Annotated in this window: 93 protein-coding genes, 3 pseudogenes and 1 riboswitch; of the genes and pseudogenes, 14 read left to right on the plus strand and 82 right to left on the minus strand. The window is 43.4% G+C overall.

The features are described from left to right. Positions 1–785: 785 nt before the first annotated feature. The 19 genes and pseudogenes from LI091_RS07555 to LI091_RS07645 form a co-directional block, all read right to left on the minus strand. Entirely contained in the window at positions 786–1391 is a 606-nt protein-coding gene (locus LI091_RS07555; protein ID WP_227945551.1) for a helix-turn-helix domain-containing protein, read from the minus strand. Between the two features lie 142 nt (positions 1392–1533). Further along, a complete protein-coding gene (locus LI091_RS07560; protein ID WP_021650335.1) occupies positions 1534–2145 on the minus strand; it encodes a class I SAM-dependent methyltransferase in 612 nt (203 codons plus the stop codon). Between the two features lie 56 nt (positions 2146–2201). Continuing rightward, positions 2202–2423, minus strand: a complete 222-nt coding sequence (locus tag LI091_RS07565; protein WP_129975257.1) for a peptidase M50 — start codon at positions 2421–2423, stop codon at positions 2202–2204. A 52-nt stretch (positions 2424–2475) separates the two neighbouring features. Further along, on the minus strand, positions 2476–3147 hold the full coding sequence (locus LI091_RS07570) for a hypothetical protein (RefSeq protein ID WP_227945552.1): 672 nt from the start codon (positions 3145–3147) through the stop codon (positions 2476–2478). A gap of 328 nt (positions 3148–3475) precedes the next feature. Then, entirely contained in the window at positions 3476–4669 is a 1194-nt protein-coding gene (gene tuf / locus LI091_RS07575) for an elongation factor Tu (protein WP_015526359.1), read from the minus strand. Between the two features lie 126 nt (positions 4670–4795). After that, positions 4796–6919 carry an elongation factor G gene (gene fusA / locus LI091_RS07580; RefSeq protein ID WP_256442543.1) on the minus strand — a complete coding sequence of 708 codons (2124 nt, stop codon included), beginning with the start codon at positions 6917–6919 and terminating at the stop codon, positions 4796–4798. 18 nt (positions 6920–6937) lie between these two features. Continuing rightward, entirely contained in the window at positions 6938–7408 is a 471-nt protein-coding gene (gene rpsG, locus LI091_RS07585; protein ID WP_207664959.1) for a 30S ribosomal protein S7, read from the minus strand. 229 nt (positions 7409–7637) lie between these two features. After that, positions 7638–8057 (minus strand): 30S ribosomal protein S12, encoded by a 420-nt coding sequence (rpsL, locus tag LI091_RS07590; RefSeq protein ID WP_015526360.1) that lies wholly within the window; start codon positions 8055–8057, stop codon positions 7638–7640. A gap of 203 nt (positions 8058–8260) precedes the next feature. Continuing rightward, the gene (locus tag LI091_RS07595; RefSeq protein WP_118608962.1) at positions 8261–10783 is read right to left on the minus strand and encodes a YfhO family protein; all 2523 of its coding nucleotides are present in this window, start codon (positions 10781–10783) and stop codon (positions 8261–8263) included. A gap of 484 nt (positions 10784–11267) precedes the next feature. Continuing rightward, a complete protein-coding gene (locus LI091_RS07600) occupies positions 11268–11672 on the minus strand; it encodes an ACT domain-containing protein (RefSeq protein ID WP_015526362.1) in 405 nt (134 codons plus the stop codon). A 183-nt stretch (positions 11673–11855) separates the two neighbouring features. Continuing rightward, a pseudogene (locus LI091_RS07605) lies at positions 11856–12011 on the minus strand (sporulation transcriptional regulator SpoIIID); the annotation flags it as partial. Next, positions 11998–13533 carry a recombinase family protein gene (locus tag LI091_RS07610; protein WP_118137600.1) on the minus strand — a complete coding sequence of 512 codons (1536 nt, stop codon included), beginning with the start codon at positions 13531–13533 and terminating at the stop codon, positions 11998–12000. The gene LI091_RS07610 and the pseudogene LI091_RS07605, both read right to left, overlap by 14 nt. 119 nt (positions 13534–13652) lie before the next feature. Next, the gene (locus tag LI091_RS07615) at positions 13653–15377 is read right to left on the minus strand and encodes a hypothetical protein (RefSeq protein ID WP_173733152.1); all 1725 of its coding nucleotides are present in this window, start codon (positions 15375–15377) and stop codon (positions 13653–13655) included. A gap of 31 nt (positions 15378–15408) precedes the next feature. Further along, positions 15409–17082 carry an RNA-binding domain-containing protein gene (locus tag LI091_RS07620; protein ID WP_022388874.1) on the minus strand — a complete coding sequence of 558 codons (1674 nt, stop codon included), beginning with the start codon at positions 17080–17082 and terminating at the stop codon, positions 15409–15411. Between the two features lie 128 nt (positions 17083–17210). Continuing rightward, positions 17211–17387 carry a hypothetical protein gene (locus LI091_RS07625; protein ID WP_171030313.1) on the minus strand — a complete coding sequence of 59 codons (177 nt, stop codon included), beginning with the start codon at positions 17385–17387 and terminating at the stop codon, positions 17211–17213. Positions 17388–17694: 307 nt separating this feature from the next. After that, the gene (locus tag LI091_RS07630) at positions 17695–19044 is read right to left on the minus strand and encodes a virulence-associated E family protein (protein ID WP_118137596.1); all 1350 of its coding nucleotides are present in this window, start codon (positions 19042–19044) and stop codon (positions 17695–17697) included. Then, complete coding sequence (locus LI091_RS07635; protein ID WP_118137594.1) at positions 18953–19657, minus strand: CHC2 zinc finger domain-containing protein; 705 nt, start codon at positions 19655–19657, stop codon at positions 18953–18955. The genes LI091_RS07630 and LI091_RS07635 overlap by 92 nt, the downstream gene beginning before the upstream one ends. A 21-nt stretch (positions 19658–19678) precedes the next feature. Beyond that, positions 19679–20917: a hypothetical protein gene (locus LI091_RS07640; RefSeq protein WP_008707136.1), complete on the minus strand. Its 1239-nt coding sequence runs from the start codon at positions 20915–20917 to the stop codon at positions 19679–19681. Between the two features lie 180 nt (positions 20918–21097). Further along, positions 21098–21322: a helix-turn-helix domain-containing protein gene (locus LI091_RS07645; RefSeq protein ID WP_008707138.1), complete on the minus strand. Its 225-nt coding sequence runs from the start codon at positions 21320–21322 to the stop codon at positions 21098–21100. A gap of 315 nt (positions 21323–21637) precedes the next feature. Between LI091_RS07645 and LI091_RS07650 the strand changes: the two genes are divergently transcribed. Continuing rightward, a complete protein-coding gene (locus LI091_RS07650; RefSeq protein ID WP_118137592.1) occupies positions 21638–22681 on the plus strand; it encodes a DUF6076 domain-containing protein in 1044 nt (347 codons plus the stop codon). Between the two features lie 30 nt (positions 22682–22711). Here LI091_RS07650 and LI091_RS07655 read toward each other — a convergent pair whose 3' ends face one another. The 9 genes and pseudogenes from LI091_RS07655 to LI091_RS07695 form a co-directional block, all read right to left on the minus strand. After that, a complete protein-coding gene (locus LI091_RS07655) occupies positions 22712–23143 on the minus strand; it encodes a winged helix-turn-helix domain-containing protein (RefSeq protein ID WP_022388636.1) in 432 nt (143 codons plus the stop codon). A 30-nt stretch (positions 23144–23173) separates the two neighbouring features. Beyond that, positions 23174–25204: a M56 family metallopeptidase gene (locus tag LI091_RS07660; RefSeq protein WP_320442615.1), complete on the minus strand. Its 2031-nt coding sequence runs from the start codon at positions 25202–25204 to the stop codon at positions 23174–23176. A gap of 4 nt (positions 25205–25208) precedes the next feature. Beyond that, positions 25209–25577, minus strand: coding sequence for a BlaI/MecI/CopY family transcriptional regulator (locus LI091_RS07665; RefSeq protein ID WP_008707144.1), 369 nt, complete (start codon positions 25575–25577; stop codon positions 25209–25211). Between the two features lie 130 nt (positions 25578–25707). Continuing rightward, a complete protein-coding gene (locus LI091_RS07670) occupies positions 25708–26085 on the minus strand; it encodes a TnpV protein (RefSeq protein ID WP_015541713.1) in 378 nt (125 codons plus the stop codon). A 52-nt stretch (positions 26086–26137) separates the two neighbouring features. After that, positions 26138–26266: pseudogene (locus tag LI091_RS07675) on the minus strand (sporulation transcriptional regulator SpoIIID); the annotation flags it as partial. Between the two features lie 89 nt (positions 26267–26355). Further along, a complete protein-coding gene (locus LI091_RS07680; protein ID WP_044962442.1) occupies positions 26356–27030 on the minus strand; it encodes a TMEM165/GDT1 family protein in 675 nt (224 codons plus the stop codon). A 274-nt stretch (positions 27031–27304) separates the two neighbouring features. Further along, complete coding sequence (locus LI091_RS07685; RefSeq protein WP_265191005.1) at positions 27305–28246, minus strand: TPM domain-containing protein; 942 nt, start codon at positions 28244–28246, stop codon at positions 27305–27307. A 56-nt stretch (positions 28247–28302) separates the two neighbouring features. Beyond that, complete coding sequence (locus LI091_RS07690; RefSeq protein WP_265191006.1) at positions 28303–28869, minus strand: LemA family protein; 567 nt, start codon at positions 28867–28869, stop codon at positions 28303–28305. A 116-nt stretch (positions 28870–28985) separates the two neighbouring features. Further along, the gene (locus tag LI091_RS07695; RefSeq protein WP_059086618.1) at positions 28986–29930 is read right to left on the minus strand and encodes a ketopantoate reductase family protein; all 945 of its coding nucleotides are present in this window, start codon (positions 29928–29930) and stop codon (positions 28986–28988) included. A 294-nt stretch (positions 29931–30224) separates the two neighbouring features. On the opposite strand from LI091_RS07695, the gene LI091_RS07700 reads away from it, so the two are divergent. After that, a complete protein-coding gene (locus LI091_RS07700; RefSeq protein WP_022426576.1) occupies positions 30225–31313 on the plus strand; it encodes a pyridoxal phosphate-dependent aminotransferase in 1089 nt (362 codons plus the stop codon). A 300-nt stretch (positions 31314–31613) separates the two neighbouring features. Here LI091_RS07700 and LI091_RS18620 read toward each other — a convergent pair whose 3' ends face one another. The 11 genes and pseudogenes from LI091_RS18620 to LI091_RS07755 form a co-directional block, all read right to left on the minus strand. Further along, the gene (locus tag LI091_RS18620; RefSeq protein WP_265191024.1) at positions 31614–32390 is read right to left on the minus strand and encodes a TatD family hydrolase; all 777 of its coding nucleotides are present in this window, start codon (positions 32388–32390) and stop codon (positions 31614–31616) included. A gap of 24 nt (positions 32391–32414) precedes the next feature. Next, positions 32415–32822: pseudogene (locus LI091_RS18625) on the minus strand (MOSC domain-containing protein); the annotation flags it as partial. A 374-nt stretch (positions 32823–33196) separates the two neighbouring features. Continuing rightward, on the minus strand, positions 33197–33685 hold the full coding sequence (locus tag LI091_RS07715) for a MogA/MoaB family molybdenum cofactor biosynthesis protein (protein ID WP_265191007.1): 489 nt from the start codon (positions 33683–33685) through the stop codon (positions 33197–33199). A gap of 3 nt (positions 33686–33688) precedes the next feature. After that, complete coding sequence (gene moaA, locus LI091_RS07720) at positions 33689–34678, minus strand: GTP 3',8-cyclase MoaA (RefSeq protein WP_265191009.1); 990 nt, start codon at positions 34676–34678, stop codon at positions 33689–33691. Further along, positions 34678–35157, minus strand: coding sequence for a cyclic pyranopterin monophosphate synthase MoaC (gene moaC, locus LI091_RS07725; protein WP_161210064.1), 480 nt, complete (start codon positions 35155–35157; stop codon positions 34678–34680). The genes moaA and moaC overlap by 1 nt, the downstream gene beginning before the upstream one ends. A gap of 12 nt (positions 35158–35169) precedes the next feature. After that, positions 35170–37137, minus strand: coding sequence for a methionine--tRNA ligase (gene metG, locus LI091_RS07730; RefSeq protein WP_161215728.1), 1968 nt, complete (start codon positions 37135–37137; stop codon positions 35170–35172). Between the two features lie 314 nt (positions 37138–37451). Then, entirely contained in the window at positions 37452–37661 is a 210-nt protein-coding gene (locus LI091_RS07735; RefSeq protein WP_092073402.1) for a hypothetical protein, read from the minus strand. After that, positions 37634–38080: a threonine/serine exporter family protein gene (locus tag LI091_RS07740; RefSeq protein WP_021653090.1), complete on the minus strand. Its 447-nt coding sequence runs from the start codon at positions 38078–38080 to the stop codon at positions 37634–37636. Before LI091_RS07740 ends, LI091_RS07735 begins: the two co-directional genes overlap by 28 nt. A gap of 145 nt (positions 38081–38225) precedes the next feature. After that, positions 38226–38981, minus strand: coding sequence for a threonine/serine exporter family protein (locus LI091_RS07745; RefSeq protein ID WP_021653091.1), 756 nt, complete (start codon positions 38979–38981; stop codon positions 38226–38228). Positions 38982–39233: 252 nt separating this feature from the next. Continuing rightward, a complete protein-coding gene (locus LI091_RS07750) occupies positions 39234–39659 on the minus strand; it encodes a flavodoxin (protein WP_015526387.1) in 426 nt (141 codons plus the stop codon). A 30-nt stretch (positions 39660–39689) separates the two neighbouring features. Then, entirely contained in the window at positions 39690–40283 is a 594-nt protein-coding gene (locus tag LI091_RS07755) for a DUF3793 family protein (RefSeq protein WP_022426572.1), read from the minus strand. Between the two features lie 382 nt (positions 40284–40665). Between LI091_RS07755 and LI091_RS07760 the strand changes: the two genes are divergently transcribed. Then, a complete protein-coding gene (locus LI091_RS07760) occupies positions 40666–41070 on the plus strand; it encodes a Fur family transcriptional regulator (RefSeq protein ID WP_118752643.1) in 405 nt (134 codons plus the stop codon). Between the two features lie 107 nt (positions 41071–41177). Continuing rightward, positions 41178–41723, plus strand: a complete 546-nt coding sequence (locus LI091_RS07765; RefSeq protein WP_015526390.1) for an NADH peroxidase — start codon at positions 41178–41180, stop codon at positions 41721–41723. Positions 41724–41811: 88 nt separating this feature from the next. Here LI091_RS07765 and LI091_RS07770 read toward each other — a convergent pair whose 3' ends face one another. Further along, positions 41812–42378 carry an HD domain-containing protein gene (locus LI091_RS07770; protein ID WP_118752642.1) on the minus strand — a complete coding sequence of 189 codons (567 nt, stop codon included), beginning with the start codon at positions 42376–42378 and terminating at the stop codon, positions 41812–41814. A gap of 221 nt (positions 42379–42599) precedes the next feature. Between LI091_RS07770 and LI091_RS07775 the strand changes: the two genes are divergently transcribed. Beyond that, positions 42600–43094, plus strand: a complete 495-nt coding sequence (locus LI091_RS07775) for an HD domain-containing protein (protein WP_173746229.1) — start codon at positions 42600–42602, stop codon at positions 43092–43094. Positions 43095–43193: 99 nt separating this feature from the next. Here LI091_RS07775 and LI091_RS07780 read toward each other — a convergent pair whose 3' ends face one another. Both LI091_RS07780 and ileS read right to left on the minus strand, forming a co-directional pair. Beyond that, positions 43194–45656, minus strand: a complete 2463-nt coding sequence (locus tag LI091_RS07780; protein WP_021650270.1) for a glycogen/starch/alpha-glucan phosphorylase — start codon at positions 45654–45656, stop codon at positions 43194–43196. Then, positions 45656–48820 (minus strand): isoleucine--tRNA ligase, encoded by a 3165-nt coding sequence (gene ileS / locus LI091_RS07785; protein WP_265191025.1) that lies wholly within the window; start codon positions 48818–48820, stop codon positions 45656–45658. The genes LI091_RS07780 and ileS overlap by 1 nt, the downstream gene beginning before the upstream one ends. A gap of 792 nt (positions 48821–49612) precedes the next feature. On the opposite strand from ileS, the gene LI091_RS07790 reads away from it, so the two are divergent. Beyond that, on the plus strand, positions 49613–50902 hold the full coding sequence (locus LI091_RS07790; protein ID WP_092072923.1) for a D-alanyl-D-alanine carboxypeptidase family protein: 1290 nt from the start codon (positions 49613–49615) through the stop codon (positions 50900–50902). Here LI091_RS07790 and LI091_RS07795 read toward each other — a convergent pair. From LI091_RS07795 to LI091_RS07895, 21 genes are all read right to left on the minus strand, one after another. Beyond that, positions 50879–51835 (minus strand): 3'-5' exonuclease, encoded by a 957-nt coding sequence (locus LI091_RS07795; protein WP_059086600.1) that lies wholly within the window; start codon positions 51833–51835, stop codon positions 50879–50881. The genes LI091_RS07790 and LI091_RS07795 overlap by 24 nt on opposite strands. Before the next feature lie 70 nt (positions 51836–51905). Beyond that, positions 51906–52868 (minus strand): nucleoside hydrolase, encoded by a 963-nt coding sequence (locus tag LI091_RS07800; RefSeq protein WP_265191010.1) that lies wholly within the window; start codon positions 52866–52868, stop codon positions 51906–51908. A 404-nt stretch (positions 52869–53272) separates the two neighbouring features. Beyond that, positions 53273–53710 carry an Hsp20/alpha crystallin family protein gene (locus tag LI091_RS07805; RefSeq protein WP_015526401.1) on the minus strand — a complete coding sequence of 146 codons (438 nt, stop codon included), beginning with the start codon at positions 53708–53710 and terminating at the stop codon, positions 53273–53275. 418 nt (positions 53711–54128) lie between these two features. Next, positions 54129–54875: a YibE/F family protein gene (locus LI091_RS07810; protein ID WP_059086598.1), complete on the minus strand. Its 747-nt coding sequence runs from the start codon at positions 54873–54875 to the stop codon at positions 54129–54131. After that, positions 54872–55972, minus strand: a complete 1101-nt coding sequence (locus LI091_RS07815) for a YibE/F family protein (RefSeq protein ID WP_044960354.1) — start codon at positions 55970–55972, stop codon at positions 54872–54874. Before LI091_RS07815 ends, LI091_RS07810 begins: the two co-directional genes overlap by 4 nt. Before the next feature lie 194 nt (positions 55973–56166). Then, positions 56167–57639, minus strand: a complete 1473-nt coding sequence (locus tag LI091_RS07820) for a PTS transporter subunit EIIC (protein WP_250789732.1) — start codon at positions 57637–57639, stop codon at positions 56167–56169. Between the two features lie 113 nt (positions 57640–57752). Beyond that, positions 57753–58232, minus strand: coding sequence for a PTS sugar transporter subunit IIA (locus LI091_RS07825; protein ID WP_015526406.1), 480 nt, complete (start codon positions 58230–58232; stop codon positions 57753–57755). Between the two features lie 251 nt (positions 58233–58483). Then, positions 58484–59443 carry an aP2 domain gene (locus LI091_RS07830; RefSeq protein WP_022426562.1) on the minus strand — a complete coding sequence of 320 codons (960 nt, stop codon included), beginning with the start codon at positions 59441–59443 and terminating at the stop codon, positions 58484–58486. Between the two features lie 75 nt (positions 59444–59518). Continuing rightward, entirely contained in the window at positions 59519–60304 is a 786-nt protein-coding gene (locus LI091_RS07835; protein ID WP_022426561.1) for a Spy0128 family protein, read from the minus strand. A 7-nt stretch (positions 60305–60311) separates the two neighbouring features. Continuing rightward, a complete protein-coding gene (gene srtB / locus LI091_RS07840; RefSeq protein ID WP_114002479.1) occupies positions 60312–61085 on the minus strand; it encodes a class B sortase in 774 nt (257 codons plus the stop codon). Positions 61086–61115: 30 nt separating this feature from the next. Further along, entirely contained in the window at positions 61116–62168 is a 1053-nt protein-coding gene (locus LI091_RS07845) for a DUF7601 domain-containing protein (protein WP_186582560.1), read from the minus strand. A 102-nt stretch (positions 62169–62270) separates the two neighbouring features. Next, entirely contained in the window at positions 62271–62816 is a 546-nt protein-coding gene (gene lepB, locus LI091_RS07850; protein ID WP_118368648.1) for a signal peptidase I, read from the minus strand. A gap of 42 nt (positions 62817–62858) precedes the next feature. Beyond that, positions 62859–63191: a hypothetical protein gene (locus LI091_RS07855; RefSeq protein ID WP_147417229.1), complete on the minus strand. Its 333-nt coding sequence runs from the start codon at positions 63189–63191 to the stop codon at positions 62859–62861. Positions 63192–63199: 8 nt separating this feature from the next. Beyond that, positions 63200–64966, minus strand: a complete 1767-nt coding sequence (locus LI091_RS07860) for a DUF7601 domain-containing protein (protein WP_265191011.1) — start codon at positions 64964–64966, stop codon at positions 63200–63202. Between the two features lie 181 nt (positions 64967–65147). Further along, complete coding sequence (locus LI091_RS07865) at positions 65148–66290, minus strand: tyrosine-type recombinase/integrase (RefSeq protein WP_195656654.1); 1143 nt, start codon at positions 66288–66290, stop codon at positions 65148–65150. Positions 66291–66650: 360 nt separating this feature from the next. Then, positions 66651–67619 (minus strand): PD-(D/E)XK nuclease family transposase, encoded by a 969-nt coding sequence (locus tag LI091_RS07870; RefSeq protein ID WP_118752633.1) that lies wholly within the window; start codon positions 67617–67619, stop codon positions 66651–66653. Between the two features lie 289 nt (positions 67620–67908). Further along, positions 67909–69909: a CHAP domain-containing protein gene (locus LI091_RS07875; RefSeq protein WP_265191012.1), complete on the minus strand. Its 2001-nt coding sequence runs from the start codon at positions 69907–69909 to the stop codon at positions 67909–67911. 499 nt (positions 69910–70408) lie between these two features. Beyond that, the gene (locus LI091_RS07880) at positions 70409–71050 is read right to left on the minus strand and encodes a YczE/YyaS/YitT family protein (RefSeq protein ID WP_015526420.1); all 642 of its coding nucleotides are present in this window, start codon (positions 71048–71050) and stop codon (positions 70409–70411) included. A 341-nt stretch (positions 71051–71391) separates the two neighbouring features. Further along, complete coding sequence (gene ttdB, locus LI091_RS07885) at positions 71392–72024, minus strand: L(+)-tartrate dehydratase subunit beta (RefSeq protein ID WP_021977663.1); 633 nt, start codon at positions 72022–72024, stop codon at positions 71392–71394. 20 nt (positions 72025–72044) lie between these two features. Then, the gene (gene ttdA, locus LI091_RS07890) at positions 72045–72950 is read right to left on the minus strand and encodes a L(+)-tartrate dehydratase subunit alpha (protein WP_059086587.1); all 906 of its coding nucleotides are present in this window, start codon (positions 72948–72950) and stop codon (positions 72045–72047) included. A 217-nt stretch (positions 72951–73167) separates the two neighbouring features. Beyond that, a complete protein-coding gene (locus tag LI091_RS07895; RefSeq protein ID WP_118368653.1) occupies positions 73168–74433 on the minus strand; it encodes an SLC13 family permease in 1266 nt (421 codons plus the stop codon). Positions 74434–74764: 331 nt separating this feature from the next. On the opposite strand from LI091_RS07895, the gene LI091_RS07900 reads away from it, so the two are divergent. Beyond that, positions 74765–75664, plus strand: a complete 900-nt coding sequence (locus tag LI091_RS07900; RefSeq protein ID WP_265191013.1) for a LysR family transcriptional regulator — start codon at positions 74765–74767, stop codon at positions 75662–75664. A 173-nt stretch (positions 75665–75837) separates the two neighbouring features. Continuing rightward, a riboswitch (glycine riboswitch) is annotated at positions 75838–75945 on the plus strand. A 1-nt stretch (position 75946) separates the two neighbouring features. Beyond that, positions 75947–77359, plus strand: coding sequence for an alanine/glycine:cation symporter family protein (locus LI091_RS07905; protein WP_044961378.1), 1413 nt, complete (start codon positions 75947–75949; stop codon positions 77357–77359). A 126-nt stretch (positions 77360–77485) separates the two neighbouring features. Here the strand turns inward: LI091_RS07905 and LI091_RS07910 are convergent, their stop codons facing one another. The 8 genes from LI091_RS07910 to LI091_RS07945 form a co-directional block, all read right to left on the minus strand. Beyond that, entirely contained in the window at positions 77486–80005 is a 2520-nt protein-coding gene (locus LI091_RS07910; RefSeq protein ID WP_265191014.1) for a beta-mannosidase, read from the minus strand. Positions 80006–80085: 80 nt separating this feature from the next. Continuing rightward, positions 80086–80643 carry a TIGR00730 family Rossman fold protein gene (locus tag LI091_RS07915; protein ID WP_015526428.1) on the minus strand — a complete coding sequence of 186 codons (558 nt, stop codon included), beginning with the start codon at positions 80641–80643 and terminating at the stop codon, positions 80086–80088. After that, a complete protein-coding gene (locus tag LI091_RS07920; RefSeq protein WP_015526429.1) occupies positions 80640–80846 on the minus strand; it encodes a hypothetical protein in 207 nt (68 codons plus the stop codon). The genes LI091_RS07915 and LI091_RS07920 overlap by 4 nt, the downstream gene beginning before the upstream one ends. Before the next feature lie 201 nt (positions 80847–81047). Then, positions 81048–82517 (minus strand): S1C family serine protease, encoded by a 1470-nt coding sequence (locus LI091_RS07925; protein WP_265191015.1) that lies wholly within the window; start codon positions 82515–82517, stop codon positions 81048–81050. 96 nt (positions 82518–82613) lie between these two features. Continuing rightward, on the minus strand, positions 82614–83411 hold the full coding sequence (locus tag LI091_RS07930; RefSeq protein WP_015526431.1) for a metal ABC transporter permease: 798 nt from the start codon (positions 83409–83411) through the stop codon (positions 82614–82616). Further along, entirely contained in the window at positions 83408–84070 is a 663-nt protein-coding gene (locus LI091_RS07935) for a metal ABC transporter ATP-binding protein (RefSeq protein WP_015526432.1), read from the minus strand. Before LI091_RS07935 ends, LI091_RS07930 begins: the two co-directional genes overlap by 4 nt. A gap of 38 nt (positions 84071–84108) precedes the next feature. Continuing rightward, positions 84109–85038, minus strand: coding sequence for a metal ABC transporter substrate-binding protein (locus tag LI091_RS07940; RefSeq protein WP_370816956.1), 930 nt, complete (start codon positions 85036–85038; stop codon positions 84109–84111). Between the two features lie 17 nt (positions 85039–85055). Further along, positions 85056–85472, minus strand: a complete 417-nt coding sequence (locus tag LI091_RS07945) for a Fur family transcriptional regulator (protein ID WP_015526434.1) — start codon at positions 85470–85472, stop codon at positions 85056–85058. Positions 85473–85682: 210 nt separating this feature from the next. Here LI091_RS07945 and LI091_RS07950 point away from each other — a divergent pair, with 210 nt between their 5' ends. After that, positions 85683–86447, plus strand: a complete 765-nt coding sequence (locus tag LI091_RS07950) for a DeoR/GlpR family DNA-binding transcription regulator (RefSeq protein ID WP_173746523.1) — start codon at positions 85683–85685, stop codon at positions 86445–86447. 152 nt (positions 86448–86599) lie between these two features. Here the strand turns inward: LI091_RS07950 and LI091_RS07955 are convergent, their stop codons facing one another. From LI091_RS07955 to LI091_RS07975, 5 genes are all read right to left on the minus strand, one after another. Next, positions 86600–88117: a CoA-acylating methylmalonate-semialdehyde dehydrogenase gene (locus LI091_RS07955; RefSeq protein ID WP_173746521.1), complete on the minus strand. Its 1518-nt coding sequence runs from the start codon at positions 88115–88117 to the stop codon at positions 86600–86602. A 333-nt stretch (positions 88118–88450) separates the two neighbouring features. After that, positions 88451–88858, minus strand: coding sequence for a hypothetical protein (locus LI091_RS07960; RefSeq protein WP_265191016.1), 408 nt, complete (start codon positions 88856–88858; stop codon positions 88451–88453). Continuing rightward, complete coding sequence (locus LI091_RS07965; RefSeq protein WP_044961382.1) at positions 88780–89064, minus strand: branched-chain amino acid transporter permease; 285 nt, start codon at positions 89062–89064, stop codon at positions 88780–88782. The genes LI091_RS07960 and LI091_RS07965 overlap by 79 nt, the downstream gene beginning before the upstream one ends. A gap of 37 nt (positions 89065–89101) precedes the next feature. After that, entirely contained in the window at positions 89102–89314 is a 213-nt protein-coding gene (locus tag LI091_RS07970; RefSeq protein WP_265191018.1) for a hypothetical protein, read from the minus strand. A 2-nt stretch (positions 89315–89316) separates the two neighbouring features. Then, positions 89317–89538, minus strand: coding sequence for a hypothetical protein (locus LI091_RS07975; RefSeq protein WP_015526439.1), 222 nt, complete (start codon positions 89536–89538; stop codon positions 89317–89319). A gap of 306 nt (positions 89539–89844) precedes the next feature. Here LI091_RS07975 and LI091_RS07980 point away from each other — a divergent pair, with 306 nt between their 5' ends. Continuing rightward, positions 89845–92664 carry a bifunctional diguanylate cyclase/phosphohydrolase gene (locus LI091_RS07980; RefSeq protein ID WP_265191020.1) on the plus strand — a complete coding sequence of 940 codons (2820 nt, stop codon included), beginning with the start codon at positions 89845–89847 and terminating at the stop codon, positions 92662–92664. A gap of 90 nt (positions 92665–92754) precedes the next feature. On the opposite strand, the gene LI091_RS07985 is transcribed toward LI091_RS07980, so the two are convergent. Continuing rightward, the gene (locus LI091_RS07985) at positions 92755–94092 is read right to left on the minus strand and encodes an MATE family efflux transporter (RefSeq protein ID WP_237972069.1); all 1338 of its coding nucleotides are present in this window, start codon (positions 94090–94092) and stop codon (positions 92755–92757) included. Positions 94093–94123: 31 nt separating this feature from the next. Then, entirely contained in the window at positions 94124–95479 is a 1356-nt protein-coding gene (locus LI091_RS07990; protein WP_059086577.1) for an MATE family efflux transporter, read from the minus strand. A gap of 253 nt (positions 95480–95732) precedes the next feature. Between LI091_RS07990 and LI091_RS07995 the strand changes: the two genes are divergently transcribed. Next, entirely contained in the window at positions 95733–97493 is a 1761-nt protein-coding gene (locus tag LI091_RS07995) for a diguanylate cyclase domain-containing protein (protein ID WP_265191022.1), read from the plus strand. 60 nt (positions 97494–97553) lie between these two features. Here the strand turns inward: LI091_RS07995 and LI091_RS08000 are convergent, their stop codons facing one another. Continuing rightward, positions 97554–98024, minus strand: a complete 471-nt coding sequence (locus LI091_RS08000) for a GNAT family N-acetyltransferase (protein ID WP_021651228.1) — start codon at positions 98022–98024, stop codon at positions 97554–97556. A 157-nt stretch (positions 98025–98181) separates the two neighbouring features. Continuing rightward, entirely contained in the window at positions 98182–98874 is a 693-nt protein-coding gene (locus LI091_RS08005) for a Crp/Fnr family transcriptional regulator (protein WP_022427006.1), read from the minus strand. Positions 98875–99023: 149 nt separating this feature from the next. Between LI091_RS08005 and hcp the strand changes: the two genes are divergently transcribed. Continuing rightward, on the plus strand, positions 99024–100598 hold the full coding sequence (hcp, locus tag LI091_RS08010; RefSeq protein ID WP_173746509.1) for a hydroxylamine reductase: 1575 nt from the start codon (positions 99024–99026) through the stop codon (positions 100596–100598). Positions 100599–100668: 70 nt separating this feature from the next. On the opposite strand, the gene LI091_RS08015 is transcribed toward hcp, so the two are convergent. Further along, positions 100669–101556 (minus strand): AraC family transcriptional regulator, encoded by an 888-nt coding sequence (locus LI091_RS08015; RefSeq protein WP_022427004.1) that lies wholly within the window; start codon positions 101554–101556, stop codon positions 100669–100671. A 151-nt stretch (positions 101557–101707) separates the two neighbouring features. Between LI091_RS08015 and LI091_RS08020 the strand changes: the two genes are divergently transcribed. Further along, positions 101708–101860, plus strand: coding sequence for a hypothetical protein (locus LI091_RS08020; protein ID WP_021651232.1), 153 nt, complete (start codon positions 101708–101710; stop codon positions 101858–101860). A gap of 3 nt (positions 101861–101863) precedes the next feature. Next, positions 101864–103060, plus strand: coding sequence for an MFS transporter (locus LI091_RS08025; RefSeq protein ID WP_021651233.1), 1197 nt, complete (start codon positions 101864–101866; stop codon positions 103058–103060). Positions 103061–103292: 232 nt separating this feature from the next. On the opposite strand, the gene LI091_RS08035 is transcribed toward LI091_RS08025, so the two are convergent. Further along, positions 103293–104648, minus strand: coding sequence for an MATE family efflux transporter (locus LI091_RS08035; RefSeq protein WP_173740897.1), 1356 nt, complete (start codon positions 104646–104648; stop codon positions 103293–103295). Positions 104649–104793: the final 145 nt, after the last annotated feature.

Genomic DNA, 104793 nt, shown 5'->3' on the forward strand with positions numbered 1-104793 from the left:
CCTTACGGTTCCGGGGTATCTTACGTTTGGACACAATGTACCTTGCGGTACTCAATATATATTAAATTAGGATGTTATACTAATTAACGATTACTCGATAACTGTAGCAACACGTCCTGATCCTACAGTACGTCCACCCTCACGATACTTTAATCCTGTTTTATCTCATATTTTTTATGGTTTTCTCTCCAAAATATAGTGAAAAAGGGCTGATCTGCACCATGTATTTTTATTTTCCTGATTTCCTGGCACCGTTTTGGCGCCGGAATCTCTGGTCGAAAAGATTCTTTTCTACAGTTGCCCTACTCTCATCTGTCAACTTCATATTGCGCCGACAGTTTCAGGCGGTTATAATCAGAATATGGGTGCTACCATAACGGTAGGCGGTTAGTCCTTCAACAGAGGGTTGCAGAGTGCCACTGGCACTCGTTTAGCAACGACCGAACGGAGTGTAGACCTGTGACCTTCTGATTACATAGAAACCTGTAAAGGAATCCAATGGAAAGAAGAACTAAGCCAATGAGTATTGTTGACTTCATAGCAGTAGTGAGCTTCGGCCTAACCTGCTTTTGTATCGGATATACATTAGGCAAGGATAATCATAAACCACAAAAATAACCGCCCAGTCTGCAAACTAAGCGGTTATTTTTGATAGATATTCTAAATAGCAAAACGGACTAACCGTCTATCGGTAGCACTCTTTTTTCTATAAGCATATTATCACGCATCTGTAAGAATGTCAAAAAGTTCTTTTTCCATAGTATGTAATACGAATTTGAAAATACTTATAAGCCGAAAAAATACACCAGTACCAGCTTGATCACAGCAGCTCCACCAAAAGCAACAACTGCAGTTACAACTAATTGCATAGGTTTTGGGAAATTTTCGAACACAAAAACTTTCCTACTCTTGCTCCGCACCTTGCTTAAAGATCCTGTCGTAAATGCTGCCATCATTATGACTGACACAGATACCAAGGTCTCACAATAGCCGGCAAGCTTTCCTAACACATCATTATACATATATGCACCTGTTTCATGCAGAATCCAGTATAGAACCAATGCACAAACTCCCATGACACTTTGGAGCTTCATTTCCTTAAAAATCTTCTCTTTCTCTGTAGTTGCATAATCTGACATTGTTTTAGCAATTTTTCTTTCTTCTTCGTTCATCATCTCGCTTTTCCTTTCTCCACTGATAATCTCAGGAATGCTGATATCATAATAATCTGCAATATCCACAAGAATACTGATATCCGGCATATTGTTTCCGGTTTCCCATCTGGATACGGTCCTTCCAGAGACATTTAATATTTCTGCCAACTGCTCCTGTGTAATGCCTTTTTCTTTGCGAAGTTTTTTTAAAAAATTCCCGATTTTTACTTGGTCCACCTCAACTCCTCCTTTCATCATCAAATATAGAATCTGTTATCTGCAAATAACACGACACAAAGCGAGAAATGTCGTATTTTCACTAATAGACACAGTTGTCTATGCGTTTTTCATTTTTTCAATTATACAAACTGGAATTTGGCTATTTCGTTGCAACAATACTTATCCAATGATTTTTTGCATTTGAATACGTTTTGATCTCTGTAAAACCCGCTTCTTTCAAAGCGGCAACAAGTTGTTTAGATGTGTAAATCTTCATACCATTGATCATCTTTGTCCATTTTTCATCTGCGGCATTCGTTCCGTCACTCTCGTTACAAATCAGGAATATGCCTTCGCTTTTCAGCACACGGTTGACCTCGGAAAAGCATTTTACTAATCCTGGCCAAAAGTAAACTGTTTCGAAGGCAGAAACATAATCAAAAGTCGCGTCAGAAAAGGGTATAGCAGATACATCTCCTTGAACTACATTACATTTCCCTTGTTTAATGGCGAGGGCGTTCAATTTTTGAGATTTTGCCACACTAACCTCAGAATAATCCATTCCTGTCACGTGGCCATTTCTACATCTATCAAGCCAGACCGCAATATTTGCTCCGCCGCCACAGCCGACGTCAAGAACTTCAGCATCAGACTTCGTGGAGATATTTGAGAATCCCCATTGCGATAATTTGGCGTGACCGCTGTTCATCATCTTCGTCATCAATTTTCCGCCGAAGCCTTGTGGCTTACGGGTATTTTCAAAAAATCTCATTACAGAATTCCTCCTCCACAAATACCGGTTTTCTTAATTCGACAAACCGGTATTGCTCAATCGTTTTTCTCCGTTAGGAAAATATACAATCCATAAATAAAAAGAACAAGGAATAAAACCGTAGGAATCAATAATCCATTTTCTAAAATACTTATAATCATTCTTCCAGGTGGCGTTACCCATGCAGTTGCTGGATTTTGCATTGCCGCTATTATCATTCCTACAATACCAACAACACTACTTAATGTTAAAAAACCACCTTTTATATTTCTACTCATAATCATTACCTCCTCGTTAAATACCGATTTATCTCTTACATTTTATCATATTCTATCCCAAAACTCTATTCTTAGATTGCCAAAGAGCAGCCTTCCGACTGCTCTTTCTGGCTCCCCAGGCAAGTCTTTCGTGAATACTTCCTGTTGGCATTTGCTCCATTTGTCGCTTTTCTTCTAATGCCTTCTGCTCCTGTATATCCTGTTGTACCGCATCATCTACAGCATTTTCTCCAAGAACACGCACTACCCGGTCATATCTATCAGAAACATCCTGCAATTGTTGTTTTTCATCAAATAACTGCTCTTTTTCTTCACGCACTGCATCTAACTCTCTTTGTATTTGGTTATATGCTTGCTTTGTTTTCTGATATTTGTGTTTCCATTTTTCTACTTCTTCGGCAAGTTCTTTAACCTGTGCAGCCATCGCAGCAATTTTATTTTTCACCTGAGTAAACAGTGGTTTTATTTTCTTATCCCGGTAGGTTGTTGCACGTTCCAATGCACCAGCTTCTGGAAGTAGAGTTTTCACTGTTCCATATTCCTTTATTTCTTTGCTGACATTATCCATTACCGGCTGTAACCGTTCTCTGCGTTCTTCCAGGCTATGCAGATCTTTCTCGGCTTTTTCCGCACACTTCTCAGCTTCCTCTTTATCTTTAACTGCCTGCTCCTTGTCATCTTTTAAAAGCTGGATATTGTGGTAACAATCCGTCTGAAACTGCAATATCATCGTGATCCGGAACGTGCTGAACAGATCAAACAGATCAAAGGCTGGTAAAAAAATTACTCCTGTGAATAGCAAACATTCGCAGGAGTTTTTTTGGCACCGTTTTGGCACCGCTGGTCTTATTTTTCAATTTTAAATTTATCTTTACTTAGTCTTATTGATAAATTTCCTTTAATCTCCGCATTGAAAATTCATAGATGATTTTACTTTCCACCCAACAGAAAAACCCCGGAAACCTTACGGTTCCGGGGTATCTTACGTTTGGACACAATGTACCTTGCGGTACTCAATATATATTAAATTAGGATGTTATACTAATTAACGATTACTCGATGATTGTAGCAACACGTCCTGATCCTACAGTACGTCCACCTTCACGGATAGCAAATGTAAGACCCTGGCTCATAGCGATCGGATGAATCAGCTCGATTGTCATCTCGATGTTATCTCCAGGCATGCACATCTCTGTTCCCTCTGGAAGGTTGCAAACACCTGTTACGTCTGTTGTTCTGAAATAGAACTGCGGACGATAGTTGTTGAAGAATGGTGTATGACGGCCACCCTCGTCTTTAGTCAGAACGTAAACCTGAGCTGTGAATTTTGTATGGCATGTAAGTGTTCCTGGTTTAGCAAGAACCTGTCCACGCTCGATCTCGTTTCTCTGAACACCACGAAGAAGTGCTCCGATGTTATCACCAGCCTGAGCCTCATCAAGAAGTTTACGGAACATCTCGATACCAGTTACAACAACTTTACGAGTCTCCTCTTTGATACCAACGATCTCAACTTCCTCAGATACGTGAAGAACACCAGCCTCAACTCTACCAGTTGCAACTGTACCACGTCCTGTGATGGAGAATACGTCCTCTACAGGCATTACGAACGGTTTATCTGTGTCACGCTGTGGGTCCGGAATGTACTCATCAACAGCATCCATAAGCTCCATGATCTTGTCTCCCCATGGGCCAGCCGGATCCTCAAGAGCTTTAAGAGCAGAACCCTGGATAACCGGAATGTCATCTCCTGGGAAGTCATACTCGGAAAGAAGATCACGGATCTCCATCTCAACGAGCTCAAGAAGCTCCTCATCGTCTACCATATCACATTTGTTCATGAATACAACGATGTAAGGAACACCTACCTGACGGGAAAGAAGGATATGCTCTTTAGTCTGAGCCATAACACCGTCTGTAGCAGCAACAACAAGGATAGCACCATCCATCTGAGCTGCACCTGTGATCATGTTCTTAACGTAGTCAGCATGTCCTGGGCAGTCAACGTGTGCGTAATGTCTACGCTCTGTCTGATACTCAACGTGAGCTGTAGAAATTGTGATACCACGCTCTCTTTCCTCTGGAGCTTTATCGATATCCTCAAAGTTCTCTACTACGTTTCCTGGAACTCTCTCTGCAAGAACTTTAGTGATAGCTGCTGTTAATGTTGTTTTACCATGGTCAACGTGTCCGATGGTACCAATGTTACAATGCGGTTTTGTTCTCTCAAACTTAGCCTTTGCCATTTTAAAATGTCCTCCTTAAAACTTGGCTCTATCAAAATTAGAGCATTTTTTCAGATTTAAACTTGCTAACCTTGATTATATTGCAAACCAAGGTTATTTGCAAGCATTTTATTATTTTATATCAGATCAGTCCTTTTTGGAAAGGATCTTCTCCTGTACAGACTTCGGAACCTGCTCATATTTCTCGAAGAACATAGAGTAGTTACCACGTCCCTGTGTTCTGGAACGAAGGTCTGTAGCATATCCGAACATCTCGGAAAGCGGAACATATCCACGGATCATCTTACCGCCACCGATATCTTCCATACCTTCGATACGTCCACGACGGGAGTTGATATCACCGATAACGTCACCCATGTAATCCTCTGGTGTAGTAACTTCGACCTTCATGATTGGCTCAAGAAGAACCGGAGCTGCTTTCTGCATAGCATCCTTGAATGCAAGAGAACCTGCAATGTGGAATGCCATCTCAGAAGAATCGACTTCATGGTAAGAACCATCGTATACATTCGCATGTACACCAACTACCGGGAATCCTCCGAGGATACCAGCTTTCATAGCTTCCTCGATACCTTCGCCAACTGCCGGGATGTATTCCTTCGGAATAGCACCACCAACAACTGTAGACTCGAACTTGTACAGCTCTTCTCCGTTGGCATCCATAGGCTCGAATTTAACTTTACAGTGACCATACTGTCCACGACCACCAGACTGTTTTGCATACTTGCTGTCTACATCAACAGGTTTGGTGATTGTCTCTTTGTAAGCAACCTGAGGTGCACCAACGTTTGCCTCAACCTTGAACTCACGAAGAAGACGGTCAACGATGATATCAAGGTGAAGCTCACCCATACCAGCGATGATGGTCTGTCCTGTTTCCTGATCTGTATGAGCACGGAATGTCGGGTCCTCCTCAGCAAGCTTAGCAAGTGCCTCACCAAGTTTGCCCTGTCCAGCTTTTGTCTTAGGCTCGATAGCGAGCTCGATAACTGGCTCTGGGAACTCCATGGACTCAAGGATTACCGGATGCTGCTCATCACAGATTGTATCACCTGTTGTAGTGAATTTGAATCCGATTGCTGCAGCGATATCACCGGAGTAAACCTTATCCAGCTCCATACGTTTATTAGCGTGCATCTGAAGGATACGTCCAACACGCTCTTTTTTATCTTTTGTGGCATTCAGTACATAAGAACCGGAGTTCATTGTTCCTGAATAAACACGGAAATAAGCAAGCTTTCCTACGAATGGGTCAGTCATGATCTTGAATGCAAGAGCGGAGAACGGCTCATCATCAGATGAATGTCTCTCAACTTCGTTGCCGTCAAGGTCAACACCCTTGATAGCCGGGATATCTGTAGGCGCCGGCATGTACTCAAGGATTGCGTCCAGAAGTTTCTGAACACCTTTGTTTCTGTAAGCGGAACCGCAGCAAACCGGTACTGCTGTACACTCACATGTAGCTTTTCTGAGGACAGCTTTCAGTCTGTCTACAGAAGGCTCATCTCCCTCAAGATACTCCATCATGAGGTCATCATCCAGCTCGCAGATCTTCTCGATCAGCTCTGTATGATAAAGCTCTGCATCTTCCTGCATATCCTCCGGGATATCAGTAATAGAGATGTCATCACCCTTCTCATCATTGTAGATGTATGCTTTCATCTCGAAAAGATCGATGATTCCTTTGAAGTCATCCTCTTTTCCGATCGGAAGCTGAAGGCAGATAGCGTTTTTACCAAGACGAGTCTTGATCTGCTCTACTGCACCGTAGAAGTTTGCACCAAGGATATCCATCTTGTTGATGAATGCCATACGAGGTACATTGTAGGTATCAGCCTGACGCCATACGTTCTCTGACTGCGGCTCAACACCACCCTTAGCACAGAAAACGCCGACAGCACCATCAAGCACACGAAGGGAACGCTCAACCTCAACAGTGAAGTCTACATGTCCTGGTGTATCAATGATGTTGATACGATGCTCAAGAGCACCTGGCTTTGGCTTGCAGTTCTCCTCAAGAGTCCAGTGACATGTTGTAGCAGCGGATGTGATTGTGATACCACGCTCCTGCTCCTGCTCCATCCAGTCCATTGTCGCTGTACCTTCATGAGTATCACCGATCTTGTAGTTAACTCCTGTATAATAAAGAATACGCTCTGTAAGAGTTGTTTTACCAGCATCGATATGCGCCATGATACCGATATTTCTGGTTCTCTCTAATGGATATTCTCTTCCTTCTTTTCCAGCCAATGAATTTTCCTCCTCGAATTAGAAGCGATAGTGAGCAAATGCTTTATTTGCCTCAGCCATCTTGTGCATGTCTTCTTTTCTCTTAACGGATGCACCTGTGTTGTTCATTGCGTCCAGAAGCTCATTAGCCAGTTTTTCTTCCATTGTCTTCTCGCCTCTCTTACGTGAGAACATTGTAAGCCAACGAAGAGCAAGTGCCTGACGTCTGTCTGCTCTTACCTCGATCGGAACCTGATAAGTAGCACCACCGATACGTCTTGCTTTTACCTCGAGAACTGGCATGATGTTGTTCATAGCCTCTTCAAATACTTCAATTGCTGGTTTACCAGCTTTTTCCTCTACTCTGGCAAATGCGCCGTATACAATTTTCTGAGCAACACCTTTCTTACCGTCTAACATGATGTTATTGATAAGTTTGGTAACCACTTTGTTATTGTACATCGGGTCAGCCAGAACGTCTCTTTTCTGAGTATGTCCTTTACGTGGCACGTTACTTCCCTCCTTAATCATATTGATTATATCATCGGTACTCACGCAGTAAAACTATTGCATGTTCGCACTGGTAAGGTCCTATATTTAACCCGCAACCGACAGGGTATATGGAATACCGTACAAATCCTTATAGTCTTCCGCTGTAATACATTAGATGAATAATATCTTTGTAATCCTCCTGATTATCTGCAATCAGGAAGCGGCGTAGATTTCTGATCTACTTAAATTATTTTTTAACTTTAGGTCTCTTAGCTCCGTATTTGGAACGAGCCTGTTTTCTGTTAGCGACACCTGCGGTATCAAGAGTACCTCTGATGATGTGGTATCTTGTACCAGGTAAGTCCTTAACTCTTCCTCCACGGATAAGAACAACGCTATGCTCCTGAAGGTTGTGACCCTCTCCTGGAATATAACTTGTTACCTCGATACCGTTGGAAAGACGAACTCTGGCGATCTTTCTAAGAGCTGAGTTAGGCTTTTTAGGAGTAGCTGTTTTAACAGCAGTACAAACACCACGTTTCTGTGGAGCAGCCTGATCAACTGCTTTCTTTCTTAAAGAGTTGTATGTTTTCTGCAGAGCCGGTGCTGTAGATTTCTTAACAGCTGTCTGACGGCCCTTTCTTACTAACTGGTTGAATGTTGGCATTCCATTTCACCTCCCGATTTATTTCTCCATGGGCTTTCCCATGGGGCCTTGCGGTTGCTATTTACAAATTACGGCATGCGAAAATATAACGTTTCATTCGCACGCTTGCTCATTATAGACCGTAAATACAGGGCTTGTCAAGGTGTTTTATGAAGAATTTTTGCTGATTTTACAGGGGTTTAACACAGTTTTCTTCATAGATGTCACAACCTGCCGGAAATACCCATTTTTCTTCTGCTGATATACCAGAGTATTCCCAGTATTCCTGCTATTAATATAGAAAGAACTGCTCCCGCCTGCAGCCCCGGAGTCCGATATTTCATAGTAACCGTATGTGTCCCGGCCGAAAGCTTTACACCGGTAAGCCCCTGGATGCTTTTCCCATCGACCTTTTTCCCATCTACATAAATCTGCATATCAGGATCATAAAATATGCTGAGAAGGAGCATTCCATCCTTTGCTGCAGCTATGGTACCCTTTCCATTCTTCAGATCCATCTGCCGGGAAGAAAGCATTTCATAGATCTCATCCAGGTCCGATTCCCGGTAAGTTCCCAGAACCGCTTCCTGCATTCCGGTTTCCGCAGTTACATGCACAACCGTATCCGTATCATAAGTGCCAAGATCCAGGAAATTATTATTCCAGTAATCGGATTTCTGATCCTGGCCGTTGATCGTTACAGTTTCCGGCTCTGTTCCCGGGATATAAAGATACCCATGCTCTCCTTCTTTCAGCGAAATATCAAAATCCACAGTCCCGGCCCATACTGCTTCTGAAGACACCGTCTGCATTTTGTACAGTCTTTTTCCCGCAATACCGCTGAGCAGCCGGTTCTGAACCTCAAGTGGATTTGTTCCTTCCATTGCATAGTCCAGTACGGAATCACTGACCATATATCCGGCTTTCAGTGCTCTCGGATTCTCATAGAGATCAAAGGACTGGCTTTCTCCGATTTTTTTATAAACAGTATGAAGCTTTCTTGTATTCCTGCAAAACAGATATCGTATTCCCAGAAGCATATCCGTCACTTCCGTGGATCCCGCATACTGAAAACGATTTTCCAGATTTTCAAAGCCCATGTTTTTTACAAAATCCCACATTACCTCTGTATTAGTAGAGGAATACATAGATATCCCGTTCAGCTGATACAGCATCTCTTCATTTCTCACAAGAGGATTTACAATAGCGGCACGGTAATCCACCTGATCCACACCGGCAGACTCCAGTAATCCACAAACCTCCTGCTCACTTTCCACATAAATATCACGGTTTGCGGTTCCATTATCTGTAATACTGACGATTCCGTGAATTCCTGTCTCTGCAAGGATCAGCACTGCCAGCACCAGACATCCCAGCTTTCGGATCTCCACACAGCAGAAGGCATGACCGGACAGTTTTCCACAGATACACCGTTCCGTCCACATAACCAGAAAGAATACTGCAAGAACCCCTGCTGTAAGCAGAAGTCCCCAGATATTTCCGCTTTTGATCCCCACAACGATACAGAAGCCCTCTGCAGCGATCAGTCCGGCAAAAATTCTTCCTGTGCTTTCATTTTCCACATTTCCCCATGCATCACAGGACATTTTCAACAGCAGAAATATCAGGATGAACACAAAACGATTGGGGATTCCCACAGGTTTATGCAATCCGTGAAAAAGCAGATTCAGCGCTGTGATATGGATCCCCGCAAAATACAAAACGATCAATATACCTGTTACGATTTTTTCTGCTGTGCGGATTTCTTTATTCAGAAAATAAATTCCGGCAAAAAGCAGCACTGCACAGCCACAGTAAAGGTTCACATCTCCCTGGTCGCCGGATTTTACAAAGGACAGGGAATCCTCGAATAATGCGCCCAGCTGTTTCCAGATATCTCCGTACACTCCCGAAAGTCCGGTGCCTGCCTCTTCCGCCGCTGCAGTTCTGGATACCGCAGCAATTCCGGGGATCAGTGTGATTCCTGCAAGTCCGGCTCCGGCAACAGACGCCCCGGCAAATTTCAATAATGAAAAACGGATTTTCTCCGGCCGTCGACCGGATTCTGCCGCAGCCAGCTCTGCCAGATAATAAAAAGCAGCAAATGTGCATAACATAAATCCCATATAATAGCTGGTTAAAATACAGTACCCCAGCACCAGACAATACCCTCGCCATTTTCCGGTATGCACCAGCTGTTCAATAAGATATGCAAGCACCGGAAGAAGCATGATACAGTCCAGCCACATCACATTGCTGTAATAGCCTATAAGAAAATTAGACAGTGCGTACATACAGCCAAGAGAAACTGCCATACTTTTTCTGCCCGGATATTTTTTCCCGGAATACCATGCCATGGATACGCTGCAAAGCCCTGCCTTGATCAGAATCACCGCAGTGACAGCCTCGTTTACATACATGAATTTCATAAACTGCAGTATTAGGAAGCTGAACGGACTGCAAAGATAATAGCAAAACAATCCGTAAAAATTATATCCCATGGCATGTGCGGACCAGGTCCAGTCCGTTCCCTTTCCAAGCTGCTCTGAAAGTTCCCTGTAAAAGGCTGTATACTGATGGACTCCATCTACCACCAGCGCCGAATTTTCTCCAAAAGGATAAACACCCTTCAGTGCAAAACCCAGCGTAAAGATCAGCACCGGAAACAGAAACGCCAGGAGATAGATCCACCCTCTGTTTCCCTGTTTTTTGTTTTTTTCCGCTTTCTGTATTCTTATTGGTCTCATTTCATTTCCTCGTCTGTCTGTAGTAATTCCAGTCCGTTCTGTTCTGGACAGCTGAATTATCTATCGGCTGTTATTTTCTGAAATACTGTTATTTCTTTTCCGTCGTTTTTTCCTACTGTATCATGTTTTTGTGAAATTACTGCGAATTTTTTCAGAGCAAAAGAAAAAGGCTGTCACATCCTTAGAGACACAGAAAACTCCGCCGACGTAACAGCTTCTTTCTGAAGGAATCTGTGTACGCTGATCCACAGATCTCTTCATGGGTGTAATTATTAACTTTATGTGATGAGTTTTTAGTTCCCGGCCTGTATGATACGGATATTCACATATCCTGAGGTGGCTGTTTACAGGTTAAGAACTATTATGGATATATGATAGCATGGCCATATACATTTGTAAAATTGATATTTCGTGTTTATAATATAGAATATTTTAATATTTATCAAACGGATAAAAGCCTCTACCACACGGTAAAATCCTGTTTTTATAAAACGGTATAGCCTCTGGATTTCAGGCAGGATCTCACTTCCATGATATCCTCGGTATGGAATACCATGATCGGCTTGCCTGAATCACGGTTAAAGGAGAGGTACAGATAATCCACGCTCACATTACTGTCCTTCAGTGTAAGAAGCAGATCATTCAGATTTCCAGTCTTATCCTCAACCTCCACTCCGATCACCTCGATCACGTGGCAGAGATATCCTGCAGCGATCAGAGCCTCCATTGCCTTATCCGGCTCCGAAACTACCATTCGTACGATTCCGTACTCTGCGCTGTCATTAGTCACAGAGCCCAGAATGTTGATATCCTCGTTCTTCAGGATACCGGTAATGTTCTGCATAACACCCTTTTTATTTTCTGCATAGATGGATAACTGTTTCAGCATGATAAAATCCTCTCTTTCCTATGTGCTTTATTTTGCTGTTCTATCGTATGATAAATCTTCGCACATCTTATCAGGTATGTCAACCAGAGCAAGCCGGATAATAACACAGACATTCATATTTTAGTTTACCCGGCTCCATAAACACTGATATTTTATGATCAGCATTTAACCCGGCCCGCCTGTTCACCGCATGTGAGCATGGAGATATTTTTCCCGGGTAGCGATACCTCCCCGGATATGTCGCTCCTGCTTGTTTACATCCAGTACCTTGCGAACTTCTATGGCCAGAGCCGGATTGATCACTTTCAGGCGTTCTACGCAATCCTTATGTTTGGTTGTCACTAATTAGAACGGTTTCATCTAAGCCTAAATCACCGAAGATTCGTAAGTAAATATCTACGTTACCATCCTTGTCTACTTCAATTTTCTGGATAATCCGTTTAAGCTGTGCATTGGTCATCTGGTGAACATCGGAAATATCTTCAATCTCTTTAAACGTGCGATTCAAGATTATTTCCAGTTGTTCACCTTTTGTCAGGTGATAAGCAACCATTTTCAACTCATTCTCCAGACGCTCGATTTCCTGTTTTGTGCCGCCGATTTTTTCATTCAGTTCCTCACGTGTAATGAGGTCATCGGTGTACATATCCATGTATTTCTGACGCATTTTTTGAAGCTTGTGAAGCTGTGCGTTCAATTCCTTTTCGTAATTCAGGTTCTCATCCTTGGCTTTGTAAACCCTCTGGAATTCGCCTGTTACGTGACGAATTACATTTTTCTTTGCTTTCAGCAGCTCGGAAAAGTATTCGGACAGAACTTCAATCAACTCTTCCTCGTCCACTGTCTGAGCATTCGGGCAGCTATCCGCCCCACGTCCATTATGACCGGAACATACCCAGCGAATATAAGTATTCTTATAAGTACGAACAGTTCGTCGAAATGACCAGCCACATTCCTTACATTTAATCAGAGTAGAAAACAAATACTTATTGCTCTGCCGTTCCTTTGTTAATTTAAAAGTCTTGCTTCTGCACTCCAAAATCTCCTGTGCCTTTTCATACATTTCCGGCTCAATAATCCGCAGTTCCGGACGTTCTGTTACCATCCACTCCGTCTCGTCTTTTTCCGTTCTCTGTCCAGTCAGGAAGTCAGCTACTTCCTGCTTGCCGTTGATAATTTTTCCGGTATAAAGTTCATTCGTTAAAATCCGGCACGTCGCATTCTGGCTCCACTGACAATTACGCTTTGTTCGGATACCTTTCGCATTCAGCATGTTTGCAATCTTGGCGGCACCATATCCTTCTTCGATATACCATTTATAAATCTGCCTGATAACAGCTGCTTCTTCCTCGTTGATTGCCAAATTAAAGTAATCTCCAATGGTTTTATCATATCCGTACACAATATTCGGAACTCGTCCTTTTTCAGCATTCATTTTCTTGCCGAATTTCACACGCTTTGAAGTATTGGCACTTTCTTCCTGCGCCAATGCACCGAAGATTGTCAGAACAAATTCACTGTTTCCCATGCTGGTCATGTTGGCCGTCAAAAACTGTGTCTCGATTCCTAATGCTTTCAGTTTGCGGACATTCTGCAGAAGGTCTACAGTATTTCTGGCAAAGCGAGAGATGTCCTTTACTACTACCATATCAAATAGTCCATGTTCAGCATCAGCCATCATGCGTAAAAATTCTTTTCGATTTTTTATTTTCGTGCCTGAAATACCCTCATCTGCATATAATCTAACTAAGTTGTCACCAGTACGCTGGGTGTACTCAGAGAAAAATTGCTTTTGAGCTTCCAGACTGTTGAGCTGATCAGCTTTATCAGTGGAGACACGACAATAAGCAGCTATATTCATATCTAATACCTTTCTGTTATATTTAAGTCGTTCTGTTACAACTTTATTGTACCATCTAAAATATAATTGTAAATAGCAAAATAAGGAATACCCTTTCTTCAGAATATTCCTTATATGCATTACTCTTCGATAAAAAAATTTTCTAACAATAGCATAATGGATTGTTCATCAACATTACCTGGTTCTTTTAAATTTTTTTTCTTTTTATTCAATAACAAATATGTATCTGTAAAAACATCTTGTATCGTCCCAAGGCATTTATCTTTTGCTAATTTAACCATCAACTCAAGAATTACACGATCCACATAGATATGCAAATGTTCTCCTAACATTTGTATTCGTTTATGGCTTTCCCCTGCATGAACAATAGCATTTCTAAGCCTATATAAGCGATAAAGATGCCATTCAATTCTTTGACAATACTTTTCGGAAAGATGCCATAATTTTTCGCGATTTTCTCTTTGCTCATATAAGTTATATATTTTATAACGTATATTGGGATAATACTTAAGCTCATTCGCAAAATAATCTTCTCGATATTTCTCATATTTTTCAAGAAATATAAAGCCTGCGATTTTACAAATCTCTTTATCGAATTCTGTTATATCTTTAAGCAACAAACTTACTTTTCGATTACCTAAATTATTTTTCAAATCGTCAAGTATATTAGAAAATATGCATTCGAAATAGTCATTTTGTAGAATGGAAACTATATTATCAGTAACGCTTTCAATTTTGGATTTTGAACTATCTGTAACACTTGCAACCTCCAACGCTGACCACAAATTAAGAAATGCATCATTTAAGTCTTGTTGATTTAATGCCGCATTATGCAAATCAACAATCTTATTAAGCTGAGAATAAGTTTCCTTTCCTTTTTCTTGGCATCCCAAAACAATTGTATCTATTTCAGTTTTAAAATTTTCTCGTGGCTCAGGCTTGATACTTTTATACCCAAACGCTTTTACGGGAAGAATTATTCCCTCTTGGGTATCTTGTCGAATTACCAATACGTTTTTACCTATTACACTGATATTATCATTCAAAAAAACTTCTAAATATCTCAAAAAAATTTCTAATGCAGAATACGCTCGTTTCATTGCTGAATAATTATCATATGCCTTTGTTTCCATAACCCCTATAAAGGACTTTTGCTTTCTTTTAATCTGTTTAAAGCAACCATCATCTTCAAACGAAATATGCAATCTTTCATTTAACAACTTTTGATATGGCTTTAATTTTTCATAAAAAACAAAGTACACTTTGTATTTACCAATTTCAAAATCAAACCTATTCAAAAAAATCTGTGCTTTTTTTTCTGGATCATTTATACTTTCCTCAAATATATTTCTCAGGAATCTATATATATATTCCGATGAATATCCATGCCATAGCAAAAAAGCAAGCCAAGCACGAAGTCCTTTTTCAATTTCTGTTTTACGGTTTGATTCCGACAAATTTTCTTTCAAGTATTTACAACATATTTCATAGTACTTTTTCTTTGGTATCTTATTGAATATATAATGTACCGCTGTTCTTTGATCTTTATCTAAAAATTTTGCCATCTCTTCAATAACTTCATATTTATACAACTCTCGAACAATAACGTCTGTCATTAAACTCGACTTAATCTCTTTTGCAATTATATCTAATTGATATTGCTTAATACTCCCTTTCACCACATCTTTTTCAGTATCAACATATTCTTCTAATAATGTTTGTGTATTATGAACAGGCGCTTTAACAATATCATCTGAATAATGAAACAACATTTCTTGTAGTCTTTGAACAAAAAATAAATATCCATCCTTAGTAGATGTCCAATCTTGTGTAATATATTTCATTTTTCATCCCCCTCGCATTTTTGTAAATCAATCATTTTTTTATCAAGTACCACTTTGCATACCTATTAGTTCCTGTTGTAACAACAATTCCATCCTTTTTCATTGCCTGTAACAAATTAGAAACCTTCTTCGATTTCTGTTCATCGCTAAGTACTTCTGGCAATGCTTTTTCCAGTACTTCCATTAAATCTCTTTTGCTGGCTTCTCCCATTGACTGAAGTGCTTTTATAATTAACTGCTTGCAAATATCATCATCTAACCCTTTATTTCGAACATAAGCAGCTTTCTGTCCGACAATATCTGCCACCTTGAAAGATACAAAAACATTAGGATAACGTCCTTCCACAAGACCTTTTTTCTTCAAATCCTTAAAGCTTTCTTTAGAAACTACTTCCTGTTTCTGAACTTTATCCAACAAAAATACAGTTCTCATATCTAAATCTTCATTGGAATATAAAAGCTGAGTATAATTCTTATCCAATATCTTTCCGTACACAGTCACTGTAACTCTATTAATTGTGTTCAAATCATATGTCGGCAATGGGAAGCATTTATCACGCTGTATCTGATACATCATTGGTATTCCCATTGAATTTGTATCAATCATATACAGATTTACCATTGCGTTACACAAAAACACATTTCGATAATACGGTGGTTTATATCCCGGTTCCAGTGCTTGTTCAATAGTTTCTGGTATAAAAGCCCCCTCATTGATAAATACCAGTCTGTCCTCAAATTCCTCTACGTTGATTTTTCCACGCAAGCGATAGTCCTGATGAGCAATACAGTTATTAATAATCTCTTTGATCAGCTCTGGTTCATATTGATCTACTTCATCCGGAAACAAAGTCTGCTGTCCGGCAATATAGCGATACTTTACATTTCTGATCCTGGAATATACCTTATCCACTGCCATTAACATCGGTATATCAAAATGTTCATAAGCTTTTACCGAATTATCTGCATTATAAAGTGTCCAGGTAATTCTAGGAATAAAGCCATCAAAGAAATATTTAGCCTCACTTTTTCCTAATAACAATAACGCCGTTCTGGTTATTTTTCCTTTTATTGTAATACCAGCTTTATTTAAAACCTCAATATCAGACAGTTTCTTTAAAACTTCCTGTGCTTTTTTTCGATCACTCTGACGTTTTGAGAAAAGTTCTCTTGCTCTTTTAATCGCTTCTTCATCCAAATCTTCTATGGTAGCATCTTCTACAATTTCTTTTGACCAATCCATTCCTATCTGATTTCTAAGTAGATCTACTTTATTCATCGGAAGCGGCGATACAGATTCATGCTCTCTGGCATACGCTGCCCCTTGCCATGTTGTCGGAATCCCCCTAATAGCTGGAGGAATTTGAAATGCTATCACTCGACATTTTTCCATTGTCAGTTCGTATATCTCCAGAAATGTCAATCGTTCATTGGTTCCATTTACGATTTCCTTTTTCAAACTTTGCAGACTTCCCTGTTTCCGAAATTCCGTTCCTACATATCGTTTATCATCCGAAATTCCGAAAATCAGCCACGCCTCCTGTAATCCCCGAAGATTTGCTTCATTGCTAAGTGCAGAAAAATATTTACCAATGTCATTAAACGAATAATTTGTGCGTGCTTCTTTAAATTCTACAACTTCATTTTCAAAGGATTCTATCATGCGAACAATCTTTTCTTTTAATTGGCTATCCGTATATATCATATTCTTCCGCCTTTCAAAATTTTCTATGACTAAATTCTATGACTAATCTATGACTTTCTAGAACTAATTTTAACTGATTTTCAGACAGAACACAAGCAATAGCAAAAAAATAAAAGGCATCCCACGCGCTACGCAGGACACCCTCCATCATGTTTTGGTTCATTGGGAAGCTCATCCGCTGCTTCTTGTATTGCCTGTTCCACCTTACTTGCATTTGCTTCAATCAATATCTTTAACAGATAGTCGGCGGTTACTTCCGCAGTGTTTGGATTATGGAATCGATAATTAAGTTTTCTCTTTTTCATAGCGGAATTCCCACCTCCTCCCGTATATCCTTGTCCATAACTATGAAAATGTTCTTTGAAATAGTCCTGCTAAATGTCATTCCTGTTCAACTTAAATAGATGCCAGTCAAAGGGGCATCCCTGTTGTAAACCACCGCTGTAAACAAACTCCAAAAAATCTAATTCTTTTTGTTTTTTCAGTTTTCTTTCCTCAATACCAAATTACTCTTATATATCTGTTTACTGTTTACAAATTCTACAACTCAAAGCAATAACCATAGATAAAAGCGTAAACAACACGCCAACTACCGTAAACCTGACTGGCATTTTACTGGAAGGATAACTCCATCTGCCGGGCTTCCTCCTCAGTAACCGGATGCCAGTCATTTTCATTTTTTAAGTCTTTTGCGTCTCGTTTACAGTTTTCGTTTACACATACCCACGAACGCTGTGTACCGTAATCCTTGAATCTTGTCATCGTCCCCTGTTTCCAACCCACAATGCTTGTATTCATGATTTCACAGATGCGGTCTGTCTCCGCCTTCTTCGGCTTTACATAAGGATTGTCCAGTGCCTCTTTAAAAAGCATCAATGAACAGACTTTTCTGTCTTCATGTTCATCCAGCCATGCCTGTATCATTCCGGCTTCCGTATCATCCGCCATGAACTCCTGCCGCAGTTTATCAAGCTGTGTTTCTGTTTCCTTTGAAAACGCCAGTTTAAAATTCCCATTACGGTACAACATCATTGCTTCCGCCCACACCTGATCAATATACTGTCTGGATTCCTTCTCATTTTCGAGGATATGAACCTCCATCTCTGCCCGGTTCGTCTGAACCGGAACGAATCTTCGATTTCCGGTACGGTCAAACGGCAGGAATCGCTTAATATTGGATGTTCCTCCAAATACACATTGTCTCGGACGATCAAGAGCATATACTGCATAAGAATCCCGATAAGTCTCTTTCTGCCTGCTCAGAAAGCTCTTTGTTTCCTCAATACTCTTGGAACGTGCCGTTGCAACCATTTCAGACATTTCAATCATCCAGTGACCGCGAAGCTGACAATAAACTTTTTCTGAATCCAGCTTGCCAATGTCATCAGTGAACCAGTCATCCTTTACTGCCATGAAACGAAAAAATGTAGATTTTCCCACGCCCTGACCCCCGACCAGACAGAGCATATATTCAAACTTAATTCCGGGGCGGAACGCACGGGCAATAGCTCCCAGCAAAAACATTTTCATACTTTCATAGGTCAACTCATCCACAGGTGCACCAAGAAAATGATGCAGCACATAGCGGATACGTTCCTGCCCATCCCATTGCAGACTGTTCAAATAATCCCGGACAGGGTGATATTTGTTCCGATCTGCCTGATGGACAATACTTTTCTGCACAATCTTATCCATCGTCAAACCGTAAGTCTCTTCCAAATAAAGCATAATATAGTTCAAATCCATATCTGTGAATGCCGGGCTTATCCGTTCCCACCACACGGGTTTTACAATGTCTGTCTGCTCAGTCAAAATATTGTGCCGGAATACATCTTTTAACAGAGGATCATGTTCTAAAATTAGCTTACAGTTATGCCGATTGTTTTTCACAGCACCCTTCTGTGTCATTTCCAGTTGTTCTCTGATTTCCTCTACTGTCAACTCCGTTTCCATTATATCCATTACTTCGCACAATTCCTGTCGTGTCTGTGGTGATAAAGTCTGAAATTCTCTGTTCAATCGCTGTCACCTCCTTCCCATGAGCCACCACTACGGCAACTCGTTCTTCTAATGTGCCTGATAATAATGTATCCAACAGGTACTCTGTTTCTGATATTTTTTCCAATGCCTCCATAAACAGCGGATGCCAGACATCTTCCACCTGTTTCGGAGCACACTCTTCTTTCCACTGTTTCAACAAATGCAGGTAATCTGCCAGTGCACGGAAATATCTATTTTCTGCCTGCAGATACCTCTGTTCCTGTGTTAGCTGTCGTTTGATTTGTTTTCTCTGTGGCGGGCTGTGCCCCATGTTCTCATAATGTATAGAAAAATCTCTTGCCAATTTCTCTGCCGCCTCTTTTGGTTTTAAATTGTACAAGTGTGCCGTAAAATCAATCACATCCCCATCTGCCTGACATCCGAAACAATGAAAACGCCTGTCCACTTTCATGCTTGGATTCTTGTCACGGTGAAATGGACAGACCGCCATTCCATTCTTGTTTACCCGTATTCCATAGCTTTCTGCAGCCTGCCAGGTAGTCACAGACTGTTTAACTGCTTCAAATATATTCATCCTTTTCCTCTTTTCTTTACATCACAACTCCATATCGTTCCTTCCCAATTTAGTTCTTCCTTCGTGTTCCCATCGCTCTCGGTTCTCCTGTTCCGCAGTAATTTTTGCTTTTGCCAGCCTATCCAGAATGGAACTTCTGGCTTTTTTCTTAATCTGTTCGGTATTCACCTTTTTGACTTCCGGTTTTATCAGCGTGGTCTGGATTGTTTTAACTGCTGTCTGCATAGCTTTTGTAATTTTGGTAATTACTCCGTCCAATCGACTTACAGCATAAGTTCTTTCTTTTTGGGAAGCCTTGCGCTCAGGGGAAAGCACCCACGCCTTTGACTGTTCTACCAGACGAATGTCTTCTTTATGGGTTTCCACTCTGACCTCATCCGTCACAACCTCCACAGCTTTGTCGTAAGCAATATCTGAAACTTCATCGATCAAAGCTTCTACTTCTTCAATTTTCAGAGTAAGTGTATCCAGTATTTCTGTCTGGTTTTTCATCTGTTCCTTTTGCTTAAACAGGATATAATCCTGCTTTTCAAGATAATCTCGCCCTCCATAAGACGGTTCTTCTTCCAGATGCAACCCGTATTTTCGAGTTATATCAAAAAGCATTGTCCGGCAAATAGCATCAAAAGTCTGCTTTCGATTATTATTGCGGCCTTTAGGTTTATCCGGTTTTGGAAGTGCAATCCCTAATTCTTCCAGTGCTTTTTCCTGCTGGGGACAGATTTCCCCGTACTTATTCTCACAATCAAAAACATGACGTTCATGAATGTGCGGCGTTCCTTCGTCCAAATGCAGTGCCCAGTCCAGAATATGGACATGAGAACCGAACCGATTTGTGAACTGCTTTGTAAAGTCCTGTACGACCGCAAGTAATATTTCATAGGAAACAGATTCTTCTACTGTTCCTATTTGAAAAATAGTTTCCTCTGGACAGGTTTTATTGTTCTTTAGTAAATCTTCCACAGATCGGTTACGCTCTGTATGACGGGTTCTTGCATTTCTTTCATTCTGCGCTTCTATATATTTTCCATAATGTTCCTGATAAAAAGTACATTCAATTTTCTCAAAACTGATATCCTGAGAATCTTCTTCCCTGTTCTGCATTGTGGTATAGCCACGGTAACAGTCCCAGTAAATATTTTCTCTGACTCTTCCAGCATCAATATGTTCACTGTTTTCCAAGTCGAAACGGCGATCATTATGCCTGGGATTATAAGTGCCATTTTTCCCGGAGCGTCCATTGTGTCTTGTTGCTTTCAATAATTTTCTTGCCCTCCTTTTTCACGTTTTTCCAAATTAAATAAGGCAGCGAAGCTGCAAACCTGCGTGAATTTGCGTCAGGTAATACCCAGTACGAGTAGACGCACGCATCAACTCACTGGGCAATGGCTGCCGCCCTTAACCTGCACAAAAGACTTCGCTCTCCGCTCTGCTCCAGATTTAGTTACTATTCTCTGGCACCCTTCCATTCCCCTTTGCCATCCATTCGAAAAAAGCAATTTTACTAACCTTAATTAATCTGCCGCTTCGAAATGCCGGAAAACCGGGTGTATGAACCAGTTCATAAGCCGTTACTCTGGAAATCCCCATAATCCGCTGAATATCAGCCACATCCAGTACAAGAGGCAGTTCATCATAATTGTTTAATCTCTTATTTTCACTCATGTTGTTCCTCCATTTTTGATCTCATTTTTTAGCTTCTCATTGCCGTTTTATCTTTCCTGTTTCCTGAGTCATACTGCTGTCAAGGCATACAACACGTCATCCATTCGGATGCGCTCACTTCTTTTATCGAAGGTCATGGCGGTTTATCTCAGGTTAGACGGTCATAAAGTTGTCAAAGTACACTGCATAGTACGAAATTACCATGCAATCGTATCTTATCAATCTCATCTTGACTTTTCAATACTTTCGCGATACCATAAATGTAACTAATATTATATTTTTTAAAATTACCATACTAAACAGGAGCAAATAGAAATGGCTTATCAATTTATAAGGCAAGAACCTTGCTACGACCACATCCTCTTCGTTCTGGCATTGGATAGAGACAAAATGAAGGAGCGAATTTTAATCGGAACGGAACAGCAAATCCGTTTTCGACTGGACGGAAATAAAGATAACGATGTCATATATGATATAACACGTCCTCTAGGACGTTTTCTGATAGATTTTGAATATGATAAAGAAAAGAACTGGAATATATATGGACTTGCTCCCCTACGTGATGCATTGCACACTAACCGTTGGAAACAGCCTGCACTGGAACAGACTGCTGGTGATTTTCTGGCAAAAAAATATCTCACCGGTGATCCGGTGAGAATGTATGCTACATTCCGTATTTGGAATGAATATCTTGTTACAAGGGAATATCGTGACCGTAATACTGCCTGTGATCGTTTTATAGAAAAAATCCAAATTTTGACTCAGGCATTCCAAACAGAAAATGTCATGAATTTTAATTCTGATACCGGAAAACCAGAACGTTTTCATACTGGCAGTCTTTATTTCCGCAACACTCCTGCTGAAATCACTCGACTTGAACTTTGGTTTCCGGATAATAGGCGCAGAACAGAATGCGTAGCTGCCTACAGCTCTTTTTATCCGCTTATCACTTATTACTTGAATCGGCTGAATGACTGGGGCCTTTGTTTCCGTCAGTGCAAAGTCTGTGGAAAATATTTTCTGGCAAAAAACCAGCGTTATGAACTATGCAGTGATAAGTGCCGTAAAGCACAGGCACTTCAAAATAAAAGGGAATTTGATGAACGAGCCAGAGAAAATAACTATGATTTGCTTTATAAAAATGAATGCCAGAATTGGCGTAATAAAATCAATAAATCCAAAAAAACTGCTGATTTTCCGATTGAACGTCTGGAAGAAATGAAAACTGCGTTTGACCTTTTTAAGAAAGAAGCTCTGCGGCGTAAGAAAGCTGTAAAGGCAGGAACAACCAAGCCAACGGAATTCACGGACTGGCTGTATCAGCAGAGCAATATTATCTTGAAACTCAGCGAAATCTGAATCCATCCCTGTAAAGGAAAGGCAGCGAATTTACTCGCTGCCTGCCCTCTCATTAAACTTGTATCCTACACCCCAGACGGTTTGAATATATACCGGGTTGCCCGGATCATCTTCTATCTTCTCACGAATATGGCTGATATGACTCATGACAATATTGTAATCGCCAGAATAGGCTTCTTTCCAGACTACATCATAAATCTGCTCCTTACTAAATACCCTTCCTGGATTTTGTGCTAATAACTGCAGGATTTCAAACTCAGTGTAAGTTAATTCTATTTTTCTATTATCACGAACAACTTCCCTCCGTTTCAAATCAATCGCTATACCCTTATGCCTTATTTTCGATTGAAGTTGTATTTCCTGAAAAAGGAATTTTTCTCTGCCGGAATCTAACACGGAAATAACAGAATTTACCAACTCTTCCTCATCTCCCTCGAATGATACCAGCAATATTTTTCCCACTTAATCATCCTCGTTTCATTTAGCACTAACTTAATGCTTCGCCTCTGAATTATATTCCGCAAATGTTTCCGTTTCCGGATTAAATTCAGTAAATAATTCCTGCATTCTATTTTTGCTTACTTTTTGAAAGCTGCTAATCTTTCCACTTTTGTCTCTCGTTACTTCAATGTACATAGTGCCGTTGCTGTTAGAAAAGATTCCCCTTCCCTCATCATATAAATCTGCTATAATCTTACCATTATAAACCCAGTTTCCTTGAGCATCACAGGATACTCCATAATCAGCATACTCCTGTGGAACAGCAATATTAAGACCTTTTCCCTCTTCACTGCTATATTCGCCCATGTCATCAGCCGCTATGTTCTCACTTCCTCCTTCTTCAAAAACAGATCCTTTCATTTCATCTGCAGTTACAGCTTCTCCGCCGGAACTTTCAACCAATGCCGCCGGTTCTGACCAAAAATCATCTGATAACGGTTCTGCCTTTACGTCTGTGATGGTGCCATAGTTTTCCCTTTGCACTTCAACTCGAAGCGTACCTCCACGTTTGGAACTTATTGTATAAGTACCCGGCTTAAACTCATCCCGGAAATATCCAATGGTCTTTCCATCATACATCAGAAATCCTGTTTCTTTCTGGTAAGTTATTCCCGCTTTTGCATATTCAGAAAGCTGTTCTTCGCTGAATACATTTTCATTACTGTCTTTATTTTCGGTGACCGTTTCTGCTTCCTGCTTCGCATATTCTATATTTTCCGGAGAATATGCCATTGTAATTCCCACTGCATCATCAGATGATTTCGACAACTTCATCCCATCTTTTATTTTTTGAAGATTATCCTCATAAAGTGCAATCGTCTCATCTACCTTTTCCTGTGTCCATACAAACCATCCGTCGCCGCCTGTATAAGCTTTTTCACCAATCATAGACTGCAGAACTTCTTTTTCCTCGTCCAGCCATTTCGCATACTCTTCTGCTGTCCACCATTCCACATCCGAACTTGAAAGTGGTTCATCTTCCCGGATATTCACTTCGTTTAAAGCAACTATTGTTTCACCGTTTTCCTGCGCTGTCTCTGTATTTTTCTCCAAGGATGATGCGGAAGTTGCAAATCCACCTGTCACGCCAATTACCAATACTGCACTTATCATTACTGCAAACTTAGATGTCTTCTTTATCTTCATAATTGCTCTTATCCTTTCTTCAATCGCATTTTTACTGAAACTGTTACATAATGGTGTCAGTCCGCTCTTTTTTTCTTCCATAGATATTAAAGCAGTTGCATATACCGACTTTATATCCATTCCAAATCTGCGGACTACGGTTTCGTCACAGGATAATTCCAAATCTCTGTTAAAAAGAATATACATTACCCACACAAGCGGATTAAACCAATGAATGCATACTGCAGCAATCATTATCAGCTTTGTAAGCATATCAAGCCGTCTGATATGCACATATTCATGTTCCAACACATAACGAAGCTGATAAATATTTTTCCATTCTGTATTTTTTGGCATTAAAATAACTGGGCGAATCACACCATAAGAAAGTGGTGCAGCTATGGTTTCTGTCTGCCGGATGGATAGACTCCTTTTTAGTGGATGTTTTTCCTTCCATGCTTCCAAAATATCATTTTCAACAGGCAGCGAAAATCGAAATTCCCGATAGCATTTTATATAGGAAACCGCAAAAAATCCAAAACAAAGTAACAGACCTGCCAGCCATATTACACTCAAAATCGAAATGGATTCTGTTCTCTGTACCATAGCCTCTGATAATCCATTTGCTATCTCAGGCATATTCCCATGAATGGGTAAAAATGTTGTCGTTTGCGCCGTTCTCACTGGGTTTATATCAGAATAAATACTCTGCAACAGAGAATAAATACTTGTGACTGATTTTATGGAAAATGGAACTAATAACCGTATTAATGCAATCCACCATAAAATCAAAAATGTTTTCTTCGGTAATCTGTTGATAAGCACAGCCCTTAATACCACAATAAGTAAAATAATAACCGTTCCCAGAAAACTCATTTGCAGCAGGCTCATATACATCACCTCATTCCAATTCACTGACGATCTGCTTCAGGTTCTTAATCTGCTCCATAGAAAGTTTTTTTCTGCCAAGAAGTGCCGCAAACAACTTGTCAACAGATCCATCATATATCTTATCAATAAGTTCATCTGTTTCCAGATCCTGTACCTGTTCTTTTGCTATAAGCGCATGGCACATAAATCCCGGTTCCGTTCGTTCAATCGCGCCTTTATTGATACACCGCTTAATCAATGTATACGTTGTGTTTTTATTCCAGCCGACTTCTCTGTTTAAAGTATCTGCAACATATTTCGCTGGCACGTCACCATCCTTCCACAGAACATCCATTACCTTTAATTCCGAATCAAAAAGTTTGATATTTTCCTCTGTCACTTGTTTCGCCTCCTATAAGACTACAGTAGTCTGTTCTTGTTTTCAGACTACCACAGTCTTATAGCATTGTCAATCATTTTCTGTCGCTAGGAAAAGAAAAACAGCCAGCCTTTCGGCTGACTGCTCCATACTAAATATAAACCATTTCATTCAGTACAATTTCTTCTGCTCTGTTTCTAATATTATTACACCGTTGTACCCAAAGCATAGCATCTTTCCGCTTCAATTCCTCCGTCACTCCCTCAGCCGCTTTCATCTGATCAACAATACACGTAAACCGTTCCTCCGCTTGTTCGTCCAAATCCTCCAGATAGCTCCAAAGTTTTCCGGTCAGCAGTAAACTGGAATATCTACCGTAGCACTGCTCTTTCAGATACTCCCTATGCATCTGTCCGTACTTACCGATAGGTCGGTTTTCCTCCGGCAACTTCAAATCCGGGATGTAATAGTCCCCGACAAGCACATATTCGATGCCATTCTCTGTAATTCTTGGTTTCAGTTCCTTCATGGTTCGTTCCTCCTTGATTTTGTTTAATATATTGCCCAAACGAACCGTTCTATTTTGTTACTTCTATATGTACCGTACTCTTACTGATCCCGAATTTCTTAGCTGCCTGCCGCACCGTAGCCTTTGTTTCAACAATATATCCTGCGATCTCAACTGCACGTTCTTCAATATAATCCTTCACTGCCAAGCCCCCGAAGACGCTTTTTTACAGTGTATGCGGAGGCTTTTTCAGGTATGAGCCCTATTCTGTGCAAAGCTCCTTATAATAATTTAATTCTTTTTCGCCTGCTTATAAAGCACAAGACAGACGATCACAAACACAACCGTAACCGCTACGGTAAGCGGAAGGATCATAGAAGAGCCCGCCCCAAGCAGAAGGCCAAATCCCTGTCTCAGCGTCAGGATTCCAAAGATGGAAAAAATAACAAATGCAACTGTATTGAGGATTCCCTCCGGTGCCTTGCTTTTCAGAAGATATCCAATCAGAAGTCCGATCACATCCGCTGCAAAAAGTCCCAGTGAACAGGCAAGCCATACCACAACCGCTGAACTCAGTCCCTCATTGGCACCAAATGTAATTGCGGTAAGCTGTGTCTTATCCCCCAGCTCCGCAACAAAAAATGTGCAGAATACAGACAGCGGTGCAAATCTGATCTTACGATCCTTAACATTCTCTTCCTCATCATCGTCACCCTTCAGTGTTGTCACCGCAAAAAACAGGAACGCTGCACCTGCGATCAGACGGATCAGCCAGGTAGGGACCACGGTACTGATAATACCTCCTGCAAGCACTGCCAATCCGTTGAGCACCAGGACAGCAACACCGGTTCCAAGCAAAATATCCTTCAGCTTGAACCTGGAAGTCATTGCCACCAGCATCAGCTGTGTTTTGTCACCCATTTCCGCAATAAACTGGGTAAAAAGCACTTTCATAAATAACAGCATTTTTCTTCTCCTTTGCATATTCATCCGCTCCGGAGCCATAAAAAAAGACCCACGTATACTCTATCTCTGTAACAGAAATAAAATATACATGAGTCTCATTCTTTAAGATTTGCCAGGTGCATGCACCAGTATGTTGACAAACCACGTCTACACGCGAATTACTCCCTCACGGAATTGATTTTCGTCATTGTAGCAAAGTTGAGAAATTTTGTCAAGAGCATTAAAAAGCTCCGCCTGTGCTGTACAAGAGAACCGGCGATTCATGCCGACACCACTAGAAATCCCTGCCTGCACCGCCACCGCCGAAGCTTCCTCCGTCTCCGGAGCTTCCGCTGTCGTAGCTGTCATAATCATCATCTATGTCATCGTCATTACCGGAACTTCCGCCGCTGCTTTTTCCCCCTCTTCCCAGGATCCAGCTCAGCGGAAACAGGGAATTAAAGAGCCGGTGCAGTACACTCATACGGCTGAAATTCTTTTTCCAGTAGTCTGCGGTATCCTTTCCCGACAATTTCATTATCAGACCCTTCAGAACCAGGACCATAGTTACAATAAGAAATACAGGCAGCATCACGCACAGCAGATATGCGCCCACCATGAGCAAAACGATCATCACAAGCCCCAGTGCGATCTCCCAGACAGTTCCCTCATCCTCATCGTCGTCCACATCCTGCTGCACCTTCTCATACCTGGGAGCTGTTATCTTCTCCAGGCCGTATTCCTCACGGATCTCATTTAGCAGTGCATAATAAAGCTCCACGGTACCTTTTTCAAACTGATTGTCTTTATAGGAAGGAACTGCATATTCATCCAGAAGTCGTCCGATCTTTGAATCAGGCAGCTTTCCCTCAAGACCGTAGCCGACAGATACCCAGACTTTACGGTCCGAAACCGAAAGGACGATCAGGACACCATTATTTTTCTTCTTTGAACCAATTCCCCATTTGCGGCCGGTTTCCACTGCATAATCACTGATGTCTTCCCCATCGGTGGTATCCACGGTAAGGACAACCAGCTGCGCTGTGGTATCCTCATACAGCTGCTCACCAGCCTTGCAAAGCTCTTCCTTCCAGGTATCGCTGAAAACCCCTGCATAATCATTAACATAGAATTCTTTTGTGGCAGACGGGATCTTCCCGAAAGCTGCCAGCGTACTTCCGGACAGCGTCAATACAAAAGCCAGCAGCACAGCCATCCGTCCGATCCATTTTTTCATAGGATATTCTCCCTCTATCCGTTCTTTCATTTCATCAGAACAATGGTCTGATCTTATCACTCTGCCAGCATATCCCCTACATCCGGCGTATCTGCTGCTGAATCATCGGCCTCAAAATATGACGCCTTCTCAAAGCCAAGCATGGAACCAAATACATTCCCTAGGAATTTCACAAGCCTTGTGTTATAAGCTTTCACAGCCTCATTATAATCTTTTCTCGCTACAGAAATCCGGTTTTCGCTTCCGGACAGTTCATCCATCAGGCCCACATAAGTAGTATTGCTTTTCAGTTCCGGATAATTTTCCACCACAACCTTCAGACCGGAAAGTGCACTGTCCATCTGCTGATCTGCCTCAGATTTCTCTTCCACAGTATCCGCATTCATCAGCTGGTCCCTCGCCGCCAGAACCCTGTCAACAACCTCCGTCTCATGCTTCGTGTAGCTTTTTACCGTGCTGACGAGATTCGGGATCAGATCTGCCCGTCTCTGCAGCATGGTATCCACATCAGCCTCTGCTGTTTCCACAGCTTCTTTACTTCCGGCAAGCCCGTTGTAACTGAGCATAAGTCCTCCAGCAAGGACCACGATCACTGCAATAACAGCCAAAAATACTTTCTTCATCTCTTTTCCTCCCTTCCGATATCACAGATAACCTTTCAGCCTGCGATACAGGATTTTTTATATCCCCATTGTACCAGAGCATACAGGATTCCACCAGAAAAACTCACCCTTTTCGGTCAGAATTTTTCTGCTATTTCCATAAGTCCCTGATATATTTTTTCGGAAAGCGGAATGGAAACACCAAGTCTCTTCGCTTCTTTCACAATATAGCCGCTGAAGGTTTCCAGCTCCGTCTGTTTTCTCCGGATGCGAAAATCTCTCTGCAGGGAGCTGGTTGCATTATCTGCATGTACATGGCGGAATTTATGGATCACCTCATTGATGTGCTCATCCGTCAGCGCAACCCCCTTGGCCTGACCTACACTGGCAGCTTCCCATACAAGCTTCTCATACTGCTGCGCTTTCACCGGATCTCTGCGGAGCTCCCCGATGGTATTATCATAAAAAGCAGTCATCACATTAAAGGCACAGTTGAGGATATACTTTCTCCAGATTTCCACCTCGATATCCCCCTGATCCTTATAGTCAATATCCGCACCTTTCAGGATCCCTGCCACTTCTGCAACTTTCTTCTGCTGCCGTTCATCCGCATCTTTGATTCCAATACAAAGCCACGTAAACGTATCCTGCTGGGAAATGGAAAAATCCTCATTGGCAAAAGCCACCGTATAGATCAGCGAATCCACAACCGTTCCCTTACCAACCAGACGGCGGATGTTTTCTCCCGGGTCCACACCATTCATCACAGGAATGATCACTGTGTCATCCGTGACCATGTCCCGGATACTTTCGCACACCTCAGCCAGTGAATAATTTTTTACACAGATAAAAATATAATCCTGCTGTCCCATATCCTGAATTGGAACTACCCGCTCTGGCTTTGCCACGATCTCACCCTTATAATCACTGTGGAGCACCAGGCCTTTTTTCCGGATGCTCTCTGCCCTGGCGCCACGTGCAACCATCGTCACATGAGGATACGCCTTCGCCAGCAGCCCGGCTATGTAGCCGCCAACACCACCAATTCCGATCACTGCGATCTTTTTCTCTTCTGTATTCATATTTTCTGTTTCCTTTCCTGCTGTTTCTCACTGAGGACTTACCCTCCCCGGAAAAAATGTGGATATTCGCGGTCCGCATTGACAAACAGCATGGATACTCACAATCCGCATTCGCTACCTGCTCATTGTATCAAATATTCCCATACATTTCCAGAAAGCAATTTTCAGTAATATCCTGTTCAAAAAATATAGAAAAATACAGAAACTTTTTATCCCGTCTTTTTTTGTCCCGGATTCTGGTGTATACTGGATATAAATTTTTTACGAAAAAAATAAAAATGTGAGGTGACAAAAATGGATACCAAACCCGTTTTTCACGGAAGTGATATAGAAAAGATCTGCAGCTACTACAATCTGAAAAAAGAAAACATCGTCAAATTCGGTGCAAATGTCAATCCTCTGGGACTTTCCCCAAAAGCCGGCAGAGCCATTGCAGAACACGTGGATATCCTTTCCTCCTACCCGGACAGAGAATACACATCCCTTCGGAATACGATTTCCAGCTACTGCAATATTCCCGCTGATTTCATCCTTCCGGGAAACGGCTCCAGCGAATTGATCTCCCTTCTGATCCAGGAGCGTGCCCCGAAGCATACTCTGATCCTTGGACCTACCTATTCTGAATACTCCAGAGAGCTCTCTTTCTCCGGAAGTACCCAGGAATACTACCACCTTCAGGAAAGCAATGATTTCGAGCCGGACATTCCGGATCTCTGCCGAAAGCTGGAGCAGGGCTATGATTTTCTCATCCTCTGCAATCCCAACAATCCGACCTCCTCTGCCATCACCCAGGAAGAGCTTCGCAGACTTATCGGTTTCTGTGCAGAAAAAAATATCTTCGTGATGATCGACGAAACCTACGTGGAATTTGCCCCGGATATCAACGCCATCACCGCAGTTCCACTGACACGGGAATTCACCAATCTCATGGTACTCCGCGGCGTATCCAAATTCTTCGCTGCTCCCGGAATGCGCCTGGGCTACGGCATCACCGGAAATATGGACTTTCTTGCAAAAATGCGCAAAAAACAGACACCATGGTCACTTAACAGCCTTGGTGCCTTTGCAGGAGAGATCATGCTGCAGGATGAAGATTATATTAAAGAAACCAGAAATCTGATCCTTTCCGAACGCGACCGGATGATCCGGGAGCTGAAGGATACAGACACCTACAAAATCTATCCCGCCTATGCAAACTTCATCCTGCTCCGGATCCTGAAAAACGGACTGACCTCCTATGACGTATTTGAAGCCTGCATCAAACAAGGCATGATGATCCGTGACTGTTCTTCCTTCCAGTGCCTGGACGGGGAATTTGTACGATTCTGTATTATGATGCCGGAGGATAATTCACGGCTTGTTAAAGTGCTGAAATCGCTGTAAAAGCTGTACAATACGATCCGGTATTTCCGGATCCTCTGTTTTATGTCTCCGGTGCCTGACAGACATTTCTGTCAGGCATTTTTTTACCTGCATATTTTTCTGCAAAGATCACTCCAATATGGTGCACTCATATATGCGCACTTGTCATTAATTTATTTTTTCTAAATATAAAAAAGAGTTGTTTCCGAACAGATGATCACTCACACCTGCCATACAACAGCTCTTTTTTCATTTCATATCTTCAAAATCAATCCGTCATTCAACTATTTGCTCATAACAAAGCACTTTTTCCCAAGTTTATCAAATTAAATTCAACACCTTCAACGCATTACTCTCCGTCACAGCCACAACCTCCTCGCAGCTAATTCCCTTAATCTCCGCAATGGTCTTCACAACCTCCGGCAGATACAGGGAGCTGTTTCTTTTTCCACGGTTCGGCACAGGTGCCATATAGGGGCAGTCGGTTTCAAGCAGGATCTGATTCAGCGGCGCATACTCTGCCACCTCTTTCAGCTTCCGGGAATTCTTAAAAGTAACCACTCCGCCGATTCCAAGATAAAGTCCCATATTCAGATACTCTCTTGCAATTTCCTTACTATAGGAAAAGCAATGGATAACTCCGCCGTACATCCCATCCTGCATATATTCTTTCACAATATTCAGCGTATCCTCTGCTGCATCACGGCTGTGGATCATAAACGGGAGCTTTTTCTCACGGGCGATGTCCATCTGCTGGCGGAATACCTTCTGCTGGAGAAGATGCTCCTCCTTCTCCTTATGCCAGTAATAATCCAGGCCGATCTCACCTACGGCTACCGTTTTTTTCATGTCGCAATATCTGCGGATCTCATCCAGCACAGCTGCATCCACCTTATCCGCATCATCCGGATGAACACCCACTGCGCCATAAACAAAAGGATACTTCTCAACCAGATCATAAACCCGGTCAAAATGTCCCACAGAAGCACACACATCCACAATATGCCCGATCCCATTCTCCTGCAGGCTATCCAGCATGTCAGAACGATCCTCATCAAAAGCTTCATCATCGTAATGTGCATGAGTATCAAAAATCATAGCTTTATCCACAGTCATCTCGTCACCGACGGAAACTTTTCCACCTTTCAGCACTCTTGTAAACACACCTTCCCGGGGCATGATGCACTCACCCATCTTCTGAAAAATAGCACAGCCATTGTGGCACTCCTTTCCGATCTGAGTCAGCTCCAGCACAACCTCACCACAGCGAAATCTGGTGCCAACCGGAAGCTTTGCAAAATCAATCCCTTCCACAACCAGATTCTCACCAAAAGCACCATCTTCGACCTCTGCGCCCTTCGCACGAAACGCATCGATCTTTTCACCGGAAAGAAGACTCACCTGCCGATGCCACTTCCCAGCATGAGCATCCCCCTCAAGCCCCCAGTCCTCCATAAAAACCGCAGACCCGACATTCTTCTTCTGTGTTCCTTTCTTCTCACTGATACAAACCGCAAGTACTTTTCCCATAGCAAACTCCTATTAATCACACATCATTACCAAATTTATTCCTATATCACACCAGCAATATTGATTTCCAAAACCTACCACATGTAACTCTCAAGCCTCAGGAATTATGAATCGCTGGAGATGAATTTTAATCATAAAACCTACCACATCCAACAGCCAGCCCAACGGAGGCAGGGCCAGTACGGTGACACGCTGCGCGGCCTGTTCGGCTGCGTCGCTGGTTTGCTGCCATTCGCGCCAACTCGCCTGCGGCTCAAACAGGGCGCTCGGTGGCAGCAGCTATACTCGCCTCTCGACGGCCGCTCCGCTAACGTCACCGTACTGGCCCTGCCTCCGTTGGGCGTCCGTTCGTTAGTCTAAGTATACACCACACACTACCGTCCGCATTCTCCAGTCTCGCCAGTCAAAATCTCAATCCCATGCCCCAACGCCTCAATAATAACCTCCAGGCACTCCCTGACAGCCTTAGGGCTCCCCGGCAGATTAACGATCAATGTCCCCTTCCGGATCCCGGCCGTAGCCCGGCTCAGCATCGCCCGCTTCGTGATCGTCAGACTAAACGCCCGCATCGCCTCCGGAATCCCCGGCACACGCCGCTCAATCACATCCTCCGTAGCCTCCGGCGTCACATCCCTCTGAGAAAACCCGGTACCACCCGTAGTCAGGATCAGCTCCGCAAGCCCCCGATCTGCGATCTCAGCCATCCGGCTTCCAAGCATCCCACGGTCATCCGGCAAAACATCCACAGAAACAACCTCATACCCGGCCGCCTCCATAATCTCCTTCACAGCAGGACCACTAAGATCCTCCCTCTCTCCTCTGTACCCCTTATCACTAGAAGTGATCACAGCAACTCTCTTCATCACTCAACCTCCGATCTGAGCCATACAAAGCTTCTCCGTCTTATCATCCTTCTGTTTCTCCAGACCTCCGCCAAAAACATGCCCGTCCGGTTTCTCCGCCAGAGCCTCCAGGATCACAGCCTTCAGCACCTCATCCGAACCACCACTGCGGATCACCTCCCGAAGATCCCTTCCCGCCGCATACTGCAGACAGGTCTTCAAAAAGCCCTGAGAAGTCAGCCGGATCCGGTTACACTCCCCACAGAACTTATGGCTCACCGCGCTGATAAACCCGATCTTTCCGGAAAAACCATCCACATCATAATAATGACACGGTCCATTCCCAAGGGGCTCCCCAACATACGGCGAAAACCGCGGAAGCTTTTCCCCAAGGATCCGAAGCAGTTCCTCCTCTGACATCCCATGAAATTCTTTTCCCATCCCAATGGGCATCATCTCAATAAACCGCACATGCACCCTGTGATCCCTGGCCAAAAGCGCCACCCGGCAAAGATCCTGCTTCTGGATCCCAAGAGGCACACAATTGATCTTCAGCGAAATCTCCGGATACTTCATTGCCTCCGAAATCCCTTCCAGCGTCCGCCCCAGTTCATCCCGCCGCGTGATCCGCCTGCTGCAGGCCTCATCCAGCGTATCCAGGCTGATATTCAATCCGTCCAGCCCCGCCCGGGAAAAATCACTCATCTGATCTTTCAGAAGCACACCATTTGTAGTCAGAGTCACCTTCTCGATCCCCGGCATATTTTTCAGTTTTTCCACCAGCTGAGGCATCCGCGGCCGTACAAGCGGTTCCCCGCCGGTCAGCTTGATCTTCCGGATACCCAGCTCTGCCATCACCCGGCAGATCCTCAAAATTTCCTCTTCCTGCAAAATGAGGGAGCGCTCCACATGCTGCACTCCCTCCTCCGGCATACAATAAATACACCGCAAATTACATCTGTCAGTTACGGAAATCCTGAGATAATCAATATTTCTTCCGCACCTGTCTATCATTATTTTTCCTTAAAACGAAAATCTCCGCTTTTGCCTCCTGTTTTTTCTTCCAGATGGATATCAGACATGACCATGTGCTTGTCAATTGCCTTGCACATGTCATAAATGGTAAGAAGCGCCACCTGAACACCTGTCAGCGCCTCCATCTCCACGCCTGTTTTTCCCTCTGTTTTTACCGTGCAAAATACACGGATCACTCCCGCATCCTCATCGGTCTCAAAATCCACAGAACACTTCTGGATGGGAAGTGGATGGCACATGGGGATCAGCTCAGAAGTACGCTTGACACCCATGATACCTGCCACACGGGCCACACCAAGTACATCACCCTTTTTCACATTTCCGCTTTTTACCGCGGCCATGATCTCCGGGCTTACCTGAATGGAACCCGTGGCTGTTGCCGTACGGTGAGTGACCGGTTTGTCGGACACATCCACCATAACAGCATTGCCGTTTTTATCAAAATGATTCAATTCCATATCTGTCTATACTTAGCAGATCTCAGCGCCTGCAGGCATCTCTTTCTCCGGTACCATCAGGGAAAGATTTCCGTCTGCATCCTCTGCACAGAGGATCATACCCTCGCTGAGGATTCCGGCAAGCTTGGCAGGCTTCAGGTTTGTAACGACCATAACCTTTTTGCCCACCATTTCCTCTGCGGAATAATGAGCCTTGATTCCGGATACGATCTGACGAACCTGGCTTCCGATCTTAACCTGAGAGCAGAGAAGCTTTCTGGATTTCTTAACCTCCTCACAGGCGATGATCTCACCAACCTGGAACTGTAGCTTCTCAAAATCATCAAAAGTGATCTCCGGCTTTGCCTCGATATCGATCACATTCTCTGTTTTCTCCTCTTCTACCTCTTCCTTCGGCTCTTCTTTCTTCGGATGAAGCTTCTCAACCTTCTCAAGAACCTCTTTCAGGTCAAGTCTCGCAAAAAGGATCTCCGGTTTGTCGGTTACGCGGTTTCCTGAAGGATAAAGACCAAACTGCTCCATCTCCTCAAGAGTTCTCTCGTTTGCATTGAGCTGTACAAGAATACGCTCTGTTGTACGCGGCATAAAGGATTTCAGAAGAGATGCGCCGATGCAGATTCCCTCAACCAGGTTGTAGAGAACGGTTGCAAGACGATCCTGCTTTGTCTCATCCTTTGCAAGTGCCCATGGCATTGTCTCGTCGATATATTTGTTGCAGCGTTTAAACAGAGAGAATACCTCTGTGATAGCATCTGCCACACGAAGTTTGTCCATTTTTGCGGAAACGTTCTTCGGAACCTGAAGGATGAAGCTCTTAAGATCCTCATCAACCGGCTCAGTAACATTCTTATTCTCAACGACTCCGTTAAAATATTTGTTAGACATGGAAATTGTACGGTTTACAAGATTTCCAAGTGTGTTTGCAAGGTCGGAATTCAGTCTCTCAACCATCAGCTCCCATGTGATCACACCGTCATTCTCAAATGGCATTTCGTGGAGTACAAAATAACGGACAGCATCTACACCGAAGAACTCAACCAGCTCATCTGCATAGATTACATTTCCTTTGGATTTACTCATTTTTCCATCGCCCTGAAGCAGCCATGGATGTCCGAATACCTGTTTCGGAAGCGGAAGATCCAGAGACATCAGGAAGATCGGCCAGTAAATGGTATGGAAACGGATGATATCTTTTCCGATCAGGTGAAGATCTGCCGGCCAGTATTTGTTGAATTTATCGCTGCTGTTTCCGTCGCAGTCATAGCCGATACCTGTGATATAGTTTGTCAGGGCATCCAGCCATACATATACAACGTGCTTCGGATCGAAATCTACCGGGATTCCCCATTTAAAGGATGTTCTGGATACACAGAGATCCTGAAGTCCCGGAAGAAGGAAGTTGTTCATCATCTCGTTTTTACGGGACTCCGGCTGGATGAAATCCGGATGTGTGTTGATGTAGTCAATAAGCTTGTCTGCATATTTACTCATTTTGAAGAAATATGCCTCTTCCTTGGCAGGTACGCATGGACGTCCACAGTCCGGACATTTGCCGTCTACAAGCTGGGACTCTGTGAAGAAGGACTCACATGGTGTACAGTACATTCCTTCATAATGACCCTTGTAGATATCTCCCTTTGCATACATTTTTTTGAAGATTTTTTTGACCTGCTCTTCATGGTCTTTATCTGTTGTACGGATGAATTTATCATAGGATGTGTTCATCAGATCCCAGATACGTTTGATCTCACCGGAAACGTTATCTACGAATTCCTTTGGTGTAACACCAGCCTCCTCAGCCTTCAGCTCGATCTTCTGGCCATGCTCATCAGTACCTGTCTGAAAATATACGTCATAACCCTGCTGTCTTTTAAAACGTGCGATCGCATCCGCAAGAACGACCTCATAGGTATTTCCGATATGCGGTTTACCGGATGTGTACGCAATGGCAGTGCTGATATAATATCTCTGCTTTTCCATCTTTTCTTTCCTCCATAAATATAAAAATAAAAAACGTCTTCTCATACCATAATGATATGAGAAGACGAGTTATTACCCGTGTTACCACTTCTTTTCGTTCCTGCCTCGCGGCAAAAACCTCATCAGGTACAGCAAGCTCTATACCCTTCCGCTATAACAGGCGGTCCTGTCACTGCCTACCGCTGTCCGTTAAATCGGGCATTCGTACTTCGCTTATCGCGTTTAAACCGGTTCAGCAATGCCTCTCCGAAGCCATCTTCCATCTGCGCCTGCACATCCCTCTCAGTCTCGGAACTCCTGCATAAAGTGAACCTTTACCATTCACTCTGCCGCAGATCTATGACATCAACTGCGTCACAGCCTGCATCTAAAAAGTCCTCCGGGGATTTCCCTGTAGTACGGTGTACACATGTACTCTCTTCTTCCATGAGTTTTCCATATGGGAAAATCGTAACACATTTCCGATGGTTTGTAAACGGGGAATTTCGATACTGTATTACATTCTCCTCTGCCTGTACATCCACCGCCACGCCATCCGGAACGCAATAGTTGTCAGCGTCATTCCTGCTGCCATGCTCACCGCAAAAAGGATCGTATAGATTCCGTCTTTCTGGAATTTTGCCCAGTCCTTCATCAACATCCAGTTCATTGTCCGGTAAAGTGCTGCTCCCGGAATCAACGGAATTGTCGCAGAAACCAGAAATACAGTTACCGGCGTTTTATGAATTCTTGCCATACATTCTGCATACAAAGTAATAGCTACTGTTGACCAGAAACCGCACACATACGGACTTGGCGTTATGAACTCTACTGCCAGATATACAGCCCAGGACAGGCATCCACCCAATGCCGCAAACCAGAGTTTTTTTCCATGGATATTAAATAATGCCGCAAAGCCGAGGGATCCTGTGAAGGATACGACCAGCTGTATGATTTCCCGCATATTTTCCTCCTGAATAAATCATAACTACTATCAAATGCTCCCATTATCTGCTGCATTTCGCTACTCCGCAATTGATACAGTATGTAAACTCCTCATTCACTGCTTATTGCTTTTCGTAACCTTCAAGAGAACTTCCCTGATTCGGTTAAAACAACAGATTCGCCACCGTAAAACCAAGGCCCACGACCAGTGCCAGCAAAAGTGCCTCCATACATCGGATCAAACCTGTAATGGTATCTCCTGAAAACATATCACGCAATGAATTGGTAAATGCAATTCCCGGTATCAGAAGCATGATATTTCCGATACTGATCAGATCCGCATGATGTCCAAGCCCGATTAGAACTGTAAGATTGGAAAGTACTCCGCCGGCTCCGCAGCAAAGAAGCACTGTCAGTAGCGAGTTTAATGCACCTTTTTTTACAAAAGCCTCAAACAGCTTCAGGGCGATACCAATCAGCGCAGAAGCAATCATATCGTTGACATCTCCTCCAAAAAACACGGAAAAAGAACCTGAAATTACAGCATAGATCAAAATCTGCGTTTTAAAAGAATATCCTTGTTTATCCCGGATCTTTTCCAGCCCCTTCTGGATCTCCTCCGGCTTCGGCCGATACTCACAGATGTATCTGGAAAGCTGGTTCAGGTCATCCAGCCGTCCCAGATCATTGGACATTCCCGGCACACGCCGCGTCTGGGTGCAAATACCGAAATCCTCTCCATAAATAGTCGTCACAATACTGGATGTGATAGAAAAAACATCTGCCCGGGTGGCTCCATATGCCAGGCAGATCCGCCGTATGGTATCTTCCACACGTCCAACCTCTGCTCCGCAGCAAAGAAGCTGTTCACCAATTGTCATCGCATAATATAAATACTGTTCCGCTTCCTCCCGCGTCATCCGGCATCCCTCACTTTCCTGCTTTATTTCATTTTTATCTATTTTAGGACACGTAAATATTAAAATCAACAAGGATTTTTTGTCTTAATATTCATTTCTTCTATATTTCCTCAAAGTAATAAGCAGATATTTTCGCTCAAAATAAAACACCACCCGGACAAAAAAGATATCTATCCCTTCTGTCCGGATGGTGTTTGTGTTTGAAAATCCAATGCTCTGCTCAGTTTTTATTTATTTGAAATCTAATAGATCTTATGCAAGTTTTCCGCCAAGTTCACGGCAAGCTGCAAGTCCTTCATCATCAGGTGTGTTGTTTACAATGAGTCCTTCATCATCAACAAGCTCTGCGCCTGCGTCTTTTGCTCTGCCGCACCATGTTCTCATCCACTCTCCGTCGCCCCAGTCATAGGAACCGAAAAGCGCAACTTTCTTACCGGAAAGTTTGCCTTCCAGATCAGAGAAGAATGGCTCGAACTCACCCTCCTCAAGCTCCTCATCTCCCATTGCCGGACAACCAAGTGCCAAAACATCATAAGAGAGAGCTTTATCTACATCTGCATCTGCAACTTCCATGATCTCAACATCCGCACCAGCTGCTTTTGCACCTTCCTCAACAGCCTGTGCCATTGCCTCTGTGTTGCCTGTGGAAGACCAGTAAATAATTCCTACCTTGCTCATCTTAAAAACCTCCTGTTTTTAAACTTTATATTATACGCACATCTGAGATGTACAGAGATGCTTCATACCAACAACCTGCAAAATCGAATACCCCGCACGGATCTGCGCCGCAGTAAACTCTCGGCACTTATCATAGCTGTCAAAAATCCTGCGAGCCTGCTCCACATCATCATAAACCTTCCAGTAACCACACATCTTGCAGCCACTGCCTCCGAACTTCCGGAAGCCCTTCACGTCTTCAATGGGATAACCCAGGAAAAGTCCGATCTCATGAGGAAACTCCGTCTTATGAAAAAATCTCTCCTTCAAACGGGCGATCATCTCATCCAAAGAACTATCTATATTATACCCATCCTGAAGCAAAAGTTTCCTGGCTTCATCCTGCTTAAGATATTCCTGCAGCATATCCGGCCGGTACACCAGAAGAAGATAATGCTTCCTGCATCCACAGATGATCTCCATACGGATACCTTCCCGTTCAAGACTCTCCTCATAATCCGAAATGATCTCCGGCAGCTCCGGCATTTTTTCCTTGGAAAAGGAAACAAGATTCGCCGGTTTCATTCCCATTAATACAGGGGAACAATGATAACCCATGACAGATTCAAATTTTTCACAAGTCATTTACATTCTCCTTTACGTTTTAGTTAGATTCTTCTAACTATTGTAAATATACCGCCAAAGTTAGTCTTTGTCAACTTATTTTTAAAAAATTTTCCTTGCGGACTTTTACTGATAAAATCCTATCATTAAGGGCACAATATTCCTTATAACAAACACTCTGTCAGACATCCGACTGCCAGTTCTCACCATTTAACCGAATCAAGTAAGTCCTCTGCAGGGTTGCAAATATCCCCTACACCTGCAGCGTAAAAATACTCATTTACATCCAGCTCATAAAATGAAAATATTTCAGGATAATCATATCCAAACCTCTTGACAAACTTCCCTCTGCCATGTATTATAATATCAGTAACAATTACTATTACTGAAAGGAGGAAACATTATGGCAGCACTTAAATACAGCCGTCAGCGAGAATCCATCAAGGAATTTCTGAGATCCAGAACAGATCATCCAACGGCAGATACAGTATACGAGAATCTTCGACAGATCTACCCGAATATCAGTCTCGGAACTGTCTACCGTAATCTTTCTCTTCTCAGTGACATCGGTGAGATCCGGAAGCTGACCAATTTCGGAAGCGCGGATCGCTACGATGGAAGGGTCGCACCACACTCACATTTCATGTGTACCAGATGCAACCGGGTGATCGATATGCAGTCAGACAGCCTTAACGGAATTCTTGAACAGGCAGCTGCAGAATTTATCCACGGAAAAGTCTTTGACGTAGATGCAAGCTTCTATGGGATCTGCAAGGAATGCCTGAAAAAAGAAGAAAAACAATCTTGACAAAACAAAGATCACATGGTATCATAAAATAGTAATAATTACTATTATTAATTTAGAAGAAACAAAAACAAACAATATATTTCAAAAAAGAAAAGGAGATCATTACTATGGCTAAATGGGTATGTACAGTATGTGGATATGTTTATGAAGGCGAGCAGGCACCGGAAGCCTGTCCAGTATGTAAAGCACCAGCTTCTAAATTCCAGAAACAGGAAGGCGAGCTCTCATGGGCAGCTGAGCACGTTGTAGGTGTAGCTAAAGGTGTCAGCGAGGACATCCTTGCAGACCTGAGAGCGAACTTCGAGGGCGAGTGCTCTGAGGTTGGTATGTATCTTGCAATGGCTAGAGTTGCTCACAGAGAAGGATATCCGGAAGTTGGTATGTACTATGAAAAAGCAGCTTACGAGGAAGCAGAGCATGCAGCTAAATTCGCAGAGCTCCTTGGTGAGGTTGTAACAGACAGCACAGAGAAGAACCTTCAGATGCGTGTAGAGGCTGAAAACGGCGCTACAGCAGGTAAATTCGACCTTGCAAAACGTGCGAAAGCAGCTGACCTTGACGCAATCCATGACACAGTACATGAGATGGCTAAGGACGAGGCAAGACACGGAAAAGCATTCGCAGGTCTGCTTAAGAGATACTTTGGTAAATAAGAAATCCGCATAAAATCGGAATTTTTACAAGAGGGAACCACGTAAAATGGTTCCCTCTTTTTTAATGTTTCTGATGGAGATGTGCAAATTAGTGTACAGATTTTTCAATCTTCCGCACACTATCTGCTCTTACCTGCTCCCGAAGCTCCGTCAGATAATCTGAGAATTTCACCTGTTCATTTCCGTAGGTCATCTGCAGGTTATATTCCAGTGGGATCCAGGTTTTGATGTCGGATTCATTGTGCTGGATCAGCGCTTCCAGTTTGTCCAAAGCTTTGTAGATTCTGGATTCCAGAGTCTGCTGTGCTTCCATTTCCTGATACAGTTCTGCCATCTCTTTATCAAATGGTTCCGGCAGAGTTTTCACCCATTCACCCAGCACATCGGCTTCTTTTTCTGAATCTTTTACTGTTTTTTCAAAAGCTGGGATATCCCCGGTAAAAGCTTCTCCCATATCATGGATCAGACACATTTTCATGATCTTCAGAAGATCTGCCTCCGGAAACTCGTCGCTGACAAAATATGCCATCAGAGAAATTCTCCAGGAATGCTCCGCAACACTCTCCCGCCTGCCTCCGGATGTATAGCAATGACGCACTGCATCTTTTAATCGTTCTGCAACAGAAAGTACTTCAATCAGTTTTTCTGGTTTCATATTCGTTCTCTCTCCTCCGTCTTTTCATAATATTTTCACTGACACCAATTCTGTTCATTACTATACCATATCTCCGGTCATGGAAAACAGATGAAAAACAGAAGATTCCATTCTGAAAAATTTTGTCTCAACTAATTTATAAAAAAAATATAAACTTTATTGCATTTTTCTCCATAATCGTCATAATGAAATTATAAACAAAAGAAAGAAGGTGATTGCCGATGGATATCACGGTGTCGGATGAGGTCTCACAGGAATATCATGCGCTTGTGAAGAACATCCTCTGTAACAGAGAGTTCCTGAAGCTGAGCCTGTACACCCACCACCAGTGGACCACACGGCTCATGCACAGTATCAATGTTTCTTACCTCTCCTGGTTCATTGCCAGGAAGCTGGGATGTGACGAGAAAGCCGCCGCAAGGGCAGGGCTTCTCCACGATTTCTGTCCCTATGACTTCAGGGCGGAGACACCAACCGGTGAGCATCAGGCGTTTTATCACCCGAAGGCCGCCGCAGACAACAGTGCCGCACACTTTGATGTCACAGACAGAGAGCTGGATGCGATACTCTCACATATGTTCCCTCTGGGACCTCTTCCACGCAACAGGGAAGCCTGGATCATCAGCTTTGCCGATAAAGCCTGCGCCATCGCGGAAGGCTGCCATATCGCCATTGCACTGGCCAGACGGAACCGGATCGTCATCAATCCGGCATAATTTCCACACAAAAAACAGGGCCATCGCCACTTCTGACGAGCCCTGTTTTTGTGTGGAAATTTATTTTATGGTAATACTTTGCAGATTACTTTCTATATCTTAGTTCTCTTTCACAACAACCTTATCCAGATGCCAGATATCATCTACATACTCCTGGATAGTTCTGTCGGATGTGAACTTACCGCTGCATGCTGTATTGAGAAGTGCCATCTTAGCCCAGCGTTTCTCATCCTTATATGCTTCCTCAACACGCTTCTGTGCCTCTGCATAGGAACGGAAGTCACCAAGGATGAAGTACTGGTCAGGTCTCGGCATGTTGCGTTTGTCGAGAAGTGAATTGTAGATGTCACGGAACATCTCTGTATCGCTGGAGAAGGTTCCGTTGATCAGCTGCATCAGTACCTGACGGATCTCCGGATCTGTGTTGTAGATGAAGTCCGGATCGTAACCGCCGTTGTTCTCATAGTTGATGATCTGGTCGGAGCTCATACCGAAGATAAATGCATTCTCCTCGCCAACCTCCTGTACGATCTCAACGTTAGCACCATCCATGGTTCCAAGTGTCGGAGCACCATTCAGCATGAATTTCATGTTACCTGTACCGGAAGCCTCTTTACTTGCTGTGGAGATCTGCTCGGAAACATCTGCTGCCGCAAAAATGATCTCAGCGTTGGATACACGGTAGTTCTCGATGAATACAACCTTCAGCTTACCGTTGATGGAAGCATCATTGTTTACAACATCTGCCACACAGTTGATCAGCTTGATGATCTTCTTTGCACGTGCGTAAGCTGCGGAAGCTTTTGCACCAAAGATAAATGTTCTTGGATAGAAATCCATCTCCGGATGTGCCTTGATCTGGTTGTACAGATAGATCACATGCAGGATGTTAAGAAGCTGACGTTTGTACTCATGAAGTCTCTTAACCTGGATATCGAAGATAGAGTGCGGGTCAACCTCAACACCATTGTGCTCCAGGATATATTTTGCAAGACGCTCTTTGTTCTTGAACTTGATGGTCATGAACTCCTGAAGAGCCTTCTCATCGTCTGCGTAAACCTTAAGCTTGGAAAGTTGGGAAAGATCTGTGATCCAGTCCGGTCCGATCTTGTCTGTTACCCAATCAGCCAGAAGCGGGTTTCCATGAGCAAGGAAACGTCTCTGTGTGATACCGTTTGTTTTGTTGTTGAACTTCTCAGGCATCATCTCATAGAAATCCTTCAGCTCCTGATTCTTGAGGATCTCGGTATGAAGGCGTGCAACACCGTTTACAGAGTAGCCTGCAACGATCGCAAGGTGAGCCATCTTAACCTGTCCGTCATAGATGATCGCCATCTTCTTGATCTTCTCGAAGTTTCCAGGATATTTCTGCTGGATCTCAAGAATGAAACGACGGTTGATCTCCTCGATGATCTGGTATACACGCGGAAGCAGTCTGGAGAACAGCTCGATCGGCCATTTCTCAAGTGCCTCGGACATGATGGTGTGGTTGGTGTAAGCACAGCATTTTGTTGTGATATCCCATGCCTGATCCCAGCCAAGACCTTCCTCATCGATAAGAATGCGCATCAACTCTGCAACTGCAACTGTCGGATGAGTATCATTCATCTGGAATACAACCTTCTCATGAAGCTTGGTAATGTCGTCGTGTGTTTTTTTGTATTTGGCAATCGCTGCCTGAAGGCTGGCAGATACGAAGAAGTACTGCTGTTTCAGACGAAGCTCTTTACCTGCCATATGGTTATCATTCGGATAAAGCACCTCTACGATAGTACGTGCAAGGTTCTCCTGCTCTACTGCGTTGTGATAATCACCCTTGTCAAAAGAGTCAAGGTTGAAGTCTACGATCGGCTCTGCATCCCAGATACGAAGTGTGTTTACAACATCGTTGTTATAACCTGTGATCGGCATATCGTAAGGAACAGCCTTAACTGCCTGATATCCTTCATGGATGAATTTATTCTCGTTCTTCACCGGATCCCACTCAACGCGTACATATCCGCCGAAATGAACCTCTTTTGCATACTCCGGACGACGGAGCTCGAAAGGATAGCCGTTCTTCAGCCAGTTATCCGGTGCCTCTACCTGATAACCGTCACGGATCTCCTGCTTGAACATACCATAACGGTAACGGATTCCGCATCCGTATGCACAGTAGTTCAGAGTTGCAAGAGAATCCAGGAAGCATGCTGCCAGTCTTCCAAGTCCACCGTTTCCAAGAGCCGGATCCGGCTCCTGGTCTTCGATGCAGTTAATGTCAAGTCCAAGCTCCTCAAGAGCCTCCTTAACCTCGCCGTATGCACCAAGGTTGATCAGGTTGTTTCCAAGGGCACGGCCCATAAGGAACTCCATGGACATATAATATACGATCTTCGGGTCCTGTTTTTCATACGCCTTCTGGCTCTTGAGCCAGTTGTCAATGATCACATCCTTCACAGTGTAGCTTACAGCCTGAAAGATCTGCTCCTGTGTAGCCTCTTCCAGTGTTTTTCGATAAAGGAATTTTACGTTTTCTTTTACACTTTTTTTGAATTCCTCTTTCTCAAACTGCTTGTCAATCATTAGTTTTCCTCCTGTACTTTGGATACTCCCAGTGTTACAGCCTCTTTATTGATGTTCCACTCCTTGGTATAACCCTCTGCTTCTCCCAGAATAATGTTTTCTGCCAGTACTTCACGTTTGATCTCATCCTGGTTTGCTTTCATGATATCCATGATCTTATCGTTATCTTTTGCATAGACAATGATCTTGTCCATGACTTCGAAACCAGCCTCTTTACGCATGGTCTGAACCTTGCTGATGATCTCGCGGACAAAGCCCTCCTGGATCAGTTCAGGTGTAAGGTTTGTATCAAGGACAACGGATGTCTCACCGTCTGTCTCTGTCACATAGCCCTCGCTCTGGGCTGTTTCGATCAATAAGTCTTCCTCTGCAAGCTCGACTCTGTTTCCGTCAATGTCAAGAACGAGAACACCATTATCTCTCAGCTCTTTCATTGCTGCGGTTCCGTCGATCTCGGAGAGTGCGGTACGGATGCCGTTCAGAAGCTTGCCGTATTTCGGTCCTACTGTACGAAGCTGCGGCTTGAAGCTGTAGGAAATGAAGGACTCTACATCATCTGCGAATTTCACTTCTTTTACGTTAAGCTCATCTGCGATGATATCTGTGTAGAATTTATCCATAGCTTTCTCAGCCTTTACATACATGGTTCCGATCGGCTGACGGTTCTTGATGTTTGCGGTATTTCTGCATGCACGTCCGAGAACAACGATCTCAAGAAGCTCTTCCATGTTTGCCTCAAGATCCTTGTCGATCCATGCTTCGTTTACCTCCGGGTAATCGCAGAGATGGATACTCTCCGGAGCGTCTGCATCAATGCTTCTTACAAGGTTCTGGTAGATATCCTCAGTCATGAACGGGATCATCGGAGCTGCAGCCTTGGCAACTGTTACCAGTGCTGTGTAAAGTGTCATGTAAGCATTGATCTTATCCTGCTCCATGCCCTTTGCCCAAAAACGCTCACGGCTTCTTCTTACATACCAGTTACTCATATCGTCAACAAATTCCTGAAGTGCTCTTGCAGCCTCCGGAATCTTGTAGGAACCAAGATCCGCATCGACAGTCTTCACCATGGTATTCAGCTTGCTGAGCAGCCATTTATCCATAACCGGAAGCTTATCGTAATTTAAAGTATATTTAGTCGCATCAAAATTGTCAATGTTCGCATACAGTACGAAGAATGCGTAGGTGTTCCACAGAGTGCTCATGAACTTTCTCTGTCCCTCTACAACTGCCTTGCCATGGAAACGGTTCGGGAGCCACGGAGCACTGTTGATGTAGAAATACCAGCGGATTGCATCTGCGCCGTATTTGTTCAGTGCATCAAACGGATCTACTGCATTTCCCTTGGACTTACTCATCTTCTGTCCGTTCTCATCCTGTACATGTCCCAGAACGATTACATTCTTATACGGAGCCTTGTTGAAAAGCAGTGTGGACTCAGCAAGAAGGGAGTAGAACCATCCTCTTGTCTGGTCAACAGCCTCGGAGATGAAGTCTGCCGGGAACTGCTGCTCGAACAGGTCTTTGTTCTCAAATGGATAATGATGCTGTGCAAAAGGCATTGCTCCGGAATCGAACCAGCAGTCGATTACCTCCGGTACACGGTGCATGGTCTTGCCGCAGTCCGGACACTTCATGGTGATATCATCAATGTATGGACGGTGAAGCTCGATGGTCTTCGCGCGCTCGTCACCACTCTTCTCATAGAGATCCTGACGGCTTCCTACGGATTCCATATGTCCGCACTCACACTGCCAAATATTCAGTGGTGTTCCCCAGTAACGGTTTCTGGAAATACCCCAGTCCTGAACGTTCTCAAGCCAGTCACCGAAACGTCCCTTACCGATGCTCTCCGGAATCCAGTTGATAGTATTGTTGTTACGGATCAGATCATCCTTTACTGCAGTCATCTTGATGAACCAAGACTCACGTGCATAGTAGATAAGCGGTGTGTCACATCTCCAGCAGTGCGGATAATCATGCTCGAATTTCGGTGCGTCAAAAAGCTTGCCCTCTTTGTCAAGGTCTGTGAGGACCATCGGGTCCGCTTTCTTTACGAATACACCTGCGTATGGTGTCTCTTTGGTCATGTTACCCTGTCCGTCTACGAACTGTACGAACGGAAGGTCATACTCACGTCCGACACGGCTGTCATCCTCACCAAATGCAGGTGCGATATGAACGATACCGGTACCATCACTCATGGTAACGTAGTTGTCACAGGTTACGAAATGAGCTTTTTTGTGCTGTTTTGCTGCTGCCTCTCCTGCACATGCAAAAAGCGGCTCATATTCTCTGCGCTCAAGGTCTGTTCCTTTATATTTCTCAAGGATCTCATATGCAGGCTCATCATCCTTTGCAAGCTTGCCGAGAACCTTGTCCAGAAGTGCCTCTGCCATGTAGTAGGTATAGCCGTCTGCTGCTTTTACCTTGCAGTAGATCTCATCCGGGTTTACACAAAGTGCAACGTTGGATGGAAGTGTCCATGGTGTTGTTGTCCATGCCAAGAAGTATGCGTCCTCACCAACAACCTTGAAACGCACGATCGCAGAGCGCTCTTTAACAGTCTTGTAGCCCTGAGAAACCTCCTGTGCGGAAAGCGGAGTTCCACAGCGTGGGCAATAAGGAACGATCTTAAAGCCTTTATAAAGAAGACCTTTTTCCCAGATCTCTTTCAGCGCCCACCACTCGGACTCGATGAAATTGTTGTCATATGTTACATACGGATGCTCCATGTCAGCCCAGAAACCAACGGTAGAGGAGAAATCCTCCCACATTCCCTTGTATTTCCATACGCTCTCCTTACACTGCTGAATGAACGGCTCCATTCCGTACTCCTCGATCTGCTCCTTGCCGTCAAGGCCAAGCTTCTTCTCAACCTCAAGCTCAACCGGAAGTCCGTGAGTATCCCATCCTGCTTTTCTCGGAACCATGTACCCCTTCATTGTACGGTATCTCGGGATCATATCCTTGATAACTCGTGTCAGAACGTGTCCGATATGTGGCTTACCATTTGCGGTAGGCGGTCCGTCATAGAATGTGTATGTCTCGCCCTCTTTACGGCTGTCCATACTCTTTTCGAAAATCTTGTTGTCTTTCCAGAATTTCTCGACTTCTTTTTCACGGTCAACAAAATTCAGATTCGTGTCAACTTTACGATACACAATATTTACCTCCTGTGTCTGATTACTGGCTGCTGCCTCATCTGTAAGGCCACAGCGGATTGTTTCTTCACAGATACCTGTTCGTGCCAATGCTTCGGGCACTTATAAAAAAAGACCCCATCCTGTAAAAGGACGAAGTCTGATTCGCTGTACCACCTGTTACATTATACGGGCCTGTGTCCGGATTCCTGCGTCTTCTGCTGTGTTCTTATGCTCTGTGTTATGGCGCAGGCTGTTGTTCCATGTCTGTTCATGGCGGACAATTCTTTGTATCTGCCGATATATGTTCCCTGTAACGGAGGAAATCCGTCAGTTCTTACTTAATGATCATCTGTATATCAGATATTCTTCCGGCTGCTGCCGGACAACTTCGGAACTGAAGCTCAAGAGTGATATTCCGCCATATTTACTCGTCCCGGGCTCCCACCATCCCCGGTTCGCTGCAAGCTTTCCATATGGCCTACTGTCTCCATCACAGCTTTTTCTATATACGCTGTCTATTATAGGTTGGGGAAAATCCATATGTCAAGTGTTTTCAGGGATTTTTTCTTATTATATGTATGTTCACTTCTTCTTAATGGAATTTTCACAGACTGCAAGTGGTTTTTCCGGGAGGAAAGTGGTATACTACTACAGAATCTTGAGGGCAAAAATACAGCGTTTCATTAATACAATGCTATAATTAATGAAATACTGCACCTCATCACAAAACGGGCAAGATTTTTTCGGTTACTGATTCTCAAATGAATAATAACCTTCTCGCCCGGATTTATCACTGAAAGGTATCTTGTTATGAAAAATATGAAAAAACGATCCTTGCGCCGGATCTTTGCAGGCATTCTCGGCATAGGGATCCTGCTCACAGGCGCAGCTCCCTGCGCGGCGGCTGCCTATGGATACGATGAATATGGTGATCCTATCGTCACTGCCACACCGGTTCCTGATGGTCAGGCCGCAGCAGTCACGCCTGCTCACTCCAGCTATTATTCACAGGCTGCCGACACCGATTCCATTGACGGGTGGCCCAAAGGTCCCGGCATCGAAGCACAGGCTGCAGTCCTTATGGACGTAAATACAGAAGCCGTTCTTTATTCCAAAAATGCGGACACACAGCTCTACCCTGCCAGCATCACAAAGATCCTGACTACACTGCTTGCCTGTGAAAATCTGAATACTAAGACAAACATTACCGTATCTGAAAAAGCTTCCACCAGTGTAACTGCCGGAGATTCCAGTATTTATGCTGCTCCCGGTGAAAAATTCACTAGGGATCAGGCCCTGATGGCTGTCATGCTCCAGTCCGCTAATGAAATGTCTGTCGCCGTTGCGGAAGAAGTTTCCGGCTCTGTAAAGAAATTCGCAGAACTCATGAACTGGCGCGCCAAGCTTTTTGGCTGCAAGAACACACACTTTAACAATCCCAACGGTCTTCCGGATGAAAATCATTACACCACAGCCTCCGACATGGCAAAGATCGCCAAATCCGCCTGGCTGAATCCTCTTTTCCGGCGATACTGCACCAAACGTTATTACGAGATCCCGCCTACCAATAAATTTGCGGAAGCCCGCCAGCTGCTCAATCATCACAAGATGATGAAAAACGGCGAATATTATTATGAAGGCGTCCGTGGCGGAAAAACAGGCTACACGGATGCATCCGGCAACACACTTGTCACCTACTGCAAACGAGGAAATATAACGCTGGTAGCCGTGATCCTGAATTCTACTTCCGCGGCAAATGCTTACAGCGATACCGCTTCTCTTTTTAATTATGGTTTTGAAAATTTTGAAAAGGTGGATATGAAGGTGTCCATGGAGCCAGTCCCGTTTAAGGTACTCCCTTGTGACAAATATATCCTTAAGAATAACGGAAACACCTATCCGTTTTATTATCAGACAAAGGTTTATGTGACTCTTCCAAAAGGTATCAAAAAATCACAGCTTAACAAACGCCAGGCCGTTCTTCAGAATGCTGTCGGCCCACTGCGTCTGAAAAGCAAATATTATTATAAGAAACAAATGGTCGGATGGGGAATGCAATACGAACGAAACATCGTATCAGATCTTCTCCTGGCTTCGTAACATTTTCCTGCGGCGGAGAGATTCGTGCTTTTCACGGATCTCATCCGCCGCTTCTGTATCTTCTGCTCTCAGGGTCTTCACCCCGAAATATTTTCCCTCATCGGTTTTTCGGATCCGGATCTTTCCGGCAACAGGTCCATGCTCATGGCAAAGGGCAAGGCTGTAATACACCTTGGAATTGTTGGTACTGAACCAGCGGATCTTCCTCTTGGCAGGGCATCTGCAAATAGGACACATGGTACTTACCATGGTACGGTCCTTCATCAGACGCTCCTTTGATACAAATTCCCTGGACACAAACTTGTCATGGTCTGTATAAGAAATATAGATCTCGCTGTCTCTGGATTTTGGATTCTGATATACATCCAGGGACGGATGGCGGATCATGCAGGCTTCATCGATCTCCAGGAGTATCCTGGCAGTATAGCTGGCGTCTGCCAGTGCCCGGTGAAAATCCCGGTTTTTGGGAAGTTCCAGATAATCTGTAGCATATTCCAGAGATCGCCTGGATACTCCGTCCTCGAATTTTATGCTGAAAAGCTTCTGCACATCATAGTAATGCACTGGCCCTGGCATCAGCTTCAGAAGATTATAGTATTTCATATTGCGCTGAAGTTCCATCACATCCTGGTCTCCCCAGGTAAAAAAGCGATACTCCTCCCCGCACCATTCCAGAAATCTGCGGATTGCCCTTGGAAAAGGGATGCCTTTTTCCAGTTCATGATAATCCACGTGGATCACTTCGTGGATACTGTCGTGGATCCAGTGGTACACTTTGGGCTTGATCAGGCACTGAAAGGTATCAACGATCTCTCTTTTTTCATTTAATTTTACTGCCCCGATCTCTATGATCTCAAACGGGAGCCGACTATCCGGATGTCTTCTTCCATCCGGATTCTGGTTCCATTCCAGGTCAAATACAATATAGTTCATGGGTTTTCTGTCCTCTTATCTGACTGCTCAGCTGCTTCATAAATGCAGCTGTTTCCGGATCGGTATCCGGCTATTTCATATTTTTGCATTCGGACACAGAATAAATCGCTTCAAACAGCTCCTGCTGGAAGCTTTCTGTATCTGCATCTGTCAGAATCATATCTTTCATTTCATCTTCTTCGTGTAGCCACCAGCGGAAATCGCATAATGTGGCACCCCGTCCGGCACCGTCTGAACAATCCACATCCAGGAATACTTTTTCTGTTTTAAAGAACTCCGGATGGATGAGATACATAAACGGTACAGCAGCATGGATACTTGCCACGCAGCGATATTTGGAAAAATTTTCAAGTACGTAGCCAGCCATATCTCCACAGGCTCTGGCTGCCGGATCACCGGACTGGCACAGCTTCATGATCTGGTTTCTGGTGAGATTACATTTCAGGGTAGCATCCAGTCCACACATGATCAGTGGGATTCCGGAATCGAATACGATCTTTGCCGCCTCAGGATCTGCGTAGATGTTGAATTCTGCTGCCGGTGTGATGTTTCCGCCTTTTGCTGCGCCGCCTGTAAATACGATTTTTCTGATCTTATTCTTTATTTCAGGAAAAACCTTCAACAGAAGTGCAAGATTAGTCATTGGTGCAGTTTCGATCATTACTACCTGCTCGCCCTCCGGAATGGCATTCAGAATGTCACGGATAAAAAGCACTGCATTGTCAGAAGCAGCCTCTGATTTTGCTTCCGGCAGTACGCAATGACCAAGCCCTGTTTCTCCGTGAAATTCTTCCGCATAAATTGCCGCTTTCACAAGAGGACGATCCTGGCCTCCTGCCACCGGAACCTTCAGTCCGTAAAAATCCACCAGCTTCAGTGCATTTTGGGTCACTCTTTCTATCCTGGTACTTCCTGCAGATGTCGTCACTGCAAGCAGCTCCAGTTCATCCTGATGTGCTGCCGCATATGCCAGTGCGATCCCGTCATCGATTCCGGGATCACAGTCCATGATAACCTTGATCTTATCTCCCATATATTCACCTCTGTAAAAACTCTTTCCCCAATTTTATAGTATTGCCGAATTTCCGCTGTTTACCTGTTCCAAGTATAACAGAGTGAGGAAAGAGTGTAAAGTTAATCAGAATTCGTTACTGTTCACTCCGTTCTCAGCAACACGCTTCGCGGAATATTACCAGTAAACAGTAATCAGAATTCACCTCCGTACTTCAGGCTGAAACGTAAAGAACCCCTCTGCCGGACATTGGCAGAGGGGTGGAAAAAAGGGGGTTATATTCATTTATATAAACAAATGCAATGTGCAATTTGGAGCTTTAATATTTGCAATATCCGTTTGGGTTGTTCCGGATATTGTTATTATGCTATATCCCATCACCCGGAGCTTGCAATCCAGTACCGGGGCTTCACAATAAATGCTGATCAATCAATAGAAACAAATTTCTTCTCTTCTGCTTCTTTCTTGGTCTCTTCCTTCGGGAAGGTTACATGAAGGATTCCGTTCTCATATTTCGCATGGATATCTTCATGCTTAATGCTCGAGCCTACATAAAAGCTTCTGTTGCAGGTTCCTGTATAACGTTCTCTGCGAACATATTTACCTTTATCATCCTTCTCGTCCTTCTTCTCTTCTCTGGTTGCCTGAATGTTCAGATAACCATTCTTCAGCTGGATCTTCACATCCTCTTTCTTAAATCCCGGAAGATCGATCTCCAGTTCATAATTGCCATCTACATCACGGATATCTGTCTTCATCATATCCTTCACCTGAGGATAAGCATTGGCAGCTGCCTGACGGCCTGTCGGATATCCCATAAAATCATCAAATAAATCTTCTCCGAAAATACTTGGCATTAACATAACTCATTCCTCCTGATCTATATTCGCTGCGTGCTGCGCAGGCGTTTTTAATTTACTGTTTCTGAAAACATCTGCAAATTCTGTAAGAACTTTCTCCGGAAGATTTCTTTTTTCTCTCTTCCTTTGTTCTGTATGTACTATAACACGCATTATTAGCACTGTCAAGAGGCGAGTGCTAATTTCACACTTTCTTCACATTTTCCGTAATTTTACGATCCATTTTTCCGATACATATGTCTTAAGCGCCGAAGATAGAAGGACTCCCAGGATCAGAAATGGAACTGCCTGAAAAAACACTCCCATAAATACATAAATATAATAACTGCTTTCATAAAAAAGAGCCCACGTCTGCTGAATACAGAAAAGAACATCTGTATCGGGACCATGGATTCCGTATTCAGTGCAGTGGAGATATGCTTCATGAGATCTGTCGAATAATACATTTAATCGATACCGGGACGGTAATAAGGCAGGCTACCGCACCAGATAGCATGGCTGCAACATCCTGGAATAGGAACTGGGAATTAAGAATGATCTCTAGGCTATATTGCTGTGTCTGAATGTATGAAAATAATAAAATAGTTCCTCCAAGATAAGCAAACAGCAACGTATTTACCGTTGTACCGATAATTTCTTTCCCAACCTGATAGCCGGAAGCTGTAAGCTCTTTCGCTGTCAGACTGTTTTTATGAGTCCAGACTTCATATACAGAAGATGTTACAGATAATGCTGTATCGATAACAGCCCCAAGAGTACTGAAAACAGTTACAAATATTCCTACATGAAGCATGTTAATATGAAGGTCCGTACTGTAATAATACATAAAATCGTCTTCCGAAATCTGCAGCTCATTTAACCCGTAACTTCCTGATCTCCACGTAATAATATAAATCGGAATAAACAAAAGTAACATTACCAGCAGTGTAGCCAGAAAAGCCGCCCGCGTCTTTGGATTATTTCCGTTCTGATAAAACAGAGAAATATAACAGACACCTGCACCTGCCACCAATATCAGGAGCAGTACAGGAAAACCGGCAGACATCAGCATAATTGAAAAAAATAAAATTACAATATTCCCCGCCAGTGTCATAATTGACATGGCTCCACGCTCTCCGCCAATCAAGATCACCAGAAAAATTAAAATCAATGCAAGAAAAATGATCATTCTCTGACACCCCTTTTCCGTGATGGTATTTTCATAATCGCTGAAGCAATAAAAACAGATACCGGTATTGCCAGTACAATTCCAATACTTTCTATCAGAAAACGACAGATATCATATGGAATGTGGTATCTCACGATCGTTATAAAACTTATATCATTATTCATCTTAAGTATGAACATGGGAATCATGCCGCTTGCCAGAACAAACAGCAGTACATTTATCATGGTTCCCATAATATCATATCCGATTTCACGACCGGAATGTATCAGTCTTCTCAGAGAAACCGATGGATTTTTCCGCACGATCTCTCCTACTGCTGCGCTGATCGTCACCGTCACATCCATAATTGCACCAAGTCCTGTCAGCATAATATCTGCCCAGAATATATCTGCTGAATTGCCTGTACTTCCAAGGTATTCCAGATTGGAATAATCCAGATCTCCGTACATATAAATAGAAAATTCAAACAATGCCATGATCAGAAACAGAACACACAGTGTTGAAAGAACTGAGGAAAATGTTTTTCTATGAATTCCATTTAAGCAGATCAATGTAGTCAGTGAAAAAAGAACTGCGATGACATTACAGATATTTAAAATATTTTTCCCTTCTGTAAACGCCTGAAATCCATACGCAAATATGACTGTATTCAGTATCAGTGATATGATCGTGTAAAATCCCTGCTTTCCTGTAATGCAGATCAGAAGAAAAAATAATCCTCCTGCCAGTAATGCCAGATACCCATCCCTTTTTACAGAACGTATCGTTTTTCCGGGGCTTTCCTTTGAACCGCTTAAAAGAACGGTGTCTCCTTTATGATATTTCTTGGTCTGAACCTGAGAAGATGTATATTCATTAGAGACCGTTATTTTTTCCCCTTTATGCGAACCGTTTAATATCCGTGCCGTAATATTCTGAGTATAGTAATATTCTTTTGAGCCCCTGGTTCCTTCTCTGCTCAGAGTCTGTTTTTCTGTTACGGAACATATTTTTGCCAGCGGTGTATGATAAAATCGGGAATTACAGCAGGTAAACAGAACAAAAATAATATATATGCCGGCTAAAAGATATTTTTTGTGAAATATGCAGGATTTCATTAACTTCATTCCCCCTGTAGAAATATTGCAATCGTAAACGCACTGACCGGTTGCCTTTTATCGAAGTAACATTGTACGCTTTTTGAAAGTATCGGTCAATATAAGGTATACAAAAAACAGCAGCAGAACCGTTTTCACAGTTCTGCTGCTGCCCCCATAATTATTTTAACAAATACCTGACTTCAAAAAAGCCATTATTTACAAAGCGCAGAAAATGCATCTGCAACAAACTGAACCTTGGTTCCGATAATAACCTGTACAGAAGTTTTTCCAGGTTTGATCACGCCTGCAACACCTGCAGATTTGATCACCTTATCATTTACAGCTGTAATATCCTTAACCTCAAGTCTCAGTCTTGTGATGCAGTTATCGATGCTTGTGATGTTCTCTTTTCCGCCACAGCCTTCAAGGATCTTCGCGGCAATAGCAGTATAGTCATCATTTGCAAGCTCGATATTCTTCTCTGCCTCAAGATCGTCATCGTCTTCTCTTCCCGGAGTCTTCAGATCAAATTTCTTGATGGCAAAAAGGAATACAACATAGAATACGATAAATGCTGCAATTCCAAGAGGAAGGATGAGCCATGTCTTCTGTGCTGCCGGAAGTGAGGATGAGAAAAGTAAATCCATCGCACCGGCGGAGAAGCTGAAGCCTGCACGGAAGCCAAGAGCAACTGTGATCATGGTGAAGATACCGTAAAGTAATGCATAAATTACATAAAGGCCAGGAGCAAGGAACATAAATCCAAACTCGAACGGCTCAGTTACACCACAGATAAATGCACAGATCGCTGCAGATGCAACAAGACCGATGGCAACTTTTTTCTTTGCAGGTTTCGCACATTTAACCATTGCAAGTGCTGCACCAGGAATACCAAACATCATACATGGGAAGAATCCGGACATGTACATTCCAAGGCTCCAGGATACATCTGCAGAGGTTTCACCTGCCCAGAAGTGCTGAAGATCACCAAGTCCGATGGTGTCAAACCAGAATACATTGTTCAGTGCGTGATGTAATCCGGTAGGGATCAGCAGACGGTTCAGGAATGCATAGATACCTGCACCAACAACATCCATACCTGCAACTGCTTTTCCTAATGCTACAAGTGCACTGAAAAGTAATGGCCATACAAACAGTAATACAACAGATACAATAATGGAAACCACTCCTGCGATAATCGCTACGCAGCGCTTGCCGCTGAAGAATGACAGCCAGTCAGGAAGCTTGGTGCTCTTGAATTTGTTATAGCATGTAGATCCGATAATACCGGCAAGGATTCCGATAAAAGGATTCGCAATTTTGTCAAATGCAAGAGTTTTTGTTGCACTGTCAGCGATTGATGGCATGATGGTTGTAACAAATCCTGTAGAAAGAAGTGTTGTGAGCATCAGCCAGGATGCAAGTGCAGCGATTCCGCCGGTTCCGTCATTCTTTTCTGACATACCGACACCAACACCGATAGCAAAAAGGATTGCCATGTTGTCGATCAGAGCTCCGCCTGCCTTAACCAGAAACAGACCGATCAGATTGGCTGCGCCATGAATGTCTCCACCCTGCATGGTTGCCGGACATAACCAGTATCCGATACCCATGAGGATACCACAGATTGGCAGTACTGCCACCGGAAGCATTAACGCTTTTCCCAGTTTTTGAAGAAATTTCATATATTTCCCCTCCCTTAAAATAAATATATTTGACCGGATCACTCCGGTTATAACACCCCGAAAATTGCTACTATCTCCGGGCTGCTATAAGCCTGTCAGCTGCATGAAGATGATCATGAAAGCTTGAGGACGGCTTCATCCGCCGAAACATCCCCCTCCTTCTGGAGGCTTATCTTTCCGTAATCATCTGTGTTGCAGATCAGAACCGGGATAATCGTGTTTAAACCGGCTTTCTCAATTTTGTCCAGATCAGCCTCTATCAGAAGATCACCTTTTTTGACCTTGTCACCTGCTGCAACGTGGGCTTTAAAGGGTTCGCCCTTAAGTGTGACTGTATCCAGTCCGATATGTATCAGTATTTCCGCGCCCTGAGTGCTTGTCAGCGTAACTGCATGAAGAGTATCAAATACCATTGCCACCTCACCGTCTGCCGGAGCATATATCCTGCCGTCTGCCGGGATCACGGCAAAACCGTCACCCAGTACCTTATCCGCAAAGACAGGGTCCGGAACCTCCGCAAGGGGAACCACTCTACCCTTGCAGGGTGCATAGATTAAATTTCCTTTATCTTTTCCTTTAAAAAATTTCAGCATATTCTCTTCCTCCCGTTATTTCACCACTTCTTCCGGTATTGATATCCGCGATGTCGATTTGTAAATATGTCTATATATTTTTTATCCGTTCCGGATTTATATTATATATTTCGTATAATTTTCATTTTTTGATTTTTAGGCATGTGTATATATTAACCATTATTTTCGGTTTTGTCCGCATTTTTATCGGTATTTTTCAAAAAAATAAGCTGTAGCACATTAATGCGACAGCTTATGCAAGAATATTCAGTTTACTTCAGCAGTTCTTTTTCTTTCATATTCGTTGTCACCTGAAACTCTCCGTTGATCCGTTGGATCTCGTATACCAGGGGATTATTTCTGGCCCAGCCGGGATCTTTTTCTGCCTGCCGGTTCCAGCTGTACCAGGCGCGGACAAAGCCTTCGTGGATGGTAGATTCCGCTTCCTGGCGGGCCTGGACCGCATCCTGATAATCCACAAAAGTTCCGATATAAAATCGTTTCCCCTTGAATCCGATGGTAGCACGGTATTTTCCATTCCGCAGCTGATAGACGCCACGGAATCCGCTGGTATTATCACTGCGGTGCTTTCTTTTTTCCAGCATCTCCACACAGGTTCCATCTACCATATGCAGCTGCCCGGGAAGTTCCTTCCATATCTCCTGTCTCAGACAGCCACAGCTTCTGTAATTACCATGAAGAAGGCCATCCTCTGTCACATCCACTTCATTTCCGCAGTCACACCGACAATGCCAGAACACAGAGCCCTTTTTGCTCCTTTTATCTGTATGATAGAGAGCAGTCAGCCGCCCGAAACGCTGTCCGCTGATGTCGGTGATCCCGCGACCTCTGACATAATGGCCGCAACCGCAGCTGGTACATTTTCCGGCTTTCAGGCTGTGTGCAGTGGAAATATGCATATTCCCGCAGTCACAGCGACATTCCCACCTGGTCCTGCCGTTTTTACTTTCCAGTTTTTTTACTGCCACAAGTTTCCCGAAACGCCGGCCTGTAAGGTCTTCTGCCACCGGTCCTCTCTTGGCACTGTTTTCCGGAATACATCCACAGTCCTTTACAGTCCCACGCATCAGATGTCTGGTATTTACTTTTATCTCATTTCCACAATCACATCTGCACAGCCATACAACATACCTGTTTTCCCGCTCATCCAGTTTTTTCAGTACCGTCAGATGACCAAATCTCTGACCTTCCAGTTTAAGTCCGTTTGCCATCCTCTGTCCCTCACATTTCGTCAAAAAAAGCGATGCGGTAGAAATTTTTCCTGCCGCACCGCTGTCCGGATCCTGTTATTTATCCGTTTTCTTTTTTCTTCTGACAAATACTGCTGCCAGTAATACCACACATCCGGAAACGCAGATCACTGCGATCCATTTTGCAATGTTTGTGTTATCTCCTGTTTTTGGCATAGCTTTTACATGACTGGAACCAGTATTTCCTGCATAGGAAGAAGTTCCCGTATAGGAAGAAGTTCCGGAAGCAGGCGGATTGCTGTCAGGTTTTATCGGCGTGTTCGTTATGGTCGCTGCCGGAGTTCTGGTCGGCACTGCAGTCGGAGTTTTTTCCGGAAGTGGTGTCGGTGTATTTTCCGGTACAGGTGTCGGCGTATCCACAGGATCGTAGGAATTCACAAAGCCGATATCCTGTTTCTCGCTGTTCATCTGTGCATCGGTATGTGCAACCACAACTGCTTCCAGATCACCGGACTCTCCGTTCGTTACTGTTACTTTCACATAATAAACGGTATTGTCATAATGTCCGTTTTCCAGCTTTCCAGGCTGCTGGGAAACGCTGTAAGTGTATACGCCAGGAACAGCATATTCCACTGCAGGAAATTCTGCTTTCCCCGCACCTGTGATCGTGATCGTATTTTCTTCCGGCATGGGTGCTTCGTCCTCACCCTGAAGAATGATCGTATAAGTTTCGTCCGGAGATGGCTTCTCACCTGACAATTCCACGCTGACAGGAATCTTTACTTCCGCAACTCCAGCTGCCATAGCTGAAATCGGAAAAACTGTCAGGCACAGAACCGCAAGCAGGAGCACTGCCGGAAATTTTCGTATATTCGTCTTCATCCCCTCCTTACGTCTCCGGCGAATAAGGTTTCATTACCGCCAGAAGAACTGTTCTTGCATCTGTAAATTCCGAAGAGCAGGTTGACATTGCCAGTATCTGGGAAAAATCTTCGGACTTTCCAATGTTATCCATTGTCTGCTGATGGACATGTTCCGCGTTTTTTCTGACAAAATCCACAAGTCCGCTGGTGTCCGCCTGCCATTTTCCCGTTGCAAAAATAGAATCCTCAGATGCGGAAACCTGCATACATGCAAAAATTTCCAGCTTGTAGGAACGGTCAGGCAGGATCAGCGTACCTGTGGTGTTTTTGTTGAAAAATTTCTTTTTTCTGTAAAGATCCAGATCTCCGAACATCTTATGCTCTGCCATGTGATGACCATACAGGAGAGAATATTTCCCCTGAAAATTTCTGTCACAGCCGGAATCCAGAAAGATGCTTCCTGACAAAGCAAAATCACCGTATACATCGGTATTGATGTAAGTCAAGTTATCTTCTCCCTGAAGGATCGGATAATCGATCTTTGTGTGGTCCAGTGTGATCCATCCACAGACATCCGGATTGATCTTTCGGAGCTCTTCAAAAGAAGCGCCTCCGTCTTTCTGTTCCGGGTCGGGCTTCAGTTTTAAGAGCTGTGACTGAATGTCGTCCACAGCGCCATAGACCTGTGCGTTATCCCAGAGTGCATACCCGGAATACGCCGCCGCCAGGATCAGAAACAATGCTACAACGGCAGTGACCAGAGAGTTGGCTGCTTTCAGAAAAAACTTAGATGCGTTCATACTGCCTCCTCTCTGCTGCCTGGATGATCATTAGTCTTCGTATTTACGTCTTCTGGTGATGAATGCTGCACCTGCGATTACGATCACGCCTGCGAATACGAGGATGTATGGGAGAGTTGTGAGGTTGACGCCGGTGTCGATGTCGCCACCTTTGTTGTTAGTAATTGTCACATTCTGAGAAGTTTTATTAACTGTTTTATTAGTATTTGTATACGTATACACTGGGGCGTCATAACCACCTTTAGCTTTAGTATAATCTGCCTCAGTTACATCATATGTCACACCAAATGGTAAATTTGTGAAAGTAATTGTCTGGTCATGTTTCAGGTTGATTTCTGCTGTTGCTATATTATTTTCCCAATCACTTGCTTTGATAGTATTTGTTGCCTCTCCAACTTTATAAGAAATATCACTGGACATTGTCTTTCCTGTATTATTTTTTAAAGTTACTGTTACAGTGAAAAATTTATTTTTATCACCAAGATTACCAGTTACAACTTTTTTTACAGGTAAAGAATTTGCTGAATACGTATTTTCAAATGCATTCTGACCTTCTGTAAGTTTTCTACTTTCGTTACTGGATATATTTTTATAAACAGTAACATATCTGTCGAAACCATCTCCTGACTTATTATTAACAACAGTGACTTTCAGTGTAACCGTTTTTTCATCGTATGTTACACCCAGAGTATTACCCTTAGTTTCTGCAACTGTATAATAATAAATTCCTACACTATTATAATTTGGAAGTTCAATGGTAAAAGTTTTCTCCTTACCCTCTACTGTTGCTTCACCCTCCGTATATTCTGTCGTATAGGCAACAACTTTAGGCATCGGCATATTATCTTTTGTAGTATTGCTGGCTGCATCTGTAACATTAGCTGCTGTTACAGTGTAGTTAAAAGTTTCTGCCGGGGATTTCATATCAGCTACTTCCAGCTTATAACTTTTTGTTAATGTAACAGAATCTACAGGTGTTTTCGTTTCAGCTTCTGCAGTTTCTGCCGCAAATGCCGTACTTCCCATGGTAAACATGGTGGCTGCTGCGATCAAACATGCTAACAGTTTCTTTGTCTTTTTCATAAGAAAATCCTCCTAGAAATATAAATTTATTTATAAGCTCATAAAAAGCAGCTTATACATTTGTTGTTATGTTCTCTCAGAAATGGGAGAACAATTACTTTTTTACAGTTCTCTTCTTCGAAGTATAGTGATTACTTTTGCTTTCACATTCTCTATGGAGATGGGGCCGAATTCACGGCTGTCTTTTGCATGGGTTCGGTAGTCTCCCAGAATAAATACACTGCCTTCCGGAACTGTGTAGGGATATGTGATCCCTTCCTTTGCATATGTAGGAAATGCAATTTCTCCTGTCTGGGCTGTTCCGTTTACAAGAAGCGTTCCTGTGTCATCCATTGTGATCACGTCGGTTTCGCATCCCAGGATACGCCCTACATGAGTTTTGCCGCCGGCTTCATACACGACAACATCTTCTTTTTCAAGATTCTGTTCCAGCCGATAACCGATAAGAAGATCTCCGGCTTCCACTGCCGGGAACATTTCATTATCCGGTGCCTGGCCTATAAGAAAGACCTGTGTAAACAGCAGCCAGCCAACGGCCACGATCAACACGACCCGCCACAAAAGGCGGATGTAGCCTTCCTTTATTTCTGTAGAATATCTTCTTTTCCGGATTGTCTGAGAACAGGTTTGATCTTTTTCAGCACGCATCACCTCCGCACCTCTTCTCTGGAACTATATCCTGTGAACAGATCAGACATTTGTATCCTGTCCGGTAGTCCCTCTTTCAGCAAGTTCCTTATATTTGCGAATCATGGCATCACAGCTTTTCTGATGGTCAGCGATCAGTGCATCGTACCGTGCACGTTCTGCACTTAAGGATGTTTCATAAATCTGATTCAGCTCTTCCAGCTTTTTCCAGAGATGAATTTCATCCACTCCGCCAAACAGCACTTTCCGAAACCTGACCGTCCGGAACCACTCCTTCAGCTTTTCGTGCTCATGATTTAACGCCTCTGTTTGTGGAAACCGCTCTGCTCCAGCATTGCGGCTTCCTTTCTTCCCTGACTGTTTCTTCTTCATCATAACCGCCTTCAATTCCAACGCTTCCTGCGCCTGAATAACAGCACACCTGCTCCGGCAGCTACGATACCTAACGCCAGAATGTATGGTGTTGTATTGAGATCCAGCCCAGTGTCCGGGATTGCGTCTTTGTTGTTGGTAAAGGTAACTTCGTGAGAAACATCATTATCCCTTCTTGAAATAGATGTTATTTTCGCCTCTCTATTATTCGAAACAGAAGGGTTATCGTCTATTGTATAGGAAGGCGTATATCTATCGTTGCTATAATAATCATCTTCTGTGATCGTTACGGTTGCTCCAACTGGAACCTGTGTCAGTCTTGTTGTCTGCTTATCTGACAGTGTAATTGTCGTTGAACCTGTATACTGTGTCTCACCGATTTTAAATGGAAGATTAGTATTTCCATTTACTACAGAAATTATAAAGTTGAACTTTTTACTCTTATCTCCCATATTTCCAGTTACATTTTTTTTGATATCTACTGACGTATAAAGCGGTGCGTAGTGAGCATAAAAATTTACGGTACCATCTGCTAATTCTGTTTCATTTGGAGAATATGGCCACTTTTCATTTGAAATTTTTGAGTTGTTATCATTCCCGTTTGGATCTTTTTCCGGATACCAGCCATCCAGAATATACGTTATTCCATCAATTTCTCGAGTGGAACCAATTTGAACTATACTTGTCTTATTAACTGAACTATCCTTTTTATAATTTGCTGCATCAACTAATTTATAATCATTGCTTTCCGGTTCCTTCACCCAAAATTTAGCCGCAAAAACTTTTGAGCACTTAATGTTGATTGTACAGTCAATGTGATAATATTGATTTTCTGTAGTACTGTTATCCCGAGAGATTTTAAATGGTACTAAAGTAATTTCTGTTACATCATCTTCCGTTAAATCAGTTACTTGTAATTTCTCTCTTACATTCTTTTTATACGCCTCCCAAATAGAATCCAAAATGTAATTAAAATATGTTTTATTATCTACCTTTATTTCATTATCTGTTCTTCTAACTGTCCATGATGAACTCGTTGTCCCATCTGGCCATTTAGTAATATAATTACTCACATTACTTACAACATTTTTATTATTTTTCCAGGTTGCATTAGTTACATCGATTTCTCCCAATAGCTTACTCTGATCGGATTCCGGACTCCAATAATCTGTATCATTACTTCCCGGCACGCCATCCGGTGAAGACAAATAATAAATTGCTGCTTTCGTTTCCGTTGGTACTGTTGTTGGTTTTGGTGCCGTTGTTGGCCATAGCCATTTAGCCGACTGCACTTCCATCTCCACATCCTGCACCTCATCTACCGATGCATCTGTATCTTCCGCCGGTGTCGCAGTTGGTTCTTCGGGTTGTTCGGTGACTGTCGGCTCCTCCGGCTGTTCGGTCACGGTCGGATCTGCTGGCTGGATTGGCTCTTCGCCAGGCTCTACGGATGGCTCTTCCGGCTGCTCCGGATCCTCAGATGGAGTTTCGATAACATCTGCCGGTTCCTCTGTATTTTCATCTCCGGTTGTCACCGCAGGTTCTTCCGATTGCGATTCATCCACCGACTGATCATTTTCCGCTTCTGTGGCTGTCAGCTCTTCTGCTTCCTCTGCGGATCCGGACTGTACTGTTTCAGTATTTTCATTGGCTGTTTCACTGCTGGCCTCTACCGCAAACGCTGAGATGGAAACACTGCAGATCATTGCGAACGCAATACAGACTGCGAGGATCTTCCTCCACAGACGGTGTTTTCCAGATGAATGATTATGTATCATACTTCAAACCTCCTTCTTGTATGCTATGGCAGTCAAAAACAGGCACTGCTCATTACATGTCCATGCCGGTATTTCTGCTCTTTCGCAGAGCACAATACTCTGTGAAAGATTCCCTGCGATCCGTGTAAATTTAACGGTTCTTTCTTCTCTGACGGCGGTTTTTGACGGTTTATAAAAAAACTCAGGCTCCCGGAAATTCTTTTTCCACGGTATCTGCGATCTTCAGTTTTTCCATATTTTTACGTTTCAGGTTCATGGATGAATGTACATAACATTCCAGTGTGATCCGTGTGCTGGAGTGCCCCAGGATCTCCGAAAGACTGCGGATCTCAAATCCGGCCTCCACACACCGTGTCGCAAAACTATGCCGCAAAGTATGGAAATGAACATTTTTCAGATTACAATCTTTCGTATATTGCCTCATGCGATACTGCAGGGTTCTGGGCTCCAGGAAATACCCTGCTTTTCCGGTCAGAACATATGCTTCCAGATCATCTGCTCTCCATTTGTTACAGAGCTTTTCAATATCCTGGTTCATGGGGATCATCCTTACCGACCTTCCACTTTTAGGAACCCCGGTTATGATCCGGGTCCTTTCTTCACTTGCAGGATTGAGATTTTTCAGACGCTGCATGGTATGACGTACAAAGATGACTTTATTTTCCAGAGAAATATCTTCCCATTTCAGAGCACATACTTCTCCGATGCGCAATCCTGTCAACAATGCCAGCAAAACCCCAAATTTACACGGATCCATGTCCTGTAAAAGATATTCCGTAAACCTTTTCTGTTCTTCACAGGTCAGCACACGCATTTCTTTTCGATCCTGCCTGGGGTATACGATATCCACCGGTTTTGCCAGTGGATTCTGCTTTGCTGTATAATTCAGAATGGAATGCAACACGGAAAGGATATCCCGCACTGTTTTTGGTGACAATCCTCTTTCATGGATAAGCCTGTAGCTGAATTGTTCTACAAGTATTTCTGAAACAGCCTCGGAAAAATACTGCCCGAGATCAGGCCTGATATATTTTTCCAGGATCGTTGTATATTTTACAAAAGTGGATGGTTTCACGCTGCTTCGTTTCAGATACAGCCATTCATTACAGTAATCTGCAAAGCGATTCCGTTTTCCTCTCACGGGCAGGAGCTGATCATTCATCAGCGCATAACGTGCCTGATTGACCTTATCTCTGGCTTCATGATATGTTTTTCCGTAACAGTAGCCATAGTGTATCCTTCCGTTTATCCGATGCTCCTTGATATATCTGGCTTCCCATCGTCCATCTTTTCTTTTGTAAATGTTTTCTCCTTTTCTGCTCATTGATCTTTCCTCCTGTTATGCCGAATCTTATAGTCTGTTCACAAATAAGAGTTTTTATTCGCCGGTCTTTTATCCTCTGACGACGACACTGACGGCGAATAGTGTCCTTTTTCGGACACCACAATATTTGCGCCCTATATTATCCGTAAAATATGGCGAAAAACCACGATAAAAAAGCCGGTTTTCAGGAACTTGCACCTTGAATTTCCGAAAAATTTATGGTATTTTTATAGAAACAGAGTATTGTGCTCTGTGAAATTTACCAACTATAATCTAAATAAATAAGCCGTTTTTTAAGCAAAAAAACTCCCTCACATATCAGTTTTTTCTGATATATGAGGGAGTTTCTGATCTTATATTTTATTTCTGTTCTTCAAGCTTTCTTTTTAACATCTGAATTTCTTTTTCCTGAGCTGCAATTTTCTCCTTTTGATTATCAATCTGCTCCTGCATCTGATCAACCATATACTTCACTGTGTTTCTGTCAAGAATCTTTAATTCCTCTGAATACATTTCCATCATCCCTTCCACATTCCGGCATATATTATATATGTGCTCGTACATGACCGTAAACTCCGGATATTTTTTTATTAATTTCACGATTACTTCCGGAGAATCCATACTCAAAAATGCCAGCCATGCATCCAGTTTATCTGTGATACCTTTATTGTGCATATTCTCACGAAAGATGTCAAGCGGAAGAAATACATATTTCTGAAGCAGATTAAGTTCCAATCCTGTATCTGATCTCTGTTGAAAAATATGGCAGTATCTATCTTTATATTTATGAAAATCTCCTGTACTTTTATCAATCAGTACAATTGTATATACACTTTTTATATCCTTATAGGAAAACTTCTCTTTTCTGGTACTTCGGGCATTTTTATATTGCCTTAATAATAGATCAGAAGAATAACATGCGCATCTTTCCCCAGGAAAAGCGTAACCTATTTTTTGCACTTCCACGTTACAATATGAACCATCATCAAATCGTACCAGAATATCCATGATCAAAAGAGACTGCTCATCTGCCAGTCTTGTAGAATCTCCTGGTAAAACTTCGATAATTTTCACCTTTCTCTGAAGCAATACTTCAAGAAAATCCTCTAATCTTTCCGGTACTGTTTCCGGATTCATAATTTCTTTAAAAAATGCATCATACAGCATTTTCACCCCCTTCACTCCCGTACAGAAATCCATAAATTCCTCTCTCTGTTCTTCTTTCCAGCTATAAAATCTCTCTGTCAGATTTATGTTCTGCTGAATGTCCCGCAAAATCTCCTCGCGGGTTCTTATCATTGGAAAATAAGCCTTTAATTTCGTATTCAATTAATCTTCTCCTTGTCTGATAAAAAATGGAAATTCCGTTTCAGATCTGAAACATCTGTGAATGCCATACGGCTAGAATAAGTCTTATAAGATACTTATAGAATATCATATTTTTATCTTGCATCCAAGATTTTTCCTTCCTGTTGTTTCTCTGTATTTCGACACAATATTTTATGGCAATCAACCAGATACGGCGCAGACTACAAATATCCTTCTGCAAAAAAACTCCCTCACATATCAGTTTTTTCTGATACATGAGGGAGTTTCTGATTTATGACTGATCTATGACCTATTTTGCTTTATAACGGTAAACGGTTTTTACTGCTGTGCTGTCTTTACCAGTTGTCCAATCACTTTCGGAGGTTGTGGTCTGAGTCTGGAGTTTTTTGTTCTGGTACTGGTTCATGCGGTACCAGGCCTGGCCTCTGGCTCCGTGGCTTCCGTAGGCGCCGTTACAGGTAGTTCCGCTGGAGCACCATACCCGGCTGCCGTTCCCGTTCCAGTTCAGCAGATAATAGGTAATACTCGGGTCATCTCCATCTGCGCCGGAAGCAGCTACGGTTACCTGACTGGCTGCCACACTGTCAAAATGTACATAAGATCCCGTCTGTGCGAAGTTTACATTCTTTCCGGTATTCGGTCCGCAGAAATGATAGTAATAATAGCCCACCAGCTGTCTGGAAGCAGATGTCTCCAGTGGTCTTACAGACTCATAAACACCACCATCGTTGACATAGCTGGAGGTTGTTTTCTGATAGGTGTGTTTATACTGGATCGTATATTTATCGGAAGTAATATTCTTGGGAAGCGTATCCACATAAACCCAGTTTTTAGGTTTCGCCTTGATCTTAAAGGTCTTTGTTACGGTTCCGCTGTAATTCCCCTTAAACTTCACCGTTACCTTATAAGTACCAACATTTTTTCTTCCACGGGAATATGACACCTTATAATTGCCGGAACTGATGGTTTTTTTATTCGCACCGGTTACTTTTACCTTCGGTGTTTTTACTTTTCCGTCATATGTATAGCTTGTGGCAGAAAGCTTTATTGTCTTCGGATAATAGATGGTTCTCTTTCCGGTCACTGCACCGCAGGAGCAAAGATACTGCACATATCCGTTCCTGGATGTAGTCGCTTTCTTTACCTGTTTTTTGTAGCTGTGTTTATGAGCTTTTCCGGTGATCTTAAAGGTTTTTGTAACGGTTCCCGAGTAATTGCCTTTAAACCGAACTGTTACCCGATAAGTTCCAACATATTTTCTTCCGGCAGAATAGGTAACTGTATAGTTGTCTGCACTGATCACCCTGTTGTTGCTGTCTGTAACCTTTACCGTTGGCTTTTTTACTTTTCCATTATAAGTATAGCTTGTTCTGGAAAGCTGTATTTTTTTCGGATAATAGATGATCTGTTTATTCTGTATACTTCCGCAGCTGCACTGCTCCTGTGTATATCCGTTGGCAGTGGTGGTTGCCTTTACTGTTACTCTCTGATAGTTATGTGTATGTGTGACCGGAGCTGCCTGGACAGTGAAATTCACAGAATCCGAAAATGTATATGCATACTGTGCATGATTCACAGATGCCACCGCTACCCTGTAATTCCCCGCCGGCAATGTGCAGGACCAGCTTGTTCCATTCACTCCATACTGAAATTGCGTCGGATTGGATTCTCCTGCTTTATACACATATACATCATAATATCTGGCATAGCTTGTTGCATTCCAGGAAAACGTTGTGGTCTGATTCGCTTTTCCCGGATTCACACTCACATATGGCTTGCCCGGTACACGAACGCCCGGATAGATAAAGCCAAGCAGCACCTTGTTGGAATCATAAGGGCGCCTTCCTCCGACTGCATTGGTCAGTGTATATCCATATGCAACTCCATGAGAGGAAGTCTGATCTTTGTCCGTTCTTCCTCCCTCATCTACCGTAAATCTGTTGTTTCCAAGATTAGCTGTTACATAAGCAACATGTCCGTAATAATCTCCGCTCCATACAGCAATAGAACCGGGAACAGGCTCATTTCCTACTGCATAGCCCTGATTGATAGCATTTTGCCACCAGCTTACCGCATTTCCCCATGCAGGCAATGCGATTCCCTGTCTGTCATACACGCACTGCCATGCAAAGCGTGTGCAGGGGATCTCGTATAAGCCATCTCGATCCACATCCTGTGTTGTAGGATAAGGATTACCTGCTGCTGTTACCGTTGCTGCAGGTACCGCACTGAAGGCAGTTACTGCGGACAGCGCAAGGACCATCAATTTTTTCAGAAGCTTCTTTTTCATAGTTTTCTCCTTTCCTGCGGTTTCATCCTTCTTAACAGACAAGTCTGATCTGGCATGTCTTCTACGATGAAAATGTTCTGCATGTTTATTACTCTTGTTTCATATTTTATCTCTGTCTGGCAAATTTATGATACCTTTATTGTGCATACTCTCACGGAAGATGTCAAGGTAAAGAGATCCAGTCAAGTGGATATTCGCATCGGTAATTTTTTTCGGCCACTTACTGCAAAATCAGCCTTTCCTCCCAGCTATCCAGCGAAGCACTGATAGCTCATCCAACTCCCGAGCAGCCACACTACCCTACCGCCCTGAAAAGCCAGCCCGTGAGGCGTGTGCTGCCTGTCGCCGGACTCTGCAGGAGGGGAGCTGATTCTTGGCTGGCCCCCGACGAAGCCCCGGCGGCAGGCAGCACACGCCTCACGGGCGTCCCTTTTCACCAAAAAAAGCCGAACCAGCCACATCCCGCAGCCAGTTCAGCTCACCCCATACAACTACAAACTCACTCACCATCAACCCAGGCAAGCAGCTTCCCGGTAAAAACCCTATTAAAGAAATGGATCACCGGTCCCAGCCCAAAAGCCGTCACCAGTGTACCAATACCCACAACACCACCAGTCAGATAACAGATCAGCGCACAAAGCACATCATTAGACATCCTGTGCCAGAAATAAGGAATCTTCGGCCATCTCTCTGTCATGATCAGCGAAAGACTATCATAAGGCGCAACCCCCTCATCCGGCATCTGATACATCGACAGTCCCAGACAGCAGATCACAACACCCACACACAGTGCCACCAAACGTACCGGCAGCGCCACAAGCTCCAATCCAAAAACACCAGTATAAATATTATAAAAGAAAGTAGTAATATAAGCCAGACAAACCGCATTCACAACCGTACCGATCCCCAGGAACCTTCTGCCAAAAGCAATCTCAATGATCAGCAGCACAATATTTACAATCAGCTGGAAATTACCATACGCCATACCAATCATATCCGCAACCGCCATATTCATTCCACTGAACGGATCCGTTCCAAGCCCGGCAAGCTTGAAAATTCCAATCCCCATACCTGCAAAAACATTTCCGATACACATGATCAGAACATGCTTCCAGTTAATATTCTTCAAAAAATCCCCCATAAACCTCATACCTCATCCTCTCTGAAAATATTGTCAGGCAGATATCCACGATCCACCTTCACTGCGCAAGATCCATACCAGATAATACCTTAATAACCAGCCTGCTGCAACGCTTATATTCTATCACACCCCCTCACCCCTGTAAAACGCAAAAAACCCAAGAAACAACAAAAAGCAACAAAAAAAGACATCCTGCAGACCACATTATATGATCTGCAGGACATCTCTCTTTTTCATATCACGCTGTTAATTCAATTTCACAATCACCAGTCAATCCCGAAGCTCTCATGGCAGAGCCTCGTTATTTCAGATATCCCGAAAAATTTTTTCAATATCCAATATTATTTAATGAACTTAACCTCAGGATAAATTGCCTGCTTGGCAGCCTCTTTACGCTCATTAAATACAACCTTGTTCTCCTCAAACAGGTTACGTCCCTGTGCATCGATAGATACGATCAGCGGCCCAAATTCTTTAACCTTGTTGCACCATAAAGTCTCAGGCATACCAAGCTCATCCCAGTGATGCTCAACAATCTTCTCAACCTCTGTAGCAGCCACAACTGCACATCCAGCCGGGAAAACACAGTGGATAGCACCGAACTCTTTACAAGCACGCTCCGTATTCGGGCCCATACCACCTTTACCAACGATCACTCTGACACCAGTCAGTTTTGTAAACTCATACTCGAACTTCTCCATACGCATGGAAGTTGTCGGTCCTACAGAAACCATTTCATAATCATCCTCTGTACCCTCGATCTTACGAACGATCGGGCCGGCATGGAAAATCGCTTTGTTGCGGATATCATACGGAAGCTCTCTTCCATACTCAACCAGACGACGGTGAGCAACGTCACGGCAGGTCATCAGATCTCCGTCCAGCCATACAATATCGCCGATTTTGATATCAGCCAGGTCTTCTGCGCTTATAGGTGTAATAAGAACTTTTTTATCTCCTCTGATTTCGATCATGATTTTTCCCTCCGTTTATATTAAGCATTAAATTTCCATGTGGAATGAGTATCACAGGTTACTGTAAGATCCGGATTTACAACCAGATGTCCACGACGGTGAGACCAGCATCCAACGTTTACTGCAACACCGATGGTAGATGGATGACGTGCGGTATTCTCAATGTTGACACCCATTACAGAATACTTTCCGCCCATACCCTGCGGTCCAAGGCCAATGGCATTGATACCGTCCTCGAGAAGCTTCTCCATTTTTGCTGCGTTTGCGTTGTCATTGTGAGAACCGATCGGACGCATCAGCGCTTTCTTGGAGTTCAGGGCAGCTGTCTCTACAGATGTACCTACCCCAACACCAACAAGAAGCGGAGGACACGCATTCAGTCCGTAAGTTGTCATCTGATCCAGAACGAAATCGGTAACACCCTCATAACCGGCACCTGGCATCAGAACCATTGCTTTTCCAGGAAGGGTACATCCGCCGCCTGCCATGTATGCGTAGATCTCACATTTATCGCTGTTTGGAACAATATCCCACCATACAGTCGGTGTTCCCTTACCAACGTTTTTCTTTGTATTGTACTCATCAAAAGTCTCAACGGAATTATGTCTTAACGGTGCTGCAAAAGTAGCCTGAACAACAGCATCTTTCAGGAGTGCCTCCAGCTCATTGATATACGGGAAATTTGTTCCGCATTTCAGCCAGAACTGAAGAACACCTGTATCCTGACAGCTTGGGCGGTTCAGCTCTACAGCAAGTCCCTGGTTCTTTGTCATGGTCTCATAAAGAACCTTTGGAAGTGCAGCTGTTTCCTGTGATCCAAGCTCTTCAAGTTTATTAACTACGTCATCCGGTAATTTTTTTCCAATATGGGCAACAAAATCTGCTACCATGTCTGTTAATACTTTAACTCCATTTTCCTTAGTCATGATTTACCTCCTGATATGGTTCGATGGTTTAATGTTTTTTAGTTACATAGGTTTTTGTTGGTTGTTTCATCATTAATTTTGGCTGATTAATGGTTAAGATGGCTTTTTTGGCTTATTTATCATTTCTCCTTCACTGTATGGTCAGTGCAGAAGGGAATGAACTTAATCAAAAGTGTTGCTGGTCACAAAGTGAACAGTAACTCAAAAGTTTCTCTCCTTACGGATAGAACGGAAACAGGATCGGCAACAGGATCATACAGATCACAAAGGATACCAGGATCAGCGGCAGACCGGATTTCACATAGTCCTTGAATTTGTATCCTCCAAGACCGACTACCATGGTGTTTGCTGGCATACCGATCGGTGTTGCATATGCACAGGAACCTGCGATAACAGTTGCGATAACAACGGCTCTCGGATCTGCTCCGAGGTTGTTTGCAAGAGATACCGCAATTGGAATCATCAGTGCTGTGGTTGCTGTATTTGACATGAAATTTGTCAGCACACAGGTTACAATAAAGATCACCAGAAGAAGAAGGATCGGACTCGGATCTGCTCCAAGAAGTCCTACGATCTTATCTGCGATCAGTTCTCCGGCTCCGGTTGTATCCAATGCTTTTGCAAGTGTCAGAGAACCGCCGAAAAGAAATACAACCTTCAGGTCAATGGACTTCAGTGCGTCTTTCTCGGAAATAACTCCTGTCAGAACCAGGAGGATCGCTCCGATACATGCGGAAACCTCAATGCTGATGCCGATCTCTTTCTCAAAGATCATTGCAAGGATCACAAGGATCAGTACTACTAGGGAAACAGTCTGTTTCCACTTCGGTACATGGCTGAAATCCTGCTGATCTTCAAGAGCTGCACCGGATGCATTCTTTCCATCCGGAAGGAATTTATATCCGATAAGGACAAAGTAGAGGATTCCGATCAGAAGCATCGGAACTCCAACCGGCGCATACATAAAGAAGCTTGTGGAAAGCCCCATCTCCTGAAGTGCATTCACACCCATCAGGTTTCCGGGTGCACCGATAATAGAAAGGTTTCCGCCAAGTGCTGCGGCAAATACCAGCGGCATCAGAAGACGGCTTCTGGAATAGCCGGACTCATCGGCGATTCCACAGACTACCGGGATCAGCACTGCTGCAGTACCTGTATTGGATAAGAATCCGGACATTACACCTACGATCACCATGATCGCAATGATCAGTGTTTTTTCTGTTCTGGCAAATTTCGTGACCAGTCCTCCGATCTTATTTGCCATTCCTGTTTCGAACAATGCCTGGCCTACTACAAACATGCCAACGCAAAGGATTACGTTACTGTTTACATACTGTGAAAATGTTGTTGTTGCATCCACAACTCCTGTAAGGGTCAGGCCGATGGCACAGATTGAAGCAGTCAGTCCAAGAGGAATTTTTTCAAGGATGAAACTAATAATGGTGAACACAAGAAACAGCAATGTTATAGTTGTCTGAGACATTTCTGTACTCTCCTTCCATTTGGTTTTTTCCTGAAAAGTATAGGCCGTACACGTTTCTTTTGATGATTTTATTATAGCTTGTGTACATACAAAAAAACAAATTAATGAAACATATATCCGCATAAAAAATATTTATAGTATCAGTTTTTAATGATAATTTTTGTGCATTACTAACATAAAAGCAGCATCTTAACAAATGAATCTGGCAAATATTATATTTCTATGCTATTTTTATGTAGACACCCAAATACTCTGTCACATCTTTTCCGGACGGAAATGAAAAACTTTACTAAAAAATTTAATCTGACAATACATCGAGAGAAGGTTTATCATGACACTGAATCAACTACGCTATTTCTGCACAGCCAGCCGCTGCCACAGCATCACAAAGGCAGCCGAAGAATTATATGTGACCCAGCCCACCATTTCCATGGCTATCCGCGATCTGGAGATTGAATTCGGGATCAGTCTTTTTTCCAGAAAAGGAAATCAGCTGAGTCTGACCCAGGAGGGAGAGTCCTTCTACCAAAAAGCTACCTATATCCTTCAATATTGTAATGAGCTTCAGGCCGATTACTCCAGCATGTCCAGGATAAAGCCCCCTCTTCGCATCGGGATCCCTCCCATGCTGAGTACCGTATTTTTTCCGGAGCTGCTTACGGCGTTTCACGAAAAGCACCCGGAAATTGCGGTAGTACTGGAAGAATACGGATCTGTCCGTGCCTGCAATCTGGTACAGGATGACACCCTGGATGTAGCTTTGGTCAATATGGAACAGTATAATATAGATAAATTTCACAACACTGTCCTGGCCAACGACCAGGTGGTTTTCTGTGTGAGCAACGACCACAGGCTGGCAGAAAAAAAATCAGTCACAACAAAAGATATGGCGAAAGAGCAGCTGATCTTTTTCAATGCTGACTCCGTCCAGAATCAGATCCTGAAAATGCGTTTTGAAATGGACGGCTACAAGCCCAATATCGTGATGCGAAGTAGCCAGATCTACACTACTTTGCAGTTTGTAAAAACCGGAAAATATGGCTGTTTTCTCTATTCCAGCATGACCGATAAATTTTCCTCTTCCAATATTACCGGCATCCCTCTCAATCCACCTGTCCGCATAAAAATCGGCATGGTATGGAAAAAAAGCAAATACATCAGCGGCGATATGCTGACATTTCTGCATTTCACCCGCATGTATTACAAAGAACATCCGCTGATAGAAAAATAACAATTTACCAGATCCTGATTATATGTCGATTAATTTTTCTAATAAATGCAATTTTTTTTAAAAAACCATTGAAATCCATCAATTCATGTGATACTCTGTGTTACAGTGTTTTTCTACACAGAACGAATGACCGCCACTACCGTACACAAAAAGGTCCTGGCATCATTCAAAAATAAAAAAACTCAGGAGAGTCTCTTCAAATCAAAAGGGAAGAGCGCCGAAGGTGTACGCAGCACACAAAATGCTGTAAATCTCTCAGGCAAAAGGATGGAGGAAAGAGTAATGTTTACACAAATCAACAACTTTATCACATGGTTTGACGGAGTCGTTTGGGGACTTCCGCTGATCATTCTGATCCTGTTCACAGGAATTCTGTTAACCACTCGGTTAGGTCTTTTACAGGTAAGGCACCTCGGAAAGGCACTGAAATTCATGGTAAAAAATGAAGAAGGCGGCGATGGTGAGGTCACAAGCTTCGGAGCTCTGTGTACTGCGCTTTCAGCAACCATCGGAACCGGAAATATCGTAGGTGTCGCAACTGCTATCGCAGCCGGCGGACCAGGAGCACTTTTCTGGATGATCGTAGCCGCATTCTTCGGAATGGCAACCAAATACGCAGAAGGACTTCTGGCGATCAAGTACCGTACCATTGACAAAGAAGGCCACGTTCTCGGCGGACCTTTCTACTACATCGAAAACGGTATGGGAAAACAGTGGAGATGGCTTGCCAAGATCTTCGCATTTTTCGGAGCAGGTGTGGGACTTTTCGGTATCGGAACCTTTACACAGGTAAACGGTATCGCATCTGCAGTTACCAATTTCTTTGACCCGGATAAAGCACACACAGTAGCACTTTTCGGAAATACATATTCCTGGGCAACTGTAGTTGCATGTCTGATACTTACCGTATGTGTAGGACTTGTCGTTCTCGGCGGAATCAAGAGGATCGCAAAGGTATCCCAGGTCGTTGTACCGTTTATGGCAGTTCTCTATGTTGTACTGGCACTGATCATCGTGATCACAAACATCACTGCAGTTCCTGCAGCGATCGTAACTATCGTAAAATCTGCTTTCACAGGAAGCGCACTTGCAGGTGGCGCAATGGGAACCATGGTCGTAGCTATGCAGAAGGGTATCGCCCGCGGTATCTTCTCCAATGAGTCCGGTCTTGGTAGTGCCCCGATCGCAGCCGCTGCAGCTCAGACAAAGGAGCCGGTACGTCAGGGTCTTGTATCCATGACAGGTACATTCATTGATACTATCGTTATCTGTACAATGACAGGTCTTTCCATCGTCATTACAGAGACATGGAACACAGGTCTTGAGGGTGTTGCCATCACAACAGCCGCATTCCAGAAAGGACTTCCTTTCCCGCCGGTTGTAGCATCCTTCTCACTGATGCTGTGCCTGGTATTCTTTGCATTCACAACGATCCTCGGATGGGATTACTACGGTGAAAGATGTCTGGAATACCTGTTCAACAGAAACAAAGCCGCAGTTACAACATACCGCTGGCTATACATCATCTGCGTATTCATCGGACCATATATGACTGTAGCAGCTGTATGGAACATCGCAGATATCTTCAATGCCCTGATGGCATTCCCGAACCTGATCGCTCTTCTTGCCCTGAGCGGTGTGGTTGTAAAGGAAACTAAGGATTTCTTCAAAAGACATAAAAATTACGAATTCTGATCCCAAATATCGTAATCAAATGTAAACACGCGCAAACCCATGATGATCCCCTAATATCATATAAAAAAAGACGCGAACCTTTTTATCCTCCGATAAAAGGCCGCGTCTTTTTTATTTAAAAGCTTTCTATGCCAGCGTCAGGATCTCCATCTGCTGTGTCAGATCCGCTGCATCCAGAATCTCTCCATTTCGGATATCTTTCTTATCAAGCCGGACACACATTTCCTCTCCATCTGTCATATGGAAAAAATTATCCTCCAGAGTAACATCCGCATCAGTAAATCCAATAGCTGTAAACGGGCTGAAGCAGCTGCTTTTTAAATGGATCACAAATGCATCACCTTGCTCCTCCACCTCGGCAGTGATCTCCGGTTTATCCAGCTCCAGATATTTATACGGAACAAGGGTCTCCACATCACAGAGCACATCTCCGTCAGCAAGTGTCACTTCCGCCTCAAGAAAGATCTCATACTTCTTGTCTTCCCATCCGGAAACATCCACCGCCAGGATCGGAGCGGACTCCTGCACACCCACAGTGCCCGTTCCGGTAAGCTTCTCAAGAATCTCGCATTCCATATTTTTCACATAAAAGGCAACCTGATATGACTGTGCGTCCATACTTTCATTTGCCAGATACACCTGCATGATATCCCCATCCATGCACATACTCACCGCCTGTGGCCCATAGAATTTTTTTGCCATATAATGAAGTGCCTTCCAACGGCCAAAGTAGTCGATACTTGCCCAGGATGCCACCGGCCAGTTGTCATTGATCTGCCAGTAAAGGGTACCCATACAGCGGCCTCTGTGACGTCTCCAGTGGTCTACTCCATACTTCATGGCCATTCCCTGAAGGATCTGGCTCACATAGAGAAGCTTGCGGAAATTCTCCGGATAACGGAAATTCTCGGAAAGATAATACAGGATCTTTCCGTTAGCTGCAGGATTTTTCTGGTGGTTCTCCATCACCCTGGAAAAAATATTCCTGTCTTTCTCTTCCGTAAAGCTCTCCACAGTTTTCAGGCACGGAAAAGACTGGAAGCCAAACTCCGAGCAAAAACGAAAATAATGCTTCTGATAATCTGTAAAAGGCTTCTGACCATGCCATACATCCCAGTAGTGACAGTCTCCTCTGTTCTCATCGTCCGGATCATCAAAGCAGCCTCCGGAGCTTGGGGAAGACTGCCAGAAAAAGGTCTCGCTGTCTGCCTCCCTCACTGCTTTCGGAATCACATACTCAAACATTTTTATGTAGTCCGCACGGAGATATTTCGACTCACTCTGTACCTCCGGCCAGTGATCCCAGGCAGACTCCATCTCATTGTTTCCGCACCACAGGCCAAGGGATGCATGATGACGGAGACGTTTTACATTTTCCGTGATCTCCTTCGTGATATTATCTTCAAATTCTTCTGTAAGATCATAAACATTACATGCGAACATCAGATCCTGCCATACGATCAGTCCCATCTCATCACAAAGATCATAGAAATGATCCGAAGGATAATAACCGCCGCCCCACACACGGACACAGTTAAAATTGGCACGTTTGCAGGATTCCAGAAGATACTTCTGGACCTCCGGTGTGATCCTGGAATAGATGCAGTCCTCCGGAATATAATTTCCCCCCATGGCAAAAATTTTCACGCCGTTGACACAGAACGCGAACTCTTTTCCCCAGAGATCTTTTTCCTGGCTGATGGTAAGGGTACGGAGACCGATGCGCTTCGTTATGGTTTCCAGAACTGTGCCATACTCGTCCAGAAGTTCCACCTGAACTTTATATAACGGCTGATCGCCGTAGCCGTTTGGCCACCAGAGCTTCGGGTTGTGGATCGAGGATGTCAGCACTGCTGGATTATTATTCGCTGATACAGTCTCCCCCACTTTGCATACATGGGCTTCCGTTTTTCGGTCGTTAGCACCTGTTCTATGTCCACAGACGCTCTCTGCATCCTCCTGGATCGTCACTCTCACCTGACACTTATCCACAGCATCTCCGCTTACAGCCACAGTTGTACACACATCCACAGCATTATCCCCATGCACCTGTGTGATCTTCACATCCTCAATTCTCGGATGACTGTATGCTTCCAGATAAATATCCCGAAAAATCCCGGCATCAATGGTCTGGGGGCCCCAGTCCCATCCAAACATACAATGAGCCTTCCGGATCAGCTGGTTTCCTTTCATTCCACCGCAGGGAACATAGTGGATCTCTTTATTATCTTCATACTCATAAGCTTCGATATACTTGAATACCGACCGGAATACGATCCGGATCTGATTCTCCCCGGAATGAAGAAATTCTTTCACATCCAGCTTCCAGGTACGATGCATGTTATCTGCAGATCCGGCTTTTTGCCCATTGATATAAATATCTGCAAGAGTATCCAGCCCCTCACAGACCAGAATTATTTTTTCTTCTTTCAGGATATCCTCTGCAGCCACAAATGTTCTGCTGAATTCATAATCCTTCCGGAACAGTTCCCTTGTCACATCCTCATTTGTCCGGTAAAAAGGATCTTCGATCTTCCCGGCACCATAGAGCCCGGAAAGCACAGATCCCGGAACCTGTACCTCACATAATCTGTCATTTCCTGCTTCTGCCAGCTCCCACTGGCCATTTAACATTATTTTCCTCATAAAATATATCTTCTCCTGTAAAAATCCCCTTCGCACGATCTTATATACAGGGCTGTTGTATCAGCCGTACTGTATTTTATTTATAGCCTTCCCCCATAATTCCGGTAATTCTCAATATAATCCAGGATCTCCTCCGGGTCTTTCATGAACCGGCACATACCCACAACATCTCTGGACATAAATTTTTCCCCTGCTGTGTATTCCAGGAGTGCCTGCATGCTGTCGTAATATCCCTGAATATTATAAAGAACGATCGGCCTGTCGATCCGTCCCAGACTCTTCAATGTCAGAATCTCAAAAAACTCCTCATAAGTACCAATTCCCCCAGGTACCACGATAGTCGCATCCGAGCGGCTTTCCAGCAGGTGCTTCCTCTCACGCATATTTTCAGTAAAAATGAACTCTGTACAATGCTCATACAACACTCCCGGCTGGTCAAAAAATCTCGGTGCGATACCTAGGATATAACCTTTTTCTCTGTCAACACCCCGGGCTGCCGCCCCCATCAGCCCCTCTTTTCCACCTCCGAAAACAAGGCCGTGGCCACGTTTCCCCATCAGCTGTCCCAGCTCTTCCGTTTTCTCATAATAGATCTTTTTCAGCTCTGCGCTGGACGCTCCATAGATACAAATATTCATGCTTCCGTCTCCTTCCCTGCTGCCTCCACAAATGCCCGGAGAAGCTTCAGCTGTTCTGAAGAATCATACATCATCTCCGGATGCCACTGCACAGCTACTGCAAATGGATGATCATTTATCTCTGAATATAACTTTTGCCGGCCTCTGCACATGATACTGGCAAAGACCGGCTTTCCGTCATTTCCGATACATCTGGAATGCATCCGGAAATGCCTGTTATTTTATTATAATCTGACATACACATGGGGTCAAGCAATTGCCGCTGCCTAAAGCTCCCGTTTTATTATACGAGAACTTTTTCCATCCGCTGTATTTCTGGTTTCTTTCCTGCGGATTCATGGAGGGGATGAACTGATTGCAGTTCTTCACCTCGAAAATGCTCTCCATCTATAATTTAGGACTGATCAGTCATACAAGCCATTCTGCTCAAAATCTCTAAACAGGCTGGCTTCTCCATCATCAGCAAATGCGTCTGCATCCCCCTGATCGGAGTCATCCTGTCCTCCCTGGATATCTGGGATATCTGCATCCTGGGAATCCTGGGACGTGCTATCCTCAGAGCTGTCCTTGCTATCCTTGCTGGAACTGTCATCTTTACCAAGTTTTACAGTGAGTGTCTTCTCCTTATACTCATTGCCATCCAGAACTGCAACCGTCACATCGATCTTTTCCTTCGGCTCATAATACTGAAGCAGCTCAACCAGCTGATCGATACTGGTGATCGTTTTACCATCAAACTCTGTAATGACCATATTCTTGGTAATACCTGCATCATCGGCAGGGCCGCCCTCGGTTACCTTCGAAACAAATACACCCTGCGGGATACCATAAATCTGTACTGCCTCCGTACTTACTGTACTGCCTGTGATACCAAGGATACCATGATTATCCACTTTATCTCTTGCCTTGGCATTCATCATGTTCTCAAGAGAATCCGCAACATCAGAAATTGCAATGGCATACCCCATACCTTCAACCTCAGTAGAAGCAAGCTTGGAAGAGTTAATACCAACAACCTCACCATCCATATTCAGAAGCGCACCGCCACTGTTACCGGGATTGATAGCCGCATCTGTCTGGATCAGGTTCACGCCCTTGTTGATACTGCTGCTGTTATCTGTAGAATCACCCTCGATCTGTCCTGATGCATCTGTCTTACGGTTCTTAGCACTGACAATACCAGTAGTAACGGACTGGCCATAGCCAAGTGCATTACCGATGGCAACAACCTGCTCACCGATCTTCAGATCATCAGAGTTTCCGATCTTTGCAACAGAAATTGCATCCATTGTATCATCCGAAACATCCTTCGTTGCAACAGAAACAACTGCAAGATCCTCGCTTTCATCAAAGCCCTTTACCGTAGCCTCATAAGCATTACCATCTGCAAAGGCAACTGACAAGGTATCGGCACCATCCACAACATGATAGTTTGTGGCGATCAGTAGCTCAGAATCTGTTTTTCCGATGATAATACCGGAACCGCTTCCTTCAACTTCCTGCTCCTGGCTCGGCGCATACTGGGAACCAAACATGCTGTAATAATCCTGAACCTCCTGAACGGACTTGGTTGTGATGGCAACTACAGAAGGCATTGCCTTCTCAGCAACATCTGATACATCCAGACTGCCCTTTGTATCGGAGGATTTTGTATCCTCTGTATCTTCGCTGTCTTTATTTGATTTTTTATCAGACTTCATAAGAGTCAGATTCTCGGAGCTGTCGGTTGCCGCCTGTACGGACTGTGCACCGGAGAAATAATTTATACCTTCATATGCACCAACTCCAATGCCGCCAGCAAGTACTGCACACAGGCTGATGGTTGCACCTTTTTTCATCATTTTCTTTATTTTTAATTTTCTGTTATTGTTCATGGTTAAATCCTCCCTGGGAAAAAATTCTTCTCTGTTTCCTTTTGATGCTTCAAAGTATATGGGTTAATTGTGTTTACTTTGTGGGAAAAATGTGTTTTATTTGTTAAAACTTTTCACTGTCATCACAACTACAAACCACGCAACCTCAAGAAGAACGATCATTCCACCTGGTTTCAGTCCGGCATAATAGGAAAGAAACAGTCCGGCAATGGTGGTACATACCGCCACGATAATGGCACAGATCAGTGTACCCTTATAGCTTTTTGCCATCTGCATCCCACACGCCACCGGAACTACCAGCATGGAGGAAACGATCAGGGTCCCTACTGTACGGGACGCAATGGAAACTGTCAGAGCCGTCAGAATAGTAAAAAGAAAATTAATATTCCGCACGGAAACACCGGAGATCCTTGCCGCATTTTCATCAAAGCCGATATAAAACAGTTCCCTGTAAAAAAACAGCACTGCTGCCAGTACCAGCACACTGATCACAACTACCAGCGCCAGCTCTCCTTCACTGATGGACACAATACTTCCGAACAAAAAGCTGTTCAGACTGGCACCGTTTTCCACAAAGCCGGACAGCACACCGGCCAGTCCGATCCCGGCAGACATGACGATGGAGATCGCCACCTCCGAATAACGCGGGATTTTTTTGCGGATAGCCTCAATTCCAAGAGCAGCTACGATGCACATCACTACTGCACCGGCTACCGGATTCACTCCAAGTATCAGTCCCAGCACAACACCGGCCAGTGAAGAATGGGAAAGCGCATCTCCGATCATGGACATCCGTTTCAGAACAATGGTGATCCCGATGCAGGGCGTGATCACAGCCAGAAGGATTCCCACCAGAAAAGCCCTCTGCATAAATCCATACTGTAAAATACTCATACTTCGTCGATCCTCCCCTCTTCCGCTTTAAAGAACCGGTTTGCTCCTTTAAACTCACCGGAATTTCCATGAGTAACCATAAGGATCGTCAGCCCCTGTTCCTCATTCCGCTTCCTCAGAACTTCTGCAAGTGTTTTCACAGAAACCATATCCATTCCTGTGGTAGGCTCATCCAGGATCAAGATCTTCGGTTTTCCTGCCAGTGCACGTGCCAGCATAACCCTCTGCTGCTGTCCTCCGGAAAGATCTCCGATCCTTCTTTTCCAGAACTCTTCCATTTCCATTTCCGCAAGTGCGGCTTTCAAACGCGGGATCTCTTTTTTTGCCCGGAAACGTGCCTTCCAGGAAGAGGAATACACGCCTGTCATCATGATCTCTTCCACAGTCGCCGGAAAATTCTGGTTTCTGCTGATACTGTTCTGTGGAACATATCCCAGATCTCCCTTTCCGAATGTGGCAGAAATATCTTTTCCATTTACAGTGATACTTCCCTCCTGCGCCTTCAGTTCGCCCAGAAGAAGCTTCAGAAATGTACTTTTTCCACTTCCGTTTTCACCGGTAAGGATGGCATAATCGCCATCCTTCACCTCCAGGTTCACCTGATCCAGCACAGGTGTCCCTGTATAGTGAAACGAAAGATTTTCTATCAAAATTCCCATAATTCCTCCTTTTTTGTTACAGCTGCTATCCTGCACCTTCAGTTCAATGCCTTCCTGAGTGCCTCCAGATTCTTCCTCATCACAGAAAAATAATCCTCTCCGGCCTCGATATCCTCCTCACTTAATCCCTCGATCGGATTCAGCACAGCAGTCACCGCATCCACTTCCTTCGCCACTGTCTTCGCCACCTTGGGACTTGCCAGCTCCTCAAAAAATATGGTATGGATGTCGTATTTTTTCGCATACTCGATCACTTCCTGCATCTTGGCAGGATCAGGCTCTGAATCCGGTGTCAGCCCTTCGATAGCCAGCTGCTTCAGATCATAGGCATTGCACAGATATCCAAAAGCCTCATGCGCCACTATGATATCCCGGCTCTTCGTACCTTTCAGACCATCTCTGAACTCCTGATCCAGCTCATCAAATTCACCGGCATATTTCTCATAATTTGCTTCATAATAATCACCGTTCCCAGGATCAGCCTTTACCAAAGCATCCCTGATATTCTTCATTTCCTGCTTTGCACGCATAGGATCAAGCCAGACATGAGGATCTTTTCCTTCATCACCATGAGCATGATCATGTCCTCCATCCAGAAGCTCCACACCATCCGATGCCTCAGACACAACCAGATCCTGATTCTCCAGAGTATCCAGTACATCCTCCGCCCAGTGCTCCAGATCTGCACCATTATAGACAAATACATCTGCATCCTCAAGATTCCGGATATCCGTTGCCGCCGGCTCCCAGTCATGAGGCTCCGTTCCCGCCGGAACCATATCCTTTACCTGAATCCTGTCGCCCCCTACCTTCCGGGCAAAATCATACATGGGATAAAAGCTGGCCATCACCTTCAGTCGGCCATCCTCCACAAATGGCTGTCCCACCGTTCCGGCCCTGTGCAAACCATATCCGGTCACACCGCCCACAACAAGAAGCGTCACCGCCAGAACTGCTGCCGCTGTCATCTTCCCTCTGTTAACATTCATTTTTTAAGCCTCCTGCAGCTGTCACAATATCCATAAAAGATCGTCCGGCTCTGATCGATCTCAAATCCGTGTTCATCCAGCACATGTCCCACAAAATGATCGATACATCCACACTGCAGAGGAATCGTATGCCCACATTCCAGACACACAAGCTTACCGTAATTCTTCCGCTCCTCATCACGTATAAAACGATACTGGGCAGGCGCTCCCTCCACAGACGGAACCTTCAGCACCGCTCCCTCCTTCTGCAGCCGCTCCAGTCCTCTGTATACCGTTGTCCTTCCGATCTGGATCTCTTTTCCACGAAGGAGCTCCATAAACTGATCTATGGTATAAAATGTATCTCCATATTCCTGCAGGCATTCCAGAATTATTTTCTGCTGCCTGGTGCTGTATTTCATTTTTTCTTCCATTATATTTCCTACTCTCTTCTATCAACTGCACCTTACATGGCAGATTTGAATTTGAAAACCGTTTTCATATTACATTCAAATAAGAATTTCGTCAAGATATTTTTGAAGGGAAATAATTTTTGGTATGTTCTTATAAAAGCACTTTATCTCTACCTTCTTTTATGATAAAATATAACCAAGACTTAACCAATAGAAAGAAGGTAGACCTCTATGAAATCACAGCGACTGGACATGATCGAAGAATATGTGCTGGAGCATAAGAACGCTTCTCTCGATACATTATGTGAGAAATTCAACGTATCCAAAAACACCATCAGAAGAGATGTCGATATCCTTCTGAAACGTGGCAGTATCATGAAAGTATATGGCGGTGTCGCAGCACTCGAAACTCCACAGACTCTTCCCCTTCTGTCTTACGAAGAGCGTGGCGGACGTTTTCCTGACGAAAAGAAAGAAATCTGCCGCCGTGCCGCAGAGCTTGTGGCAGAAGACGATACCATCTATATCGATACAGGTACAACCTGCCTGAACCTGGTTGATTTTATTGCAGATAAGCACTGTACTATCCTGACCAACAGCCTGCTTATCTTCAACAAGGCAGCATCCTATCCGAATCTGGATATCATTTCCGTTCCCGGAAAGCTGAACCGCAAGACCCTGTCCTTCACAGGACCGGATATCAATGATTATCTGCAGACCTACAACATTTCCATGGCTTTTATGGCCTGCACAGGTGTAACCATGAAGAGCGGACTTACCAATGCCAGCGCAGAGGAATACATCACCAAAAAAGCCATTGCAGAGAATGCCAACAGCATGATCCTTCTTGCAGACCATTCCAAATTCGGCCGGATCTCTCTTATGACCTATTCTTCCATGGAAAAGCTGGACGCCATCGTAACCGACCAGTCACTTCCTGAAGAATACGACAGCTTCTGCCAGGAGCACGGTATCCGTGTTATGACGATCGATTAAATCGGATATTGACCCTAAAAAACGGTGCATCTGCCGGAAATCCAGCAGATGCACCGTTTTTGAATATGCTCATTTCATTAGAGGATTTTATCTGAAAAGCAGATCTTACCCGATCTGCCTTACAGTGTCATAAATTTATTTATGAAGCTTTCTTAAGCCTCAGTACTTCCTTCCCATGTGCCGACCTTTCTCTTTCCGGCAGCTTCATCGAACCAGTGTGTTGTAACTGTTTTTGCTCTTGTGAAGAAACGATAGCCATCTTTTCCGAGAACGTGCAGATCACCGAAAAAGGAATCCTTGTTTCCGGAGAATGGGAAGTATGCTGTCGGAACCGGGATACCTACATTGATTCCTACCATACCGCCATCTGTCTCCATAGCGAATTTACGGCTGTAATATCCGCTCTGTGTAAAGATACAGGAACCATTTGCAAATGGATTGGCATTCATGACTGCGATGCCTTCCTCGTAATCCTTTACTCGTTTGATACAGGTTACCGGTCCGAAGATCTCACGGTTTCCAACTGTCATCTCCGGTGTTACATGATCAAGAATTGTCGGTCCTACGAAGAATCCGTTCTCATATCCCGGAACTACTACATTACGTCCGTCAAGTACAAGCTCCGCACCCTCATCGATACCCTTCTGGATCCAGTTGCAGATCTTCTCCTTATGGCCTGCATTTACAACCGGGCCGAGATCGGTATCTTCATCATATGCACAGCCAAGCTTCATAGCCTCTGCTTTTTTCTTAAGAAGTGAAACAAATTCGTCTGCGATACTATCCTGTACGCATACAACCGGAAGAGCCATACATCTCATACCTGCGCATCCGTATGTAGAGTTGATGATCGCATTAACAGTAGCCTCAAGGTTGCAGTCCTCAAGTACAAGTGCATGGTTCTTTGCCTCACACTGTGCCTGAACTCGTTTGCCATGAGCTGCTGCTTTGGAATATACCTGTTTACCAACACCTGTTGTTCCTACGAATGTAACAGCCTTTACTCTCTCATCTGTAAGAAGGATATCAGCCTCTACACGGCTGCAGGTCACAAGGTTTACAACACCCTTCGGGAATCCGCCCTCTGTATAGAAGAGCTCCATGATCCTCATAGCTGTAAGTGGTGTCTGGGAGCTTGCTTTCAGTACTACTGTATTTCCACATGCAATAGAAAGTGGAACCATCCAGCCCCATGGGATCATTGCCGGGAAGTTCATCGGAACAATACCAGCAGTTACTCCAAGTGGTTTGCGATATGTAGCTGTATCATATCCTGTAGTTACCTGCATTGCAGCATCGCCCTGGATCATTGTCGGAAGTGCACATGCCTCTTCTGTAGGCTCAATTGCTTTCTGAACATCTCCGCTTGCCTCTTTGATGTTCTTTCCGAGCTCTTTTGCACAAAGTACGGAAAGCTCTTCCTTATGAGCATAAAGAACATCTCTCCATCTGAACATATACTGCTGTCTCTTTGCAAGAGAAAGTGAGGACCATTCCGGGAATGCAGCCTGTGCGGAAGCGATCGCCTCTTCTACCTCATCCGGTGTACAGCAGGGAACCTGCGCGATCACCTCACCTGTACTGGAATCTGTAACATCCATGTATTTCTCTGCCTTTGACTCTTTCCACTCACCGTTTACACAGTAACCCATTTTTTTGATCTCAGCCATTTTAGGATACTCCTTTCGTGCTTACCTTTTTATTCTTAACTTCATAAAAATTTTAGTCATTCTCGTTTTGTTCTGGTCACAGATTATCATTTATTTTTAATTTTGTCAATATAGTATGGTTATATTTTGAGTATATTTTTCAAAATTATGTGTTAATTTATTCACATTTCATGGTATTCCATGTTCCCTGTATAAACTCTTGAAACTCATGCATTTACAGCCATAAAGCCGCATCGTGTCTTGTCGTTTTTTATTCCATTGTGAGAGCAAAAGTTACTCATTTTTGTTATTTTCATAACACACCATTCCACACACACTATTTATTGCTTCCAGCTACGCTGAGGCTTTTAGACCTGTGCAATCGGATTCACAGACAAGTAAGGGGTATCGTTGTTCTGTTACAATTACAGATTCCTCTGATCCCGGCATATTTCCTCTGTATTTTCCAGGAACAAGGAAATACATCTGTGCGTCCCTTGCGGACGCACTCATTTTCACGACCGCTCGCTTCTTTTCACGGCTTATTGCACCTTTACATACAATCCTGCGCCTGCTTATCTGATCTACAGCATTTTCATAAATTACTGCTGCAATCAAAAAACAGGATACGGTTATCGTATCCTGCCTTAGCTTTTCATTTTCTGTTTTTCGCATATTTCTGCCTAACCAAATATGGTCTGCACCAGCACCATATAAAACACCGTTCCCCCTCCTATGCTGAGCAATGTACTCTTCTTCCATTTATGTAATACCACAATGAACAGTATTGCGATCATCTCCGACAGTCCGTAATGCGTACTTTCCGGCACATCCTTCAGACAAAATACCACCAGCAATCCGATCACTGCACAGGGCAGCACTTTTCCCAGATAGGTGATCACAGCCGGCGGTTCCTTTCCTTCCGGTGGATCTACCGTGCAGTTCACAGTAAATGACTCATCACACATTCCAAAAATAAGATAAAACTTTTTCCATCCGGTATTTTTACAATTTCCACATCTGATGCTGCCCGTCCATGGTAACAAGATCTCCCTCATTGATATCTCTTTCATACAGGAGACCGTCATCATGTCGCAGACTTGTTTCATTTCCATTTTCATCTTCCATCAGCACTACTGACATAAGTGCTTCACCCGGCTGCCGCTCTTCACAGCCGAAATCCATGTCTTCTTCTATCTTCAGAACCTTATACTGCATGATCAGATTTCCTCAAGCAGCACATCGTTAACAGCCTCATAAGCGTCCTCAAGCGCATCCAGTGCCTCTGTCAGCGTGTCCATCTTCCGGCTGTCCGCATTTTCTTCCTCATAGGCTTCTATCACTTCAGCCATTACATCCTTCAGCTCTTCCAGTGAGTTTGCAATGTCCTGCAGCTTCTGATCTTTGTCCTCTTTTGATGTGATATTTACGATCTTACTCATAATCCTTCCTCCTGTCGCTTTACTCTCATTCTTTATTCTGATCCTTTATTCTGCATATATCATGTTTTGCATGTCATACTCCACATTTACCCATTGTACCATATCCTGCACGCAGATGCATCGGATATGTTTTCTCTCTGCTTTATATAATACCATCGAAATCATAAAAAAATTGGTAAAATCTTACCAAATTACCCGTCTTAGTCTGTTTATACTGATTTTTCCACTCCGGTCTGGTATAATCGATCTAAAGGAGTTTTTCAATTTACAAACCACTCCTTTCCCATTACAAGGAGGCATATTGCCATGAAAGAAAAAACCGAAACCTTTAACCAGGGAAAAAGATATTTCTTTTATATTCTGATGTTCGCCATCCTTGGCTGGTTCATTTTTATGCAGATCTTTGGTGCGGATGAACGTTCTTCCGACACCTCAGCAGCCTCTGTGATCTATTCCGGTACCGTTACCTGGCAGAAACCGGATGGAACCACCCAGGAAATCTCCGTTCCGGGCACCTACAAGGTTCCCGTCGGTGACACGATGGTCCTCACCATCCAGCTTCCCGATGATCTTACAGATACCTGCTTTGCCATCCGTTCTTCCTTGCAGGATGTGGATTTTTATGTAGGGGACAACCTCAGGACCAGCTACTCCACGCATAAAACAAGGCTTGTGGGCAAAAACTCCGCCAGCCGTTATGTTTTCTGCCCGGTTTATGCTTCCGATGCCGGCAAAGAGCTCCGTATTGAACTGACCACCTACACCTCCAATTACACCGGAGTTGTCAATCCTGTTTACTGCGGAAACAAGGCAGATATCTGGATATATATTTTCAGCAGATACGGACTGGAAACCTACATTGCTTTTTTTATCCTGTTTGCCGGAATCGTCACGATCCTGTTCAGTTTCGCTCTGGGATTGGTCTATCATACACGATTTGACACGGAATATCTTGGATGGTGCATGGTTATGGGCGCCGTCTGGATGCTAGGTGAATCCAAGCTCCGTCAGTTCCTGGTCCCCAACGCTTCCGCTCTCGGATCTCTGTGCTTCGTTATGATCCTTTTGTGTCCGCTCCCGATCCTGTTTTTTGCGGACAGTCTCCAGAAAGGGCTGCATCACAGATTTTATGTCTGTCTTGGAAGCATCGCAATGATAAACTTTGCAGTCTGTACGATCCTCACTGCTGCAGGTATCGCAGATTATATCGAAACCATGCCTGTAAGTCACGGAATCCTGGCGATCACCGTTGCCACAATATTTGTACACCTTTTCCAATATATACGCACCGAAAAAAACAAGGCCGACCGGCTTTTGCTCATTGGTCTGCTGGCAGCGATCCTGTGTATTGCCGTTGAGGCAACCTCCGTATACTTTGTCACATTAATGTCCGGACTGTTTGTGGGCGCCGGCATGCTGATCCTGCTCTTTGTCAATATTGTAAGAGCCATCAAAAATGTCCAGGATATAGAACTGAAACGCCAGCAAAGCGAAATCCGCAAAAACCAGGAACAGAATGAAAAAATGTCTCTGCAGATGATACAGACCCTTTCCACCACCATTGAGGCAAAGGATGCGTACACCCGCGGTCATTCCTACCGGGTTGCACAATATGCGGCCCTGATCGCAGAGGAGCTGGGCTGGACACCGGAGGAGATCCTGAATCTGAAACGGGCTACTCACCTTCACGACATCGGAAAGATCGGTATCCCGGATCCGTTTCTGAACAAACCGGCACAGCTGACCGATGATGAATACAACCTTATAAAAAAACACACCGTCATCGGCGCCGAGATCCTGAAGGATATAACCCTGATCCCGCATGCGGCAGAAATCGCAAGAAGTCACCATGAACGTTATGACGGAAAAGGCTATCCGGACGGGCTGGCCGGAACAGAAATCCCCATCCATGCCCGGATCGTGGCTGTTGCCGACTGCTACGATGCCATGAACTCCCGCCGAATCTACCGTAATGCGCTTCCACCGGAGGTTGTTTACGAAGAATTCCGCAAAAACCGTGGTACACAGTTCGATCCGGAGATCACAGACATTTTTCTGAAACTGTTAAAGGAAAAGCGGCTGCCTCAGTGGGATCCTTCCCAGGAAGAACCGGACACCTATAACCTTCCGGATATGCAGCTTACCGTCAGCAAATTCATCTCTGACATAATGGCCACCATAAAAAGTCAGGAAGACGCAAAAAGCTATGATTTCCTTACCGGTCTTCCCATGCGTAACCTGGGCGAACGTCTTACCGCGGAATTTATGCAGACACATGATGGATGTCTGGTATTCCTTGATATGGACAACCTGAAAAAGATCAACGACATCTATGGCCACAAAGCCGGCGACCGTGCACTGAAATGTCTTGGAAAGCTGCTCCAGAAACGGGCAGATCAGGGAATTTCCTGCAGACTTGGAGGCGATGAATTCCTGATGTTCCTTCCGGACACAGATCCTAATTCCCTGTCTCTGCAGATGGACGATCTGTTCCAGAAATTTCACACCATCACTACCGATGATCCGGAACTCCGGTTTGCCACACTGTCCGCAGGCCTGTGTCTGTGCAGCACCGATGATTCCTTTGAAGACTGCTATTCCAAAGCAGATAAAGCTCTGTATTACGTAAAACAAAACGGCAAGAACCAGTTCTTTTTCTACCAGCAGATCGACCGCAGCACTCTTGCGGCATCCGGTTCCGGAAAGGATCTGGAGCTTGTGGCAGAGTCCCTTCAGAAAAGCGGCATCTATGTAGGTGCTCTTGATCTGAATTACCGGGATTTCGCACGCCAGTATGAATACATGTGTCAGCTTGTCACACGCAGCCAGTGCAGATGTTATCTGGCGATGATCACCATCGAGACACTTGTGGATACAGTTCCTGATATCGAATCCATTGAGCAGGCTCTGGAGTATATGGAACAGGCCATCCGGCAGAATATCCGCCGTGTGGATATCTGTACACGCTACAGTTCCCTGCAGTATCTCATCATACTGTTTGAGCCTGACGAAACGCATATTCCTGATATCATAGAACGTATTTTTACCCAATATTACCATCAGTGTGACAGCCATGATTTCCAGCCATCCTATGAATACCTGGAAATATCTCCACAGGAGTTATAAATACTCCCATGACATGGACATGATAAAGCCATAACGAAAAAGAGGCCGTACTTGACGGCCTCTTTTTTGTTAAAATTTTGCAAAATATCATTAAGACGTGGCTCTGGAATTTTCCTGCATGAAACTTTTTCCGTATGTTCGATACAGATAAACCGCCATGAAAATAGTCACGGCTTCTGCCAGCGGCATCGCCATCCAGATGCCTGCAACCCCTATAAGCTTTGGCAGGATCAATATGAACACAGCCACCAGGATCAAAGAACGCATTGATGAGATCAATGCCGAAATAAAACCATTTCCCAGGGCAGTAAAATATCCGGAAAGAAATACATTTAAACCAATAAACAGGAAAACCGGACTAAACAGCTTCAGGCCATCCCATGTCAATGTAAATACATTTCCCTCCCCAACGAATAAATGGATGATCTGTTTTCCAAATACAAGTGATACCGTGAGGATCAATACTGAACTGATGGCAATCGTAATAAAACTATATCGTGTTATCTCTCTGATCTTATCATAATTTTCAGAGCCGTAATTATAGCTTATGATCGGAGCCGCTGCAACGGCAATTCCCATATAAAAAGCGATGAAAAAATAGTAAATATACATAATGATCGTCACAGCCGCAACTCCATCTTCACCAAAATATTGCATGATAATAAGATTAAATAAAAATGTAGTGATCCCGGTAGACATCTCCGTCAGCATTTCACTGCTTCCATTGGTGCAGGATTTCAGAAGAACACTCATGTCGGTCTTCGGTCTGCAAAACCTTATATGGCTGTATTTCAGAAAATAGATAAAGCCGATCAACATGCTTACTGTAATGGAGAGAAATGTTCCCCATGCAGCTCCAAGCGTTCCCAGTCTGAATACAGCCACAAAAATATAGTCGAAAACAATATTAAAAGCCAGACCTGTCAGAGACATGATCATTCCGATGTACGATCTCCCATCCGTCCTCACAAGATATTCAAAAAATAGCTTGAATGACATCGAAACTGATCCTAAAAATATGACAAATGCGTATGGCACCACATGCTCCATCAGGCGCTCACTGCTTCCCAAAAAAATACAGATCGGTTTCAGAAAAAGGATTCCCACAGCTGTAAAAGCAACTGAAAGTACGAACAGCACGATCGTGATAAAAGTAAATATCTCATTTGCTTCCTGTTCTCTTTTTTGTCCCATCCTCTCTCCTATGATGGCACCTGATCCCGTTGCAAGCATGACAGATGTTCCGAAAATAACACAGGTGATCGGAATAACAATATTAATTCCTGCAAGCGCGTCAGAGCCTGCATACCGTGATACAAAAAATCCATCTATCGTTGTATAAAATGATAAAAAGATCATGGTCAGCACTGATGGAACCAGATATTTTAAAAATTGAGGATAAGACATTTTTGCCTCAAAGTATTTCATTTCTATAAAAGCCTCCTGCTTAGTTACATAATCAGTCAAAATCTCTGGTAATGTTCGTAAGCCATTTATTTCTGAAATAGTGGATGAACACCACAGGCATTTTTTCGAACTCATCCAGGGTCATTATAAAATATACCCAGACAGGCGGCAGTTTTAAAACATATGCTGCAAGGAAGGTGAGAGGAACTGCAACAAGCCACATAAATATGGAATCTACGATCATTCCGAACCTGGAATCGCCACCTCCTCTGAAGCATCCGCATATAAGACAGGTATTGATACCCTCTCCTACAAGACGCCAGGTTGTCATGATTATAAAAATACCAAGATAATAAATGGCTGTCTCTGTCAGTTTATCCCGGTAGAAGTCCAGTATCATAGGGCGGACTGCCAGAATAATGGCACATCCGATGAGACTTACGATAATTGTTATTCTCAGCATACGTTTTCCATATTCTCTTGCTGTATCCTTGTGATCTTTACCAAGCTCCTGGCTGATAATGATGGTAGTAGCGTTGGCAAAACCGCGACAGGCGATGGCACCAATGTTTACCACCATAACAGCAACGGCATTTGCGGCAACCATATCATCGCCAATGTGGCCAAGGATCGCTGCGAACGCTGAACTGGCAAAGCTCCAGACAACATCATTTATCACAGCCGGAGAAGCAATTTTCATAAAGTCCCTGAACAGAATACCGGATTTCGCACAGAAATATTTTATCCGGAATCTGACATCGGAGCTGTTTAATGAATAGATGAGACAGATCAATACCTCTGCGATCCTGGCAATAACAGTACCAAGGGCAACACCGGTAACACCAAGCTTTGGAAGTCCAAACAGGCCAAAGATAAAGGTGGCATTACAAAATACATTGACGCAAAGCGATACAATGTATGTAACAGAAGGCAGCATTATTTTTCCGACACTTCGAAGGGCACTCATGAAAACCTGAGAGAATCCCATAAACATAAAGGAAAATGAGATCACCTTCAAATACTCGCTGCCGGCAGCAATCGTATCCGGACTGTTTGTAAAAATCTTCATGATCGTAGTCGGCATGGAAAAGGAGATAACGAAAAATACAAGAGAAACGATCAGTGAGATTCGCTCCGCCAGGCCGAGAATCTTTTCTACTGTCTTTTTATCACCCTTTCCCCAGTACTGGGCACATAAAACCGAAGTACCTGTAGCCATGCCATAATACAAACAGAAAAGAATAAATGTGTACTGGTTGGCAAGAGATGAAGCTGACATGGCAGTCTGACTTACATATCCCAGCATTACAGTATCCGCAACATTTACTAATGTTCCGATCAGATTTTGGATCATGATCGGAAATGCTAATTTTGATGCATATTTTAAAAAATCTTTTTTATTCAGCATCGGTCAGATCCTCCGTGAATTCCGATAAGATATTTACTTATAAAGAACAGTATATCATATACCCTACAAAACCGCGAGGCTTTTTCAGTATTCTTTCCAATATAATCCTCAATTGTATACTATATTTCACCCTCTGGTCATATTTCCATTGTACATAAAAAAACAATATCACTTTAACACAAAAAATCATTCTATTTTTTTACTTCTATGATATAATATTTTATTGCGAAACTAATAAAACGAGGTGAACCAGGTGAAGAAAAAAACAATTGTACCTCTTATCGTTTTTTTACTGGGCATATGCCTTGTTGGTTTAATTGTATACAAAATAGACTCACATGAAACTGAACAACGACACATAACAGCACAATTAAATGCAACAACCTACGGCGAACGTATAAAAAATGAAATTACAAATGGAATTGCGATCACAGATACGCTAAAGCAGGTCCTGATCAGTGAAAACGGAAAGATCAATCAGTTTGACACAATTGCGGAAAATATTATGTCTGACGTTATTGAAAGCATACAGCTTGCTCCGGATGGTAATGTAACAGATATTTATCCTTCTGAGGGAACGGAAGCGAGTAAGATCAATCTGCTCCAGGATAAAGATTGCAGCAAAATTTCCTGTTACGCAAGAGACAATCACGTGATCATTACACAAGGTCCTTTCGATTTAAAACAGGACGGCTGTGGAATTGCTGTCCGCAATCCAGTCTACCTGAAAGATGAAAACAACCAGGAATATTTCTGGGGATTTACCATTGTTATCCTACGTGTTCCTGACATTTTTTCAGATGCGATCAGTGCACTTTCGGATTTCGGATATGAATACAGGCTCTCAAAAACCGACGCTCCCTGGAACGATACTTATAAAGTTGTTTATCAGTCAGACGACCAATTAACTCCTACTGTTTCTTATGGTTTTACGATAGGGGAAGAGAACTGGACATTAGAAGTAGCTCCTGAAAGCGGATGGAGAAACCTTAGATTACTGGTAATCGTCGGCGGAATGTTTACTACTGTCGTTTTACTTTTCTCAGGTCTTACCCGGGTATGGTTAGTATCGAAAGAAAATAAAAACAAATTTCAAATACTGGCACACACAGATTCTCTCACCGATATTTACAACCGCTATGGATTTGATGAATTAGCCGAAAGGATGATCACTAAAAATCCAAAATCGCATTTTGTGGCCGCACTCCTTGATATTGATGACTTTAAGTTTATTAATGATATTTACGGACATGTCTATGGAGACAGGGCATTAAAGAGTCTTACAGATAGCATGAAGGCTTTTTTCCCAAAAAACACATTACTGGGAAGAAACGGTGGCGATGAGTTCTGCATTCTTCTGCCGGATCATACCTATAAAGAAGCGGGAGAACTGCTGCTACAATTTACCAAGCTTCCAAAGACATTTTCATGCAAGGGAAAAGAATATCCGTTTTTTATTTCTCTCGGATATGCAGAATATCCAACCTTTGCATCCAGCCGTTCACAGCTTATGCGCTGTGCAGATGCAGCACTTTATGAAATAAAGCTTCACGGAAAAAACGGATGTATGGCTTACAGGGAGGGGCTCCGGTCAGGAGTCCGCAAACAGCTCGGATTTGCATTCAAGGATATCTCTGAACACCTTCCGGGTGCATTTATCATATACAGAGCGGACAAAGATGATGATGAACTCCTGTATGCAAACCATGAGTTCCTTCAAATGACCGGATATAAAACTATAGATGAACTCTTCAGCCTTACAAATAAAAGCTTCCACAACCTGATCCGTGAGGATGAACAGCAGCAGATAGAAGCAAGCATCTGGAAACAGATCGATGCCGGCAATAAGAATGATTACATCCACTTTCATCTTCGAAAAGCTGACGGCACTTACCTTTCTGTTCTTGATCACGGAAGGATTGTAGACAGCCAGCAATACGGAAGAGTATTTTATGTATTGTTTATGGACTGGGAAGCCATGCATGTTCATTACAGTGATAAATTTTCCGGCTAAGGTACAGACATCTCAGTCTGTATCTTAGCCGGCTGTTTTTTTCCTGAACAATTCAACATCTTATAATATGTATTCCATCTGCCTTTCTTTTGTCCGCATTCCCATTTTTTCATAAAATTTTTCTGCTGAAGTATTTCCTGCCCACACATTCAATGTCACTTCATAGCATCCCAGCTGCTTTGCTTCTTTTTTTACATATTCAAACAGGCTTTCCCCAATATGCTGACCTCGTGTCTCCTGATCGACACACAGGTCATCTATAAAAAGAGATTTAAACGGTACCATATTGTTTGAAAAAGGCTGCTCCTTTAATTGACAAAATGCATACCCCACGCAAACATCAGCCTCATCCGCTGCAACATATACTGGCTTTTCTTCATTTTTCAAAAGCTCTGTCAATTCGTCTGTCGTATATTTTGTTGTGCCCGGAATAAAAATATCAGGCCTTATATCTGCATGGATCTGCAGCACCTGTCCTAACAATTCCAGGATCCTCGGAATATCTTTTTCTTCTGCTTTTCTGATGAGCATTTTTTTCCTCCTGTTTTTCAATAACTGATTTCATAGATTCTTTATACATACACCATAATACCATCGTGTGAACGCTTATAACAATAGAATCACTTTAAGCAGTCTCACTTTCCTTTTGCATTATAATGAAAAAGTTTATCGTTTTCCGTGATGTATATCACATTTTTATTCCTGAATCCGTATCATTACAGACAGTCAGCTCAAAATGGTTTCTGTTTGTTTTTATAAGTCCTTCTTTTTGCAGCTTTGATATCTCCGAAGACATTGCCGCACGGTCAATGCAAAGATAATCTGCCAGCTGCTGCCGGTCAAAAGGAATATCAAAGGATAACGATGCCTGTCTGATAGATACCGACGACAGATAGGACAACAGCTTATCCCTTGTCGTTCGCTTGCCCACATGTGTGATCTTATCGTTGAGGATCAGGATCTTATTTGCCAGGACACCGACCAGGTTACGGATCAGCTTCTGATGATGCTCACATACTATTGGGCAGGAAACCAGAAGCCTTTGAACATTTAATAAAATAATCTCACAATCTTCGTCTGCTACCACACTGACATTCAGAACAGCTCCCGGACTTGCCGCATATGGTTCACCAAAAAAATCTCCCGCATGACATTTTGACAGAATATTCCGATGTCCCCACAGGTCTTCCTGAATAACAAGAACACAGCCTGCCACCACAAGTCCCATTACTTCGGTAGAGTCTCCGGCTCTGAAAATATAAGAATCCCGTTTTCTGGAGATTGTTGCTGCATTTACACAATGCAGTATGGATAATATCTCATTATCAGTAAGACCTTTAAAGAAAGGGCTCGTTCTTAGAATGGGTAAATATTTTTTCAAAATTAATCCTCCTGTTGGAAATCAAACATACACGTTGTAATTATTATACTATACTCCTAACAGAAACCAAGGATAAATACTACTAGTCGAGGATAAAATAATAAGAAAGATCCTTCGAAAAAATCACAGAATAAAAGGAGAATACAATAATGGATAAAAAAATGTTTTGTTTTCAGTGTGAACAGACAGTCGGATGTACCGGCTGTACCGGAAATGCCGGTGTCTGCGGAAAAAAAGCAGATACAGCGAAATTACAGGATGAGCTGACAGGTGCATTGATCAGTCTGGCTAAAGCTGCCGACAGCACGGAAACTATTTCAAAAAGGACCGGACAGATCATAATCGAAGGATTGTTTACTACAGTTACAAATGTAAGTTTTGACAATGCAGCAATCGAAAATATGATACAAAAAGTCAGAGCTGAAAAAGAAAGACTGGCTCCTGACTGCAGAACAAAGGAATATGATCTTCAGCAGCTGTGGAATGCCAATGAAGATATCCGCTCCTTGAAATCTCTTATTCTCTTTGGTATCCGCGGAATGGCTGCCTATGCCTATCATGCAAGTGTTCTGAATTATGAAGATGCCGAAGTGAATCAGTTCTTCTGCGAGGCATTATCTAAGATCGGTTATGAAGAAAGCACAGAAGCACTGCTTTCCACAGTACTCAAAACAGGAGAGATCAATCTGAAGTGCATGGCACTTCTTGATAAGGCAAATACAGAAACCTATGGAACACCAGAGCCAACTGATGTTACACTTACGGTAGAAAAAGGGCCTTTTATTGTCGTGACCGGACATGATCTGAAAGATCTGCAGCTTTTGCTTGAACAGACTGAGGGAAAAGGAATCAATATCTATACACATGGTGAAATGCTCCCTGCCCATGCCTATCCATTCTTAAAGAAATACGCTCACCTGAAAGGCAATTTCGGAACTGCATGGCAGAATCAGCAGAAAGAATTTGACCATCTTCCGGCCCCGATCCTCTACACTACCAACTGTCTGATGCCTCCAAAAAGCAGCTACGCTGACAGAGTATTTACAACAGAAGTGGTTGCCTTCCCGGGAGCTGTCCATATTGACGAGAAGAAAGATTTCACACCGCTTATTGAAAAAGCACTGGAGCTGGGCGGTTACAAAGAAGATCGTATGTTCTCCGGTATCAACGGCGGAAAAAAAGTGACAACCGGTTTTGGTCATGCAGCCATCCTGTCCCATGCAGGTACTGTAGTAGAGGCTGTAAAATCAGGTGCGATCCGCCATTTCTTCCTGGTTGCCGGCTGTGATGGTGCCAAACCAGGTCGAAACTATTATACGGAATTTGTAAAGCAGACACCTTCTGACAGTATCGTTCTCACCCTGGCATGTGGAAAATTCCGTTTCAATGATCTCGATCTGGGAGAGATCGGTGGTCTTCCACGACTGATGGATATGGGTCAGTGTAATGATGCTTATGGTGCGATCCAGGTTGCTGTGGCACTTGCAGATGCATTTGGATGTTCTGTAAATGAGCTTCCGCTTTCCTTCGTACTCTCCTGGTATGAACAGAAAGCAGTCTGTATCCTGTTAACCCTCCTGCATCTGGGTATCAAAAATATCCGTCTTGGTCCTTCTCTTCCGGCGTTCCTTTCTCCTAATATTCTGAACTTTCTGGTTGAAAATTATGGTATTGCACCTATCACCACACCGGAAGAAGATATCAAAGCACTGATGAACCAGTAAAAGTAAATTTTTCAAAGCCTTTACAAAATCAACAAAGCCGATACAGGATTCCAAAAGTCCTGCATCGGCTTTATTTACAGGTCTGAAGACTCGGATCAGCCGACAACACTTTTAAACATGTGCAGCGATATTCTGATGGAGTTAAATGATAACGTTTTTTAAACAATCTGCAAAAATAATCAACGTTATGAAATCCGCTTTCATAAGCGATCGTTTTTACTTTTTTATTCGTATTTTTCAATAACCAGGAAGCTGCCTGAAGTCGATATCCTATCAGATAATTAACCGGTGTAGTATGTAAAAAACGGTGGAACAAATTAAGTGCAGTACTTTTGCTGATTCCTATATGCGAAGCAATTTCATCCAGAGACAAATTGCGATTATAGTTTTCATGTATATATTGCATGATCAACTGCACTCTTTTCTGTGCAACTTCATCCACTGTCTGTACATCTCCTTTATCAGATAACTTTACATTTTCATAAAAAGTCAGCCATAAATCCTGCAGCAATGCCAAAGTAGCAAGTTCTCTTATTTTCTCATTCCTCTGTATTTCCATTATTTTTATCATAGTTTGTATAATCTTTGTTTGCCATAGTTCATCAGGCTGAAAACGCTGGAAATATATATTCGATGAAATGATTGGCAAAATATATTTCTTATAGATCAGGCTGTTCTCCGGTGCAATAAATTCCGGCATACATACAAAGTTAGGAATGATACCACCTGATGATGCGTAAAAGCGGTGCAATATTTTAGAATTAATAAAAATTGCTTCTCCTTCTGACAATATAATCTGTTTTTCTCCTATTCCGCATGTAACTTGTCCGGACTCGACATATAAAAACTCAAATTCTCTGTGCCAGTGCCACTCAATACAATGAAAATCAAACAATTCCAGATTATCATAATAATACTGGAACGGATAATCACTGCTTCCATGCTGTTTAATTTCCATGAACTCCTCGTCTGTAAGTATTTTATTATAATCCATCCCATATCACGTTCTTTCTTTTTTACGATATTATACAGTATTTCTATAATTTAATTCAATGTATATATCTGATATTTGCTATATAATCAAGTAAAAAAAGAAAAGAGGTATTCTTATGATTTTTAAATGGATGAATGAAAGTGAGATCAACATTGAGGGCGACAAAATTGAAATAACCGCACCACCCAGAACAGACTTTTTTGTGAAAGTATTGATGAATGTGAAGATTGAACATAAAACTGTTAAAAACATTCGGAGAGGAAAATAAAAAATGAATGCTGTAAAAAAAACTAACTACCATAAGACAAAAATAGCCTGTTATATGGGATTTATCACACAGGCTATTGCGGCAAACTTCGCACCGCTTCTTTTTTTGAAATTTCATAGTGACTACCATATTTCTCTCGGTAACATTGCTCTGATATCCACTTTCTTCTTTTTCACACAGCTTCTGGTTGATCTGTTCTGTGCCAAATTCGTAGATCATATCGGATATCGTGTGTGCATTGTTGCATCAGAAATATTTGCTGCATTGGGTCTGCTTGGACTGGCATTTTTACCTGATTTTTTACCTGATCCTTTTATTGGAATTATATGTAGTGTTATTGTTTATGCCATCGGAAGCGGTTTAATAGAAGTACTTTGCAGTCCTATTATCGAGGCCTGTCCGTTTGAAAACAAAGAAGCAACTATGAGTCTGCTCCATTCGTTTTACTGTTGGGGAGCTGTTGGGACAATTTTGATTTCCAGCTTATTTTTCCTGATATTTGGAATAGACAGTTGGAAGTGGCTCGCCGTAATATGGGCAATCATTCCTGCAATTAATACTTATAACTTCATGACCTGTCCCATTGAATCTCTGGTTGACAATGGTTCTGGAATGGAAATTAAAGATCTGTTTTCCAAGCCATTTTTCTGGGTTGCAATATGTCTGATGATCTGTTCCGGAGCTTCTGAACTTGCAATGGCTCAATGGGCATCTGCTTATGCAGAATCAGCTCTGGGATTATCAAAAGCTCTGGGAGATCTAACAGGTCCATGTATGTTTGCAGTAACAATGGGAATCAGCCGTATAATTTTTGGTAAATATGGAGAGCAGTTAGATTTAATGAAGTTTATGAGTGGTTCAGGCATATTATGCGTTGTCTGTTATCTGCTTACTGCTTTGTCATCCAACCCGATCATCGGACTGATCGGTTGTATTGCATGTGGATTTTCAGTTGGAATCATGTGGCCTGGAACCATCAGTATTTCCTCAAAAACTTTTCCAACAGGTGGAACGGCTATGTTCTCTCTTCTTGCCATGGCAGGAGATTTAGGTGGCAGCATTGGACCTGGAATTGTTGGTCGTATCACTCAGAATGCTGGAAATAATATTAAGATCGGCATGGGATTCGGACTTATTTTTCCAGTAATTCTATTGTTTATGTTATTCCTGCTGTATCGGAAGAAGATATCAAAGCACTGACTTATTGATTGTAATTATATTTTTTCACTCTGCCAACCCGGAAGCTGTATCATCACTTGTTGCCAGATACTATAGACCTGATACAGCATTGAGCGGAACCTGAAGATTTCTGGTAAAATTGTCATGATTTCCGCATGCCAGCATCTTCATCTGTACCCGCATTGCAGAACTCAGATTTAATATCATCATGATCGCAGTACGTGCCACACGTTCTGTGCTGTATGCCAGGATATTACAAACTGTAATCCCCTTCTTCCGTGCTGCTATCAGTCGGCCATGATCTCCGAAGAGCCACATAGGATATTAAAAAGTTCGCAAACCAACCAGCTGGTACAGCAAGCCAGACAAATACAATGCCAAAACGCGGTGCACAGATCAATGCAACAGACAGGCGGATCGCCAGGTTTACCATATTTGCAATGAGGAACGGGCGCATGATCCCAAGACCACGAAGAACCCCATCGGTTGCCATTTTGATTCCCATAAAAATGAAGAAGTAACCAAGCCATCTCATATAACCCTCAGATACCTGATAGGCCAGGGCAGTTCCATCTTTACCAAGGAATAGCGAGGAAATCTGCGCATGCAATGTCTCAATGACTATAAAAGCAAGAACTGCAAAACATACATCTAACACCAGTGCAGCGTGATATCCTTTTTTGATCCGTTCAATTTTCTTTGCGCCAAGATTCTGGGAAACATATGGGGAAACCGCATTGCCAATGGATACAAAAATCAATGAAAAAACATTCTCTACCCGCATCGTCGCCGCATACCCCGCAAGTGCCTGTGTACCGAAGGGATTTACAACAGCCTGTACGATCATCATACCAATGGACACTGTAGACTGCTGAAGAACCGAAGGTACAGCAATTTGAAGCATGGAATGTAACTCCTGCCTGTCAAACCAGTCAAAACGACTTTTATATCGACGCATCCGGCTAAGGAAAAGCAAAAGTGAAAACACCGCAGAAATTCCCTGTGCTATAAGAGTCGCAAGGGCTGCACCAAACACACCGAGACCAAGTCCGGCCACCATCCAGAGATCCATAAAAATATTTAAGATTGACGAAAATATCAGGAGCCCCAGCGGGATTTTTGATTCGCCTATGGAAGTAAACATATTGGAAAGAATGTTATACATAAACAGAAACGGAAATCCCACAAAATAGACCCGCAGATATAACACTGCATCATCCAGTATATCGCCAGGGGTTTGTAACACACTCATCATCCAGTGGGAAAAGCAAAATCCAAAAACCCCAAGGACTATACTTAGAATTAAAAAGCTAAACAAGGATGTTGACACGATGGTCTTCATTTTTCCATACTCCCTGGCACCGAAATAGCGGCTCACCAGCACACCGGCACCGACACCTGCCCCCAGTGCCACACAAATAAAAACATTGGTCAGCGCTGCACAGGCCCCGACAGCTGCAAGTGCGGAGGAACCAACAAATTGGCCGACGATGATAGAGTCAGCCATATTGTATATTTGCTGAAAAAAGCTGCCCAAAATCATTGGCATTGCAAAAACCGTCAGCGCTTTAAGAGGCGCATCTGTGATCAAATATTCATCTTTTGACATTATCATATTCCTCCACAGGTTTCATAATTTCACTTATTGCTACACTGCCCGGCGTTATCAGCTGCAGCTGCAATACGATCTTATCACGTAGTGACATGCTCCCACCACTTAAATCTTACGATTTTGAAGTGGGGGCTTCCTGCTC

Source organism: Blautia sp. MSK20_18 (genome assembly GCF_020553125.1).
Lineage (GTDB): Bacteria > Bacillota > Clostridia > Lachnospirales > Lachnospiraceae > Blautia_A > Blautia_A fusiformis.

Bases quoted from the DNA above. Each gene is read 5' to 3' on its own strand.
- LI091_RS07560 (WP_021650335.1), bottom strand. From the start codon at position 2,145: ATGAGATTTTTTGAAAATACCCGTAAGCCACAAGGCTTCGGCGGAAAA.
- LI091_RS07565 (WP_129975257.1), bottom strand. From the start codon at position 2,423: ATGAGTAGAAATATAAAAGGTGGTTTTTTAACATTAAGTAGTGTTGTT.
- tuf (WP_015526359.1), bottom strand. From the start codon at position 4,669: ATGGCAAAGGCTAAGTTTGAGAGAACAAAACCGCATTGTAACATTGGT.
- rpsL (WP_015526360.1), bottom strand. From the start codon at position 8,057: ATGCCAACATTCAACCAGTTAGTAAGAAAGGGCCGTCAGACAGCTGTT.
- LI091_RS07595 (WP_118608962.1), bottom strand. From the start codon at position 10,783: ATGAGACCAATAAGAATACAGAAAGCGGAAAAAAACAAAAAACAGGGA.
- LI091_RS07600 (WP_015526362.1), bottom strand. From the start codon at position 11,672: ATGCTGAAACAGTTATCCATCTATGCAGAAAATAAAAAGGGTGTTATG.
- LI091_RS07610 (WP_118137600.1), bottom strand. From the start codon at position 13,533: ATGAATATAGCTGCTTATTGTCGTGTCTCCACTGATAAAGCTGATCAG.
- LI091_RS07615 (WP_173733152.1), bottom strand. From the start codon at position 15,377: ATGAAATATATTACACAAGATTGGACATCTACTAAGGATGGATATTTA.
- LI091_RS07620 (WP_022388874.1), bottom strand. From the start codon at position 17,082: ATGATATATACGGATAGCCAATTAAAAGAAAAGATTGTTCGCATGATA.
- LI091_RS07625 (WP_171030313.1), bottom strand. From the start codon at position 17,387: ATGAAAAAGAGAAAACTTAATTATCGATTCCATAATCCAAACACTGCG.
- LI091_RS07630 (WP_118137596.1), bottom strand. From the start codon at position 19,044: ATGGATATAATGGAAACGGAGTTGACAGTAGAGGAAATCAGAGAACAA.
- LI091_RS07635 (WP_118137594.1), bottom strand. From the start codon at position 19,657: ATGAATATATTTGAAGCAGTTAAACAGTCTGTGACTACCTGGCAGGCT.
- LI091_RS07645 (WP_008707138.1), bottom strand. From the start codon at position 21,322: ATGAGTGAAAATAAGAGATTAAACAATTATGATGAACTGCCTCTTGTA.
- LI091_RS07650 (WP_118137592.1), top strand. From the start codon at position 21,638: ATGGCTTATCAATTTATAAGGCAAGAACCTTGCTACGACCACATCCTC.
- LI091_RS07660 (WP_320442615.1), bottom strand. From the start codon at position 25,204: ATGTATATGAGCCTGCTGCAAATGAGTTTTCTGGGAACGGTTATTATT.
- LI091_RS07670 (WP_015541713.1), bottom strand. From the start codon at position 26,085: ATGAAGGAACTGAAACCAAGAATTACAGAGAATGGCATCGAATATGTG.
- LI091_RS07680 (WP_044962442.1), bottom strand. From the start codon at position 27,030: ATGCTGTTATTTATGAAAGTGCTTTTTACCCAGTTTATTGCGGAAATG.
- LI091_RS07685 (WP_265191005.1), bottom strand. From the start codon at position 28,246: ATGAAAAAATGGATCGGACGGATGGCTGTGCTGCTGGCTTTTGTATTG.
- LI091_RS07690 (WP_265191006.1), bottom strand. From the start codon at position 28,869: ATGAAGAAAGTATTTTTGGCTGTTATTGCAGTGATCGTGGTCCTTGCT.
- LI091_RS07695 (WP_059086618.1), bottom strand. From the start codon at position 29,930: ATGAATACAGAAGAGAAAAAGATCGCAGTGATCGGAATTGGTGGTGTT.
- LI091_RS07700 (WP_022426576.1), top strand. From the start codon at position 30,225: ATGGATACCAAACCCGTTTTTCACGGAAGTGATATAGAAAAGATCTGC.
- LI091_RS18620 (WP_265191024.1), bottom strand. From the start codon at position 32,390: ATGATTTTTGATACTCATGCACATTACGATGATGAAGCTTTTGATGAG.
- LI091_RS07715 (WP_265191007.1), bottom strand. From the start codon at position 33,685: ATGAAGAGAGTTGCTGTGATCACTTCTAGTGATAAGGGGTACAGAGGA.
- moaA (WP_265191009.1), bottom strand. From the start codon at position 34,678: ATGATAGACAGGTGCGGAAGAAATATTGATTATCTCAGGATTTCCGTA.
- moaC (WP_161210064.1), bottom strand. From the start codon at position 35,157: ATGGAATTGAATCATTTTGATAAAAACGGCAATGCTGTTATGGTGGAT.
- metG (WP_161215728.1), bottom strand. From the start codon at position 37,137: ATGGAAAAGCAGAGATATTATATCAGCACTGCCATTGCGTACACATCC.
- LI091_RS07740 (WP_021653090.1), bottom strand. From the start codon at position 38,080: ATGCGGGAAATCATACAGCTGGTCGTATCCTTCACAGGATCCCTCGGC.
- LI091_RS07745 (WP_021653091.1), bottom strand. From the start codon at position 38,981: ATGACGCGGGAGGAAGCGGAACAGTATTTATATTATGCGATGACAATT.
- LI091_RS07750 (WP_015526387.1), bottom strand. From the start codon at position 39,659: ATGAGCAAGGTAGGAATTATTTACTGGTCTTCCACAGGCAACACAGAG.
- LI091_RS07755 (WP_022426572.1), bottom strand. From the start codon at position 40,283: ATGACTTGTGAAAAATTTGAATCTGTCATGGGTTATCATTGTTCCCCT.
- LI091_RS07760 (WP_118752643.1), top strand. From the start codon at position 40,666: ATGGCAGCACTTAAATACAGCCGTCAGCGAGAATCCATCAAGGAATTT.
- LI091_RS07765 (WP_015526390.1), top strand. From the start codon at position 41,178: ATGGCTAAATGGGTATGTACAGTATGTGGATATGTTTATGAAGGCGAG.
- LI091_RS07770 (WP_118752642.1), bottom strand. From the start codon at position 42,378: ATGAAACCAGAAAAACTGATTGAAGTACTTTCTGTTGCAGAACGATTA.
- LI091_RS07775 (WP_173746229.1), top strand. From the start codon at position 42,600: ATGGATATCACGGTGTCGGATGAGGTCTCACAGGAATATCATGCGCTT.
- LI091_RS07780 (WP_021650270.1), bottom strand. From the start codon at position 45,656: ATGATTGACAAGCAGTTTGAGAAAGAGGAATTCAAAAAAAGTGTAAAA.
- LI091_RS07790 (WP_092072923.1), top strand. From the start codon at position 49,613: ATGAAAAATATGAAAAAACGATCCTTGCGCCGGATCTTTGCAGGCATT.
- LI091_RS07795 (WP_059086600.1), bottom strand. From the start codon at position 51,835: ATGAACTATATTGTATTTGACCTGGAATGGAACCAGAATCCGGATGGA.
- LI091_RS07800 (WP_265191010.1), bottom strand. From the start codon at position 52,868: ATGGGAGATAAGATCAAGGTTATCATGGACTGTGATCCCGGAATCGAT.
- LI091_RS07805 (WP_015526401.1), bottom strand. From the start codon at position 53,710: ATGTTAATGCCAAGTATTTTCGGAGAAGATTTATTTGATGATTTTATG.
- LI091_RS07810 (WP_059086598.1), bottom strand. From the start codon at position 54,875: ATGATCATTTTTCTTGCATTGATTTTAATTTTTCTGGTGATCTTGATT.
- LI091_RS07815 (WP_044960354.1), bottom strand. From the start codon at position 55,972: ATGAAATCCTGCATATTTCACAAAAAATATCTTTTAGCCGGCATATAT.
- LI091_RS07820 (WP_250789732.1), bottom strand. From the start codon at position 57,639: ATGAAATTTCTTCAAAAACTGGGAAAAGCGTTAATGCTTCCGGTGGCA.
- LI091_RS07825 (WP_015526406.1), bottom strand. From the start codon at position 58,232: ATGCTGAAATTTTTTAAAGGAAAAGATAAAGGAAATTTAATCTATGCA.
- LI091_RS07830 (WP_022426562.1), bottom strand. From the start codon at position 59,443: ATGGCAAACGGACTTAAACTGGAAGGTCAGAGATTTGGTCATCTGACG.
- LI091_RS07835 (WP_022426561.1), bottom strand. From the start codon at position 60,304: ATGAAGACGAATATACGAAAATTTCCGGCAGTGCTCCTGCTTGCGGTT.
- srtB (WP_114002479.1), bottom strand. From the start codon at position 61,085: ATGAACGCATCTAAGTTTTTTCTGAAAGCAGCCAACTCTCTGGTCACT.
- LI091_RS07845 (WP_186582560.1), bottom strand. From the start codon at position 62,168: ATGAAAAAGACAAAGAAACTGTTAGCATGTTTGATCGCAGCAGCCACC.
- lepB (WP_118368648.1), bottom strand. From the start codon at position 62,816: ATGCGTGCTGAAAAAGATCAAACCTGTTCTCAGACAATCCGGAAAAGA.
- LI091_RS07855 (WP_147417229.1), bottom strand. From the start codon at position 63,191: ATGATGAAGAAGAAACAGTCAGGGAAGAAAGGAAGCCGCAATGCTGGA.
- LI091_RS07860 (WP_265191011.1), bottom strand. From the start codon at position 64,966: ATGATACATAATCATTCATCTGGAAAACACCGTCTGTGGAGGAAGATC.
- LI091_RS07865 (WP_195656654.1), bottom strand. From the start codon at position 66,290: ATGAGCAGAAAAGGAGAAAACATTTACAAAAGAAAAGATGGACGATGG.
- LI091_RS07875 (WP_265191012.1), bottom strand. From the start codon at position 69,909: ATGAAAAAGAAGCTTCTGAAAAAATTGATGGTCCTTGCGCTGTCCGCA.
- LI091_RS07880 (WP_015526420.1), bottom strand. From the start codon at position 71,050: ATGGGGGATTTTTTGAAGAATATTAACTGGAAGCATGTTCTGATCATG.
- ttdB (WP_021977663.1), bottom strand. From the start codon at position 72,024: ATGATCGAAATCAGAGGAGATAAAAAAGTTCTTATTACACCTATAAGC.
- ttdA (WP_059086587.1), bottom strand. From the start codon at position 72,950: ATGACTAAGGAAAATGGAGTTAAAGTATTAACAGACATGGTAGCAGAT.
- LI091_RS07895 (WP_118368653.1), bottom strand. From the start codon at position 74,433: ATGTCTCAGACAACTATAACATTGCTGTTTCTTGTGTTCACCATTATT.
- LI091_RS07900 (WP_265191013.1), top strand. From the start codon at position 74,765: ATGACACTGAATCAACTACGCTATTTCTGCACAGCCAGCCGCTGCCAC.
- LI091_RS07905 (WP_044961378.1), top strand. From the start codon at position 75,947: ATGTTTACACAAATCAACAACTTTATCACATGGTTTGACGGAGTCGTT.
- LI091_RS07910 (WP_265191014.1), bottom strand. From the start codon at position 80,005: ATGAGGAAAATAATGTTAAATGGCCAGTGGGAGCTGGCAGAAGCAGGA.
- LI091_RS07915 (WP_015526428.1), bottom strand. From the start codon at position 80,643: ATGAATATTTGTATCTATGGAGCGTCCAGCGCAGAGCTGAAAAAGATC.
- LI091_RS07920 (WP_015526429.1), bottom strand. From the start codon at position 80,846: ATGCATTCCAGATGTATCGGAAATGACGGAAAGCCGGTCTTTGCCAGT.
- LI091_RS07925 (WP_265191015.1), bottom strand. From the start codon at position 82,517: ATGAACAATAACAGAAAATTAAAAATAAAGAAAATGATGAAAAAAGGT.
- LI091_RS07930 (WP_015526431.1), bottom strand. From the start codon at position 83,411: ATGAGTATTTTACAGTATGGATTTATGCAGAGGGCTTTTCTGGTGGGA.
- LI091_RS07935 (WP_015526432.1), bottom strand. From the start codon at position 84,070: ATGGGAATTTTGATAGAAAATCTTTCGTTTCACTATACAGGGACACCT.
- LI091_RS07940 (WP_370816956.1), bottom strand. From the start codon at position 85,038: ATGACAGCGGCAGCAGTTCTGGCGGTGACGCTTCTTGTTGTGGGCGGT.
- LI091_RS07945 (WP_015526434.1), bottom strand. From the start codon at position 85,472: ATGGAAGAAAAAATGAAATACAGCACCAGGCAGCAGAAAATAATTCTG.
- LI091_RS07950 (WP_173746523.1), top strand. From the start codon at position 85,683: ATGAAATCACAGCGACTGGACATGATCGAAGAATATGTGCTGGAGCAT.
- LI091_RS07955 (WP_173746521.1), bottom strand. From the start codon at position 88,117: ATGGCTGAGATCAAAAAAATGGGTTACTGTGTAAACGGTGAGTGGAAA.
- LI091_RS07960 (WP_265191016.1), bottom strand. From the start codon at position 88,858: ATGGAAGAAGAGTACATTGCTCAGCATAGGAGGGGGAACGGTGTTTTA.
- LI091_RS07965 (WP_044961382.1), bottom strand. From the start codon at position 89,064: ATGTGTGATGAGTCATTTACTGTGAACTGCACGGTAGATCCACCGGAA.
- LI091_RS07970 (WP_265191018.1), bottom strand. From the start codon at position 89,314: ATGCAGTATAAGGTTCTGAAGATAGAAGAAGACATGGATTTCGGCTGT.
- LI091_RS07975 (WP_015526439.1), bottom strand. From the start codon at position 89,538: ATGAGTAAGATCGTAAATATCACATCAAAAGAGGACAAAGATCAGAAG.
- LI091_RS07980 (WP_265191020.1), top strand. From the start codon at position 89,845: ATGAAAGAAAAAACCGAAACCTTTAACCAGGGAAAAAGATATTTCTTT.
- LI091_RS07985 (WP_237972069.1), bottom strand. From the start codon at position 94,092: ATGAAATACTTTGAGGCAAAAATGTCTTATCCTCAATTTTTAAAATAT.
- LI091_RS07990 (WP_059086577.1), bottom strand. From the start codon at position 95,479: ATGCTGAATAAAAAAGATTTTTTAAAATATGCATCAAAATTAGCATTT.
- LI091_RS08000 (WP_021651228.1), bottom strand. From the start codon at position 98,024: ATGCTCATCAGAAAAGCAGAAGAAAAAGATATTCCGAGGATCCTGGAA.
- hcp (WP_173746509.1), top strand. From the start codon at position 99,024: ATGGATAAAAAAATGTTTTGTTTTCAGTGTGAACAGACAGTCGGATGT.
- LI091_RS08015 (WP_022427004.1), bottom strand. From the start codon at position 101,556: ATGGAAATTAAACAGCATGGAAGCAGTGATTATCCGTTCCAGTATTAT.
- LI091_RS08020 (WP_021651232.1), top strand. From the start codon at position 101,708: ATGATTTTTAAATGGATGAATGAAAGTGAGATCAACATTGAGGGCGAC.
- LI091_RS08025 (WP_021651233.1), top strand. From the start codon at position 101,864: ATGAATGCTGTAAAAAAAACTAACTACCATAAGACAAAAATAGCCTGT.
- LI091_RS08035 (WP_173740897.1), bottom strand. From the start codon at position 104,648: ATGTCAAAAGATGAATATTTGATCACAGATGCGCCTCTTAAAGCGCTG.